The following is a 115343-nucleotide window of genomic DNA, read 5'->3' as shown; positions in this document are numbered from 1 at the left end:
TCGGCGACCTGGGCGAGCACCGTGACGTGCTCGTCCAGCGGGAGGTCGGCCAGCGCGGTCAGCTTGCCACGCTCCTCGTACCGCCGCGGGTAGTGGTGCAGCAGATCACCGACCGTGTGCAGGTCGAGATGTTCGGCCATCACCTTCGCGGTGGCTCCGCCGAGCAGCTTCTTGAGAGGTTCATCGAACGAGGACACGCGATCCATTGCACACCACGGCACTGACAGCTGTCCGCCGGGCGCGACCGTGCCGCGGAATCTCGGCTACTCGACGCCGATCAGCAGGGGTGCGCGCTGATGCCCGCCCCGGTAGATCACGGTGTCCACGGCGAGGTAGCCCTCGCGCACGTGACCCTCCAGCGCTTCGGCCAGCGAGTCGGGGACGTCCTCGCCGAGGACGAGGGTGACCAGTTCGCCGCCGGCCGCCAGCATCCGGTCGAGAACCGTGCGGGCCGTGGCCGGGACGTCGGCGCCGATCACGGCGACATCGCCGTCGATCAGGCCGAGGATGTCCCCGGCCTGGCAGATCCCGGCCATCGTCCACGACTGGCGCTCCGCGACGGCCAGTTCGGCGTAGCGGGTGGCGCCGGCGGCGGCGGTCATGGCGACCACGTCCTCGTCGAAGCCCCGGTCCGGCTCGTGGACGGCGAGGGCGGCGATGCCCTGGACGGCGGCCCGGGTGGGGACGAGGGCGACCCGGACCCCCTCGGTCCTGGCCTGTTCGGCGGCCGCGGCGGCGGTGTGGCGCAGGGCGGCGTCATTGGGCAGCAGCACCACCTCCCGGGCGTGGGCGCGGCGGATGGCGTCGACCAGTTCGCCGCTGGCGGGCGGTTCGCCGGGGCGGGCGATCACGGTGGTGGCGCCGGCCTCGGCGCAGAGCCCGGCCAGTCCGTCTCCGGGGACCACGACGACGACGGCGCGCCGCGCGGGTTCGGCCTGGACGCGGAGGTCGTGGCCGCTCTCGGTGGCGAAGTGGGTGATCCTGATGCGGTACGGGCGCCCGGCCTCGACGCCCGCCTCCACGGCGGCCCCGGCGTCGTCGACGTGCACATGAACGTGCCAGAGCCCGTCGCCGCCCACCACGACCAGGGAGTCACCGAGCGCGTCGAGCCGGGTGCGCAGCCGGGCCACCTGCTCGTCACGGGCCTCCAGAAGGTAGATCACCTCGAACGCGGGCCCGGCGCCCCCGCCCTCGGGGCAGTCGAGCGGCCCTTCCGCGGCGCGAACACCGGCCGGCGGAACGCCCCCCGCCGGGAAGCCTCCCGCGGGAACGCTCTCCACCGGGGTGCCGCCCACCGGCAGGCCCAGCGGCGAACCGCCGTCCACTGGTGCGGGCGTCCTCCCCGGGCCGGTGCGAGGTCCCCGTGGCGGAGCCTGCCCGGTCACCGTCTCCACCAGCGCGCCCAGGACCGCGACCAGTCCTCGGCCCCCGGCGTCGACCACGCCCGCCCGGCCGAGAACGGCGAGCTGCTCGGGCGTCTTCGCGAGGGCCGCGACCGCGCCGGCGTACGCGGCGTGCACGACGGTGCGCAGGTCCGGGTCCTCGCCTGCGGCGGCCTCGGCGGCCGCGGCGGCGACGGTGAGCACGGTGCCCTCGACGGGGTGGGCGACGGCCTGCCGGGCGGCGTCGGCGGCCCGGCTGAGGGCGAGGCGCAGGTGAGCGGCGTCGCCGCCGTGGGCCAGCACCCCGGCCATGCCGCGCAGCAGCTGGGCCAGGATCGTGCCGGAGTTCCCTCGGGCGCCGATCAGGGCACCGTGCGCCATGGCGCGTACGGCGTCGGCGGTGGCGGGCGCGGTGTCTCCGGTCTCGTGCGCGGCGAACACCGCTTCGACGGCGGCGGCGGCGGACTCGACGGTCAGATAGAGGTTGGTGCCGGTGTCCCCGTCGGCGATGGGATAGACGTTGATCGCGTCGATCTCCGCGCGCTCCCGGCCCAGGACCTCCAGGGCCAGTGAGCACCACGTGCGCACCGCGACGGCGTCCAGATCGTCGGGGAGCTGCGGCACCGATGGTCCTCCTCGATCGGCCGTGGCGGCGGACTGCACCGCAGGTTAGCCCGCCTGCCGGGGTTCCGGTCCGGACAGGGGGCGGGCGGGGCAGGGGGCCGACCCGTGGTAGTTTCGTATCTCCGAAGCAGGCGTTGTATGCTGCTCCGGTTGCCCGATGAGAGTCGGGCCATTCCTCCGGTACCGCCACTTCAGTCAAATGATTCCGGCGCGCCGGATTTCACTGTAAGTGCATCTGAAGTCTTTGGAGTGACCCGTGGCTGCCAACTGCGACGTTTGCGGCAAGGGGCCGAGCTTCGGCAACAGCATTTCGCACTCGCACCGCCGTACGTCCCGTCGCTGGAATCCCAACATCCAGCGCGTGCGTGCCGTGGTCGGTCGGACGCCGAAGCGGCTCAACGTCTGCACCTCGTGCATCAAGGCCGGCAAGGTTGCGCGCTGACGTCCCCGTCGTAGCGCAGCCTTCCGGTTGCCCAAGAAGCCGGTCCACCTCGGTGGACCGGCTTTTTGCTGTGCTCAGGCGCTGATCGGGCGACCGGGTCCGGCCGGGCGGGCTGATCGGCCGGGCGGGCGGGTCCCCGGGCTGGTCAGCCGGGCGGGCGGGTCTGCCAGCCGTGGTCGACGGGGCCGATGCCGCCGCCGAGCGGAAAGCCGGCCTCGATCGCGCCGGTGACATACGACTTCGCGTCCCGTACCGCCGTGGGCACATCCCTCCCGAGCGCGAGCCCGGAGGCGATGGCGGAGGCCAGGGTGCAGCCGGTGCCGTGGGTGTGGCGGTTGTCGTGCCGGGGGGCGCGCAGCCAGTGTTCCGCGCTCCCGTCGGTGAGCAGGTCCACCGCCTCACCGGGCAGGTGACCGCCCTTGATCACGACCCAGCGTGGCCCGAAGGCGAGGATCTCCTCGGCGGCCCGGCGCATCCCGCTCTCGTCGGTGACCGTGACCCCGGTGAGCTGGGCCACTTCGTCGAGGTTGGGGGTGGCGACGGTGGCGACGGGCAGCAGCTTCGTCCGTACGGAATCGAGGGCTTCGGCTGCGAGCAGCGCGTCGCCGTGCTTGGAGACGCCGACCGGGTCGACGACGACGGGGGCGTCGGTTGTGGCGAGGAGTTCGGCGAGGAGTTCGGCGACGGTCTCCACGAGGTCGGCGGAGGCGAGCATTCCGGTCTTCACGGCCTGAACACCGATGTCGTCGACGACGCTGCGGAACTGGGCGCGTACGGCGTCCACCGGAAGCTCCCACGCGCCGTGGACGCCGAGGGAGTTCTGTGCGGTGACGGCGGTGAGCACGCTCATGCCGTGCACGCCGAGCGCGAGCATCGTCTTCAGATCGGCCTGGATCCCCGCGCCGCCGCCGGAGTCGGATCCGGCGACGGTGAGCACTCGGGGCGGGCCAGCGGTACGTATGGGCATACGCGGCAATCTAGTGCCCGCCCGCGGATCCCCCGCTCACGCGCGTGGCTGGGTGTCCTCGATGGAGCCGAAATGGTCCCAGCCGCCCTTGCTGGTCCAGGGCGCGCCGTCGACGGTGACCTGGGGCAGGGCGGACGGGTTGAGGACCTCGCCGATCACCTTCCAGCGGGCGGGCAGCTTCACGTCCGGCGGGAAGGTCGCCACGATCGCGTGGTCCTCTCCCCCGGTCAGCACCCACTGGAGCGGGTCGACACCGACGGCCTGGCCGATGTCGGACATCTGCGAGGGGATGTCGATGAGGCCGGAGCGCAGGTCGATGCGGACCTGGCTGGACTCGGCGATGTGCCCGAGGTCCGCGACGAGGCCGTCGCTGACGTCGGTCATCGCGGTGGCGCCGAGCCCGGCGGCCGCGGGGCCCGCGTGGTAGGGCGGTTCGGGGCGACGGTGGGCCTCGACGAAGGCGCGGGGCGAGCGGAAACCGCGGGAGAGCACGGCGTATCCGGCGGCGGACCAGCCGAGCCAGCCGGTGACCGCGACGACGTCGCCGGGGCGGGCCCCGCCCCGGGTGACGGGTTCATGGTCGCGCAGGTCGCCGAGGGCGGTGATCGCCACGGTGATCGTGTCCCCGCCGACCACATCGCCGCCGACCACGGCGGCGCCCGCCACCTGGCACTCGTCGCGCAGCCCGTCCATCAGTTCGGCGGCCCAGGTGACGGGGAGGTCGGCGGGGACGACGAGGCCGAGGAGCAGCGCGGTGGGCACGGCGCCCATGGCCGCGATGTCTGCGAGGTTCTGGGCGGCGGCCTTGCGGCCGACGTCGTACGCCGTCGACCAGTCACGCCGGAAATGCCGGCCTTCCAGCAGGATGTCCGTACTGGCCACGACCCTGCGGTCGGGGGCGGCCACGACCGCGGCGTCGTCGCCGGGTCCCAGCCGTACCGCCGGAGTGGTGGTGAGCCGGGACGTGAGCTCTCTGATGAGCCCGAACTCCCCCAACTCGCCCACGGTTCCCTTCACCGAGTCTCACCTCTCCTTTATCGCCCCGGACACCCGTCCGGGCCCCCGGTCGCGAGCCGTCTGTGCTGTCGGTACCGTCAAGAGATACGTCAACTTCTGCGCTCTGTACGCCACGCTGTGGACACCATCCGGCCCGTAGGTCTCCCCGTGGCCCGCGGCGACGCGATACCGTGGCGTCCCTTTCCCCCACATGATCCTCGTGGCCGCCCTGGAGGTTCCGTGGTACAGGCGTACATCCTCATCCAGACCGAAGTGGGCAAGGCGTCGATCGTCGCCGAGACCATTTCCAAGATCCCGGGAGTCATCCAGGCAGAGGACGTCACCGGTCCGTACGACGTGATCGTGCGGGCCCAAGCGGACACGGTCGATGAACTCGGCCGCATGGTGGTCGCCAAAGTGCAGCAGGTGGACGGCATCACACGAACCCTGACCTGCCCGGTCGTCCACCTCTGACCCCCGTCTAGGCTGGGCCGGTGACGTCATCCGCCCGCCGTTCCCCCCGCTCGATATTCCTCGGTCCGTCCGTTGCCGTGCTCGTGCTGGCCGCGGCGGGCTGCTCTCTCAGCGACGCGCAGCCCTCGATCACGGTTCCCACGCCGTCCTCGGAGGCCGCCGCGTACTGCGAGGCCCTGCACGAGGCACTGCCGAAGGCCGTCCTCGAACTGGAACGCAGCGACCCCTCCCCGGATTCGGAGCTGACCGCCGGCTGGGGGGACGGGGCGATCGTACTGCGCTGCGGGGTCCCCCGGCCCGCGAAGATGGACGACCCCCAGTCACAGGGCGTCGAGGCGGACGGTGTGCAGTGGATGCTGGAGGAGCCCGAGGACTCCGGTCCGCGGTTCACCACCACGTACCGCAAGGCGTACGTCGAGGTCACGCTGGACTCGACGTACGCCCACGACATCACGCCGCTGGCCTCGTTCGCCGGCCCGGTCTCCAAGACGGTACCGAGCAAGTTCTGAAGGCGGGCCGTCGGTTTCGTCAGCGCAGTCCGGTGGAGCGGTTCAACGCGGCCTGGATCAGCCGGTCGACCAGTTCCGGGTAGTCGACGCCGCTCTCCTGCCACATGCGCGGGTACATGGAGATCGGGGTGAAGCCCGGCAGGGTGTTGATCTCGTTGATGACGAAGCCGCCGTCCTCGGTGAGGAAGAAGTCGGCGCGCACCAGGCCCTCGCAGGAGACGGCGTCGAAGGCGGCGACGGCGAGCCGCCGCACCTCGGCGGTCTGCTCCTCGGTGAGCGGTGCGGGCACGAGCCCGGCGGCCGAGTCGATGTACTTGGCCTCGAAGTCGTAGAAGTCGTGCGCGGTGACCGGCGGGATCTCGGCGGGCACGCTGGCGCGCGGGCCGTCCTCGAACTCCAGCACCCCGCACTCGATCTCACGGCCGCGCAGCAGCGACTCGACGAGGAACTTCGGGTCGTGGCGGCGGGCCTCCTCGATCGCCTCGTCGAGACCTTCGATGCCGTCGACCTTGGTGATGCCCATCGAGGAGCCGCCGCGGGCGGGCTTGATGAACAGCGGCCAGCCGTGCTCGCCGGCGAAGTCCACGATCCGCTCGCGGGCGGCCGCGGGGTCGTTGTCCCACTCGCGGGGGCGGACGACCTCGTACGGTCCGACCGGCAGCCCGAAGGAGAGGAAGACGCGCTTCATGTACTCCTTGTCCTGGCCGACGGCGGAGGCGAGAACACCCGCACCGACGTAGGGCACACCGGAGAGTTCGAGAAGTCCCTGGAGGGTGCCGTCCTCCCCGTACGGGCCGTGCAGCACGGGGAAAACGACGTCGACCTCGCCCAGCGCCTTGGGCACCGAACCGGACTCGGTGTAGACCACCTCGCGGCTGCCGGGGTCCACGGAGAGCACGACGCTGCCCTCGGCGGACCCGGCGAGCCGGTCCACGTCGGGGACCCTGCGGTCGGTGATGGCCATGCGTTCGGGATCGTCGGCGGTGAGCGCCCAGCGGCCGTCCGTCGTGATGCCGATCGGCAGAACGTCGTACTTGGTCCGGTCGATGGCCTTCATGACGGCGCCGGCCGTGACGACCGAGATGCCGTGTTCGGAGCTGCGGCCGCCGAACACGACAGCCACACGGGGCTTGCGGCGCTGCGGCACAGGGCTCTCGGCGCGTTCAGGGCTCTGGGGGAGGTTCTCGCTGCTCATATCGCGATGAGCGTACCTGCTGGTAGGGGAGACGTCAGCGTCGCTCGGCCTTGGCGCTCCGCGACATCAGCTCCTTGACGGCGACGACCGGGGACTTGCCCTCGTGGACGATGGAGACGACGGTCTCGGTGATGGGCATGTCGACTCCGTGCCTGCGGGCCAGGTCCAGGACCGATTCGCAGGACTTGACGCCTTCGGCGGTCTGTTTGGTGACGGCGATCGTCTCCTGGAGCGTCATGCCGCGGCCGAGGTTGGTGCCGAACGTGTGGTTGCGCGAGAGCGGTGAGGAGCAGGTCGCCACCAGGTCGCCCAGGCCCGCGAGTCCGGAGAACGTCAACGGGTCGGCGCCCATGGCCAGACCCAGTCGGGTGGTCTCGGCTAGGCCCCGGGTGATGAGGGAGCCCTTGGTGTTGTCGCCGAGGCCCATGCCGTCCGCGATGCCGACGGCGAGGCCGATGACGTTCTTCACGGCGCCGCCGAGCTCGCAGCCGACCACGTCCGTGTTGGTGTACGGCCGGAAGTACGAGGTGTGGCAGGCGGCCTGGAGGCGCTGGGCGACGGACTCGTCGGCGCAGGCGACGACGGCCGCGGCGGGGCGTCGCTCGGCGATCTCCTTCGCCAGGTTGGGTCCCGACACGACGGCGATGCGGTCGGCGGAGACCTTGGTGACGTCCGCGATCACCTCGCTCATCAGCTCGGCGGTGCCCAGCTCGACGCCCTTCATCAGGGAGACCAGGACGGTGTCCGGCTCCAGGTGCGGAGCCCAGTCGGCGAGGTTGGCGCGCAGCGTCTGGGAGGGCACGACGAGGAAGGCGAACTCCGCCCCGCGCAGGGCGTCGGCGGCGTCGGTGGTGGCACGGATGGAGTCGGGGAGCGCGATGCCCGGGAGGTAGTCCGGGTTGGTGCGGGTGGTGTTGATGGTCTCGGCGACCTCGGCTCGGCGGCCCCAGAGAGTGACCTCGCAGCCCGCGTCGGCGAGGATCACGGCGAAGGCCGTACCCCATGAGCCGGTTCCGAAGACGGCCGCTTTTACGGGGTGCGTCACGTGGGTCCCTTTCCCTGGGCCCTGCGCCGTTGTTCAGCACGGGCTTTGCGGTGATCGTAGAGCTCGGCGGGCGCCTTCTCGCCGCGCAGGTCCTCCAGCTCGTGGGTGACCGCCGCCATGATGGCCTCGGTCGCCTCGCGGAGCACCTCCGGGGTCGGCTCCAGACCGTGGAAACGGCTGAGGTCGACGGGCGGTCCGGCCTGCACCTGGAGCGTCTTGCGGGGGAACAGCCGGAACTTGTTCTCCCTGGCGTAGGGCGGCATCGCGAGGTTGGCACCCCACTGGGCGACGGGGATGACGGGCGCCTTGGTCATCAGGGCGACCCGGGCGGCCCCGGTCTTACCGGCCATCGGCCACATGTCGGGGTCCCGGGTGAGGGTGCCTTCGGGGTAGAAGGCGACGCACTCGCCGCGCTCGATGGCCTCCACGGCTGCCCGGAAGGCGTCCAGGGCGTTGGTGGTCTCGCGGTAGACGGGGATCTGGCCGGTGCCGCGCAGCATCATCCCGACGAACGGGGTGCGGAAGAGGCCGGCCTTCGCCAGGAGCCGCGGCACCCGCCCGGTGTTGTACTGGAAGTGGCCGTAGGAGAGCGGGTCCAGATAGGAGTTGTGATTGACGGCGGTGATGAATCCGCCGTCGGCCGGAATATGTTCCATCCCCCGCCAGTCGCGCTTGAACAGAACCACCAATGGCGGCTTGGCGATGACCGCCGCCAGGCGGTACCAGAAGCCGATTCTGCGGCGGGACACTCGGACACCTTCCTTAGGGATTTCGACCTACAGCCTGGCTACTGACGGTCAAGTCTCGCCCCAGGCCCCTGCTCTGTCGAGAACACCGTACGCCTCACGTTCGGTAGCGGACCTCCAGGTTGTCGTACCGGCAGGCGAGAATAGGTGCTGACGCGTACGGAGGGGGAGATCTCCACGAACACCTATCCGGCCGGGGCCTGGTCCCTGATCGTTCCGCTGAAGCCGCTCGCACGGGCCAAGAGCCGCCTGGGGCGGGCGACGGGAGAGGATGTGCGGCCACGGCTGGCCCTGGCGTTCGCCCAGGACACGGTGGCCGCGACGGTGGCCTGTTCCCTGGTGCGGGATGTGGTGGTCGTCACGGACGACGCCGTGGCCGCGGCGGCTCTGTCCGCGCTCGGGGCGCGAATCGTGCCGGACACCCCGGGGGCCGGACTCAACGCGGCGCTCGCGCACGGCGCACGCTCCGTGCGGGCGCTGCGGCCCGCCGCCGCGGTGGCCGCGCTCAACGCGGATCTGCCGGCACTGCGCACCGACGAATTGGCGCGGGTGCTCGATTTCGCCTCCGCTTTTCCATGCGCTTTTCTCCGGGACGCGGCGGGAATCGGAACGACATTCCTGGCCGCCGCGAGCGGTGCGGAATTCTGTCCGGCTTTCGGCGGTCCCTCCGGGGCCCGGCACCTGGCGTCGGGTGCGGTGGAAATAGCCCTGTCCGGCGTCGACTCGGTGCGCCGGGACGTGGATACGGGTGAGGATCTGCGGGTCGCTCTGGCCTTGGGGGTGGGCTCGCACACGGCGCGGATCGCGTCCGCGTCCGCCCCGTCCCGTGACCGATAGGCTGCCGCCCATGCAGGCGACCTCGTACACATACGACCCCGAGACCCGCCGCGGCAGCGTGCTGCTGGACGACGGCACCCCGGTGGACTTCGACGCCCCGGCCTTCGACGCGGGCGGTCTGCTGCTGTTGCGTCCGGGGCAGCGGGTGCGGATCGAGGGCGAGGGCGAGGGAGCGGCCCTGCGGATCACGTTGGTGACGCTGCAGACGTTCTGACCCGCTCCCGATCGGAGCGACGCCGCTGGGCCGAACGGGGCCCGGACAGCCCGCGGGCCGGGCTCCCCCCGGAGGGGAGCCCGGCCCGGCGCGTTGTGAGGAGCGAGCGGGTGCCCGGTCTCACTTCTTGCGTGCGGTGACCTTCTTGGCCGTGGTCTTGCGCGCCGTGGTCTTCTTGGCGGGCGCTTTCTTCGCCGTGGTCTTCTTGGCGGGCGCGGTCTTGCTGGGAGACGCCTTCTTGGCGGTCGTCGCGGCCTTCTTCGCCGGGGTCGCCTTCTTGGCTGCCGCGGAGGCCTTCTTGGCCGTCGCGGTGGTCTTCTTCGCGGTGACCTTCTTGGCTGCGGCGGTGGTCTTCTTCGCCGGAGTCGCCTTCTTGGCGGTGGTCTTCTTCGCGGTGGCCTTCTTGGCGGCCGACTTCTTGGCGGCGGCGGCCTTCACCGTCGTACGGGCGGCGGAAGATCCGCCCGAGAGGCTGCCCTTGGGGGCCTTCTTGACGGCCACATCGTTCTTGGGGAGCTTCTTCGAGCCGCTCACCAGGTCCTTGAAACCCTGGCCCGCGCGGAAGCGGGGCACCGAGGTCTTCTTGACCCGGACGCGCTCACCCGTCTGCGGGTTGCGGGCATACCGGGCGGGGCGGTCGACCTTCTCGAACGAGCCGAAGCCGGTGACCGAGACACGGTCCCCCGCGACAACGGCACGGACGATCGCGTCGAGTACCGCGTCGACAGCGTCTGCGGCCTGCTGACGGCCGCCGACCTTGTCGGCAATCGCTTCTACGAGCTGCGCCTTGTTCACGTCTTCCCCTTCGGAGACATTGCCAGAACGAAAGTGTTCAGGCTTTTTCGCACGTTAGGCAGATATATACCGCAAATCAAACACGAAACGGGCTAATCACCCTAGTGCCGCAACGAAGTCGACCGATGCGCAGTTTCACGTGTCAGTCACCTTCGGGGAATCGGCCCTCATCGAGGTCCTTCATCAACCGGTCCAGACGCCTTGCCGCGTCCGGGAGATCGTGCTTCGCCGCGGCCGTGACGACCAGCAGCTTCCGGGTCAGCGCCATCCGTACGCTCTCCGGGACTTGCAGTGCACGCACCTTCGCGTGCGCTTCCTTCAATCGGTCGGCGACTTGGCCATAGAGCTTGAGTTGGCTGTCGCGTTCCATGCACCGATTGTGCCATCTGGGGCGAGTTGTCGCCCGACGGGGTCTCAACAAGCGGCTGCGCCCCCTGCCGGGAGGCAGGGGGCGCAGTCCTGGAAAAGCGCTGCTCAGGCGGCAATGGTACGCGGCTTGAAGGCGGGCCTGGCCGCCTCGTACGCGGCGATGTCCGCTTCGTTCTGAAGGGTGAGGCTGATGTCGTCCAGGCCGTTGAGCAGTCGCCAGCGGGCGTTCTCGTCGAGCTCGAAGTCGGCGGTGATGCCCTCGGCGCGGACCTGGCGCGTCTCCAGGTCGACGGTGATCTCGGCGGTCGGGTCGGCCTCCGCCAGCTCCCAGAGCGCGTCGACGATCTTCTGCTCCAGGACCACCGTGAGCAGCCCGTTCTTCAGCGAGTTACCGCGGAAGATGTCGGCGAAACGGGAGGAGACGACAGCCTTGAAGCCGTAGTTCTGCAGGGCCCAGACCGCGTGTTCCCGGGAGGAACCCGTACCGAAGTCGGGGCCGGCGACCAGGACCGAGGCGCCTCGGCGCTCGGGGCGGTTGAGGACGAAGTTCTCGTCCTTGCGCCAGGCCTCGAAGAGCCCGTCCTCGAACCCGTCGCGGGTGACCTTCTTCAGCCAGTGCGCGGGGATGATCTGGTCGGTGTCGACGTTGCTGCGGCGCAGCGGAACGGCCCGGCCGGTGTGCTTGGTGAATGCTTCCATGGCTATCGGACTCCGGCGGGGGTACGGGCGTCGGACAGGTCGGCGGGCGAGGCCAGATGGCCCAGCACCGCGGTGGCGGCGGCGACCTGGGGCGAGACCAGGTGGGTGCGGCCGCCCTTGCCCTGGCGGCCCTCGAAGTTACGGTTCGAGGTGGAGGCGGAGCGCTCACCGGGGGCCAGCTGGTCGGGGTTCATACCGAGGCACATCGAGCAACCCGCGTGCCGCCATTCGGCGCCGGCCTCGGTGAAGACCTTGTCCAGACCCTCGGAGACGGCCTGGAGCGCGACCCGGACCGAGCCGGGGACGACCAGCATCCGTACGCCACTGGCGACTTTACGGCCGTCCAGGATCGAGGCCGCGTTGCGCAGGTCCTCGATGCGGCCGTTGGTGCACGAACCTACGAAGACGGTGTCGACGTTGATCTCGCGCAGCGGCTGCCCGGCGGTCAAGCCCATGTACTCCAGGGCCTTTTCGGCGGCGAAGCGCTCCGAGGCGTCCTCGTACGAAGCCGGGTCGGGGACGCTGGCCGACAGGGGCGCGCCCTGGCCGGGGTTGGTGCCCCAGGTGACGAACGGGGCCAGTTCGGTGGCGTCGATGACGACCTCGGCGTCGAACACCGCGTCGTCGTCGGAGCGCAGGGTCTCCCAGTACGCGACGGCGGCGTCCCAGTCCTCACCCTCGGGGGCGTGGTCGCGGCCCTTGAGGTAGTCGAAGGTGGTGGCGTCCGGGGCGATCATGCCCGCGCGGGCGCCGGCCTCGATCGACATGTTGCAGATGGTCATCCGGGCCTCCATCGAGAACTTCTCGATGGCGGCGCCGCGGTATTCGAGGATGTAGCCCTGGCCGCCGCCGGTGCCGATCCGGGCGATGATCGCCAGGATCAGGTCCTTCGCGGTGACCTCCTCGGGCAGTTCGCCCTCGACCGTGATGGCCATGGTCTTCGGGCGGGCCAGCGGCAGCGTCTGGGTGGCGAGGACGTGCTCCACCTGACTGGTGCCGATGCCGAACGCCAGCGCGCCGAAGGCGCCGTGCGTGGAGGTGTGCGAGTCGCCGCAGACCACGGTGGTGCCGGGCTGGGTCAGCCCCAGCTGCGGGCCGACCACGTGCACGACGCCCTGCTCGACGTCGCCCAGCGGGTGCAGCCGGACGCCGAAGTCCGCGCAGTTCTTGCGCAGGGTCTCCAGCTGGGCGCGCGAGACCGGGTCGGCGATCGGCTTGTCGATGTCGAGGGTCGGGGTGTTGTGGTCCTCGGTGGCGATGGTGAGGTCGAGGCGCCGCACCGGACGTCCGGCCTGGCGCAGCCCGTCGAAGGCCTGCGGGCTGGTCACCTCGTGCAGCAGGTGCAGATCGATGAAGAGAAGGTCGGGCTCGCCCTCCGCGCGCCAGTGGGGGCTCCCCTGGTCGAGCGAGGTCGAGAGCTTGGGGATGACATGGTCGTCCCAGACCTTCTCCGCGAGTGTCCTACCCATCGCTTTCCCTCCGGCCGGCGCCTTCGCCGGCCCAACTAGAGATTCGGTGCGCCGCCGCCCGGACCCCCGTGCGGGGCGGTGGCTACGAGCCGTTGTGCGGCCGCCCCCACAGGTTCGCAACTTCCGCCGAAAATTGAACTTGCGTTTCACAGAGTGAGACGGGAGTATCGTCGTATGGACAACTCTAGCGGCGTCGGCGTTCTCGACAAGGCAGCTCTGGTATTGAGCGCCCTGGAGTCCGGTCCGGCCACCCTCGCCGGGCTGGTCGCGGCGACCGGGCTCGCACGGCCCACGGCCCATCGGCTGGCCGTGGCACTGGAACACCACCGGATGGTGGCGAGGGATATGCAGGGCAGGTTCATTCTCGGCCCCCGGCTGTCGGAACTGGCAGCCGCGGCGGGCGAGGACCGCCTGCTGGCCACGGCCGGACCGGTGCTCACCCACCTGCGCGACATCACCGGCGAGAGCGCGCAGCTCTACCGCCGCCAGGGCGACATGCGCATCTGCGTGGCGGCGGCGGAACGACTGTCCGGACTCCGGGACACGGTGCCGGTCGGCTCGACCCTCACGATGAAGGCGGGCTCCTCCGCCCAGATCCTGATGGCCTGGGAGGAGCCGGAGCGCCTGCACCGGGGTCTCCAGGGCGCCAGGTTCACGGCGACGGCGCTCTCCGGCGTACGGCGGCGGGGCTGGGCCCAGTCGATCGGCGAGCGGGAGCCGGGCGTCGCCTCGGTCTCCGCTCCGGTCCGCGGCCCCTCGAACCGGGTGGTCGCGGCGGTCTCGGTCTCCGGGCCGATCGAGCGGCTGACCCGCCACCCGGGCCGGATGCACGCCCAGGCGGTCATCGACTCGGCGGCACGGCTGAGCGAGGCCCTGCGCCGCACGGGCTGACGCCCACGCGCTTCTGCCGCCGAACTTCCGGAAGGCCGCCCCAGCGTCGTGGCGGCCCTTTCTCCTTGTCCGGACTCCTCCCCCGCCGGGCGCAACCACGGTGCCGGGCGGACGACTTGGCGTAGGGCACTCCGCTCCCGACAAGCGGGAAGGCCCCCCACCGAGGTGAAGGGCCTTCCCGTACCGCTCTGTTGTACCCCCGACCGGATTTGAACCGGCGCTACTGCCGTGAGAGGGCAGCGTGCTAGGCCGCTACACAACGGGGGCGTGATTACTGCTGACTTGCGCTGGGCTACCAGGACTCGAACCTAGAATGACGGTACCAGAAACCGTAGTGTTGCCAATTACACCATAGCCCATAGTGTGACAAGTACCCCCGACCGGATTCGAACCGGCGCTACTGCCGTGAGAGGGCAGCGTGCTAGGCCGCTACACAACGGGGGCCCTAGCGATCCTGCATCGAGAGCGTGGGTGCGACCCAGACGTTCTCGCGGGAAGGATCTGTACCCCCGACCGGATTCGAACCGGCGCTACTGCCGTGAGAGGGCAGCGTGCTAGGCCGCTACACAACGGGGGCGTGTCCTGCTGATCTTGCTCGTACTGCTTGGTCTTACGCTGGGCTACCAGGACTCGAACCTAGAATGACGGTACCAGAAACCGTAGTGTTGCCAATTACACCATAGCCCACTGAAACACAACCCCTGGCGGGGGTTTCATCTCTGTCTGCGCTTCCCGGCCGAATCTTTCGGCCCGCTCGGGCGGCGCAGAAAGAACATTACCCGAAGGTGTCCGGCGCTCCAAAACGGGTATGGCCCGCCAGCAGACCGGGCAGCTGGTCGAGCCCGGTGATCGTCACGAGATCCGGCCTCCCGCCTCTTCCCAGCCGGTCGAGCCAGATGCCCGTCAGACCGGCGGCGACGGCCCCGCTCGCGTCGATATCGGGCTCGTTGCCCACGTACGCCACTTCGCGCGGGTCCAGATCGAGCGCCTCGCACGCCGCGAGGAAGGCGCCAGCCTCCGGCTTGGAGATCCCCAGCTCGACCGCACAGACCATCACCTCGAAGCGGTCCCGCACGCCGAGCGCGGTCAGCTTGTGGTGCTGGTGGTCGGTGTTGGCGTTGGACAGGATCCCGTGGCGGTAGTCGCGGGACAGCAGGTCGAGCACGGGCAGCACGTCCGGAAAGAGCGCCCAGGCGGCCTCGTAGTGAGCGGCGTGACGATCGAACCACGCGTCGGCCTCTGCGTCCCGGAGGTCCCGCGAGAGGAACTCCCGCACCCGGTCCCGGCGCTGTCCGGGGAAGTCCGTCTCACCGGCGGCCATGCGCGCCCAGTGCCGGACGCTCAGCTCCTGCCAGGTGTCGAGGGCCCCTTCCATCGAGACGTGGGTCCCGGGGAAGCCCTCGCGCTCCAGGTGCTGCCGCATCCCGGTGCGGGCGGCGCCCGCGTAGTCGAAGATCGTGTCGTCGATGTCCCAGAGCACGGCGCGGATCGGCATGGATCTCACGGTAACCGCCGACGGGCGGCCGCGGGAGGAAAAGCCGGGGAGGGCCGCGGCCGGCCGGCCGCGGCCCTCCCCGGGGGTGTCGCTTGTTACGCGGTCAGCTTCGCCAGCGCCGCGTCCACGCGGGCCAGGCTCTTGTCGCGACCCAGGATCTCCAGGGACTCGAAGAGCGGCAGGCCGACGGTGCGGCCGGTGACGGCGACGCGGACCGGGGCCTGCGCCTTGCCGAGCTTGAGACCGTGGGCCTCACCGGCGGTGAGGACGGCGTTCTTCAGGGACTCCGGGTCGCTCCAGTCGGCCGCTTCCAGGTTGGCGCGGGCCGTGGTCAGAAGGGCGACCGGATCGCCCTTCATCGCCTTGGTCCAGGACGCCTCGTCCTGGACCGGCGCGTCGAGGAAGAGGAAGTCGACGTTGTCGGTGATGTCGGAGAGCACCGTGACCCGGGTCTGGGCGTAGGGGGCGATCCGCGTCCACTTCTCCGCGTCGAAGGATTCCGGGGCCCAGGGGGCGAAGGGCGCCCGCAGCCAGGGGCCGCAGGCCTCGGTGAAGGCCTTCACATCCAGCATGCGGATGTGCTCGGCGTTGATGTGCTCGCACTTCTTGAGGTCGAAGCGGGCCGGGTTGGCGTTGACGTCCTTGATGTCGAACGCGGCGATCAGCTCGTCCACCGAGAAGACGTCGCGGTCCTCGGCGATCGACCAGCCGAGCAGCGAGAGGTAGTTCAGCAGCCCCTCGGGGAGGAACCCGCGCTCGCGGTAGAGGTTGAGGGAGGCCTGCGGGTCGCGCTTGGAGAGCTTCTTGTTGCCCTCGCCCATGACGTACGGGAGGTGGCCGAAGGCCGGGGTGTCCTTGGCGATGCCCAGCTCGATGAGCGCCCGGTACAGGGCGATCTGGCGCGGGGTGGAGGAGAGCAGGTCCTCGCCGCGCAGGACGTGGGTGATCTCCATCAGCGCGTCGTCGACCGGGTTGACCAGCGTGTAGAGCGGGGCCCCGTTGGCGCGGACGATGCCGTAGTCCGGGACGTTCTCCGGCTGGACGGTGATGTCACCGCGGACCAGGTCGGTGAAGGTGATGGCCTCGTCGGGCATCCGGAAGCGGACGATCGAGCTGCGGCCCTCGGCCTCGTACGCGGCCTTCCGCTCGGCGGAGAGGTCGCGGCAGTGGCCGTCGTAACCGGACGGCTTCCCGGCGGCGCGGGCGGCGTCGCGGCGGGTGTCCAGCTCCTCGGTGGTGCAGTAGCAGGGGTAGGCGTACCCGGCGTCGAGCAGCTTCTCGGCGACGTCCCTGTACAGGTCCATCCGCTGCGACTGGCGGTAGGGGGCGTGCGGGCCGCCGACCTCGGGGCCCTCGTCCCAGTCCAGGCCCAGCCAGCGCATCGAGTCGAGCAGCTGCTGGTAGGACTCCTCCGAGTCGCGCGCCGCGTCGGTGTCCTCGATCCGGAGGACCAGGGTGCCTTGGTGGTGCCGGGCGAAGGCCCAGTTGAAGAGCGCCGTCCGGACCAGGCCCACGTGGGGGTTGCCGGTCGGGGAGGGACAGAAACGTACGCGATGGGGCCTCCCCTGGTCGAGCGGAGCCGAGAGCTTGGGGAAGGGTGCGTTAGCCACGCTTGATCACCTTGTTGGTGAGAGTGCCGATGCCTTCGATGGTGACGGCGACCTCGTCGCCGATGTTCAGGGGTCCGACCCCCGCGGGGGTGCCCGTGAGGATCACATCGCCCGGGAGCAGTGTCATGGCGTCCGTGATGTGGACGATCAGGTCCTCGATGGAGCGGACCATGTCGCTGGTGCGGCCGAGCTGTCGCTGCTCGCCGTTGACCGTCGCCTGGATGGTGAGGTCGTGGGGGTCCACGTCGGTCTCCACCCAGGGGCCCAGCGGGCAGGAGGTGTCGAAACCCTTGGCGCGGGTCCACTGCTTCTCGCGCCGCTGCACATCGCGGGCGGTGACGTCGTTGGCGCAGGTGTAGCCGAGGATGACGTCCTTGACGCGCTCGCGGGGGACCTCACGGCACATGCGGCCGATGACCACGGCCAGCTCGGCCTCGTAGTGCACTTCGCTGGAGAAGGAGGGGTACTCGATCGCGTCGCCGGAGCCGATCACCGAGGTGGTGGGCTTGAGGAAGGTGATCGGCGCGTCGGGGACCTCGTGGCCGAGTTCGGCGGCGTGCTCCGCGTAGTTGCGGCCGATGCCCACGACCTTGTTGGGGAGCACGGGGGGCAGCAGCCGGACCTTGTTCAGCGGGACCTTGGTGCCCGAGAGCTCGAAGTCGGCGTACGGAATGCCTTTGATGATGTCGAGGACGAGGTCACCGGATTCCACGGTGCCCTGTCCCTCGACGGCGCCGAAGGCGACATTGCCGTCGATGGAGAACCTGGCGATGCGCACGGGATGCTGTCGCCCCTCACTTGCTGGCTGGCTGAAGACTGACGCTCCAGGCTAACGCGGTGAGGGGGGACGGCCTCGCGCATCGCGGGTACTAGCGGGCGACCGCGACCGGGGCTTCCATCAGGATGGTGCGGCGCGGGTTGGCCGTCACGGTCGGCAGGTCGGCGGTGTGCTCCGGCTGGGGGGGCGTCCGCAGCGCTTCGGCGTCCTTGAGGTGCGCCAGCGTGGTGCGCCGGGGGTTGGCAATGTTGCGGAACATCGTCGTCGTCTTCATCTGCCGTCAGGACCCTGTCGGTGAGGGCGCCGCTGGTAGCGGCGCCGGCTTGTCGGATTCGCCATCCCTGTAAAGCGTCAGGCTAAACATCCGATTCCCCACCGGAGCCGGGATGAGTCAACGATCATCATGTGAGTTTGCTCACGAACTAATCGACAATTGACCCATTGTGGACAGTTGGTCACGGCCCGGAAAACGGACATTACCTTACTGAATCCACCATTCCGCTCCTGATCATCGCGTCTGGGGCACCCTTCGCACCCAGGCGAATTCTCCGCAATAGTCTGCTTTACTCACCATCACCCCCCACTGTTTGTTACGCGCCCATCACAACGTGTCACGCAGGTCACAGCCCGGTACACGGCCCTTGTTGGAGATCCTGCACTGTGCTGCAATTCCACGCACCGCCGCGGGTTTGCAGGTCCGGCGCGCAGGGGCGCAACGCAGCGCCGTGAGGCGGCGGGAGGGGGAAGCACGCCGGTCATTCATACGACCACCCATGGGGCGCGTCCAGTGCCCCACGACGCCGACACCGTTCTTGTCCGCACACGCGGGCGGGACGCCTGGTCCAGAGGTTGCGACGCTAGTGCAGGGACGTTTCAAGAGGGATGGCAGCGCTCCGGCGGAACAGGAGCCGCGCGGCGGGACCGACCGCGGTTCCTCGCCCCAGCACGCCCAGAACCCCGGGCCGGCCGCCGCCGGCGACAACAGCGACCGTGCGCAGCGCTCGGGCTCCACGACGAGCGGCGGCACAGAGCCGAACACGCCCGCACAGCCGCGCGGCCCGGTCGACACGGGTTCGCGGATGGCACTCCGTAACTGGCGCATCAGCACGCGACTGGTCTCGCTCCTCGCTCTCCCCGTGGTCGCCGCGACCAGCCTGGGCGGTCTGAGGATCAACGAGTCCATGACCGACATGCAGCAGCTGGAACACATGCAGCTGCTGACGAAGATGACCAAGCAGGCGACCTCGCTCGCCCAGGCGCTGCAGGTGGAGCGCGACCAGTCGGCCGGTCCGCTGTCCAACAAGTCCAAGCCCACCGACTACAAGGTCACCGGGCCCCGGGACAAGACCGACCGGGCCAAGGACGCCTTCCTCGACGAGACCGACTCCATCGGTGACTCCGAGGGCGACGAGGCGCTCGACAGCATCCACGCGAGCATCTCGCAGATCGCCTCCCAGCTCGGCACCATCCGTACGATCCGCAAGACGGCGTACGAAGAGGGCGCACCGAGCCTCAACACCATCGACCAGTACAACCAGCTGATCACCTCGCTGCTGAGCCTCTCGCAGGACATGGCGCAGGCGACCAGCAACCCGGACATGATCAAGCGGACCCGGGCCCTGGCCGCGTTCTCCTCCGCCAAGGAGTACGCCTCGGTCCAGCGCGCCGTCATCGCCGCGGCGCTGCCGGGCGGTTCGGTGAAGGAGCCGCACCTCAACCCGAACGACCGGCAGTTCGGCTCCAACGCGCTCGCCAAGGAGTCCCGGGCCCTCACCTCGTTCAAGACGATCTACGGGACGACCGGGGAGAGCGCCGAGGAGCTCATGGAGCCCCTGGACAACGGCAACCCGGAGATCAACGCCGGGAACATGTACGCCAAGCGGATCCTGGACACCACGAACGGGATCGAGGGCAAGCAGGTCCGGTCGTACCTGGACTGGTACGACCAGAGCACCATCAAGATCAAGGCCATGGAGACGATCGAGGCCACCCTCCTCAGCGACATGGAGGCCAAGGCCCGCGAGCTGCGCCAGGCCTCCCAGCGCGAGGCGATCGTCAACGGTGCGGTCATCCTCATCGTGCTCGGCGTCTCGCTCGTCGGCGCCTTCGTGGTGGCCCGCTCCATGATCCGTTCGCTGCGACGCCTCCAGGACACCGCCACCCGGGTCGCCCAGGACCGGCTGCCCGAGCTCGTCAAGCAGCTCTCCGAGACCGACCCGCAGGACGTCGACACCTCCGTCGAGTCGGTCGGCGTGCACTCCCGGGACGAGATCGGCCAGGTGGCCGCGGCCTTCGACGACGTGCACCGCGAGGCCGTCCGCCTCGCCGCCGAGCAGGCCCTCCTCCGGGGCAACGTCAACGCGATGTTCACCAACCTCTCGCGCCGCTCCCAGGGCCTCATCCAGCGCCAGCTCTCACTCATCTCCGAGCTGGAGTCCCGCGAGGCCGACCCGGACCAGCTGTCCTCGCTCTTCAAGCTCGACCACCTCGCGACCCGTATGCGCCGTAACGGCGAGAACCTCCTCGTCCTCGCCGGCGAGGAACCGGGACGCCGGTGGACCCGGCCCGTCCCGCTGGTCGACGTGCTCCGCGCCGCCGCCTCCGAGGTGGAGCAGTACGAGCGCATCGAGCTGACCGCGGTGCCCGCCACCGAGGTCGCCGGCCGGGTCGTGAACGACCTCGTGCACCTGCTCGCCGAGCTGTTGGAGAACGCGACGTCGTTCTCCTCGCCGCAGACGAAGGTCAAGGTCACCGGTCACGCGCTGCCCGACGGGCGGGTGCTCGTCGAGATCCACGACACCGGCATCGGCCTCTCCCCCGAGGACCTCGCCGCGATCAACGAGCGGCTCGCGCAGCCGCCCACCGTGGACGTCTCCGTCTCCCGCCGCATGGGTCTGTTCGTGGTCGGCCGGCTGTCGCTGCGTCACGGCATCCGCATCCAGCTGCGCCCCTCCGACTCCGGCGGTACGACCGCGCTGGTCATGCTGCCCGTCGATGTCGCACACGGCGGCAAGCAGCCCCCGTCCAAGCAGGGCCCCGGACCGCAGTCCGGCGCCCCGGGCGGTCTGCTCGCGGGCAACGGGAACGGCGCGGGCAACGGCCAGCGCGCGGGCCTGGGCGGCGGACCGGGCGGTCCGGGCACCAAGAGTCTCGGCGGTGCGCCGGGTGCTCAGCGCGGCCAGGTCGGCGCGGGTGCGGGTCCCCGGGCGGCGCTGCCGGCCCGGGACAGCGGAGCCGGCCGTCCGCAGGGCCCTCAGGGCGGCGGCCAGCCGAACAACGGCGGACCGGGCCAGGACTTCCCGGGTCAGGGCCCGGCACCCCAGCGCCAGGGCGGCGGCCTCTCCGGCGCCTTCGGCAACAGTGCCCGGCTCGGCGCCCGCGGCGGCCAGGGCGGCCCGCAGGGCGAGGCCCCGGGCCGCGGTGAGGCGACCAACCTGTTCGGGCACAGTGCTCCGCCCTCCCCCGGGCAGATCGGACGCCCGGGTCAGTTCGCACCGCAGATCCAGCCGAACCAGCCGAACCCGTCCGGCTGGCAGAACCAGTCGAACCAGCAGAACCAGCAGGGCCCCGGAGGGCAGCAGCCGCAGGGTCCTCAGGAGCAGAGCGGCCCCGCCCAGGGCGGTTTCCAGCAGCCCGGCGGCCCCGGCCGTCAGCTGCCGCCGCCCGGTGGACCGCGTGCCGAACTGCCCGGGGGCAACCCGCAGCCGCAGCGGCCGGCGACCACCAGCTGGGGCGCCGACACGCCGCGCGGTCACGAGGAGCACGACGCGACCGGGCAGTTCGCCCGTCCGGCAGGCCTCGGCCAGGACCCGTCGTTCAACGCCGCGCTGAGCCAGCGGCCGTCGGACGACCGCCAGGACCCCGGCGCGACCTCGGAGTTCGCCCGGCCCGGCTTCTCGGCGCCGGGGGCTCCCCAGGACCGGTCGTTCCCGCAGGGCTCTCCGCTGGGCCAGGACCCCGCGAGCACCGCGCAGTTCGCGCGGCCCGACTTCGGTGTCCCGCGCCAGCCGGACCAGAATCAGCAGGGGCAGGGGCAGGGGCAGTACGACCAGGGTCAGCAGCTGCCCGCGCCGCGTCAGCGCGGTCCGGAGGGCAACGACTTCGGTGCGCCGCGTCCGGCGCTGCCGCAGCAGCCCCAGCAGCCGGAGGCCCTGCCGCCGGCCGGTCCGGGGGACGGCCGTACGCCGCTGTACGACACCCTGGAGACGAACTGGTTCCACGGTCCGGGCCAGGGCGGCCAGCAGCCGCCCGCCGAACCGCAGGCGCCGGCCGCTCCGGAGTCCTCCGGTGTGCCCCTCCCGCCCATGCCTCAGCGTGGTGCGGCGGACCCCCCGGCCACCAGCTCGTGGCGGGCCTCGCCCAACGACGAACTCGTACGCCAGGCCGAGCGGGTCAAGAAGCCCGCCGCCGGCGGGGTCACCACTTCCGGGCTGCCCCGCCGTGTTCCCCGCGCCAATTTGGTTCCGGGGACCGCACAGCAGCAGAATCACCAGTCCGGACCACAGGTTTCGCGCGCGCCCGATGACGTGCGCGGTCGTCTGACCAATCTCCGCCGGGGCATCCAGCAGGGTCGGCAGGCCAACAACGGCCCGCAGACCGGCAGTATCCATCTCGGCCCCACTCACCAGCAGGAGCGTTAGTTGAGCCCCATGAGTCAGGCCGCGCAGAATCTGAACTGGCTGATCACCAACTTCGTGGACAACACCCCAGGGGTGTCCCACACGGTGGTGGTCTCCGCGGATGGCCTGCTGCTGGCGATGTCCGAAGGTTTCCCGCGCGACCGCGCCGACCAGCTCGCAGCGGTCGCGTCCGGTCTCACCTCGCTGACCGCGGGTGCGTCCCGGATCTTCGAGGGCGGCGCGGTCAGTCAGACGGTTGTGGAGATGGAGCGGGGATTTCTCTTCCTCATGTCCATCTCCGACGGATCCTCACTCGCCGTTCTGGCCCACCCGGACGCCGACATCGGTCTGGTCGGGTACGAGATGGCCCTCCTGGTCGACCGTGCGGGCACCGTCCTCACGCCCGACCTCCGCGCCGAACTCCAAGGAAGTCTGCTCCACTAGGCGGCCATCCAGCGGATTCACGACACGATCCCCCCAGGTAATGCCCACAACCCTCACCCGTCAGGCCGCTTCAGTCCCCTCACCGGCCCCTTGCAGACGGCAAGCCGAGAACCTGCTGTCACGCCCGGAGGATTCATGACCCCGCCACCCGCCTCACCCGATCCGTACGGCGCACTGCACCACGCGTCGTACGACGGGGAAGGCGACCAGCCGCTGGTTCGTCCTTATGCCATGACCGGCGGCCGGACCCGGCCGCGCTACCAGCTCGCGATAGAGGCACTGGTCAGCACGACGGCAGACCCCGCGCATCTGGGGACCCTGCTCCCCGAGCACCAGCGGATCTGCCACCTCTGCCGTGAGGTCAAGTCGGTGGCGGAGGTGTCGGCGCTGCTGTCGATGCCGCTCGGCGTCGCCCGGATCCTGGTGGCGGACCTGGCGGAAGCCGGCATGGTGGCCATCCACCAGCCGGGCAACGGAGAGGCCGGCGGCGCGCCGGATGTGACACTGCTCGAAAGGGTGCTCAGTGGACTTCGCAAGCTCTAGCGGCAGTACGGGCCGCGCCACCACTTCTGCGAAGATCGTGGTGGCGGGCGGCTTCGGCGTGGGCAAGACCACGTTCGTCGGGGCCGTGTCGGAGATCAACCCGCTGCGCACCGAGGCCGTCATGACGTCCGCCTCGGCGGGCATCGACGATCTGACCCACACCGGGGACAAGACGACGACCACCGTCGCGATGGACTTCGGACGCATCACGCTCGACCAGGACCTGATCCTGTACCTCTTCGGTACACCCGGTCAGGACCGCTTCTGGTTCATGTGGGACGACCTGGTCCGCGGCGCCATCGGCGCCGTCGTCCTCGTCGACACCCGCCGCCTCGCCGACTGCTTCCCCGCCGTCGACTACTTCGAGAACAGCGGGCTCCCCTTCGTCATCGCCCTCAACGGCTTCGACGGACACCAGCCCTACACCCCCGACGAGGTACGCGAGGCGCTCCAGATCGGACCCGACGCACCCATCATCACCACGGACGCCCGTCACCGGGCGGACGCCAAGAGCGGCCTGATCACGCTGGTCGAGCACGCGCTGATGGCACGCCTGAAGTAGTTCTTCCACCAGGGTTAAGTCGATATCGGCATACGGAAGTTGCCGTAGTCACGCGGGGGCGGCCTGTGTCGTTTGACACGATCCGCCCCCGTGTTCATAACGTTTCGACAGAGAATTGACTCCTCTCCGCCACCCGACGCATCCATTCGGTGCCACTGCGCTCACATGAGCCCCGCCATTTGACGGGGCTCGCTCTTTATGCCCGTTTTATCTGAGGTCCGGGCCACGTGGAATCGCCGGTTCCGAGTGTTTGGAACGGGGCCGGTCCCCGTGCTGCAATTCGACGAACTCCCCAGTAGTACGGCCCTGAACGAATAATCCGGCACAGCGTAGGTGCCGACGCCGAGAGGTTGTTGGTCGAGTGAGGCGAAGCAACGAGGGCTCCGCGGCGCAGCCCGAGCGGGGCAACTTCACCCCGCCGTCGCGCGCTGTGGCGTCTCCTGCGGGTGCGCCGGGCACGGAACCGACCGGTGGTGGCAGCACCAGCCGGATGTCCCCGCGCAACTGGCGGGTGGCCACCCGGCTGAACGCGATCCTCCTGATCCCGGTGCTGGTCGGCCTCGTCATGGGCGGCTTCCAGGTGAAGGGCTCCATCGACACCTGGAGCGAGGCGCAGGATGCCGAGAGGACCGCGGTCGTCGTGCGTGCCGCGTCCGACTACGGGCAGGCGCTCCTGAACGAGCGGGACCTCACCGCCGAGCCGCTGCTCTCGGGCGACCGTGACGCCGATGTGGTCGAGCAGACCCGGGCCACCACGGACGAGGCGGCGCGGAAGTTCGACGCCGCGGTGAAGGGCATGCCCGCGAAGCCGGGCCTGGAGCGCCGTCTGAAGCTCTTCAAGGGCGAGGAACCGGGGCTTCCCGAGCTGCGCAAGGTCGCCTACTCCCAGGCGCTGGACCCGGTGAAGACCGAAGAGGGCTACGTCCAGGTCCAGCACTCGCTGATGGAGTTCTCCAACGAGCTCGGCCTCGGCACCGGCAACATCACCAGTTACGGCCGTACCGTCTACGCGATCGAGCTGTCCAAGGCTGCAGAATCGCTTCAGCGCTCGATCGGCATGCACCTTCTGGTGCGCCCGAGCAAGAAGCCGGGTACGTACAACGACCAGGTCAAGGCCTTCGGCTCGTACAACTACCTGGAGCAGATCGCGCTGGGCGAGTTCAATTCCGGCGGCACCCAGGCCGACGTCGACCGTCTCAAGCAGGTCATGGCCGGCCAGGCCGCCGAGGGCGCCAAGCAGCTCAAGGCGGCCAAGGACCAGGCCGAGGCCGCGGGCGAGACCTTCGTGGCCCCGCCGAGCATCGACGGCTCGGTCTTCGACGGTATGGCCCGGGAGATCGGCCAGGGGCAGGACCCCGAGGACCTGGCAGCCAAGGGCATCACGCCCGCGACCTGGATGGCCGCGGCGACCGCGAAGTTCGAGGGGTACGCCACCGTCGAGGACGAGCTGGTCACCAAGGCGGTGGACGAGGCCGCGAGCATCTCCTCCGACGCCAAGACCGACGCCATCGTCAACGGCCTGATCGTCGTCATCGCGCTGCTGGCCGCCTTCCTCCTGGCCGGGCTCATGGCCCGCCAGATGAGCCGCTCCATGCGCCAGTTGCGTACCGCCGCCTTCGGCATCGCCGAGCAGCGGCTGCCCACCCTCGTCGACCAGTTGTCGCGCACCGACCCGGGCCGGGTCGACACCCGGGTGCAGCCCATCCCGATCACCACACGGGACGAGATCGGCGAGGTCGCCCGCGCCTTCGACCAGGTGCACCGCGAGGCCGTCCGGCTCGCAGCCGAGCAGGCCATGCTGAGGGGCAACGTCAACGCGATCTTCACGAACCTCTCGCGCCGCAACCAGTCGCTCATCGAGGGCCAGCTGACCCTCATCACCGACCTGGAGAACAACGAGGCCGACCCGGACCAGTTGGAGAGCCTCTTCAAGCTGGACCACCTGGCCACCCGGATGCGCCGCAACGGCGAGAACCTCCTCGTCCTCGCGGGCGAGGAGCCCGGCCGCCGCTGGAACCAGCCGGTACCGCTGGTGGACGTCCTGCGGGCCGCCTCCTCCGAGGTGGAGTCCTACGAGCGCATCCAGCTGACCGGCGTGCCGGAGAGCGAGATCCACGGCCAGGCCGTCACCGACCTCGTGCACCTGCTGGCCGAGCTCCTGGAGAACGCCACCACGTTCTCCTCTCCGCAGACGAAGGTCAGGGTCAACGCGACCCGGCTGCCCGACGGCCGCGTCATGGTCGAGATCCACGACAAGGGCATCGGCCTCACCGCCGAGGACTTCGCCGACATCAACCACAAGCTGGCCAACCCGCCGACCGTGGACGCCGCGGTGTCGCAGCGCATGGGCCTGTTCGTGGTCGGCCGACTGGCCGACCGGCACGGGATCCGGGTCCAGCTGCGCCCCTCGGGCGAGCAGGCCGGAACCACCTCGCTGGTCATGCTGCCGGACGCCATCACCCACGGTGGCGGTGGCGAACCGGGCACCGGCCAGGACGACTTCAGCGTCTCCTCGATCATCCCCGAGCAGCAGCAGGCCTTCGAGCCGGCGCCGCAGCAGGCCTCGATGCGCACGGCGGCGGAGCTCGGCTTCGACGACTCGCGCTACGAGCCCCCGGCGGAACCCGGTCAGCTGGACCCGCTCAACCGCTCGCTGATACGCGAGGAGCGCAGGGCGGCCCTGGAGGCCCAGGCGGGCCCGGGCGGCCCGTTCGGGGACAGCTCCCGGGAACAGCGGGGCTACGCGCCGGAGTCGTACGCGGGCGACCCGTACGGCGGGCAGCAGCAACAGGGTCACGCCGACGATCGCTACGGCCAGGACCAGTACGGGCAGCAGCCGCAGCAGCCGTACGGTGCCGGGGACGGATACGCGCAGCAGCACCCGGGGGGTGGTTATCCGGAATCGGCATATGCCGATCAGCATGCCCAGCAGGGCCAGTACGCCGACCCGTACGCGGCTTCGCCGGACCAGTCCCACCAAGATGATTGGCCTGTTCAGAGCGGTTTTCAACACGCTTATGAGCCGATTGCTCCCGTCGAATCGGAATCTGTTCCGAGCACGCCCGCAGAGCCTTCGGAGCGCGTAGGCTTCGACCGTCCGGGACCCACCCCGAACGTCGGCCACGAGCTGACCGAAGCCGGTCTGCCGCGCCGCGGCGGTCAGCAGCACTGGCAGCCCGGCCCCGGCGGCCGCGGCAACGACCAGCCCGATCCGACTCCGGGGGCCCAGCCGCAGCAGGAACAGCGGCAGGACCCGCAGACGGACGGGGACGGCACCGACGACTGGCGTTCGACGAATGACGAGCGCTGGCAGCGGGCCGAGAAGCTCCGTGAGCCGAAGGCGGGCGGAATCACCCCCTCCGGCCTCCCCCGGCGCGTTCCCAAGGCCAACTTGGTCGAGGGCACGGCGGAGCAGACCCAGCAGGGCGGCCCACAGGTCTCCCGCGCGCCCGAGGACGTCCGCGGCAGGTTGAGCAACCTGCGGCGGGGGATCCAGCGGGGACGCAGCGAGGGTTCGGACACCAGTACCACCTACAACCAGGAGCGTTAGTGTGAGCCCGATGAGCCAGGCGGCGCAGAATCTCAACTGGTTGATCACCAATTTCGTGGACAACACCCCCGGGGTGTCGCACACGGTGGTGGTCTCCGCCGACGGACTCCTGCTGGCGATGTCCGAGGGTTTCCCGCGCGACCGCGCCGACCAGCTGGCGGCCGTCGCCTCCGGTCTGACGTCGCTGACCGCGGGCGCCTCACGGATCTTCGAGGGCGGCGCCGTGAATCAGACCGTTGTGGAGATGGAGCGGGGATTTCTCTTCCTCATGTCCATCTCCGACGGATCCTCACTCGCCGTTCTGGCCCACCCGGACGCCGATATCGGTCTGGTTGGGTATGAAATGGCCCTTCTGGTAGACCGCGCGGGCGGAGTCCTGACTCCGGACCTCCGCGCCGAACTTCAGGGAAGTCTTCTTAGCTAGTAGACAGACAGTGCGTTTCTCGCCACCGCGCCATAAAGTGCGGTGGCGCGGCCGCACTGGGATCGGTGACCGGCAGTCGGAGGAGGAGACGTGGCAGCACCCACAGGCGGACACCCGTACAACGGTGACCACAGGGTTCCGGGTGAGCACGGTGACAACCGTTTCGGCTTCCCTGCCGCACCTGGCGGGCAGGGCCCCGGCCAGTACCAGCCGTACCAGCCGTACCAGCCGTACCAGGAGCCGCAGCACCAACAGCAGGGTGCTCACGGCGCGCAGGGGTCCGAGTGGCCCCCGCCGCAGCCGGGGGCGGGGTGGCCGGGGCAACCGCAGCAGCCCCAGCGGTACGACGCACCCCAGCAGCCGCGCATGCAGCCGGTGCAGCAGCGGCGGGCTCCCGAGCCCGCCCAGCCCGCCGCGCACAACCCGCTGGTCCGTCCGTACGCCATGACCGGCGGCCGGACCCGACCGCGTTACCAGCTCGCCATCGAGGCGCTGGTCAGCACCACGGCCGATCTGTCCCGGCTGCAAGGGCAGTTGCCCGAGCACCAGCGGATCTGCCGGCTCTGCATCGAGATCAAGTCGGTCGCCGAGATCTCGGCCCTTCTCTCGATCCCCCTCGGCGTTGCCCGGATCCTCGTCGCCGACCTGGCCGAGGCCGGACTCGTCGCTATCCATCAGCCCGGCGGCGACGAGGCCGCCGGTGGCCAGCCAGATGTGACACTGCTCGAAAGGGTGCTCAGTGGACTTCGCAAGCTCTAGCGGCGGAGCGGCCCGCTCCACTACCTCGGCGAAGATCGTGGTGGCAGGGGGCTTCGGCGTGGGTAAGACCACGTTTGTCGGTGCCGTTTCGGAGATCAATCCGCTGCGCACCGAAGCCGTGATGACGTCCGCCTCGGCGGGCATCGACGATCTGACCCACACCGGGGACAAGACGACGACCACCGTCGCGATGGACTTCGGACGCATCACCCTGGACCAGGACCTGATCCTGTACCTCTTCGGTACACCGGGACAGGACCGCTTCTGGTTCATGTGGGACGACCTGGTCCGCGGCGCCATCGGCGCCGTCGTCCTCGTCGACACCCGCCGCCTCGCCGACTGCTTCCCCGCCGTCGACTACTTCGAGAACAGCGGGCTCCCCTTCGTCATCGCCCTCAACGGCTTCGACGGATACCAGCCCTACACCCCCGACGAGGTACGCGAGGCGCTCCAGATCGGGCCCGACACCCCGATCCTGACGACGGACGCCCGGCACCGCGCGGACGCCAAGAGCGCGCTCATCACGCTGGTCGAGCACGCCCTGATGGCGCGACTGCGCTAGGACACCGGCCGTCTACGGAGAAGGGCCCCGCACTCCCGAGGAGTGCGGGGCCCTTCTCCGTACGGCCTGCGAGGGGGGTCAGCCCTGCCAGCTGTGCGGTGCGCGGAAGCCCGGGGTGCGCTCCAGGCGGCGCCAGCCGGCGGTGTCACGGCCGCGGTGGGCGGGGACGGGCGGCCGGGCGGCGGCGCGGGCCATCAGGACGGCGGTGATGGCCGCCAGCTCCTCGGGGTCGGCGTGACCCTTCTCGACGCGCAGGACGGACTCGGCGGACATCAGGCTCATGGTGGGGTGTCTCCGTCTTCTCGGCAGGATGTCGTGGACCGTGCGGCGGATCGCGCCGCCGCGGCGGATGACTACTGCGGGGGGTTGCCGTGCTTGCGGGACGGCAGGTCTGCGTGCTTGTTGCGGAGCATGGCGAGCGAGGCGATGAGCACCTCGCGGGTCTCGGCGGGGTCGATGACGTCGTCGACGAGGCCGCGCTCGGCCGCGTAGTAGGGGTGCATCAGCTCGGCCTTGTACTCCTTGACCATGCGGGTGCGCATGGCTTCGGGGTCCTCGGCGTCGGCGATCTGGCGGCGGAAGATGACGTTGGCCGCGCCCTCGGCGCCCATCACCGCGATCTCGTTGGTGGGCCAGGCGTAGGTGAGGTCGGCCCCGATGGACTGGGAGTCCATGACGATGTACGCACCTCCGTAGGCCTTCCTCAGGATCAGCGAGATCCGCGGCACGGTGGCGTTGCAGTAGGCGTAGAGCAGCTTCGCTCCGTGGCGGATGATCCCACCGTGCTCCTGGTCCACGCCCGGCAGGAAGCCGGGGACGTCCAGAAGGGTGATGATCGGGATGTTGAAAGCGTCGCACATCTGGACGAAACGTGCGGCCTTCTCGGAGGCCTCGATGTCCAGCACGCCCGCCAGCGCCTGCGGCTGGTTGGCGACGATGCCGACGACCTGGCCGTCCAGGCGGGCCATCGCGCAGATGATGTTGCGGGCCCAGCGCTCGTGGATCTCCAGGTAGTCGCCGTCGTCGACGAGCTCCTCGATCACCTGGTGCATGTCGTACGGGCGGTTGCCGTCGGCCGGTACGAGGTCCAGCAGGACGTCGCCGCGCCGGTCGGCGGGGTCGTCGCTCCGTACCGTCGGCGGGTTCTCGCGGTTGTTGGAGGGCAGCATCCCGATGAGGTAGCGGACCTCCGCGATGCACGTCTCCTCGTCGTCGTACGCGAAGTGCGCGACGCCCGACGTCTCGGCGTGCACGTCCGCGCCGCCCAGACCGTTCTGGGTGATCTCCTCACCGGTGACCGCCTTCACGACGTCCGGACCGGTGATGAACATCTGCGAGGTCTCACGGACCATGAACACGAAGTCGGTCAGCGCCGGGCTGTAGGCCGCGCCGCCCGCGCACGGACCGAGCATCACGCTGATCTGCGGGATCACACCGGACGCCCGGGTGTTGCGCTGGAAGATGCCGCCGTAGCCCGCGAGCGCCGAGACACCCTCCTGGATACGGGCGCCGGCGCCGTCGTTCAGCGACACCAGCGGGGCCCCCGCCGAGATGGCCATGTCCATGATCTTGTGGATCTTCGTGGCGTGCGCCTCGCCCAGCGCCCCACCGAAGATCCGGAAGTCGTGCGCGTACACGAAGACCGTGCGGCCCTCGACCGTGCCCCAGCCCGTGATGACACCGTCGGTGTACGGCTTCTTCGCCTCCAGGCCGAAACCGGTCGCACGGTGCCGGCGCAGCTGCTCGACCTCCTTGAACGAACCCGGGTCCAGCAGCAGCTCGATCCGCTCCCGCGCGGTCAGCTTCCCCTTGGCGTGCTGTGCCTCGGTCGCCCGCTCGCTCGGTCCGCGCCGCGCCTGCTCGCGCAGGGCCAGCAGTTCGGCCACCCGGCCACGGGCGTCGCTCGACTCACCCTGAGTTTCGTCCACAACGGTCATGTACTGACCCTACGAAGACCGACCCAGAAATCGCGCCGTCGACTCCGTACAGTCTCCTGCCCGGTTTCGTGGTGGGAGTGAACAGAACCACGCCACCGCGCACGCGATCCACCAGCGAAACGCCGCATTCGGTTGTGAAGACCCCACAAGAGGAGGTTGCGCAGCGGACCACACGCCCCTGAGGGGGCCCGAAGGCCCCCTCAGTATGGCGCGGCGCGTTTGCCCCGCTGTCACCGCGCTCGGGAAACTCGGCGGCCGACGGTCAGGCTCCGCAGTGGAAGCGGGCATCGCCCCAATCGGCGTGGTCGTTGCCGTTGCCGTCGCCGCCGTCCTGGACGACCAGCTCGACGTACTTCGCGCCGGTGACGTCGGCGGTGAGCTTCCAGGCGGGGTCGGCCGCCCCCAGCACCGGTGACGCCACCTTCTCCGTGCCGTCGGCGGTGACCGAGAACCGCACACTGCCCCGGGTGGCCTGGGCGTCGTCCACGCCGACCTCGGCGGTGAAGGAGGTGCACTTCCCGCCCAGGTAGTAGCGGATCCTCGCCGGGGCGTGCGTGCCCAGGCCCTTGGCGTAGGTGACGCCGCCGATCTTCAGGGGGCCACCGTCGCCGGCCCCGGCCTCCCCGTTGGACCGGTCTCGCTCGACCGGGCCCCAGCCGTTCTGCGAGGCGGTCCAGTCGAGGTCGCCGGCCCAGCTGTCCGCGGTGGGCGGCGGCGGGAGCGTACGGACGGAGGTTCCCGCGCCGAGGGCACGGCCGGCTCCCCCGACGGTGTACGTGGCCTCCGCTTCCAGCGCGTACGTGCCGTAGGGGGCGTCGACCGGCGGGGTGACCCGCCAGCTGCCCGTGGCCTTCGCGCCCGGGGCGACCGAGTCGAAGACGACCGCGCCCACGGGCTCGGCCTTCCAGCCCTCGGGCACGGCCAGCGCGAGCCGCACGCCGGTGGCGGCACTCGCCTCGTCGTTGCCGAAGGCCGCCTTCACCGTGTTCGGGGCTCCCGGCTCCAGGGTCTCGGCGTCGGCGGACACGTCGAGGGTGCCGCAGACGGCCTCCTGCCCGGCGGGGGCCGGTCCGAGGTCGGTCACGGTGAAGCCGTCGAGCACGAAGTCCGCGCCCTCGGGTGCTCCGGGCAGCTTGCGCAGCCCGGTCCAGGTGTCACCGCAGCCCGCGGTGAGCGTCCGGCTGAACTGCCCGGTGGTGCGCTGCTGCCCGATCGGGGTGGCCCGGGTCTCGGTCGAGGAGGCCTTGCCGCCGGCGACCCGGTCGTACCCCTCCACCCAGCTGTAGGCCCCGGCGTGGCTGGACTGGTAGTCGAACGCGACCCGGTAGCGGTAGCCGTCCTTCATCGGGACGGTCCAGGGCGCGGTGCGGTAGACGAGGCCGGTGTTCTCCTCGTGGGACTTCAGGGACTCCTTCCCACCCAGCACGTCGTCGACTCGCTTCCCGTTCCAGCCGGACTGGGTGTACGGGGCGTGGAGCTGCGAAATGCTGGTGCGGGGGTCGGTGGAGCCGCCCGCGTTGCCCTTGAGGAAGGGGCCCCAACCCTGGTCGACGGCCTCGAAGTCCTCGTACGCCACGGTGCCCGTGCGGGTCGCGGGGGCGTTCTCGACGATCCGTACGTCATCGGCGCGGACCTTCGCCGTGCTGCCGTCCGCCGCCTCGATCCGGAGAGTGGTGCGGCCACCCGAGGGGGCGGTGAAGTTGACCTTGGCACGCTGGAAGGACGTGCCGTGCCAGTCGGACGCGGCGACGAAGTCCTCGGCGGTGGAGCGTTCGACGGCCACCGACGCACCCCCGGCGCTCAGCACCGTACGGCGGCTCTCGCCGGGCTCGACCTCAATGAGAGCGGAGGCGGTGTAGCGCTTGCCCGGCCTGAGCCCGGTGACGCTCTGGGAGAGCGCGGCCGGGCCGGAGCCGGAGAGTTCGGCGCTGTTGCGGCCCTGCTCGTCGGTGTCGCGGACGGCGGTGCCGGTCTTCGTCCAGCCCTTCAGGTCACGGTCGTTGAAGCCGGGGTCCTTCAGCCCTGTCCCCTTCCCCCAGTCGGCCGACCGGGCCTTCGGCGCCCGGTCGGGGTAGAGGACGTAGGCCTGTCCGGCGGCAGCCGTCAGCGTGATCCTCCCGCCGGCGGGGCGGACGGTGGTGACCTTCTCCCGGCCGTTGTCCGTCAGCTTGTAGAGGGTGTACGCGCCCTTGCCCGGCACCTCCCAGGTGCTGGAGCCACCGGTCTCGCTGTAGTGGTAGAGCTTCTTGCCGCCGTCCCACGGCAGCAGGTAGTCGGTACCGCTGAGCACCTTGCGGCCCTGGTCGTAGAAGGTCCGCTTCCCGTTCTCGACCGTGCCGCGCACCCCGCCGGTGAAGGTGATGTCGTTGCCGTCCCAGCGGGTGATCCTCTGCTGCTGGAGGTACTTCGCGGGCAGGTTCTTCTGCCAGATGTTGGCGGTGAAGGCGTTCCAGTCGGTCTCGCCGGTCCAGCCCTCGAAGTCCTCCAGGGCGCTCTGGCCGAGGACCGGGTGGTTGTTCCAGATGTCCTTCTCGCCGTTGCGGATGAACCGGATGATCTGCGAGTTCAGGCCCTTGTTGGTGGCCCCGCCGTAGTTGAGGTCGTTGGCCCAGTGCGACCAGAGCGAGGCGCGCTCGAACTTGTCGGCCCACTCGGTGCCGACGGTCCAGCCCTGCTTCTGCACGGCCTGGATCGTCTTGTCGGCGATCCAGCCGTGGCTGTAGTAGACGTCGATGTAGAGGAAGTCGAGGTTCTTGTCGGTCTCGTCGCGCAGTTGCTGGAAGCGTTCGGCCAGGTCGCCGCTGTTGATGTCGCGGCGCTGGTCGATGTAGTAGCTCTGGTTGAGCCAGTTCCAGCCGGGCTTGGTCTTGTCGACGAGCTGCTCGGAGAAGGCGTTGGCCTCCGGGTAGGACTCGGTGGCGTTCACATGGACGCCGAAGTCCGCGCCCCACTTCTCGCCGTCCTTGAGCAGGGTGTTGAGGTCCTTGAGCCCGCCGGCCCGCTTGTTGTAGTTGCCGCCGTAGTCCGGGTGGGCGGAGTCGTGCCCCTCGGAGCCGTAGCCCTTGAGGACGGCGAGCTGGCCGAGGCCGTCGGTGGCCTTCGAGATCCGCTTGACGTCGTCCAGGGTGCGCAGGAACGGGTGGGTGGCCTGGCTGGCGAAGTTGAACGGGATATGGGTGACGACCCGCTTCGCGGTGTCCTCGCCGCCCGGCGCGGTGACGCCGATCGAGCGGAAGGCGACGGCCCCGTCCTGCCAGTCGACGGCCCGGTCGCCGTTGGCGTCGGGGGTGACGACGACCTTGGCCCACGGCAGGTCATCGCCGCTCTCGGGTTTCGGCGCGCCCTCGCCCCGGTAGGTCCACTGGCCGGACCAGACGCCGACCCGGACGCCGCCGCCCTCCTCGGTGCGCGCCTGGTGCCAGAAGCGCGCGTCGTCGCCGCCGGTGGCCCCGGCGGGCTTGTCGTACGAGGAGTTGGACTCGACCGCCGCGGCGAGCGAACCGTTGTTGAGGATCGCGTAACTTGCCCCGACGGGTGCGGTGTCGGGCTTCGTCTCCTCGGTGACCTCCGCGAAGACGTCGGCGGTGCGGGTGGAGTCCGGGTCGAGCTTCGTGAACGCGGTGGCGGCCCCGGCCTCGGCGGACCCGACCGAGATCAGGTCATGTCCGGGGATGTCGATGGTCCCGACCCGGAACTCCGCGGTGTCGCGGACGGCGGTCACCTTGAACGTGGCGGCCCGCCCGGAGACGGTGAGCGAGGCGTCGATCTCGACACCCGGCAGGGAGTCGAAGGCGAGGGTGTAGCGGGCGGCGGAGCGGGTGATCCTCGGCTTGCCCTTGAGCTTCACGGGACGGGCGGTCCCGTTGAGGGTGACATCGGTGACCGGCCGGGTGCTGCCGAGCAGCTGCGCGCCGCTCGCCCGGTCGGTGTACGACAGGACGCGCGGGAAGTCGTCGGCGACGGCGACGGCGAGCCGGTCGGATCCGATGACGGCGGATCCACCGGACTCCGCCGCCCGGGCCGGGGCGGGGGACGGATCGGCGGCTGCGGCGGGGAGGGCGGCCCCGTTGAGCGCCAGGACGGCTGCGGAGGCCGCGGCGACCAGGCCGGGGCGAGGGAATCTTGGCGACATGGCCCCTGAGTAGTCGCCGCGTCCGGGCATCGTCAACGGACTTCGGTCCCTGGAGCCGGCTCCGTCCAACAACCCCGGTGCGTTAGTCCAAGTCGGGGCGGTGCGGGGCAGGCCGGGACCTCGTTCATCTCTTGGCCGTCGGCGCTCCCGGGCGGTCACGGTTCACACCCGCCCGGTTCCGGCACGTACCGCTTCGGGGCGTCGAGTTGTGAAGACCCAGCATTTTTGAGAGCGCTCTCAGCCACAAGTCTTGACGCTTGTTCCGGGCCTCGCGAGAGTGGTGCGCACCGCAGGCACCCCCACGGTCCCGCACCTCCCCGTGCCACCCGCCATCACCCGTCTGCGACCCCCCACCACCTCGGGAGTCACCTCGTGATCTCACGCCGCATGTTCCTGACCGGCGCCGCCGCCTCGGCCGCGGCGCTCACGCACCCCGCCTGGGGCACCGCCCTGAGCCCCCGCGCCTCCGCGGCCCCCGCGACCTGCGAACTCGCCCTGGAGAACAAGTCGTTGCCGGGCACGGTGCACGCGTATGTGACCGGCCACGAGCCGGGAACCGACCGCTGGACGCTGCTCGAGCCGGACGGCGGCGTCTACCGCCCCGATTCCCCCGGCACCCCGGGGACCCCCCTGCCCGTCGACTGCGCGATCCCGCTCAAGGCCGCGGGCGCGGGTCCGGTCGTGCTGACCCTGCCGCAGATGTACGGGGCGCGGGTCTACTTCGTCCGCGACGACAAGCTGGACTTCTACCTCAACCCGGGGCCGTCGCTGGTGGAGCCCGCCTTCGCGACGCCCACGGACCCCAACTACGGGCGCACCTGGTCGTTCTGCGAGTTCACCTTCAACACGGAGCAGCTGTACTCCAACATCAGCTACGTCGACCTGATCACCGCCCTTCCGATCGGGATCACGTTGGAGGGCGACGGGACCCACGTCGTCGCGCCGCACCCGGAGGGCGCGGCGCGACGGATCGCGGACGACCTCACCGCCCAGGCCGCCGTCGACGGGCAGCCGTGGGACAAGCTGATCACCCGGAGCGGGGACGGCGGCGTCCTGCGGGTCGTCTCACCGCAGAACATCATGGCCCCGTACTTCGACCGGCCCGCCGAGATGCCGTTCCGGGACCTGTTCACCGCCCAGATCGACGAGGTCTGGGAGAAGTACCGCTCCGAGGACCTGCGCATCGACCTCCAGGGCGGCCGGGGCACACTGGCCGGCCGGGTCAGCGGGGACACGCTGACCTTCGAGGGGGGCCACACCTTCGTCAAGCCGCAGACGAAGGACATCTTCACCTGCAACCACGGCCCGTTCACCAACAACCCGGGCGACTCCGACGACAAGAAGGCGATCCTGGCCAGGCTGGCGGCGGGCTTCAACCGCTCGATCATGCTGAGCCACCCGAGCCAGCCGAACGGCACGTCGACGGCGGACTACTACAAGGGGCCGGTCACCAACCACTGGTCCCGGGTAGTCCACGCGAACAGCCCGATCGGTTACGCGTTCCCGTACGACGACGTCCGCCCGGACGGTGAGCCGGACGTCTCGGGCGCGGCGCACGACGGGAACCCGCGTCGCTTCACGGTGAGCGTGGGCTCCTGACGCACGCCCGGTAGCCCGACAGGCGCGGGTGCCCCCGGGCCGGACCGACCCGGGGGCACCCGCGTGCCCGGCGCGGGGGGCGCACCCGCGTGTCCGGCGCGGGCCGCCGCACGTACCCGGCGGGCCACGCACACGCCCGGGTGCCGTCGCGCACAGCCGCACAGCCGCACGGCCGCAGCCGTCCGATACATCACCAATTGACACGTTATGCAGTGTTCTTGACTTCGGCACACCTCTCCGGGACGGTGCCGTATGCGAATGAAGCGACTCCCCCACCGGCTGCTCACGGCAGTCGCCGCCGGATTCCTGCTCACCGCCGCGCCCCCGGCCCAGGCGGACCCCGCCCCGCCGGGCTCCCCGGCACCACAGGCCGCCGGCGCGCACGGCCTGCGCGCCTTCCAGCAGAGCTACGGCCTGCCGCCGACCGGCCGGGTGGACACCGCCACCGCGCGGCTGCTGAAGACGGCCCCGGACAGCGAGCTGCGGGTGTTCTTCGCCGCCGCGGCCGACCTCGGCCCGGAACAGCTCGCCCATGCCCGGACGGTCATCGGCGTCGGGAAGGGGGCGGAGCTCTCCGAGGAGGCCCAGGTGATCGCCCTGATGACGGCCATGCAGGAGTCGAAGTTCGTCAACTACACGTCGGCGGTCGACCACGACTCGCTGGGCGTCTTCCAGCAGCGCCCCAGCATGGGCTGGGGCACGCCGGCGCAGATCACCCATGTGCCGACCGCGTCCAAGTCCTTCTACGGGCTGCCCTCACCCAGCGCCAATCCGGGGCTGCTCCAGATCGACGGGTGGGAGTCGATGGAGCCGGGCGAGGTGTGCCAGGCGGTGCAGCGGTCCGCGTACCCGGACCGGTACGCGCAGTGGGAGGACTTCGCCCGGGACCTGCTGGAGCAGGAGGGGCCGGACGCGGACCCGATCCCGTAGGACAGATGGCCCGGGTGCCGCCCGGCGAGGCACGCCCCCCGGGCCATCACTCGTGTCAGCAGCCGCAGTTGTCGTACGTCACGTCCCAGTGGTTGCCCTCGTCCGCGTAGATGTTGCCGGAGCCGGACCGGTACTGGCGCGCGCCGTCACCCCGTGTGCCGATGCAGGTGAAGGTGCCGGTGACGTAGTTGTTCAGGCCGACCTCCCCGCCCCGGACCGCGGATCCGATCGGGGGAACCCGGACGTCAGATGTTGAACTTTGAACTAGATGCGGTTACAGTCGAACTCGTTGAAGGTTGAACAACATCTTCCGCACCGCTCGATCCGTCCCCCGAAGCGCATCCCCGAGGAGGAGCCATGGCTCTGTTCACCCGCAAGTCCACCACCGCCGCCACCACCGTCACCGAGGCCCGCGCGGTGGACCCGGCGCTGGCCGCCCTGACCGGCACCTACACCCTTGACCCGGCCCACAGCAGCATCGGCTTCACCGTGCGCCACGCGATGGTCACGAATGTGCGCGGCTCCTTCGGCGAGCACGAGGGCACCCTGGCGGTGGACGGCACGGACCCGGCGAACTCCTCCGCCTCCATCGACGTGAAGATCGCCAGCGTCGACACCGGCATCGCCGACCGCGACGGCCACCTGGTCAGCGGCGACTTCTTCGACGCCGAGAAGTTCCCCCTCATGACGTTCCGCTCGACGAAGGCCGAGCAGCTGGGCGGCGAGGCGTACCGGATCACCGGCGACCTGACGATCAAGGACGTCACCCGCCCGCTCGCCATCGACCTGGAGTTCAACGGCTCCGCCACCGACGTCTACGGCAACGAGCGCGTCGGCTTCGAGGGCAGCGCCGACATCCTGCGCTCCGACTGGGGCCTGACCTGGAACGCGGCACTGGAGACCGGCGGCGTGATGGTCAGCGACAAGGTGAAGCTGACCTTCGACATCTCCGCGATCAAGGCCGCGACCCCGGAAGCCTGACCCGCGCAGCCTTCCCGCACAAGACAGCGCCCCGCACCCTGATCCGGCGAATCCGGCGAATCCCAGGGGTACGGGGCGCTGTGCGTACGGCGGCTACTTCGCGACCTTCTCCGCGAAGACCGGGACGACCTTCTCCAGCGCGTAGGACACGGACAGGACCGAGTCCGTGGCGAAGGCCTGGGAGATGTCCTTGTCGTCGAAGACGAGGTGGTTGCCCGCCTTCACCGACGGAACGGCCTTGTACAGCGGGTCGTTGCTGATGTCCGCGGCCGGGATGCCGATCGGGGCCATCACCGTGAGATCGGCGTCGAGCAGGTCCAGGTTCTCCTTGGAGACCTGGATGGAGAAGCCCTCGCCGGCCTCGGCCTCGGCCTTCGGGTTGTTCTCGAAGCCGAGCCGCTCGACGAAGTCGACCCGCCCGGTGCCGCCGACGTAGGCGCCGAAGCCCTCCGAGGTACGCGAGCCGAGGGTGATCGTCCTGTCCTTGAACTCGGGGTGGGCCTTCGCGGCGGCCTCGAACTTCTCCTCGGTCTCCGCGATCAGCTTCTCGCCCTTGTCGGGCACGCCCATCGCGGCGGCGATCATCGTGGTCTGCTGCTCCCACGAGAGCTTGTACTGCTCGCCGCCCTCGGGCACGCCCAAGGTCGGGGCGATCTTCTTCAGGGTGTCGTAGCGGGTCTGGTCGCCGCTGGACTTGGTGTCCAGAATCAGGTCCGGCCGGAGGGAGGCGATCTTCTCGAACTCCGGCTCCATCGTGCCGATCAGCTGCGGCTTCTTGTCGTACATGCCCTTGGCCCACGGACCGACACCCTCGCCGCCGAACGGCAGCCAGTCGCTGGCCCCGACCGGCTGGCCGCCGAGCGCGAGCACGGTCTCGGCGTCGCCCCAGCCGAGCGCGACGATGCGCTGCGGCTTCTTGTCGACGGTGACCTCGCCGAACTTCGTCGCCACCTTGGCCGGGAAGGCCCCGGCGGAGTCTCCCGAGGAACCCGAGGAGGCGGCGGAGCTGTCGGAGTCATCCGACGAGCCGCAGGCCGAGAGGGTGACGAGGAGGGCGGCGACAGTGCCGGCCGCGAGGACGGGGATACGGTGGGGGCGCCGTGCGTGGGGAGCGGAAGCGTTCATACCCTTTAGGTTAGCCTCACCTAATGATAACGGTGCCACCGGGTGGCAGGTGGTCTCCGTACGCGACTCGGGCGGCCGGGCCCCTCACATGGTGGCGGCCCAGCGGCACGACCATCGGGGTGGCCGACGCCGGGTCCTCGATCACCGAGCAGCGCATGCCGAAGACCTCGCCGACCAGCTCCTGCGTCACGATGTCGACCGGCCGGCCCTCCGCGACGATCCGCCCCGCCTTCATGGCGATCATGTGGTCCGCGTACCGGCAGGCCAGGTTGAGGTCGTGCAGCACGGCCACCATGGTGACGCCCTGCTCGTGGTTGAGGTCGGTGAGCAGGTCCAGGACGTCCAGCTGGTGGCTGGCGTCCAGGAAGGTCGTCGGCTCGTCGAGCAGCAGGATGTCCGTGCGCTGGGCCAGCGCCATCGCGATCCACACCCGCTGGCGCTGGCCGCCCGACAGCTCGTCCACGGAACGGTCGGCGAGTTCGAGGACGTCCGTCGACAACAGGGCAGCCGCGACCGCCTCGTCGTCCTCGGCGCTCCAGCGGCGGAACCAGCCCTGATGCGGGTAGCGGCCGCGCCCGACCAGGTCGGAGACGGTGATGCCCTCCGGGGCGGTGGGGCTCTGCGGCAGGATCCCGAGGACGGCGGCGACCTCCTTGGTCGGCATCTCCTGGATGGACCGGCCGTCCAGGAGCATCGCCCCGGCGGTCGGGGCCAGCAGCCGGGCCATCGCCCGCAACAGCGTCGACTTCCCGCAGGCGTTGGGGCCGACGATGACGGTGATCCGGCCGGGCGGTACCGCCACGCTCAGCCCGGGGACGATCTCGCGTTCGCCGTAGCCGAGCCGGACGTCCCGGGCTTCCAGAGTGTGATCGGTCACGAGGGGGCCACGCCTTTCGTCGTTCTTCCGATACGCCGCCATGTCCTTCTGATACGTCGCCATCTCAGCCCCCGCCGCCCACCCGGTTGGCGCGGGCCAGGAGCAGGAGCAGATACGGGGCGCCGATGATGCTGGTGACCACGCCCACCGGCAGCTGCACGGAGGGCAGTGCGTGCTGCGCCGCGAAGTCGGCGACCAGGACCAGCAGCGCCCCGGTCAGGGCCGCCTGCGGCAGGGCCGCGCCGCGGCCCGGGACCAGGCGGCGGGCGATCGGGGCCGCGACGAACGCCACGAACCCGACGGGTCCGGCGGCGGCGGTCGCGACCCCGGCGAGCGCGGTCGCGCAGCCCAGCAGGGCGAGCCGGCCGCCCTCGACCTTCGCGCCGAGCCCGGCGGCGGCGTCGTCCCCGAGCTGGAGGGGGCGCAGCGCGTGGGCGGCGAGGACGGTGAGCGGGACGAGGACGCAAAGGGCGATGAGCAGCGGCCACACCTGGCCCCAGGAACGGCCGTTGAGGCTGCCCGCGAGCCAGCGGAACGCCTCCTGCGCGTCGGTGACCTCGGAGCGGGCCATCACGTACCAGACGATGCTGGAAAGGCCCATGCCGACGCCGATCCCGATGAGGACCAGGCGCTGGCCGGCGATGCCCTGCCGCCAGGCGAGCAGGTAGATGGCCGCGCCGGCGACCAGGGATCCGGTCAGGGCGGTGGCGGAGAGGGCGAGTCCGCTGACCTGGAAGAGCAGAGCGGCGGTGACGGCGACCGCGCCGGCCCCGGCGCTGATGCCGATGAGGTCGGGGCTGGCGAGCGGATTGCGCAGCACGCTCTGGAAGACGGCTCCGGAGAGGCCGAAGGCCGCGCCGACGAGGATCGCGAGGAGGGCGCGGGGCAGGCGCAGCTCCAGCACGACGAACCGCGATCCGCCGTCGCCGCTGCCGAACAGGGTGGCGATGACCTTCCCGATCGGCATGACCATGTCGCCGAAGCTGAGCGAGACGCCGAACACGACGATCACGGCGGCCAGCAGGGCGGCGCCGACGAGAACGGAACGCCGCAGGCTCCGGCCGCGTACGGCGGACACCTGGCGTACGGCGTCGGCGAGCCGCTCCTTGTCCGCGCGGGCGGCGTCCTCGGCGACGACGGGTGCCGGGCTCACAGTTCCACCAGCTTCCTGCGCCGGACCAGCCAGATGAAGGGGACGCAGCCGATGGCGGCCGTGATCACGCCGACCTGGACCTCGCCGGGGCGGGCGACGACGCGGCCGACGAGGTCGGCGACGAGGAGCATGACCGGGGCGAGCACCATGCTGTACGGGAGCACCCAGCGGTAGTCGGGGCCCGTGATGAGCCGGGCGGCGTGCGGCACGGCGAGCCCGACGAAGCCGATGGGCCCGGCGACGACGGTGGCCGCGCCGCAGAGGATCACCACGGCGAGGGCGGACACCAGCCGGATGGTCCCGACCCGCTGGCCGAGGCCGCGGGCCAGGTCGTCGCCGAGGGAGAGGGCGTTGAGCTGCGGCCCGAGGCCCAGCGCGAGGACGACGCCGGCCGCGATGAACGGCGAGACCTGCCACAGCACCTCGGAGGACCGGGCGGTCAGCGCGCCGAGCTGCCAGAACCGGAACTGGTCGTAGCTGCCTCGGTCCTGGAGGAGGATCGCGCTGGTCACCGAGGTGAGTACGGCGCTGGTCGCGGCCCCCGCAAGCGCCAGTTTCACCGGGGTGGCGCCTTCCCGCCCGAGCGAGCCGACCCCGTACACGAGGAGGGCGGCGAGCAGCGCGCCGAGGAAGCCGAACCAGATGAACTGGGTGGCGGCCGTGAACCCGAGCAGGGTGATCGAGCACACCACGGCCACGGACGCGCCCGCGTTGATGCCGAGGAGCTGGGGGTCGGCGAGGGGGTTGCGGGCGACGCCCTGCATCACCGCGCCCGCGAGGCCGAGCGCGACGCCGGCCAGCAGCCCGGCGACGGTGCGCGGGATGCGGACCTCCTGGACGATGAGCTGGCCCTTGACCGAGGTGTCCGGGTCGAGCACCCCGTCGACGACGTCGCGGAAGGGCACGTCGCCGGAGCCGATGGCGAGGCTGGCGACGGCGGTGAGGAAGAGCACGGCGAGGGCGGCGAGCAGCCCGAGGGCGAGGACGGGCCGGCTGCGCTTGCGCCGCGTCTCCTTGCCGCCGTCCACCGGCTTCTCCTTCTCCAGGAGGGCCGGGCCGCTCACGACCCGGCCACCGGGGCAGCCGGAATGCGGTGGTGCACTGTTGTTCCTCACGCTTGTTCGTCGGCGCTGGGGTCGCCCCTCGGGCACGGGTGACGCCCTCGTTGGCCGGCACACCCCGGACGGGGAACACAGCGGGGCCCAAAGTAAGGTCACCCTAACAGTGCCTGTTCGACCGCGCTGCCACACCCCACGAGCTCCGGAGCACTTCCTTGTCGTACGCCGCCGCCCCCGCCGCCCCCGCCACCGGTCCGCTGGCCGGGGCCGTCCCCCTGGGCTCGGCGGACGAGCTGCGCGAGCTCCTGGGAACCCCGCACCCGATCGTCATCGACAAGGTCCACGACCGGCTCACCGACGACGATCTGGACCTGCTGGCCCGATCGCCGCTGTGCACCATGGCCACGTCGGACGCGGACGGCAACTGCGACGCGACCCCGCGCGGCGACGGCCCCGGCTTCACCCACGTCCTGGACCCGGGCACCATCGCGCTGCCCGACCGCCCGGGAAACCGTCGGGCGGACAGCTTCCACAACATCCTGACGAACCCGCGCGTGGGCCTGCTCTACCTGATACCCGGCGCGATGGACGTCCTGCGCGTCAACGGCCGGGCCCGCATCGTCACGGACGCCCCGTTCTTCGACGCGATGACGGTGAAGGGCCAGCGCCCGAAGCTCGCCCTGATCGTCGAGATCGACGAGATCTTCCGCCACTGCCCGGCTTCGCTGAAGCGGTCGGGGGTGTGGGCGCCTCAGACGTGGGCGGGGGCGGGGCGCCCTGATCAAGAAGGCTGACCCTGTGCGTACCGAAAATGGCCGCAGTCGCCAATCATGCGTGGATGCACGGTGGGCCTACGGGGGTCCATCCTCGACACGTTTGACCGAGAGACCTCAAAAGATTTCGGCAAGCTGTATGGGTTCGTCAGTCAACCGATCTCCTGAGCCACGCCTCAAAAAGATCAGTTGCCAGCCAGTGGCCCGAAACGAAAGCCATATGCCGAGCAGAAACTCCCTTGCCTCCATGTGAGGGGCGTTCAGGATCCGCACCCCTAGCAAGCAGAAGGGCGGTGGCGTCCACGTGCAAAGGCTCGCCGGTCTGAATATGCCCGTCCATCTCTCCGTCCACGGCGGAGTGGAGAAGCGTGAACCCGTTGCACTCTTGATGCACGTCACCTCCACTGTCGAGAATTTCCCGCAACTCCTCAAGGTCGCCTTGCTCCAACGCAAGGCGAGCAGGGCTCATGTCATCCACGATAATGGGCCTCTCGAACTCACTACACTTGAAAGCTAAGTGGTAGCGCACTCCCCCACCATGACCGAGTACGCCACCACCCTCCACACACAATGGCGCAATACTATCCATCTGTAACGATGACGCGCACATCCGGATAATCACTCTGGAATGAATCCATTACTCCACCGCACGAGTCACACATGGGCTTCTGAGTGTGAAGCCGAATTGTTCCGCTGACGCCCTCGCCAGGAGGCCCCATCCTATCGGCTAAGGGCTGTCCCGTTATCGGCGCACTGGTCGACGTAGGGTCTGTGGGTCGGCGCGGCCGGCCCTGTTGTCTCGGCGACGTGAGAGGGCATCGTTGAACCCCAACCCCACCTGCTGCTTCTGCCATCAGGTCATCGATCTCGACCAGGACGGGGCAGCGACCGAGTTCAGGCTCGGTGCGGTTGACCCGGTACGAGGCGGTGCCGTGCGGCAGCAGGCCTACTCACACTCAAGCTGTCTGCGCGGACGGGTCCACCCGAGCATCGACCTGTGGTTCGAGCTCTGAGGCCAGGCCAATCTCCGAGGGTCCCGACCGCAGGTGCGATGATCACGAGATGCCTCGCATGATCACGGCGCCCGTCGGCCGGACGACCACCATCTCCGACGGCGGCTACCCGGGCACCGGCCTGGTCATCCCGCACCGCAAACCCCGCGGTGGAGAACTGTCCGAGTGGCAGGCCGAGCACAACCGCGAGCACAAGCAGGTCCGCGCCCGCGTCGAGCACGTCTTCGCCCGCATGAAGACCTGGAAGATCCTCCACGACTGCCACCTCAAGGGCGACGGCGTCCACCACGCCATCCTCGGCATCGCCCGACTCCACAACCTGCTCCAGGCCGCGTAGGCCAGGACGCCAGCAGCTGGCGAGCCGCCTCTCGACCACCCGGAGATCAATTACGGGACAGCCCTTAGGTAGTTGAAAACCTTAGCCTCAGAATCTGTGGTTCTACCGACCGGAATATATCTTTGCGGATATCCCGCGCGTGTATCACCTGGACTCGGCACCATCCCGGCTCGTCTTTCATTTCCACTCATCGCCGCCAATATCATGGGATCCATCCCGTCGATATCGACAGTGGCGGCTGCCAGGTTCGCAGAACCTCTGAATCGCCCAGTAGCCCTGAGTCCGTCGACCACGTCCCGGGGATCAGTTTCACGGATATGCCGAGCCGCACTCCAAGCATCCTGAAGTTTCTTAAACTTATTCCCAAGCTTTCCGAAGTCTCCGAGCGGAAGCAGCCCGGCAACCCCTAGGCCGACACCTAGACCGTCGCCTTCGTCAGCAGACCTAGATATGTCATAGGCATCGCACCCGAGGCCTGCTACCGGAACCCATCCACATAGAGCAAGGGACAATTCCGTAAGGAACTGGCCGGATTCCCGAAAGACCCCTCCATACGGGCCCGGCACGGGTGCAATCCCAGGACTGGGGGCAGGGACAGGGGACGGAAGCCCGCTTCCGGAACTGTTGGGCCCCGAAGAACGCCTTGTCGTCCGGCCAGGCGGTCGGCTTGGGCCCGCCCTGGTCCCGGCGCGTGACGTCCCAGGTGTCCCCGTAGGGGTTGCGCGCGGGTACCGTCCTGCCACCGCTCTGGTCGAGGGCGTTCCGCAACCCCGCTCGTTCTGTGGGTCGCTAGCATCCACGGCATGATCAGCGATCCCCTGGCCGAGCTGCGTCTTCCGGATCCGCCTACGACCGAGCACATCGACTTCGAGACCCTCGACGGATACCGATTCGCGGACGGCGAGGGGTTCCCGGATTCCTATCGGGCGTTCGTTCGCCACGCGGGGTGGGGGCGCACCTTCGGGTTGTGGCTGGTCTATCCACCGGTGCTGCCGGGGTACGCCGACGGCCTGCACGGCCGGGGTGACCGGCTCACGGCGCGTTTTCGCGCGAGCTACCGGGAGGGCGAGACCGAGGAGTTCGACTGGATGGTGGAGCCGGACGGCCACTGGTCCCTGGCGGCCACCCTGGAGGTCTTCGCGTGGAGCGAGAACGGCGACGTCCTGTTGTGGAACACCGCGTCACGCGACACGAACGGGGAGTTCGCCGTCTGGGAGTCGCGTGGTGGCGACTCGCTGCACCACCTGGGCGCGGACCTCCGTCAGGCACTGCCGTTGGTGCGCGCCCGCTCCGACCACGCCTTCGGACCGCGCCCGTTCGCCGTGGAGCCCCTCCCCGCCGCCCGCCTCTGAACGGGCCGCCGCCCCCGGTGCGCTCGCGTACCCCGTGGCGTCCGTACTGCCGGGTGAAGATCGTGGCGGTGTGGCGGACCAGGTCGGACTCGCACGAGGCCCCGCCGGGGAAGAACCAGCCCGGCGATACCCTCCCCGCATGGACCGGCGACTGGCCGCGTACGCGGTGTGCATCGAGGACGGGCGGGTGCTGCTCGCGCTTGCCGTGGGTCCGGGCGGCGAGCGGACGTGGACCCTCCCGGGCGGCGGGGTCGAGCACGCGGAGGATCCGCACGACGCGGTGATCCGGGAAGTCGCCGAGGAAACCGGTCTGGAGGCCGTGGTCGAGCGTCTGCTCGGCGTGGACTCGCGGGTGGTTCCGGCGGCCGAGCGCCGCCGGCCGGGTGCGCCCGAGCTGCAGAACGTCGGCGTCTTCTACCGTGCCCGCGTCACCGGCGGCCGGCTGCGGCCCGAGCCGAACGGCGACACCGCCGAGTCGGTGTGGACCCCGCTGCCCGAGGTCGCCCGCCTGCACCGGTCGTCGCTGGTGGACGTCGGGCTCGCCCTGGCGCGGACCCTTCCGCCCTCCGGGCACGTCGCTCCCGTCCCGGTCGGCGGCCTGATCCGGCACTGAGCGATCCCGGGTGAAGGGAGCCGCAGCATGGTGGCGGGCCGCTGCGCCTTCGCCTTGAGCGCCCCGGCCCACGGTCCGGGACAAACGGCAAGGCTCTCGCCCCGTCGGACCGACGGGGCGAGAGCCTTGCCGTACGGCCGGGCCCGCCTCAGGCCTTGTGCCGCGTCGACGAGCGCGCGGGGTTGCCCTGGCCGCCCGCCTTCGGGTCCTACCCGCCCGCCTTCGCGCGGACGCCCTGCTCGACACGCTTGCCGAGGGGGGCGTCCACGTTCGTCCAGTACTGGAAAGCCCGCTTCAGCACCGGTTCGCTCACGCCGTCCAGCAGGTGGCCGACGATGTTGTCGACCAGCCGGTCCCGCGCCGCGTCGTCCAGGACCTCGCGGACCATCGTGCCCGCCTGGCCCCAGTCGTCGTCCTCGGCGTGGTCGACGTAGGCCGCCCGGGTGATGTCGCCGTCGGCGTACCAGCTCGGCGGGGTGCCGTAGCGCTCCGTGTCGGCCGCCGGGCCGCCCTTGGAGTTCGGGGCGTAGACCGGGTCACTGGTCTTCCGGTAGGCCATCGCCCCGTCCTTGGAGTACGTGTGCACCGGGACGACGGGGGCGTTGACGGGAAGTTGTTGGTAGTTGCCGCCGATGCGGTAGCGGTGCGAGTCCGCGTAGCTGAACAGCCGGGCCAGCAGCATGCGGTCCGGGCTCGGGCCGATGCCGGGGACGAAGTTGTTGGGCTGGAAGGCCGCCTGCTCGATCTCGGCGTGGTTGTCCGTGGGGTTGCGGTCCAGCGTCATCCGGCCGACCTCGATCAGCGGGTAGTCGCCGTGCGGCCACACCTTGGTCAGGTCGAACGGGTTGAACCGGTAGTCCTTCGCGTCCTCGTACGGCATGACCTGGACCTTCAGCGTCCAGCTCGGGAACTGCCCGTCGCGGATGTGCTCGAAGAGATCACGCATGTGGTGATCCGTGTCCACGGCGGCCATCTGGTCGGCCTCGTCCTGCGTGAACGTCTCGACGCCCTGGTCGGTCTTGAAGTGGTACTTCACCCAGAACCGCTGCCCCTCGGCATTGATCCACATGTACGTGTTCGAGGTGTAGCCGTTCATGTGGCGCCAGGTCCGCGGGATACCCCGGTCGCCCATCAGCCAGGTGACCTGGTGGGCCGACTCCGGCGAGAGGGTCCAGAAGTCCCACTGCATGTCGTGGTCACGGAGGTTGTTGTCCGCCCGGCGTTTCTGGGACCGGATGAAGTGCTGGAACTTCATCGGGTCCTTCACGAAGAACACGGGGGTGTTGTTGCCCACCATGTCGTAGTTGCCTTCGCTGGTGTAGAACTTCACCGCGAAGCCGCGCGGGTCCCGCCAGGTGTCCGGGCTGCCCCGCTCCCCGGCGACGGTGGAGAACCTAGTGACCAGGTCGGTCGTGGTGCCGGGCTGGAAGAGAGCGGCCTTCGTGTACGCCGATACGTCCGCGGTCACCTCGAACTTCCCGAAGGCGCCACTTCCCTTGGCGTGCGGCTGGCGTTCGGGGATGCGTTCGCGGTTGAACTGGGCCATCTGCTCGATCAGGTACGAGTCCTGGAGCAGGATCGGCCCGCCCGGCCCGACGGTGAGCGAGTGCTCGTCGCTCTCCACCGGGGCGCCGGAGTCGGAGGTGGTCGGCTTGCGCGAGGTGTCGGTCATGTCGTCGTTTCCTCTTGTTTGACTTCCGCGGACGCGTCGGTGGCAGCTCCTCCTACGGCGCCCTGCTGACCCTCTGCCAATGTAGGCAAAGGCGGAGGAACGCACTCGTCGAGCGATCCCTCACGACGGGCCTGCGACCGGACCGGTCAGCGGGACCGCTGCCCCGTGACCAGGCGGTAGAGGAGCAGCACGATCACCGAACCGACGACGGCGGCAATCCACGTCGACAGGCTGAAGAAGCCGTTGATCGAGTCGACGCCGAAGATCACCTTGCCCAGCCAGCCGCCGAGCAGCCCGCCCACGATGCCGATCACCATCGTGAGGAGGCAGCCCCCCGGGTCCTTGCCCGGAGTCAGCGCCTTGGCGATGAGTCCCGCGAACAGGCCGATGAGGATCCAGGCGATGATGCCCACGAATGTCTCCCTTGCCGTTGCCGTCGCCCCGGCACCCTCGTGGCGCCCGGCGCCCTCCGCGTATCCCCGATGGGGAACCTCACACATCCGCCGGATCTCGCCGTCACCCCAGGGGGCCCGATTTCGCCTGCCTGCGTTACGCCGGACGGGAACGGTCGAGGACATGCCGCTTCCACCGGTCACGGGGGTGGGCGGGACGAGCCGTCAGGAGGACCCGGGGGGCAGCTGCTCCTGGGGCACCGTCGTGATCCTCGGGATCCTGGTGCTGATGGCGGTGCTGGTGCATAGGTTCTTCGGGTGGGCGCGTGACCTCCTCGGCGCTCTGTTCTCGTAACAGTGCCCGCCCTCGTCACCGCGTCGCGTCAGCCCCGCCGCCGCGCCTGCACCGCCTTACGGGTGTCCTCGGCGATCAGGTCGCCGTTGATCGCCCCTGCCGCCATGAGGCCGGCCGCGGCGGCCCCGATGACCTGTTCGGTGAGGCGGGTGACATTGCCCGCCGCCCAGACTCCGGCGGCCTCGGTCGCGCCGGTCGGGTCGGTCGGGATGTACGTGCCGATCACCTCACCGCCCATCTCCTGCGCCACCGGGACCAGGCCCAGCGACTCCAGTACGGCCGAACGCGCGGTGAAGCGTGCCTGGACCACCAGCGCCTCGCGCGGGATCACCCGGCCGCCGGCCAGCCGTACGCCGGTGAACCGGTCGTCCGCGACCTCCAGGCCCGTCACCTCACCGTCCACCACCGCCACCCCCCGGGCCGCCAGCTGCTCGTACTCCTCGTCCGAGGGCTCCGGGCCCGTGTGGCGGAAGAGGGTGACGTCCTCGCTCCACTGCCGCCACATCAGCGCCTGGTGCACGGCGAGGGAGCCGGTGGCGAGCACCCCGATCGGGCGGTCCGCCACCTCGCGGCCGTGGCAGTACGGGCAGTGCAGCACCTCGCGCCCCCACCGCTCCGCCAGACCGGGCACGGGCGGCAGCTCGTCGACGAGCCCCGTCGTCACCAGCAGCCTGCGCGCCTCGACGCTCCGGCCGTCCTCCGTCACCACCCGGAAGCCCCGCTCCCCCGGCAGCCGCCCGGCCGAGGCCACCCGGCCCTCGACGATCTCCGCCCCGTACCCGGCGGCCTCGCCCCGGCCGATCGCCAGCAGCTCGCCGGGCGGGGTCGACTCGCGGCCCAGGTAGTTGTGGATGTGGGACGCGGGCGCGTTACGGGGCTCGCCCGCGTCGATCACCAGGACCGAGCGCCGGGCCCGCGCCAGGGTCAGCGCCCCGCTCAGGCCGGCGGCCCCGCCGCCCACGATCACCACGTCGTACCGCTGCTGCTTCATGCCGTCACTCCTGCTCTCCATGCGGACCACCTCCGGTTGATGGAGATGGTGCGCGCGACAAGGCCGAAACGACAAACATCCTTGCCGGAATGGCAAGTCAGGAGAGATCGAACTCGCACCACACGATCTTGCCGGGGTTCCGCTCCCCCACCCCCCATTTGTCCGCCAGCGCCGCCACCAGCAGCAGCCCGCGCCCACCCTCGTCGTCCGCCCCGGGCAGATCGTCCGCCGGGCGCACCTCGCCGTCGCCGCCGTCGTGCAGCTCGACGCGGAGCGCGTTCTCGATCCGCTCCAGGTAGATGTGGACCTTGAACCCGCGCCCCGGCGGGACGCCGTGCCGGAGCGCGTTGGTCGCCAGCTCGGTTACGCAGAGCAGCACATCGTCCATGCGCTTCTCGCACTCCCAATCGACCAGAGCCTTACGGGCGAACTTGCGTACGACCGGGATCGACCTGCGCTCACGGCAGTAGAAGGCGGCTCGGTAGTACGGGAGTTGAGTTGTCTCGTTCATGCTTACACGCTCACACGCTGTAACTAGGCTTCAGCAGAGCCCAGAGACGTACAAAAGCTTTTGTACGGGTTCTGACGGGTTGACAACGGGACCAGAACGGGGAGAGCCAGGTCATGCAACCGGGAAAGCAGAGCGGCATCAGGCGAGTTACTTCGTGGCAACTGGTAGGGGCGCAGTTGCGCCACTTCCGCAAACTCGCCGGGCTGACACAGGCCGCCCTCGCCGAACAGGCCGGTGTGGGCGAGGACACGATCGCCTCGATCGAGCAGGGGCGACGCGCGCTTCAGACAGACCTGGCCATTCAGCTCGATGAACTACTGCACACCAAGGGCGCCTTGCGGGTCGCGGTGGAGAAGATCCCGCGAAAGGAGCGCTATCAGGCGCTGGTGAAAGACTTTGTGCAGTACGAGCAGAACGCAGTGAGCCTGCTCTGGTACGAGTCCCAGCTCGTTCCCGGACTGCTCCAGACCGAGTCGTACGCACGCTTCATCTTCGGCTGCACCTATCCACCACTCGAAGTGGAGGAGATCGAGAAACGGGTGGCGGACCGCCTCGACCGCCAGAAGATCCTGGAGCGCAAGCCCCGGCCTCTCCTCCACTTCATCCTGGAGGAGAGCATCCTGCACACCCAGCTGGGTGACCCCGAAGTGATGCGCGAGCAGCTTCTCCACCTGCGGCGCTGCATGGACCTGCCGTTCGTGACCATTCAGATCATGCCCCGCAACACCCCTCGGCACGCCGGGCTCTCGGGGCCGCTCATCCTGCTGGAGACACCGGACCACGACGGGCTCGCCTACATCGACGGGCAGTTGCGTGGAGAGCTGTACGACGAGCCGGCCGACGTCAGCGCGCTTATGCAGAGGTATGGGATGCTGCGGTCCCAGGCGCTCACCGTCGCGGAGAGCACCCGGCTACTGGATGCACTGCTTGACGCACTGCTTGGAGAGACATGTCCCGCGCAGCACACCCCGCCCCCGGTTCCACAGCCCTCCACTGGTTCAAGTCCAGCTACAGCAACGGTGACGGCGGAGCCTGCGTCGAAGTCGCCACCCACCCCGCCGCCGTCCACATCCGCGACTCCAAAGTGACCGACGGCCCCATCCTCACCGTCGAGCCCGCCGCCTGGAGCGCCTTCGTCCACGGCAGCGCGGCCTCCTGAGCCGCACCCGTAGACGAAAAGGCCCCGCCCCGCTCCCGGCCACCAACTCGGCCGAAGGCGGGGCGGTTCCCGTCTGTGCGCGGCGGGATCAGTAGCGCACCCACAGCTCGTACACGCCCGGCTTGCCCGCGAACGGGTTGCAGATGAAGACGCGGCTCCAGAGAGCGTTGTCAGCTCCGGCGTTCCCGACCGACTGGCACTCCGCCAGGCTGGCGTGGTGACTGCGGAGATAGAAGCCGGGGCCCGTCGCGGAAGCGGTCGAGGCGGTGCCGAGCAGCATCGCACCGGCGGTCGCCACGGTCACCGCGAGAGCGGCAATACGTCTGTGCATGTCGGTAACTCCTTTTTCATTCAACACACATGACTGTGCGTCAGTGAAGGGACAGAGCCGAACCGATCAGCGCGCGCCGCCAGGAGAAAACTAGCGAGCGAAGCACGCCCGCACAATAGGTCTGGACCATTAAGGCATCGCATATGCCCCATGGCCGTAAACCTCTGTCGTGCCGCATACTTCGTTCCAGCGGCTCACGAACCGGCCGAGCGCTCCACCGGGATCCACAGCTCCGCCTCCGCCCGCTTCCCCTCCTCCGTCAGCCGCACCCGCAGGATCTCCGGGCCGGGCCGGGAGACGTACGGGTTCGACGGGAACCACTGCGTGAACACGTCCCGCCAGAGGTACTGGAGGGCCCCCGGGAACTCGCCTTCGCTCTCGAAGACCGCCCACATCCCCGCCGGTACAGCAAGGGTGTCCAGGCCCTCCGTTGGCTCCGCACCACTCACCACCCCGTGGTAGTAATCGAGTTCGGTGCCCTCCGCGCGGCTCGGGTCGAGCTGGTCGCTCACCCCGACGAGCCCGGCCGGCTCCTGATCCGAGAGGGCCGCGATGCGGTGCAGCTCCTCCCGGCCGATCCCTCGGATGAACTCCGCGATGGCTGGATTCGGCCCCTCGTGGATGAGCGGGACGCGGGCTTTCCTGCCCACCACCCGGAACGCGTTCTTCTCCACCAGCTTGTACTGCATGGCCGTACTCCCTTCGACAACGAGTCGGAAGGTCAGGCGTTGCTGGGACCGCAGAACCGCGCCGCTCCGCCGGGCCTCGCCGGGGCCGATGCCGTGCACGGCCCGGAAGGCACGGGCGAAGCCCTCCCCCGTGTCGTAGCCGTACCGCACCGCCACGTCCAGCAGCGTCCGCGCGGGGTCGCCGAGCACTTCGGCCCCCGCGACCGTCATGCGACGGCGGCGGATGTACTCCGACAGCGGTAGTCCCGCGAGCGCGGAGAACATCCGGCGGAAGTGGTACTCCGACGTCATCGCGATCCGGGCCAGCTCCGCCGCCTCGATGCGCTCACCGAGGTGTGCCTCGATGTGCTCCATCGCGTCGTTCAGCCGTTCCAGCAACTCCCTACTCCTTCCCTTGCTCGTTCACCGTAGGAAAGGTCCAGGGTGCCGGACCCGACCGTCCGTGCCCGGATCGGTCGGGCCGGCGAACGGCTACTTCGCGGGCTGCGCCATCAGCTCCACCAGGGACGAGGAGCTGTCCGTGCCGTGTCCCGCCTCCACGCCCCGCCGGAACAGGTCGGCGACGGCGGACGGGAGTGCCGTATCGACGCCCGCCTCGGCATGGGTGTCCACGACGTGCTCGACGCTTGCCAGCCCCATGGCCAGGCGGTCGACGTCACCCAGGTGCACTCCGGCGTCGATGCGCTCGGCGTAGAAGGCGAAGGTCTCCGAGAGGGAGTCCGCCGTTCCGGCGGCGCTCGGCAGGATGTCGGCCGCCGTCAGGCCGTTGGCGCGGGCGAGGGCGATCGCCTGCCAGAAGCCGGACAACGAGGTCCAGAACATGACCATGCCGATCTGGTAGTGAAGCGCGGCGAGCCCCGGGTCCTCGCCCTGGTGGTCGACCCGGCCCGTCAGCGCTTCGAGCACCGGCCGGTGCAGGTCGAACGCCTCGCGCGGCCCGCTGTAGAAGGCGTACGACTCGGGCTGCCCGATCCCCGTGGGCGACGAGTTGACGCCACCGGTGAGCTGTACGGCACCATGCCCGGCCGCCCAGCGGGCTCCGGCGCGGGCCTCCTCGGGCGTGGCGGAGGTGAGATTGAGCAGGGCCCGGCCGGGCAGGGCCGGTGCGGCGGGCTCCAGTACGGCGCGGACCGCCGCGTAGTCCGTGAGGCTGAGGATGACCACCTCGTTCGCCGCGACGGCGTCGGCGGGGCTCGCCGCGAGGACCGCCCCTCGTGCCACCAGGTCGTCCGCGCGGGAAGGGGTGCGATTCCAGAGGGTGACCGCGTATCCGCGGTCGAGTAGAGCCGCGGCCATGGCCCGGCCCATCGGGCCCAGTCCCATGACGGTGACCGAGTGCTGCGCGCTGCTCATGGTTCTGCCTCCAACAGGTCGGCCGGGACGGGGAGTCAGACCTCGCCCCGACTAAAACGATCGCTCTATCCAGAGCATGCCGAGAAGCTAGCACAGCTCTAGAACGAACGCTCTACTCAGTGGCCGCTACAGTGACGGCATGCAGACCAGCACCCGGGACCGGATCGTCGTGGCGACCGCGCGCCTTCTCCAGCGGCAGGGTTACGTCGGCACGGGGATCAAGCAGATCGCCATGGAGTCGCAAGCGACGCTCGGCTCGATCTACCACTTCTTCCCGGGTGGCAAGGAGGCCGTCGCGGTCGCCGCGATCCGCCACGGCGAGCAGGAGTTCGCGGCACTCCTGAAGGGAGCGCTGGACAGCGAGCCGGACCCGGCGAGCGCGGTGGTTTCCTGCACCCGTCAGCTGGCGGCCGGGCTCAGGGAGTCGGGCTGGGTCGACGGCTGCCCGGTGACGGCGGCGGCCCTGGAGACGCTCGGTACCGACTCCGACATCCAGCGGGCGTGCGCCGACGCGCTGAACGGCTGGCAGCGGCTCGTCCGCGACAAGTTGCTGGGCTGCGGATTCCCAGCACAGGACGCCCGGGAGCTGGCGACCACCGTCATCAGCGCCATGGAAGGCGCCGAGGTCACCGCCCAGGTCAACCGGAGCGAGGAACCCCTCCTGGCGGCGGGCCGCCAACTGGCCCGCCTCATCAGGTCGTACGGGATCGATGCGCCTCGCCCCTGATACGCGACCGGAGGCCGGGGTCCCCCGACCGCCCGGCAACGCACCGAAGCCCTGGTGCCCGCGCATGTGCCGACGTCACGGCGGGGCAGCAGACTTTCTGGCCTGACCGGTCCGGGGGCCCGGGAACGGGGACAGGGGCGGCCGAGAGGCCGCCCCTGTCCGTTTACCTGCCGGTTCAGCTGAGCTTGGCGCCTTCCACGGTGCTGGTGACCGTGCCGGCGGTGGAGGTGGTGGCCCCCGCCGCGCCGTCGACCAGCTTGCCGAGCTCGCCGACGTTGTCCAGCGCTCCCAGCGAGACGGGCGGTTCGGCGGCGTGGGCGGTGTCCCCGCCGCCCGGAGGCGGGGAGATGGCGGCGATGATCGCTCCGGTGGCAAGGGTGAGGGCGGCGAGAACGCTTCGCTTCTTCATGCCGGGTTCAACGGCCCGGACCCCGCAAAGGGCACGCACCTATCGACGATCACCGCCACCGGTAGCACCCCGGTCCCCTCGGACGTGTAAGGGCACCGTTCAGACGTGGAAGGGCACCGTCGCGATGACGATCTTGGGGAGCGGGCGCAGGGCGCGACGCAGGCGGGACGCTGTGCGGCTGTGGAGGAGTTGGTGGCGGCGGTGCCGGGTGACGATCTCCGGCAACAGCACCGTGAGCGTGAGGTCGGGACGGCGTCGGTGCAGGGTCTCGATGTAGTGCGCGAGCGGGGCCACGGTCGCCCGGTAGGGGGAGACGACGATCTCCAGGGGCAGGTGGTCGCCCCACAACCGCCAGTAGGAGCGCACACGTTCGGCCTCCTGGTCGGTGAGACTGATGTGCAGGGCGAGCACGGGCGTGCGGAGCGAGGCGGCGTAGGCGAGGGCGCGCATCCCGGCGAGGTCGAGGGTGGCGAGGGCGACCACGGTCAGGTGGCGGATCTCCACCGGCAGTTCCTCGTCCTCCCCGCTCCTCTCGGCCGGTCTCGTGGGCCCGCGCGGCACGTGGGGCGTGTCCGGGCCCAGGGTGGTGTGCGCGGGCAGTTCCAGCGCGTGCGGGCTCAGCCGCAGGGCTGCGCGGACCTCGGCGTAGTGGTGGTGGATGCGCAGGGTGAGCAGGAGGAACAGTCCGACGGCGACGATCGCGACCCAGGCGCCGGAGGTGAACTTGCTGATCCCCGCGGTGATGAACACCACGGCCGACAGGATCCCGCCCAGTGCGTTGAAGAGCAGGCTCTTGCGCCAGTGCGGTCCGCGCAGTCGCCGCCAGTGCGCCACCATGCCGGCCTGGGAGAGGGTGAAGGCGAGGAAGACCCCGACCGCGTACAGCGGGATCAGGGCCGCGGTCTCGCCGCTGAACGCGACGTAGACCAGGGCGGCGGCCACGGACAGCAGGATGATCCCGTTGCTGTAGGCCAGCCGGTCGCCCAGCCGCAGGAAGGTCTTGGGCGCGTAGTCGTCACGGGCCAGGAGGGACAGGACGCGGGGGAAGTCGTTGTACGCGGTGTTCGCGGCGAGCAGGAGAACGGCGGCGGTGGCCGCCTGGACGAAGACGTAGAGCCACCCGGAGCCGAAGCTGAGGTGGGCGAGTTGGGAGAGCACCGTCTCCTGACCGCCGGGCACCACTCCGGTCAGGTGCGTCAGGACCACGATGCCGACGAACATGGCGATCAGCAGGCCCACCATCCAGGTGAGCGTGGTGCGGGCCTGGCGCCACTCGACCCGGCGGAAGACCGGTACCGCGTTGGAGATCGCCTCGATGCCCGTCATCGCCGTCGCCCCGGAGGAGAACGCCCGCATGATCAGGTACAGCCCGGCGCCCTCGGTCACGGTGATCACCGGCGTGGGGCGCGGCTCGAAGCCCCTCTGCGCGGACTGGACGACGCCCCAGATGATGAGGGCGAACATGGCTGCGATGAAGGCGTAGGTGGGTGCGGCGAACAGGGCCCCGGCCTGGCGGACGCCGCGCAGGTTCACGGCGAGCAACAGGACGATCACCCCGACGCCGATCGGCACGGTCGCCGGGGTCAGCGCGGGGATGGCCGAGGCGATGGCCGCCACCCCGGAGGCGATCGACACCGCGACGGTCAGGACGTAGTCGGTCATCAGCCCCGCCGCCGCCACGAGACCGGGCACCCGGCCGAGGTTGTCGCCGGCCACGATGTACGAACCGCCGCCGTGCGGATAGGCGCGGATGGTCTGGCGGTAGGACAGCCCGACCGCCAGCACGAGGAACACGATGGCGGCGGAGATCGGGAAGGCGTAGTCCAGCCCCGCCGTCCCCGCGAGGACCAGGACGGCGAGCATCGCCTCGGGCCCGTAGGCGACCGAGGAGAGGGCGTCGGCGGAGAGCACCGGCAGGGCCACGATCTTGCGCATCCGCTCGGACACCAGGGCCGAGCTTCGCAGCGGCGCTCCCAGCAGGCTCTTGCGCGCCCATGTAGCGGCGCGGGCGGAGAGGCGGTCCTCCTGGTCGGTCCGCTCCCGCGCCGGGGGCGCCCCCGGCGCGGAGGCCCCCGGTGGCGATTCCCTCAGCGGGGAGAGGGGCACGAAGCGGCCGGCACGCGCGGGCCTGAGGTGTTCCGCCGGGGGGAACACTCCGAGGTCGGGATCGACCGGCAGGGCGCGGCGCCAGGCTTCGCCGGGTGCCGAGACACGTCCCCAGGCGCGGCCCAGCCGGCGCAGCACGCGCAACTGTTCGGCGTCCAGCCCCGCCAGTCGCGCGGCCGGTCCCGGCGGGCCCGCCGACTCCGCCGAATCCGCCGACTCCGCACTCCGGTCCTGCTTCGTATCTCCCACGCGGCGCAGTGTGTCCGATCGGGGCGGCGGGACGGGGGTGCCATGCCGGTGCGGCCTTCCCCGAACGCGCCGGTGCCGCACGGAGCGCGGGCCGAGGCGCCGGGCCCGCCGCCCCGGCTCAGCTCCGCGGCGCCGGTCCCGTACCGGCGGCCCGCCCCGGTCCGGGGTCGGCTCGGGGCCGCGCAGGGGCTCCGCCCGGCCTCAGAACCCGCCGCCGTCGAAGCCGCCGCCCCCGAGACCGCCGCCGTCGCCGAAGCCGTCTCCGCCGAAGCCCGAGGTGTCGAAGTCGGAGCCGGAGAAGTCGCCGCCGCCCGAGTCGCCGCCCGCGCCGCCGCCGAAGTCACCGCCGCCGTACTCGGAGGCGTACGCCGGGGTCGCGAGCATCGAGCCGAGCATGGTGCCGACCAGGAGGCCGGGGAGCAGGCCGCCGCCGAAGTAGCCGCCGGCCCAGGGGCCGTACGCCGGGCCCGCTTCCCAGTACGGGCGGCGGTTGCCGTCGCCGACGTCGACCGTACGGCTCATGGGGTCCTCGCCCCGGCCGAGCCGGACCTCGTCCGCGCCGCAGACCGGGACCTCCCGGGCCGCGCCGCCGGACGGGGTCCAGAGCACGTCGGCGACCGCGGGGCCGTGGCGCGGGTCGAAGAAGCACGGCGGACGGCGGGCCGGGATCTCCGCGCCGGTACGGCGGGCCTCAAGGACCGCGAGGGAGTAGCGGCCGTCCTCCAGGGACGCGGTGACTTCGCGGACGTCCGAGGGATGTCCGGCCTTGTCCATCTTCGTCTTGGCGCTCTCGTAGGAGTCCAGGGCCCGTTCGTAGTCGGCGCGCATGGTGTCGTCCGCGCCCGGTTCGGCCGGGTGGAAGTCCAGGCGTTCCAGGGTTTCGCCGTACGCGGTGATGTCCTCGTCGACGACGACCCGGAGCTTGTCGAGCGCGGCGCGCTCCTCTTCCTCCTTACGGCGCTTGTTGCGGCGGGAGATCGTGTACGCGCCCGCGCCGCCCGCCGCGATCAGCGCGCCGAGCGTGATCAGGCCGCCGACCGGTGCTCCGGCCCCGTCCGCCGCACCTGTGCCGGACCAGGAGGCGGGGGCGGAGCCCCGGGCCTGTTCGACGGCGCGGTCGACGAAGGCGTTGAGCTGGGCGTTCGTGTCCCGGGCGACGGCGGGGTTCTCGACGGACGCGGTGAGGTTGTCGACGGCACGGGTGGGCATGACCTGCGGGTCCGCGCCCGCGTCGAAGCCGTCGCCGAGACGTATGGCGTAGACGCCGGTGATGCCGGTGTCGCTGCGCAGGGTCTGGAGGAGGCCCTTCTCGGGGAAGGCCGGGGTGTCGGGGAGTACGGCCACGAACACCGGTCTACCGGCGTTCGTGATCTTGTTCTCCAGGGCCTTCTCGTCAGCGACGGAGAGCTGATCGCGAGCGCCCGGGTCCACATGGACCGGGTCCTCGCGCAGGGCCTGGGCGACGTCCTGGATGGTCGCGGCGGGCGCGGCCGACGCGGGGGAGGTCAGGGCGAGAGCCGCCGCTGCGAAGATGAGCAGCAGGCCCGCCAGAAGCGCGGGAAGAAGCCGTTTCCTCATACTTCACGCTACTCCGGACGGGCGACGAACGCCGTCGCCCGTCCGGAGCAGCGCATTTCCTACGCCGTGCGGTCGGGCTACTCCGTGGGCTCGACGCCCGCGCGCAGCAGTCCGTAGGTGTACGCGTCCTCCAGTGCCTGCCAGGAGGCGGCGATGACGTTCTCGGCGACCCCCACGGTGGCCCAGTCGCCGGTGCCGTCGCCCGTGGTGATGAGCACGCGGGTGGTGGACTCGGTGCCCGTGCGGCCCTCCAGGATGCGGACCTTGTAGTCGACCAGCTCCAACTTGGCGAGCTGCGGGTAGATCCGCTCCAGGGCGACGCGCAGAGCCCGGTCCAGCGCGTTGACCGGGCCGTTGCCCTCGGCGGTGGCGACGATCCGCTCGCCCTTGGCCCAGAGCTTCACGGTCGCCTCGTTGGCGTGGGTGCCGTCGGGGCGGTCCTCGACGATCGCCCGCCAGGACTCGGTGCGGAAGTAGCGCCGGGCGCGGCCCTCGACCTCGCCGCGCAGCAGCAGTTCGAAGGAGGCGTCGGCGGCCTCGTAGGTGTAGCCCCGGAGTTCGCGCTCCTTGACCCGCTCCACGACCCGGCCGACCAGGGCGCGGTCGTCGCCGAGGTCGACGCCGAGTTCCTTGCCCTTCAGCTCGATGGAGGCGCGGCCCGCCATGTCGGAGACCAGCATCCGCATGGTGTTGCCGACCAGCTCGGGGTCGATGTGCTGGTAGAGGTCGGGGTCGATCTTGATCGCGGAGGCGTGCAGCCCGGCCTTGTGGGCGAAGGCCGAGACGCCCACGTACGGCTGGTGGGTGGAGGGGGTGAGGTTGACGACCTCGGCGATGGCGTGCGAGATGCGGGTCATCTCGGCGAGCGCCCCCTCGGGCAGCACCTTCATGCCGTACTTGAGTTCCAGGGCGGCGACGACCGGGAAGAGGTTGGCGTTGCCGACCCGCTCGCCGTAGCCGTTGGCCGTGCACTGGACGTGGGTGGCTCCGGCGTCCACGGCGGCCAGGGTGTTGGCGACGGCGCAGCCGGTGTCGTCCTGGGCGTGGATGCCGAGCCGAGCGCCGGTGTCGGCGACGACCGTGGAGACGACGGCCTGGACCTGGGCGGGGAGCATGCCTCCGTTGGTGTCGCAGAGGATGACGACCTCGGCGCCCGCCTCGTGCGCGGTGCGGACGACGGACTTGGCGTACTCGGCGTTGTCGCGGTAGCCGTCGAAGAAGTGCTCGCAGTCCACGAAGACCCGGCGGCCCTGCTCGCGGAGGTGGGAGACGGTGTCGCGGACCATCTCCAGGTTCTCCTCCAGGGTGGTGCGCAGGGCCAGCTCCACATGGCGGTCGTGTGCTTTGGCCACCAGCGTGATGACCGGGGCACCGGATGTCAGGAGCGCCTTCACCTGAGGGTCCTCGGCGGCGCTGCCGCCGGCCCTGCGGGTCGCGCCGAACGCCACGAGCTGGGCGTTCTCGAACGTGATCTCCTGCTGGGCGCGGGCGAAGAACTCCGTGTCGCGCGGGTTGGCCCCCGGCCAGCCGCCCTCGATGTACCCCACTCCGAAGGTGTCCAGATGACGGGCGATGGTCAGCTTGTCGGCGACCGTCAGGTTGATGCCCTCACGCTGAGCACCGTCGCGCAGTGTGGTGTCGAAGACATGGAAACTGTCGTCGGTGGCGTTGGCCTTGGTGGTCATGCTGATCTGACTCCTGTCGGATGAGTGGATCCGGATGATCGGCTTCCACTTGCCCCCATCATCCCGCGCGCTTCGCCCCGGCCCGGGTGCGGGCCGGAAAACGAAAAAACCCCTCGCGGGTGCGAGAGGTCTGCGCGCGGGTCTGGGGCACGATGGCCGCGCCGTACATGGTGGTACGGGGCGGTCACTGCGGACCGGCGCGCCTGCTGCCAATAATCATGACGAACGAGGACACGGCAGAAGTCTCGCACAGTGACGTCTCCGTGACGCCTGCGTCTCAGGATGCGGTCGTGACGCTGGTCGCATCGTTCGGTGAGCGCCGCGTGTCAGCGCCTCGTCCAGGAACTCCGCCGCCCGTACGAGCACCTGTTCGCGGCCCACCCCCCGGGATCCCGACCGTCACATGGATGCATGGGGTCCGGGCACAAGGAGGATTCTCCCGGCCGGTTGGATCGGTGCTCCATTCGCCGGGCACGGAAAGGGCCGCACCGGCCGAGGTGGCCCGGTGCGGCCCGATCCATGAAACGGGTCCCCTGGCCGCCCCTAGCCGAGCGGGTGCATCCAGCCGTGGGTGTCCTCGACGACACCGCGCTGGATGTCCAGGAGTCGCTCCCGGAGCTTCATGGTGACCTCGCCGGGCTCGCCGTCGCTCTGGGTCCACTCGCCGCCCTCGGACTTCACCAGGCCGACGGGGGTGATGACGGCGGCCGTGCCGCAGGCGAAGACCTCGACGAGGGTGCCCTTCGCGGTGTCCTCGCGCCACTGGTCGATGGAGATCCGGCCCTCCTCGGAGCCGTAACCGAGGTCGCGGGCGACCTTGAGGAGGGAGTCGCGGGTGACGCCGGCGAGCAGCGAGCCCGTGAGGGACGGGGTGACGATCTTCCTCGAGCCGTCCTCCTGGGCGTAGACGAAGTAGAGGTTCATGCCGCCGAGCTCCTCGACCCACTTGTGCTCGACCGCGTCGAGGTAGGCGACCTGGGCGCAGCCGTGTGCGGCGGCCTCGGCCTGGGCGAGGAGGGAGGCGGCGTAGTTGCCGCCGGTCTTGGCGTCGCCCACGCCGCCGGGGACGGCGCGGACGCGGTTCTCCGAGAGCCAGATGGAGACCGGCTTCACACCGCCGGGGAAGTAGGCGCCGGCGGGCGAGGCGATGACCAGGAAGAGGTACTCGTTGGCCGGCTTCACGCCGAGGCCGACCTCGGTGGCGATCATGAAGGGGCGCAGGTAGAGGGACTCCTCGCCGCCGTGGGCCGGGACCCACGCGCTGTCCTGCCGCACCAGCGCGTCGCACGCCTCGATGAACGTCTCGACGGGCAGCTCGGGCATGGCCAGGCGCGCGGCCGAGCGCTGGAAGCGGCGGGCGTTGGCGTCGGGACGGAAGGAGGCGACCGTGCCGTCGGGCCGACGGTAGGCCTTGAGCCCCTCGAAGATCTCCTGCGCGTAGTGCAGGGTCATGTTGGCCGGGTCCAGCGACAGCGGGCCGTAGGGGACCAGCTGGGCGTCGTGCCAGCCCCGGCCCTCGGCCCAGCGGATGGTCACCATGTGGTCGGTGAAGTGCCGGCCGAATCCGGGGTTGACCAGGATCGCCTCGCGCTCCGCGTCGGACAGCGGGTTCGAGGAGGGCTTGAGCTCGATCGTGGGCGTCGTCATGAGTGCGTGTCCTTCACCGGTCTTGTGTGTGATGGACCGCGCTCACGCCCGTTTCTGCCCGACGCTTTTCGGTCAGGTCCTAGGACGTCCGAGCTTTACCGCGAGCCACGGCCCCGCGTCCGATTATCACTCGCGGGGGGCCGTGCACGAAATGGCGTGAATGCGGTCCAGGGGTCGATGGTGGCACCCGGGGGCCGCACAGGTGAAGCCGCCGGGTGCTTTCGCTGACCCGGCGGCTTCGATGGGAGTCGTCGGGTCAGCTCGCTACGCGTACCGCGAGGGCGTCGCCGATCTCGTCGGTCGTACGCGTGGCTGATCCGTCGCGCTCCGCGAGGTCGGCGGAGACGGCGTCCTCGATGCGCGCGGCCTCGGTCTCGTGGCCGAGGTGGCGCAGCAGGAGGGCGACGGAGAGAACGGTGGCGGTCGGGTCGGCCTTGCCCTGCCCCGCGATGTCGGGGGCCGAGCCGTGGACCGGCTCGAACATCGACGGGAACGCGCCTGTCGGGTTGATGTTGCCGGAGGCGGCCAGGCCGATGCCGCCGGAGACGGCGGCGGCGAGGTCGGTGAGGATGTCGCCGAAGAGGTTGTCGGTGACGATGACGTCGAAGCGTTCCGGCTGGGTGACGAAGAAGATCGTCGCGGCGTCGACGTGCAGATAGTCGGTGCTGACCTGCGGATACTCGGCGGCGACTCGGTCGAAAGTGTTCTTCCACAGATGACCGGCGTAGACGAGGACGTTGTTCTTGTGGACCAGCGTCAGCTTCTTGCGCGGGCGGGCCGCCGCACGCTCGAAGGCGTCCCGGACCACGCGCTCGACGCCGTACGCCGTGTTGAGGCTGACCTCGGTGGCGACCTCGGCGGGGGTGCCGGTGCGCAGCGAGCCGCCGTTGCCGGTGTACGGGCCCTCGGTGCCCTCGCGCACGACGACGAAGTCGATGTCGGGGCGGCCGGCGAGCGGGGTCGCGGTGTTGGGGAAGAGCTTGGAGGGCCGCAGGTTGATGAAGTGGTCGAAGGCGAAACGCAGCTTCAGCAGCAGCCCGCGCTCCAGGACGCCGGACGGCACGGACGGGTCGCCGATCGCGCCGAGGAGGATGGCGTCGTGATTCCTGAGGGCTTCCAGCTCCGCGTCCGGGAGGGTGTCGCCGGTACGGTGCCAGCGCTGGGCGCCGAGGTCGTACTCCTTGGTCTCCAGCTTCACATCCTGCGGAAGGACAGCGTTGAGGACCTTGAGGCCCTGGGCCACGACTTCCTGGCCGATTCCGTCACCGGGGATCACTGCGAGATCGATGCTGCGAGACATACCGGAAGCCTAACGGTGCGTCCCATCCCATGACATCCGGCGTCCACGATGCGGACGGCGCACACGGGCGTCCGGGGGCGGGGTGGAGTTGCGTACTACGCGGGCGGCTCAGTGGCCGGTCGAGCCGCCGTTGTCCCGGCGGTCGAGGGCGCGCTGGAGAGCGGCGGCGGCGTTCTTGCGGTCCGACTCGGACGGACGAGGAGCGTGACGGACACGACGGGCGGTGGTGGTGGCCATGGTGGATCGACTCCTTGAGATCGCATGGATGCCGGGGGCGGGCCGCACACCGTGGTGCGGCGCCGAGGCCGGGCCGGGATCGGATTCCGAGGCGCCGGAAGGAGCGGGGAGCGTACGCCGCAGGGGTTTCCTGCTTCGGGGCGTGCGCCCGCGACCGCCACAGTCGCTCGATCGAGCGATTCGTTCGGCTCCTACCAAGTTAGGACAGTCGGGCCGTCCTGTCTCCACAGTTACTCGGACTTCCTACTATCTGAGACGGGTCATCGGATCGGACCAGGTCACAGCGGTGGAAGGAGTCCGTCCCCGAAGGGCCCGCCGGTTCACAGCAGGTCGCCCTCGCGCCAGTCGAACCGGAGCGGGTGGTCGGTCGCGGGCAGAGTGCCTCCGGCCGCGGGGCGGACGTAGGTGGTGCCCTCCTCCTCGGGCAGCGGGACGGGGCCGGCCGGGCCGAGGGCGGCGAGCCGACCGGGCCACACCTGCCAGCCGCGTGCCGTGTAGAGCGCCGCGCCGGCGTCGGAGGCGGACAGGGCCCCGAAGTCGTAGGCCGTGTCGAGGACGCGCTCCAGCGCGGCCATCACCCGGTGGCCGTGGCCTTCGCGGCGGTGGCCGGCCCGGACGGCGACGGCCTCGACGTATCCGGCGCGGTAGGAACGGTCCGCGTGCAGGACCCGGCGCTGGACGATGCTGCCGTGGGCGATCAGGAGGCCGTCCGCGCCGTGTACCAGGGCGTGGACACCGCCGAGAGAGTGCTCCCAGTCCTCGTCGGCGAAGTCGCCGTCGAAGGCGGTGTCGAGCAGACAGCGGATACGGCCCCGCTCGGCGGTGGTGAGCTCTGAGGTGTGGGCGACGCGCAGTGTGGGAGACCGGTCCATGGCCTCAGCCTGCCAGCCGCCCCGCCCCGCCCGACACCGATATATCGACGCCGCGCACAGGCCCGCCCGGACCGGGGGTGCGCGGGGTCCGGGCGGGCGGGATCGAGCAGTGCCGGTGCGATGGCCGGTGCGATGGCCGTGGCCGGTGCGATGGCCGTGGCGGTGGCCGTGGCGGTGGCGGTGGCGGCTCAGTACACCGTCACGCCGTACGCGGAGAGCGCCTCGGTGACCGGCTGATGGATGGCCGAGCCCGCGGTGCCCGAGCAGCCGGAGCTGCCGGAGTGGATGCCGAGCGCGACGGATCCGGCGAAGTGCGCGCCGCCGCTGTCGCCGCCGGCCGAGCAGGCGGTGGTGCGGACCATGTTGTAGACGGGCCCGTCGCCGTAGTTGACGGTGACGTTGACGGCGGTGACCGTGCCGGAGGTCACCTTCGTGGTGGATCCGCTCTTCTTGATCGCCTGGCCGACGACGGCGTTGGCGGCGGAGCCGATCTCCTGGGTGGAGCCGTTGTAGAGGTCCACGGTCCCGGCGGGCGACGAGCCGTCCGTGTAGCGGACGATGCCGTAGTCGTTGGTCGGGAAGCTGGTGCCCTCCCGGACACCGACGACCGGACCGCCGGAGACGGCCGACCAGTTGGCGGAGATGTTGGTGCAGTGCCCGGCGGTCACGAAGTAGCGGGCCCCGCCCTTGGTGACGTTGAAGGCCGCCGAACAGCGGCTGCCACCGCCGTAGATCGCTCCGCCGCCCAGCACCTCGCGGTGGAAGACGCCCGGTACGCGCTTGATGTCGACCGCGCCGCCGAGCCGTTCGGCGACGGCTTCGAGACGGGCCATGTCCCGTGCGGAGACGGAGGAGTCGGCCTCGACGGCGACCTGGTTGGTGCGCGGGTCGACGCCCCAGGAGGTGCCGGTGATCTTGACCTCGGCCTCCAGCACCTCCATCGCGGCGTCGAGCCGGGCGGCGCTGCGGGCCACCCGGCGGACGGTGGCCCCGGCGGCGCGAACCTGCTCCTCGGCCCGGTCCGTGGTGACGGTGACGACCAGGTTCCCGGTCTTCGCGTCGAGGTAGGTTCCGGCGGTGGCGGCGCCGAGCCGCCGTTCGACGGTGGCGTCGAGCGCGTACGTGGACGGGGCGGGGATCGCCGAGGGGGCGGCGGCCGGGGCGTCGGCGGCGGTGGAGGGGGCGGCCCCGAGGCCGAGGACGCCGGCGACGAGCAGCAGGGAAACACCGAGGCGCGCGCGGGAGTTGCGTCTCATGGGGGAGCTCCTTCTGGGGGTGACGTGTGGGGACGTACCGAGAAGAAATTTGACATGCTCATTACCCAATCCACAAGACCGCGTGCCCGGGGCCCCGGAGGGCGGACAGACGGTCCCGGTCAGCGGACACTGACCGGGACCGCATCCCCCGCCTGTCCGAAGCCCCGCTTCCCCCGGGCCTCCCCCACCGCGCACACTGCGGCCATGTCCGACACCACGCCCACGCACCGGCAGTGGTCGCCCACCCATGGCGACCCGTACCGTCCCGCGCCCTACCGCCCCGACCGGATCGCCGCCGAGGCGTCCCTGGCACACGCCGCCCGGCTGCGGCTACGGATGGACGAACGCAGGACCGTCCGCTCCTTCTCCCCCGATCCGGTCCCCGAGCAGGTCCTGCGCGACGCCGTCGCCTGCGCGGCCACCGCCCCCTCCGGCGCCCATCAACAGCCGTGGACCTTCGTCCTGGTCAAGGACCCCGGGATCCGCCGCCGGATCCGGGAGGCAGCCGAGCACGAGGAGAAGGTGAGCTACGACGGGCGGCTCGGCGAGGAGTGGCTCGCCGCGCTGCGCCCGCTGGGCACCGACGCGGTGAAGGCCCACATGACGGACGCGCCCGCCCTGATCGTGGTGTTCCAGCAGCGCTACTGGCTGGGCGAGGACGGCACGAAGCGCAAGCACTACTACGTGGACGAGTCGGTCGGGATCGCGGTGGGCATGCTCCTCACCGCCCTGCACCTGTCCGGTCTCGCCGCGCTGATCCACACGCCGAGCCCGATGCGCTTCCTCGGCGAGGTCCTGAACCGGCCCGAGAACGAGAAGGCCTTCGCCGTGATCCCCGTCGGCTATCCCGCCGACGACTGCGAGGTCCCCGACCTGGTGCGCAAGTCGCTGGACCAGGTGTTCGTGGAGGTCTGAGACGCCGCCGCACGGAAGGGGTCACCCCCAGGCAGCGCCGCACGAAAGGGGTCGCCCCCGGGCGCCACCGCACGAAAGAGGTCACCCCCGGGCAGCGCCCGTACCCATGGAAACCGCCCCCCGGCCGGCAGGGGGGCCGGTCGGGGGGCGGTGCTCAGGGGGGCCTCCGTCACGGAGGCCCCGGGTCCGGGGCGTCGTGCTGCGACGCCCCGGGAGGGCGTCAGCCCTGGTGGGGGTAGGTGTAGTCGGTCGGCGGGACCAGCGTCTCCTTGATGGCCCGGGTCAGGGTCCAGCGCTGGAGGTTCTGCGGGGCGCCCGCCTTGTCGCAGGTGCCGGAGGCGCGGCCGCCGCCGAAGGGCTGCTGGCCGACGACGGCGCCGGTCGACTTGTCGTTGATGTAGAAGTTGCCCGCGGCGTAGCGGAGCTTGTCCATCGTGTACGCGGCGGCCGCGCGGTCGCCCGAGATGACCGAGCCGGTCAGCGCGTAGTCGGAGACCGACTCCATCTGCTCCAGCATGGCGTCGTAGTTCTCGTCCTCGTACACGTGGATCGCGAGGATCGGGCCGAAGTACTCGGTCGTGAAGACCTCGCTCCCGGCGTCGGAGCACTCGATGACGGTCGGGCGGACGAAGTAGCCCACCGAGTCGTCGTAGGTGCCGCCCGCGATGATCGTGCACGCCGGGTCGGACTTCGCACGGTCGATCGCGGCCTTGTTCTTGGCGAACGAACGCTCGTCGATGACGGCCCCGATGAAGTTGCTCAGATCGGTGACGTCACCCATCGTGATCGAGTCGACCTCGGCCGCGAACTCCTCCTTGAAACCGGAGTTCCAGATGGAGGCCGGGACGTACGCCCGCGAGGACGCCGAGCACTTCTGGCCCTGGAACTCGAAGGAGCCACGGGTCAGCGCGGTCTTCAGGATGGCGCGGTCGGCGCTGGGGTGCGCGACGACGAAGTCCTTGCCGCCGGTCTCGCCGACGAGCCGCGGGTAGGTGCGGTAGTTGGCGATGTTGTTGCCGACCGTCTTCCACAGGTGCTGGAAGGTGGGGGTCGAGCCGGTGAAGTGGATGCCGGCCAGGTCGCGGTGGTTCAGGGCCACCTCGGAGACGGCGATGCCGTCGCCGGTGACCAGGTTGATGACGCCCTTGGGCAGACCGGCCTCCTCCAGGAGCTGCATCAGCAGCACGGCGGCGTGGGTCTGGGTCGGGGACGGCTTCCACACCACGACGTTGCCCATGAGGGCGGGGGCGGTGGGGAGGTTGCCCGCGATGGCCGTGAAGTTGAACGGCGTGATCGCGTAGACGAAGCCCTCCAGCGGGCGGTGGTCCATGCGGTTCCACACGCCCGGGGAGTTCGCCGGGGGCTGCTCGGCGAGGATCTGGCGCGCGTAGTGCACATTGAAGCGCCAGAAGTCGATGAGCTCGCAGGGGGTGTCGATCTCGGCCTGCTGGGCGGTCTTGGACTGGCCGAGCATGGTGGAGGCGGCCAGCGTCTCGCGCCAGGGTCCGGCCAGCAGCTCAGCGGCGCGCAGGATGATCGCCGCGCGGTCGTCGAAGGCCATCGCGCGCCAGGCCGGGGCGGCGGCGAGAGCCGCGTCGACGGCGTCCCTCGCGTCCTGCTCGGTGGCACCGGCGAAGGTGCCGATGACGGCCCGGTGGTTGTGCGGCTGTACGACGTTCACGCGCTCGCCGCCGCCCATCCGCTTCTCGCCGCCGATGGTCATCGGCAGGTCGATCGGGTTGTCGCTGAGCTCCTTGAGCTTCACCTCCAGGAGGGCGCGCTCCGGGGAGCCCGGGGCGTAGGAGTGAACCGGCTCGTTGACCGGCGCGGGGACCTGGGTGACGGCGTCCATGAGTGCCTTGTCTCCTTGGTGTCGGCGGGGTGTGGGTCAGCCCGGGGGCTGCTCAGCCCTTGGTGAGGATCGAGCGGCCGAAGAACAGCAGGTTGGCCGGCTTCTCCGCGAGGCGGCGCATGAAGTATCCGTACCAGTCGGTGCCGTACGCCGTGTAGACGCGCATCCGGTGGCCCTCGGCCGCGAGCCGGATGTGCTCGTCGCTGCGGATGCCGTACAGCATCTGGAACTCGTACTCGTCCAGTTTGCGCCCGGCCTGGCGGCCCAGCTCCTGGGCGATGGCGATAAGACGGGGATCGTGGGACCCGATCATCGGGTAGCCCTCGCCCTCCATCAGGATCCGGGTGATGCGGACGTACGCCTTGTCGATCTCGGCCTTGTCCTGGTACGCGACGGAGGCGGGCTCCTTGTAGGCGCCCTTCACGATGCGTACGCGGCTGCCCGCGGCGGCGAGCCTGCGGGCGTCGTCCTCGGTGCGGAACAGGTAGGACTGGATGACGCAGCCGGTCTCCGGGAAGTCCTTCCGCAGCTCCTCGTGGATGGCGAACATCGAGTCGAGGGTGGTGTGGTCCTCGGCGTCCAGGGTGACCGTGGTGCCGATGGCTGCCGCCGCCTCGACGACCGGGCGCACGTTGGCGAGGGCCAGCTCGTGGCCGCCCTCCAGCGCCTGGCCGAACATGGACAGCTTCACGGACATCTCGGCGCGGGTGCCCAGGCCGAGGTCCTTCAGGCGTTCGACGAGCTCCAGGTAGGCGTCGCGGGCGGCCTCGGCCTGCGCGGGGGTGGTGATGTCCTCGCCGACGACGTCGAGCGTGACCTCCAGCCCCTTGTCCGCGGCGTCCTCCACGATCGGCACGACCTCATCGACGGTCTCCCCGGCGATGAAGCGGTCGACGACCTGCTTGGTGCCGGGCGCGGCCGAGACGAACCGGCGCATCTTGTCGCTGCGCGATGCGGCGAGAATCACGGGACCCAGCACGGGGCACCTCCACGACTATACGGACGAAGGGCTGTAACGGTACGAACATGAACGGACCGGTACGGCACGGATAACCAACCTGAAATCTAGGGACCGCTCCGATCGTGTGCCATCGACACCTGTCACGCATCCGTGGCCGCCACCTCAGACATCTGTCTGAAGAAAGACGCGAAGAGGTGCAGAATGGCGGGGTGACAGGCGATTACCAGGAACTGGTCGACGAGATCTCGGCCCTCCTCGATGCCCCGGCCACCTTGGAGAACCGGGATTTCGGCCTGGTCGCCTTCGGAGCCCACGACAGCGACGACGACTCGGCGATGGACCCGGTCCGTACCCGCTCGATCCTGACCCGGCGCTCCACACCCGCCGTGCGTGCCTGGTTCGAGGGGTTCGGCATCACCCGGGCGACCGGGCCCGTCCGGATCCCCGCCGCCCCCGAGGCCGGAGTGTTCCGGGACCGCATCTGCCTTCCTGTACGCCATCGGGGCGTCGTCCTCGGTTACGTCTGGCTGCTCGACGCCGACCCCGGCCCGACCGACGATCAGCTGGCCGCCGCGATGGAGGTCGCCGCCCGGGTCGGGGCGCTGCTCTCCGACGAGGCGCGGGCGGGCGCCGACCTGTCGCGGGAGTTCGGCGCGGTGCTCACGGCGGGCCCCGGCCGGCAGCGCGACACGGCCCTCGCCGCGCTGGGCGAGGCTCTGGGGCAGGACGCGGAGGGGCTGCACACGGTGCTGTGCGTGACACCGTGGGCCGATGACACACCCTCCGTACGGGGGGTGGCCTCGGCGGCCGCCCTGGCGACGGTCGCCGCACCGGGGGCCGCCGGGCCCCAGTCGCTGGCCGCACTCGTCCGGCTGCGCGCGCCGGACCGCCTCGACCCGGCCCTGAGCGCCGCGGACCGGCTGCGCGGCGGCGCCGGCCCCGCCGCCACCGGGGGGATCGCCACGCCGCGCCGGGGCCTGGACGAGCTGACCGTCTCCTGGCGCGAGGCCACCGCGGCGGCCCGCGCGGCACGGGCCGAGACCCGCCTCGGCCCGGTCGCCCAGTGGTCGGCGATCGGCCCGTACCGCCTGCTGACCGCCCTCCCCGGCGCCGGCGATGCCCCCGGGGACCCGGCGGTCGCCCCGCTGCTGGCCCCGCCGCACCGGGAGCTGGCGCACACCGCCGAGGTGTTCCTGGACCACGCGGGCCAGGCGGGCCGGACGGCAGCCGCGCTGGACATCCACCGCCAGACGCTGTACTACCGGCTCTCCCGGATCCAGCAGATCACCGGCCTCGACCTGAACGACGGCGAGGACCGGCTGCTGCTGCACATGGCGGTGAAGCGGGCCCGGCTGTAGGGGCGCCCGGCGGGCCGGCCGGACGAGCGCCCGGCGGGCCCGGCACTTACTCACTTGCCGAAGCGGCGTTCCCGGTTCGCGTACGAGCGCAGCGCGCGCAGGAAGTCCACGTGCCGGAAGGCCGGCCAGTAGCAGTCCACCCAGTGCATCTCGGCGTAGGCGGACTGCCAGAGGAGGAAGCCGGACAGCCGCTGCTCCCCGGAGGTGCGGATGATGAAGTCGGTGTGGTCGGAGACGGGCGAGTAGAGATGCCGGGAGATGTCGTCGATCCCGAAGCGGGCGACCAGTTCGGCCGGGTCACCGCCGGCCGCGATGTGCTCCTCGAAGGCGCTCTTCACGGCGTCGACGATCTCGCGCCGGCCGCCGTAGCCGACCGCCACGTCCACCTTGAGGCCGCCGCGCCCGGTCGTGGCGGCGGTGGCCTCCTTGAACACCCGGGCGCTGGCGCCGGGCAGCATGTCGAGCGAGCCGATCGTCCGGACCTCCCAGTCGCGGCCCTCGGCGGTGATGTCCCGGACGGTCTCCTCGATGACCTCGATCAGCGGGCCGAGTTCCTCGGCGGGGCGGCCCAGATTGTCGTCGGAGAGCATGAAGAGGGTGACGTGCTCGATCCCGGCGGCCGTGCACCAGCCCAGGAACGTGGTCACCTTGGCACCGCCCGCCCGGTAGCCCTCCCGGACGTCCGTGTGCCCGGCCTTCCGGGCCCAGCGCCGGTTGCCGTCGACCATGATCCCGACGTGCCGGGGGCGCGGCAGGCCCACCAGGGTGGTGGCGAGGCGGCGCTCGTACACCGCTTCGATCGGCCGTCGGAGGAACAGGGGGAGCAGCTTCATGGGCCCACTCCATCACAGGGCCGCGGATGCCGGAGGACCCGGCCCGCGGTCCCGGACGCCTCCGGCGTGTTCCGGCCGGTCCTCACAACGGGCTTTCCCCGCCCTCCGGTTCGGTGACCGGACGGTCGCTGACCACGGCGGCCAGCACCAGCGGCGCGTCGCCGTCGCTGTGGCCCACGGTCAGGGCGATCCACCGGCCACCGGGGGCGACCGGGCCCCAGACCACCAGGTCTCCGTACAGATCCTCGGCGAACAGCGCCTCGAACAGCGGCTCCACGGGCTCTCCGCCCTGCCACCGCATCAACGGTCCGTGCAGCGGGACCGCCCGGTGCGGGCCCCAGCACTCGTCCAACACCCGCTTCAGCGAAGCCAGATGGCCCCCGGCGGCCTCCTCGGCGTCGTTCCGCTCGGGGGCGTAGACGCCGGTGAGCGGGTCGCCCTCCCACAGCGGCACGATACGGAAGCCCTCCCCCGTGGTGACCGTCCATTCGCCGGTGGCGGGGTCACCCTCGGCGGCGGTGGGGCCGGTGACCGGCACGGGGGCGGCGAGGAGCTCGGCCACCTCGGCCGCCGCACGCTCGGCGTCGAAGTCCTCGCCCGCCCGGCAGGTCACAGAACCGCCCGGTCCATCGGGCGGGGCAGCGGAGCCAACGCCCCCGCCGCACGCAGCCGGCGGTACGCCCGCACCACCCCAGCGCTGTCGCCCGGCGCCGCGATACTCAGCAACTCCCCACCCCCGGGCAGGGGTTCGCGGACCGTCTCCAGATCGTCGGGGACGAGGGCGGCGCGGGCCGGGGAGAGATAGCCGGTCCGGCCGACGACCGGGTCGCCGACGGAGTACCCGGCGTCGTCCTCCAGCGCGTCCAGCACGTCGTCGTCGCTCACGTCGCCGAAGTCCGGCTCCCACACCCGGGCGACGAGGGACAGGAGCGCCCCCTCGGGGACCACGGCCTCGTCCGGGGCGTGCAGGATGATCGTGAGCGACTGGAGCAGGAACTCCGGTGCTCCCCCGGCCAGTCCGCTGACCTCGGCCTCCCAGCCGGGCGCCCCGGTGCCGATGAGCCGCAGCCCGGTGCCGGTGAGGTCCGACCAGTCGGCCGCGCTCCGGGCGGTGCGCAGCACATCGGGCAGGGCTTCGGCGGTGAGGGCGGTGGCGGGTCCGTCCCCGTGGACCTGGCTCCAGGCTTCGGCCGCCTGCGGGACCAGCTCGGCGAGCCCGTCGAGGGTCCGCCGCCAGCGGTCGGCCAACGCCTCGACCGGCTCCGGCCGGGGACCCCAGAAGCCCCGCACTACACGTCGCATGCTCGTCTCTCCTCCGTCGGCCTGCCTGCTGCTCCCCCGGCCGGACGGCGGCCGGGGTCACCCCGCGTTGCAGGCTACTCGGCCGGGGCCGCGCGCCCGGGCAAGGCCTGGCACGCTCTACTCGTCGAAGGCTCCCGGTTTCCTGGTGCTGTCGTTGGGTTTCGTCGGGCTGTGAACCACCTTGACCGGCAGCCCTTCGTCCCGGAAGGCCTTGCGGGCGGCCTTGGCCACCTCCGGATCGGAGAAGTGCCACTCCACACTCCGGCCGCCGGACGCCTCCACCTGGGCGCGGGCCTCGGTGACGAACCTGTCCTTGCCCGACGGGGTGAGGGTGCCGCTGTCGGACTTGGACAGATAGCTTCCGTAGCCGTTCTTGGCCTCCAGGAACGTCTGACGGGAGGAGTCCCAGCCGTCGTACTCCACCGCCGGCTTGCCCTCCCGGGGATGCGGCACGACGTACTCCTGGCCCCGGTTGGTACCGGTCACCTGCTCCTGGTAGCGCAGCCAGGACTCGTTCTTCCAGTTGGGCGCGGGGTTACGGTCCCGGCTCGCCCAGTAGCCGTCGCCCGCGTCGGCGTCGCCGAGGTCACGGTCCTTGAGGTCATCGGCCCAGGACGGCGGGTTGTAGTTGCGCGGGTCGGAGGTGTCGTCGCGCCGCGCCTCGGGGTACTTCTTCTTGTCCGCCTCCGCCTTGCGCGCCCGCTCCGGCTCCTCCAGCCGCTTCTGCTCCAGGTGCGCCGCCCGCTCCGCCGCCCGCGCCTGGGCGGCGGCGGCCTTGGCCGCCTCGTCGCACCCGTCGTTCGCGAGGACGATCCGGTCCGGGGAGCCCCCCGCCAGCACTCCGGTGCCCGAGCCCGGAACACCGGTGGCCCCGCCCCCGCCGTACCACGCGCGCGGCGGGCCCGAGGCTATGACGCAGCCGGTCCGGCGCGCCGCGTCCTCGGCGGTGTCCGCCGCGTCGTCGGCCTCCTTCGCCGCCTTCCGTACGCCGTCGAGGTCGCCGGCCTCGGCCGCCTTGCGGGCGCGGCGTGCCGCCGCCCCCGCGTCGTCGGCGGCACGGGCCACGGCTCCGGCGGCCTTGCCCAGCACCCCGAGCTTGCCCACCTTGCCGACGACCTTCCCGACGTTGTAGCCGGGGATGAAGATCGAGCCGATGTTCCAGATCACATCGGTGACCGCGCGGGTCTTCTCGCCGTTGTTCCAGCGCTCGCGGACCTCGTCCCCGACGAAGACGTCGTCGCCGACCGTGACCACGGTGCCGACGGAGGCCTTGCCCCAGTCCCACACCGCGCCCAGGTAGTCGCCGTCCGCCCACTTGTCGCCCGCGCCCTCGGAGTCCTGGGCCCACTGGTCGCCGAGCTGCTTGCCGTAGTCGGCCAGGCCCGACCAGGTCTCCGGCTTGAACAGGTCGACGATCCCGGTGATGTCGCCCCAGATCCCGTCGACGACAAGGCCCTTGACGACCTGTGTCGTACGGTCCCAGGCGCAGCCGAAGAAGCCCCAGCCGCCGCAGTCCTCCCGCGCCTCGGCCTGCTCGCCGCCGCCCCCGTCCCCGCCCTCACCGTCGTCGGACGCCTGTACGTCGTGGGCGGCCTCGGGCTCCTCGCTGTCCTCGGGGAAGGTGTCCTCGCCGGTGCCGGGCCGCCCGTCGTCGTCGGGGCCTCCCGTGCCGCCGCCGGTGGTGGTCGAACCTTCGAATCCACCTGAGCCCTCGGGGCCGCCCGAGCCCTCCGTACCTCCGGTGGAGCCCGAGCCTTCGGAGCCCGAGCCTTCGGTGGAGCCGGTGCTTCCCGTACCGCCGGTGCCGCCCGTACCGCCGGTGGCGTCGCCGCCGATGGCCCCGTCCGTGGACCCTCCGGTGACGCCTCCCGTGGTCGTCGAGCCGCCGTCCGCGCTCCCCGGCGTACCGCCGTCGGCCCCTCCGTCCGTACCCCCGTCCGCTCCCCCGTCCGTCCCGCCGTCCGGGCCCTCGCCCGCCTCGACGGAGCCGCCCGGCGAGACCGGGCAGGAGCTGCCGGTCAGCGAGCAGATCGCGGACTGGAGGCCCTCGGTGATCCGGCCGCCGAGGCCGCCCACGGTCAGGGCCCCGATCAGCGCGACGACGATCAGGACCAGGCCCAGGTACTCCAGGGCGGTCTGCCCCCGGTCCCGCTTCCAGGTGATCATGTGGGGGAGCGAGAACTTCGGCGGCTGCCCGCGTTCGGCTACCGGCAGCCGGAACCACGCCCGGCTGCCTTCACGGTTGATCAGGGCGAGGATCAGGATCGGCAGGACCAGCTGGGTGGCCCCGTCCGGCGACCCGTCCCCGAGGTTGGCGAGGCCGCCGAGGACCAGCCACCCCTGGACGGCGACGATGCCCCACCGCACACGCGTGGAACCGGTCCTGACCTGCCGGGCCAGCAGCGCAGCGAGCACCCCTGGCGCGGAGGCGTACAGCAGGATGCCGAGCACCTCGGCGCCCATCGCGTCCGCGGCGAGGGCCGAGCCGGACAGTCCGATCGCCCCCAGCACCGTCGCCCCGAACAGCACGAGGAGCAACACGCGGACCAAGACGAGCGGGCGCGGGAGTTCACGCCGCGGGGCGACGGCCGGAGCCGGGCCTCCCGCTACGGGTATGCCACCGACAGCAGACATACGTGATCCGACCCCCGGCACCCATGAGTGACATGACAACCGGTCACCCTAGGGTCGGGGGCCCGCTCGCGTCGTGGGCCCCAGGACCCAACCCCGGGCCCACCCTGGCGGATTGACCAGCCCCGGCGTCCGGGGCCGCGACAACGTACCCGGGGCGATCGGAAACGCAACGTACCCGGCGGCGGGACCACTCGTACGGGACGAGCGGCCCTGCTACCGGGTACGGAGCGGGGTCGTAGCGCTGTGTGCCCGCGTCGGTCGGTGAAGTTCACCAACCTGTCCGCGTCAGCCGGTGAGGTTCACCAACTGTCCGCGTCAGTCGGTGAGGTCCACCGAGCGGGCCGAGGACGCGCCGATCTCCTCGGAGATCTCGGTCAGCACCGGCTGCGGAACGGTGTCATCGACGGTGAGCACGACGAGCGCCTCGCCGCCCACGGCGGCCCGGGACACCTGCATGCCCGCGATGTTCAGCCCGGCCTCGCCGAGGATCTTGCCGACCGCGCCCACCACACCGGGACGGTCCTGGTAGCGCAGGACGACCATGTGGTCGGCGAGCGCCAGATCGACGTCGTGCTCACCGATGGCGACGATCTTCTGGAGGTTCTTCGGGCCGGCCAGCGTGCCGGAGACCGCGATCTCCTGGCCGTCGGAGAGCGTGCCGCGCACGGTGACCACGTTGCGGTGGTCGGGCGACTCGGAGCTGGTGGTGAGGCGGACCTCGACGCCGCGCTCCTGCGCGAACAGCGGGGCGTTGACGTAGCTGACGGTCTCGTCGACGACGTCCTCGAAGACACCCTTGAGCGCGGAGAGCTCCAGCACCTTGACGTCGTGCTGGGTGATCTCGCCGTACACCTCGACGTCGAGCCGGGCCGCGACCTCGCCCGCGAGCGCGGTGAAGATCCGGCCGAGCTTCTCGGCGAGCGGCAGGCCGGGGCGCACGTCCTCGGCGATGACGCCGCCCTGGACGTTGACCGCGTCCGGGACCAGCTCGCCGGCGAGCGCGAGGCGGACGGACTTGGCGACCGCGATGCCCGCCTTCTCCTGCGCCTCGTCGGTGGAGGCGCCGAGGTGCGGGGTGCAGACGACCTGGTCGAACTGGAACAGCGGGGAGTCGGTGCAGGGCTCCTTCGCGTACACATCGAGGCCGGCGCCCGCGACGCGGCCCTCCTTGAGCGCGGAGGCCAGGGCCTCCTCGTCGACGATCCCGCCGCGCGCGGCGTTGACGATGCGCACCGAGGGCTTTACCTTGTGCAGCGCCTCGTCACCGATGAGACCGAGGGTCTCGGGGGTCTTGGGCAGGTGCACCGTGATGAAGTCGGCGACCTCCAGCAGCTCGTCCAGGCTGAGGAGCTTGACGCCCATCTGCGCGGCGCGGGCCGGCTGGACGTAGGGGTCGTAGGCGACGATCCTCATACCGAACGCCGACATGCGCTGGGCCACCAGGACGCCGATGCGGCCGAGGCCGACGACGCCGAGGACCTTCTCGCTGAGCTCGACCCCGGTGTACTTGGAGCGCTTCCACTCACCGTTCTTGAGCGCGGTGTTGGCCTGCGGGATGTTGCGCGCGGTGGCCACCAGCAGACCGCAGGCCAGCTCGGCCGCGGTGACGATGTTGGAGGTCGGGGCGTTGACGACCATCACGCCGGCCTTGGTGGCCGAGGAGACGTCGACGTTGTCCAGACCGACGCCGGCGCGGGCCACGACCCGGAGCTTCTTGGCGACGGCGATGGCCTCGGCGTCGACCTTGGTGGCGGAGCGCACCAGGATGGCGTCGACGCCGGCGATCGCGGGGAGAAGCTCGGCGCGGTCCGCGCCGTTGCAGTGCCGGATCTCGAAATCCGGACCCAGGGCGTCGACCGTGGCGGGCGACAGCTCTTCAGCGATGAGTACGACAGGTTTCGAGCTCACGTGAGTCCTCACAAGTCCAGTGCGGACGGCCGTCCCGACGGCCGCAGGCGGTGGAGGGGCTAGCCGCGTGGTAGACGCACGACGCTGTGGGCCCTGACGCGTGTATGTGTGGAGAAGTGTAGTCATGCGACGGGCCTCGTACCGCGCCCCGGTGGAAGGATCACCCGCACGAGGGTGGACGTCGTGCACACCCGTACGGAACCGCCCCTCCGGTACCCCCGTACGGAGTGGCCTGTCCGGCTGCCGCCGAGCGGGGCGGGCCCGTGAAGGACCCGCCCCGCTCCCCCGAGGCCTAGGCCTCTTCGTCGTTCACCCAGCTCATGAGCTTGCGCAGCTCACGGCCGGTGGTCTCCAGCAGGTGGTCGCTGTCGGCCTTCTTGTACTCGTTGTACTTGGGCAGACCGTTGTGGTACTCCGCCATCCAGGCCTTGGCGAAGGTGCCGTCCTGGATCTCGGTGAGGACCTTCTTCATCTCGGCCTTGGTGTCGGCCGTGATGATGCGCGGGCCGGTGACGTAGTCGCCCCACTCGGCGGTCTCCGAGATGGACCAGCGCATCTTCTCCAGGCCGCCCTCGTACATGAGGTCGACGATGAGCTTCAGCTCGTGCAGGCACTCGAAGTACGCGATCTCGGGCTGGTAACCGGCTTCGGTCAGCGTCTCGAAACCGGCCTTGACCAGGGCGGCGGTGCCACCGCAGAGGACGGCCTGCTCACCGAACAGGTCGGTCTCGGTCTCCTCGGTGAAGGTCGTCTTGATGACGCCGGCACGGGTGCCGCCGATGCCCTTGGCGTACGAGAGGGCGAGCTCCAGGCCCTTGCCCGTGGCGTCCTGCTCGACGGCCACGATGCAGGGAACGCCGCGGCCCTCCTCGTACTGGCGGCGGACCAGGTGGCCGGGGCCCTTGGGGGCGACCATACAGACGTCGACGCCGGCCGGCGGCTTGATGAAGCCGAAACGGATGTTCAGGCCGTGGCCGAAGAACAGCGCGTCGCCGTCCTTGAGGTTGTCCTTGACGGACTCCTCGTAGACCTGGGCCTGGATCGGGTCCGGAACGAGGATCATGATGACGTCGGCCTCGGCGGCGGCCTCGGCCGGGGTCACCACGCGCAGGCCCTGCTCCTCGGCCTTGGCCTTGGACTTCGAGCCCTCGTGCAGACCGACGCGGACGTCGACGCCGGAGTCACGGAGCGACAGCGCGTGGGCATGGCCCTGGCTGCCGTAACCGAGAACCGCGACCTTGCGGCCCTGGATGATGGACAGGTCGGCATCGTCGTCGTAGAACAGCTCGGCCACTGGGTTTTCTCCTTGGTGTGCAGGTGTTGCGTCCCACCGTACGGTGGGGTGCGTCGTGTGCGTTGTCGGGTCTCGCCATGCGAGCGGAGCGCGAGGTTCCGCCCAGGGTCCGTCCGCTCAGGCCGAGCGGTCGAGGGCGCGCAGGGACCGGTCGGTGATCGAGCGCGCGCCACGCCCTATGGCGATGGTGCCGGACTGGACGAGCTCCTTGATGCCGTACTGCTCCAGCATCTTGAGCATCGCCTCCAGCTTGTCGGCCCCTCCGGTCGCCTCGATCGTGACGGCCTCCGGGGAGACGTCGACGGTCTTGGCGCGGAACAGCTGGACGATCTCGACGATCTGGGAGCGGGTCTCGCTGTCGGCGCGGACCTTCACCAGGACGAGCTCCCGCTGGATCGCGGCGGCGGGCTCGAGTTCGACGATCTTCAGGACGTTGACCAGCTTGTTGAGCTGCTTGGTCACCTGCTCCAGGGGCAGGCCCTCGACATTCACGACGATGGTGATGCGGGAGATGTCGGGGTGTTCGGTGGTACCGACCGCGAGCGAGTCGATGTTGAAGCCGCGTCGGGAGAACAGGGCGGTGATCCGGGCGAGGACACCGGGCTTGTTCTCGACCAGGACGGAGAGCGTGTGCTTTTCGGACATGGAGTCGGTCTCTCTGTCTCTCAGTCGTCTTCGTTGTCGCCGAAGTCGGGGCGGACGCCGCGGGCGGCCTGGACCTCGTCGTTGGAGGTACCGGCGGCGACCATCGGCCAGACCATGGCGTCCTCGTGGACGATGAAGTCGATCACGACGGGGCGGTCGTTGATGGAGTTGGCCTCTTCGATGACCTTGTCCAGGTCGGCCGGGTCCTCGCAGCGGATGGCGTAACAGCCCATGGCCTCGGACAGCTTGACGAAGTCCGGGACGCGGGTGCCCTTGGCCGGGACGCCGTCGGTGTCCGCGCCGGAGTGCAGCACGGTGTTGGAGTAGCGCTGGTTGTAGAAGAGGGTCTGCCACTGGCGGACCATCCCGAGCGCGCCGTTGTTGATGACGGCGACCTTGATCGGGATGTTGTTGAGCGCGCAGGTGGTCAGTTCCTGGTTGGTCATCTGGAAGCAGCCGTCGCCGTCGATCGCCCAGACCGTGCGGTCGGGCATGCCGGCCTTCGCGCCCATCGCGGCCGGGACCGCGTAGCCCATCGTCCCGGCGCCGCCGCTGTTGAGCCAGGTGGCGGGCTGCTCGTAGTCGATGAAGTGGGAGGCCCACATCTGGTGCTGGCCGACGCCCGCCGCGAAGATCGTGCCCTCGGGGGCGAGCTTGCCGATGCGTTGGATGACCTGCTGCGGGGAGAGGCTGCCGTCCTCGGGCAGGTCGTAGCCGAGCGGGTAGGTGTCGCGCCAGCGGTTGAGGTCCTTCCACCATGCGGTGTAGTCGCCGGTGTTGCCTTCGGTGTGCTCGGCCTGGACGGCCTGGACCAGGTCGGCCAGGACCTCGCGGGCGTCGCCGACGATAGGGACGTCGGCGGTGCGGTTCTTGCCGATCTCGGCCGGGTCGATGTCGGCGTGGACGATCTTGGCGTACGGGGCGAAGCTGTCCAGCTTGCCGGTGACGCGGTCGTCGAAGCGGGCTCCGAGGGCGACGATCAGGTCGGCCTTCTGCAGCGCGGTGACGGCGGTGACCGCACCGTGCATGCCCGGCATTCCCACGTGCAGCGGGTGGCTGTCGGGGAAGGAGCCGAGCGCCATCAGGGTGGTGGTGACGGGCGCTCCGGTCAGCTCCGCGAGGACCTTCAGCTCCGCGGTGGCACCGGCCTTCAGGACTCCGCCACCGACGTACAGCACGGGGCGCTTGGCCTGGGTGATCAGCTTCGCGGCCTCACGGATCTGCTTGGCGTGCGGCTTGGTCACCGGGCGGTAGCCGGGCAGGTCCTGGACGGGCGGCCAGCTGAAGGTGGTCCTCGCCTGGAGGGCGTCCTTGGCGATGTCGACGAGGACCGGTCCGGGGCGGCCGGTGGAGGCGATGTGGAAGGCCTCGGCGATGGTGTGCGGGATGTCCTCGGCCTTGGTGACCAGGAAGTTGTGCTTGGTGATCGGCATGGTGATGCCGCAGATGTCGGCTTCCTGGAAGGCGTCGGTGCCGATGGCCTTGGAGGCGACCTGGCCGGTGATCGCGACGAGCGGCACGGAGTCCATGTGCGCGTCGGCGATCGGGGTGACCAGGTTGGTGGCGCCGGGGCCCGAGGTGGCCATGCAGACGCCGACCTTGCCGGTGGCCTGCGCGTACCCGGTGGCGGCGTGGCCGGCGCCCTGCTCGTGGCGGACCAGGACGTGGCGGACCCGGGTGGAGTCCATCATCGGGTCGTAGGCGGGGAGGATCGCGCCGCCGGGAATGCCGAATACCGTGTCGGCGCCGACTTCCTCGAGAGAACGGATGAGGGACTGCGCGCCCGTGACGTGCTCAACGGCGACGGACGGCTGTCCGCCGTTACGGGCGCGCGGCTGCGGGTGGTGGGCCCCGGTGGCCTGCTCGGTCATCGGCATTCTCTTCTCGAAGCTGAGGGTTTTCGCGGGTGTTTTGCAGCGTTTTGAGAGGCTTCAGTGCAACAAAAAACCCCTCGTGCCGTGAGGCAAGCGAGGGGAGCGCGCCGGGTGCGGTCCGCAGAGTGTCGTGGAGTGACCCTGCTTCAGCCGACGCGCTTTCCAAGTACGAGAATTCGGGTGCGCATGGCATTGACCCTCTCTCCGGCACGCATGACGTGTCAAGTGGGTGGGACGGGCGTCTCAACATGTGATCCGGTGAGCAGCGGGATCGAGCCGCCCGCCATCACCGGCCGGGGGGTCGGGATGCCCGGTACGGGGAACTCCCCCCGAACCAGGGCGCGTCGCAGCCGGTACTCGTCGAGCGGGCCGGAGAAGGCCATCCCCTGGCCATGGGTACACCCCATGGCGCGCAGGGCGAGGACCTGCTCGGGTACGTCGACCCCGTCGGCGACGGACTGGAGGCCAAGGTCGCAGGCGATCCGCAGGAGACCACTGGTGATCTTGTGCAGCCTGGCCGATTCGACCACCCCCTCGACGAGGTTCCGGTCGAGCTTCAGTACGTCGATGGGAAGCCGGCGCAGTGCGTTGATCGCCGCGAAGCCGCTGCCGAAGCCGTCGAGAGCGATCCGTACGCCGAGCCGGCGCAGGGCCACGAGGCGCTGCTCCAGGGCGTCGAAGGAGACGCGCGGGTCACTGTCGGCGACCTCGATCATCAGGGCGCCCGAGGGCAGGCCGTGACGGGTCAGCAGCCCCTCGATGGAGCCGGGGGGCGAGACCGCGTCCAGCAGCCGCGCGGCGGAGAGCCGGACGGAGACGGCGACGGGGTGCCCGGCCCTGGCCCGGTCGGCGGCCTGGGCCACCGCCTCCTCCAGGAGCCAGCGGCCGAGCTCGGCGGTACGGTCGTCGTCGCCGGAGACCCGGAGGAACTCGGCGGGGGTGAACAGGATGCCCTGGGCGGAACGCCAGCGGGCCTGGGCGGCGACGGCCGCGATGGATCCGCTGGCGAGGTGGACGACAGGCTGGTGGAGCAGGGCGAACTCACCCTCGCGCAGGGCGGTGCGCAGCCGGGTGGCCAGCTCGGAGCGGCGTACGACGTCGGCCTGCATCTGCGGGGCGTACAGCTCGACCCGGTCCTTGCCGCCGGCCTTGGCACGGTACATCGCGAGGTCCGCGTTGCGCATGAGGTCGGTGGGGCTGATGGCGGGCTCGGCGAAGGCCACGCCGATGGAGGCGGCCACCCGGACCTCGCTGGGGCCGATCCGGTAGGGCTGGGAGAGGGTGAGGCGCAGCCGGTCGGCGATCTCGTGGACCTGGTACTCCCGGGCGCCCTGGTCGCGGGTGCCGTCGCCCATGATGAGCGCGGCGAACTCGTCGCCGCCGAGCCGGGCGGCGGTGTCGCCGGCCCGTACGGAGTCCTGGAGGCGGCGGCCGGCCTGGACGAGCAGTTCGTCGCCCGCCTGGTGGCCGATGGTGTCGTTGACCGCCTTGAAGCCGTCGAGGTCGATGAAGAGGACGGCGGTGCCGGGGTCGCCCGAACGGCGGCCGCCGAGCGCCTGGCGGACCCGGGCGGTGAACAGCGCCCGGTTGGGCAGGTCGGTGAGCGGGTCGTGCTCGGCGTTGTGCTGCAACTGGGCCTGGAGCCTGACCCGTTCGGTGACGTCGCGGCTGTTGAGGAGAAGGCCGCCCAGGTGGCGGTTGACGGTGGACTCGACGTTGAGCCAGTCGCCCGTGCCCGAGCGGAAGCGGCATTCGATACGGGTGGTGGGCTCCTCGTGCGGCGGAGCGGCCAGGAAGCGCCGCACCTCGTGGACGAACCGGCCGAGATCGTCGGGGTGGATGATCGAGGACAGCTCGGAGCCGACGAGTCCCTCCGCCTCACGCCCGTACACCCCGGCGGCGGCGGGGCTGACGTAGCGCAGGGTGCCGTTGGGCGCGGCGATCATGATGACGTCGCTGGAGCCCTGCACCAGGGAGCGGAAGTGGCTCTCCTTCTGGGCCAGCTCCTGGGTGAGGGAGATGTTGTCGAGGAGCATGATGCCCTGCCGGACGACCAGCGCCAGGACCACGGTGCAGCCGGTGAAGATGACGACCCGGTCCACCCGGCGGCCGTCGACGACGTTGTACAGGATGCCCAGAGTGCAGACGGCGGCGGCGAGATACGGGGTCAGGGCGGCCAGCGAGCCGGCGATCGGGCGGCTGGCGATGTTTCGGGGGGGCCCGGGACGGGCGGCCGGCCGGGCCGCGCAGCGGGCGCCCCAGGGGGCGTAGGCGAGGAGCAGCGACCCGGCGAACCAACCGGCGTCGAGGAGCTGGCCCGAGTGGTAGGTGGAGCGCAGCAGGGGCGAGGTGAACACCGCGTCGCTCAGCACGGTGAGCGCGAGGGCGGCGATCGCGGTGTTCACCGCGGAGCGGTTCACCCCGGCCCGGCGGAAGTGCAGGGCGAGCACCATCGAGACGAGCACGATGTCGAGCAGCGGATAGGCCAGCGAGAGGGCCGCGGGCGCGACGCTGGTGTCCTCGCTACCCGCCAGGTGCGTGGCGTGCGCGAGGGCGAGGCTCCAGGCGAGCGTCAACAGGGAGCCGCCGATCAGCCACGCGTCCAGGGCCAGGCAGACCCAGCCGGCGCGGGTGACGGGCCGTTTGGCGAGCACGAGCAGTCCGACGATGGCGGGTGGCGCGAAGCAGAGGAAGAAGACGTCGGCGAGGGACGGGGTGGGGACGGGGACGCCGAGGATCACCTCGTACCAGCCCCAGACGGCGTTTCCGCAGGCCGCCATGAGGGAGGAGAGCGAGAACAGCAGCCAGGCGGGGCGCAGTCGGCCCCCGACCGCCCGTGCGTAGAGGAAGCAGGAGACGGCGGCGATCAGGGCTGCCGTGGCGAGACCGAAGTCCCCCATGAAGACGGCGACCCGCGGCGAGCCCCAGCCGACGGCGGCGCCCACCGAATATCCCGCGCAGACGACGCCGAGCAGGATCCGGGAGCGCGTCCCCGTGGAGCCGGTGGCGGACCGCGGGGCGAGCAGGGCCCCCAGCGCGCTCACCGGAGGGCTCCCCGTCCCGGGCCCGCCGGGCACGTGCTCCTCGGTGCCTGGCTCCTCGCGGGGACCCTCCGGCACCGCTCGCTCCGGACCGGCCGTGGCCGCTTCGGAGATGCCGGTCCGGGGCAGGAATCCGGCCACCGGCGGGTGCGGTGCTCCCTCTGCGCGGGCGGCCTCAACCGTCCGCTCGTGCGCGTCGGATCGTCTCTCCATGGCCAGCACATCGCCCGTCGCCCCCTCGCGTTCCGATGCTCCCCCCGCGCCGCCCCTTCCACGGCGCAGCCCCCCGGATCGGACGATACACCAGATCCGTTACACAGGGCCATAGATTCTCTACGCTCCGTAACGAAACGCGAGGTGGGCGGCGCTGCTCGTATCCGGACCGCCCCGTAGCGTGGCCGCTGCGGCGGGGTCAGCCGGTGGTGGTCACGACGTTGCGCAGCGGCTCTCCGGCGGCGAACCGGGTGAGCTGTGCGGCCAGCAGCCGCTTGGCGCGCGGTTCGAACCCCGAGGTGCTGCCGCCCACATGAGGTGTGATCAAGACATTCGGAGCATGCCAGAGAGGATGGCCCGCGGGCAGGGGTTCCGGGTCGGTCACATCGAGTGCGGCCCGCAGCCGTCCGGATTCGAGTTGGGACAACAGGGCCTTGGTGTCGACGACTCCGCCGCGGGAGACGTTGACGAGGAGGGCTCCGTCGGACATCGCGGCGAGGAAGTCGGCGCCCACCATCCCCTGCGTGGACGGGTTCAGCGGAGTGGAGAGGATCACTACGTCGGCCTCGGGCAGCAGAGCGGGCAGGTCGTCGAGCGTCTGCACGGGACCGCGTGCGGTGGTCCGCGCGGAGCGCGCGACGCGCGCCACCCGCGCGCACTCGAAGGGGGCGAGTCGGTCCTCTATGGCCGAGCCGATGGATCCGTAGCCCACGATGAGGACGGACTTGTCGGCGAGCGCCGGGTAGAAGCCGGCACGCCACTCCTCCTTGTCCTGGCCGTGGACGAACCCGGGGAGCCCGCGCAGGGACGCGAGGATCAGGGCGAGCGTCAGCTCGGCGGTGGACGCCTCGTGCACCCCCTTGGCGTTGCAGAGGCGTACGCCGGCGGGAAGCAGGCCGAGGCCCGGCTCCACGTGGTCGATGCCCGCGGAGAGCGTCTGCACCACCTGGACGGCGCTCATCGAGGCGAGCGGACGCACCGCGACCTCGGGACCCTTCAGGTAGGGAACCACGTAGTAGGCGCAGTCGGCCGGGTCTCCAGGGTAGTCCGGTTCGCCGTCCCAGCAGCGGTAGTTGAGGCCCTCGGGCAGGCCGTCGATCTCTTCGGCGGGGAAGGGCAGCCACACGTCGTCAGTCGTCGCAGTCATGGTCGGGAGGCTATGCGACAGATGTGCGAGCGCCCCGGGGATGCCGGGGCCTTCGCGCGAGCGGCCGTCCTCGCGTGCGTGCGTGCCGGGCATCGGCGTATCGTCACATCGCCCAAACGCTTCCGTCCATCACTCACCGAACTCCCCCGGCAGGGGCCTGCGTCGTGGATCAGGCGGGCGTGACCGTCCGGGTCCGGGACCGCGCTGTCGCGCCGTTCCTGGAAGAGCCGCCCGCGGACCGCGGCGGGCGGGAAGGCGCAATGGCTCGTCCAGGAAAGGGTGCGGGGAGTTGGAGAGCAGGACTATCGGGGCGGCGGGGCTTGCCGTGGGTGCGGTCGGTCTTGGCTGCATGCCGATGAGCTGGGGTTACAGCGCGTCGCAGCGGCTCGGCGACCGTTCGGTACGGACGGTGCACGCGGCGCTGGACGCGGGCGTCCGACTGCTCGACACCGCGGACATGTACGGCCCGTTCACCAACGAGCTGCTGGTGGGGCGGGCGCTGAAGGGCCGCCGCCGGGAGGCGTTCGTCTCCACCAAGTGCGGCCTGCTGGTGGGCGATCAGCACATCGTCGCCAACGGCCGTCCCGGGTATGTCCGGCGGGCCTGTGACGCCTCCCTGCGGCGGCTCCAGTCCGATGTGATCGACCTGTACCAGCTGCACCGGGCCGACCCCGAGGTGCCGGTGGAGGAGACCTGGGGCGCGATGGCGGAGTTGGTGACCGCGGGCAAGGTGCGCTCGCTCGGGCTGTGCGCCGTGGGGGCGCGCGCCCCGCGCCGGTCGGCTGCGGGACCGCATGAGGGAACGATTCGGCAGTTGGAGCGGATCCAGCAGGTCTTCCCGGTCAGCGCCGTCGAGGCGGAGTTGTCGGTGTGGTCGCGCGAGGCGCTGGCGGAGCTGCTGCCGTGGTGTGTGGCGCGCGGGGTCGGGCTGCTGGCCGCGATGCCGCTGGGCAGCGGCTATCTGACCGGGACGCTGAAGCCGGGCCAGGGTTTCGAGCCGGAGGACCTGCGGGCCAGGCATCCGCGGTTCACAGCGGAGGTGATGGCGGCGAACCAGCCAGTGGTGGCCGGTCTGCGGCGGATTGCGGAGCGCCACGGGGCGACCGTGGCCCAGGTGGCGCTGGCGTGGGTGCTGCGCCAGGGTCCGCATGTGGTGCCGGTGCCGGGGGCGAAACAGGAGCAGTGGGCGGTGGAGAACGCCGGGGCGGCGCGGGTGGTCCTGGAGGACCGGGACCTGGCGGAGATCGACCGTCTGCCCGCCGCCCACGAGTCGTGGGACTGAGCGTCGCGGGACCGGGCGCTGCGGGACCGGGCGCTGCGGGACCGGGCTCCGCGGGACCGGGCTCCGCAGGGCTGAACATCATCGGGGCTGAGCTTCAACGGGACCGGGCATCATCGGGACCGGGCGCCGTCGGGACCGGGCTTCATCGGGACCGGGCGCCGTCGGCCGTGCGGCGGGAGAATGGTCGCATCGCCGAACTCCTGGGCCGGCCGCGGTGTAGGAACAGGTAGTCAGGCAACCGTCGAAAGGATCGGTTCCGTGCGTGGTGCTCTGTTCGGACCTGTGCAGTCCCCGGCGATGCGCAGGGGGGTGGTGGCCGTGCTGGCGTCGGCCGTCCTGCTGCTGACCGCCGCGTGTTCCGGCGACGGGGACGGGGGTTCGTCCGGGCGGCCCACCGGTTCCCCGAGCGCCTCGGGGGACTCCGCTCCCCCGGCCTCCCCGAGCCGGTCGGCCGATCTGCCGCCGCCCACGAAGGGCTCGGCGAAGGTGGTCTCGACGCTGACCGAGGGCCTGAAGTCGCCCTGGGGCCTGGCCGCACTGCCGGGCGGCGACCTGCTGGTGTCCTCGCGCGAGGAGGGCACGGTCCACCGGATCGACGGCGAGAGCGGGAAGCAGACGCTGCTGGGCTCGGTGCCCGGAGTGTCCCCGGGCGGCGAGGGCGGGCTGCTCGGGCTCGCCGTCTCCTCCACGTTCGGCGCGGACCAGCTGGTGTACGCCTACTTCACCACCACGTCCGACAACCGGATCGTCCGCATGAGTTACGACGAGAAGCGCCCGGCGGGACAGCGGTTGGGGGCACCGGACATCGTCCTGCGCGGCATCCCCAAGGGCAGTATCCACAACGGCGGCCGGATCGCGTTCGGCCCGGACAGGATGCTGTACGCGGGCACGGGCGAGACCGGGGACACCGGGCTGGCCCAGGACAAGGAGTCGCTGGCGGGCAAGATCCTGCGGATGACCCCCGACGGCGAGCCGGTGCACGGCAATCCGGAGGCGGACTCGGTGGTGTATTCGTACGGGCACCGCAATGTGCAGGGGCTCGCCTGGGACGCGCGGAAGCGGCTGTGGGCCGCCGAGTTCGGCCAGAACACCTGGGACGAGCTGAATCTGATCGAGCCCGGCGGGAACTACGGCTGGCCCGAGGTGGAGGGCCGGGAGGGCGAGGACGGGTTCATCGACCCGGTGGCGCAGTGGAAGACCTCCGAGGCCTCCCCCAGCGGGATCGCGTACGCGGAGGGCTCGATCTGGATGGCCGGGCTGCGCGGCGAGCGGCTCTGGCGCATTCCGCTGTCCGGCGAGAAGGCCGAGGAACCTTATGCGGACCCGCAGTCGTTCCTGGACGAGAAGCACGGCCGCCTGCGCACTGTGGTGAGTGCGGGGAGCGACCGCCTGTGGCTGGTCACCAGCAACACGGACGGACGGGGTACGCCGAAGCCCGGGGACGACAGGATTCTCCAGGTGGAGGTGGGGTAGCCGCCCGTTCGCGCGGCATGTCGGAAGGGGCACGGCCGGTGTTCAATTTCTTCGAGGAACTCTTCGCCCCGGGGCGCAAGCACGTCTCCGACGAGCAGAGGCGGCTGGAGCTGAGCCGGGTGGATCTCGGCATCGGCGATCCGAACCGGGGGCCGATAGACCTGGCCTCGGGGAAGGTGACCGTCCGTGGCCCGGCCCCGGCCCCGGACGGCTCGCCGGGCGATGCCCCCGAGCGGGACCGGGACGAGTCCCCCGGGAGGTAGCGGGGCTTACCCGGCCGGGTAGAGCCGGAGGCGGTGGGCGAGAGCAGCCGCCTCACCCCGGCTGGAGACGCCGAGCTTGGCCAGGATGTTGGAGACGTGCACGCTCGCGGTCTTCGGCGAGATGAACAGCTCCTCGGCGATCCTGCGGTTGGTGTGCCCGGCCGCGACCAGCCGGTGCACGTCCTGCTCGCGCGGGGTCAGCCCGAAGGACGCCACGGCGGCGATGGCGGGGTCCTGTTCGTCGGCCGACGGATGCCCGGAACTCCCTGCGGCGGGTACGGCGGCCAGGACGGCCGGGTGGATCCCGGCGTCGGGGCCGGGTGCCGCGCCGGAGCCGTCCAGGGTGATACGGGCGCGGGCCGCCAGCTGTCCGACCGCCCCGGCGAGCGGGCGGGCGCCGAGCCGGTGCGCGGCCTCCTGGGCGCGGTGCAGCAGCGCCGTGGCGGTGGACCGGTCGCCGGGGGCGATGAGCAGGGACTCCGCCCAGCGGCGGTGGATCTGGGCCAGTTCGTACGGGCGGTTCGACGGACCGAAGGCGTCGGCGGCGCGCGCCCAGTGCTCGGGGGTGTCCGTGCCGTCCGCGCGGGCCAGCTCCGCGTCGATGAAGAGACCGTGGGCCGCCCACACGGGGACGAGCATCGGGAGGTTCTTCACGCATCGGCGGATCAGCGCGAGCAGCTCCGGCCGCCCCGGTTCGGCGGCGGGCAAGCCGCGGGCGTCCGCCTCGATCATGGCGGCGGTCTGGAGCAGCGGCAGGGCGTAGCGCTGGGTGCCGGGCGGGAAGCCGTGCCGGGCCAGTTCCTCGAACGCGGCCCGCGCCTCGGCGAGCCTGCCCTGTGAGGCGGCCAGCAGCATGGTGTGCCGGACGGGGGTGATCAGGTGCTGGGGCTGCGGATCGCGCTGGCCGAAGTGCTTGCGGGTCAGCGCGAGCAGCTCCTCCGCCTCGGCGAGGTCCCCTCGGGCCACGGCCAGTTCGGTACGGCGGAGGGCGGCGAGGCCTCTCGCCCTGGGGCTCAGCGCCAGGCGGGCGGCGGATGCGGCGGCGGTCTCGCTCTGGGCCCAGTGCCCGAGGGAGAAGAGGGACTGGGCCTGGTTGGCGTACACCCAGGCCCCGGAGTCGGCCAGGCCGTGGCTGTGGCAGATCTCGATGCCGTGGTCGGCGGCCGCGACGGCTTCCAGCGAGCGGCCCATCGCCTCCAGCGAGGAGGGCAGGTTGACGCTGACCCGGCCCAGCAGGTTCATCAGGTGCAGCTTCTCGGCGCGGTCCCGGACCGCGTACATCTCGGCGAGGCCGTCCTCGACGCCGCCCGCGTCCGCGGTGAGCCAGCCCCGGGTGAGGCGGGCGTGCAGCTCGATGTACTCGTCGCCGACGAGCCGGGCGTACTCCACCGCGCGGTCGCTGTCCTCGAGCGCCTGCGGGCCCGGCTGGTGCAACGCCCGCCAACTGGCCACATTGGTCAGGACGTCGGCCTGCACGGGGGAGGGCGGCAGCCCGCGCACCAGTTCCTGCGCGGTGGCCAGCTCCTCCCAGCCGTCGCCCTTGTCGAGCCCCTGCACCAGCCGGCTGCGCTGCACCCAGAACCAGGCCTCGCGCAGCGGGTCGGCCTCGGAGGCCAGGACCCGCATCGCCTTCTTGGAGATGGCCAGGGCGCGTTTGCGGTCGCCGCCGAAGTGGGCGGCGACGGTGGCCTCGGCCATCACGTCCAGGTAGCGCAGCGGTGTGTTCTCCGGGTCGCGTCCGCAGGCCGGGTAGACCTCCGCGTAGTCGAACGGGCGCAGCGTGGCGAGCACTGCTTCCGGGACGTCGTCCCAGAGCTCCATCGCCCTTTCCAGCAGCCTCAGTTGCTCGGAGTAGGCGTAGCGGCGGCGGGCCTCCACGGCGGCCCGGAGCACGGCGGGCAGGGCCTTGGCGGCGTCGTGGGCGGCGTACCAGTAGCTGGCGAGACGGGTGGCGCGTTCGTCGTCCCGGGCGAGGGAGGGATCGGCTTCCAGGGCTTCGGCGTAGCGGCGGTTGACGCGGGTGCGTTCACCGGGCAGCAGATCGTCGCTGACGGCCTCGCGGACCAGGGAGTGCCGGAAGCGGTAGCCGTCGTTGTCGGGGGCGGGTTGCAGCAGGTTGGCGCCGACGGCCGCGCGCAGGGCCTCGTCGAGGTCGTCCTCGGCGAGTCCGGCGACGGTGGCCAGCAGTTCGTGTTCGACGAAGGAGCCGCCCTCGGCGACCAGCCTGGCGATCCGCTGGGCGTGCTCGGGAAGCGCCTCCACCCGGACGAGCAGGAGGTCGCGGAGCGATTCGGTCAGTCCGGAGCTGTCGCCGCAGCACTCCAGGGAGCGGGCCAGCTCCTCGACGAAGAAGGCGTTGCCGTCGGAGCGGTCGAAGATCTCGTCGACGAGTGCGGCCTCGGGGGTCTCGGCGAGGATGCCGGTGAGCTGGCGGCCGACCTCGTCGTGGTTGAACCGGTCGAGTTCGACGCGGGTGACGGTGCGCAGCCGGTCCAGCTCGGCGAGGAGCGGGCGCAGGGGGTGGCGGCGGTGGATGTCGTCGGCGCGGTAGGTGCCGACGACCATGAGGCGGCCGCTGCCCAGGGTGCGGAAGAGATAGGCGAGCAGGTGCCGGGTGGAGGCGTCCGCCCAGTGCAGGTCCTCCAGGACGAGGACGACCACGCGTTCGGCGGAGATCCGCTCCAGCAGGCGCCCGGTGAGTTCGAAGAGGCGGGCGATGCTGTGCTCGTCCGTCGCGTCCCGGTGGACCTCTCCCAGTTCGGGCAGGAGCCGGGCCAGCTCGCCCTCCTGGCCGGCGCAGGCGGCTGCCATCTCCTCGGGCAGGGCCCGGCGCAGGGCGCGCAGGGCGGTGGGGAAGGGGGCGAACGGCAGTCCGTCGGCCCCGATCTCGACGCAGGACCCGACGGCGACGACGGCGTCGCGCCGTTCGGCCGCCGTGACGAACCGCTCGACCAGGCGGGTCTTGCCGACGCCGGCCTCGCCGCCGATCAGCAGTGCCTGCGGGTCGCCGGACGCGGCCCGCGCGAGCGCCTCGGTGAGCGCGGCGAACTCCTCGGCGCGCCCGATGAACACGGGGCTGACTGACCTGGTCTCCACGCCGCCGAGCATCGCATACGCGTACGAGGCGGCGGGACCCTTTTCGCGGACGGTGATCATGCTCCCGGCGCCGTCCGGTCCCGCCCCGCCCGGTCCGAAGAGGGCGTCGGCGGGACTGGTGAGGGCGTCGGCGGGACCGGTGACCGGTGCGGTGGTGCTCCCGGGCCGGGGCATCGTCAGGCGGCGGGAGCGAAGCGCGTGCGGTCGCCCTCGACCGCCTTCCCTTCGGGATCACCGCGTCCAGGGCGGCGGGCGGCCCGGCGGGCGAGGCGGGCCCGGCCGATCTCGCGCTCGGCGTCGGCCCGGCGGATCAGCTCGGCGGAGGTGGAGCGGTAGAGCTCGTACTCGTACATGGTGTGCCCCTGGCTCCTCGTCGTGGCAGCGGACCGGAGGGGTGCCCGGCCGGTCGGCCGGGGCCCTGTGTTCGCTGTGTGTCCACTGTCGTCGGCCAGGAGGGGGCGCCGCATCGGGCGAGTTCCGCATCTTCGCGGTGGTGGGGGCCTTAGGGCCGGCCCCCGGGTGCCCGAGGGTGGGCGGAGGCCTCAGGTCGTGTTCGGCGGATCCTTACCGGATCCGCCGGACACGACCCGGACGCGTGCCGTACGAGGCCTCGGGCCGGGGTCAGCCGCCGGCCGGGGCGCCCGCGGTGGGCAGGGAGAAGAAGAGGTCGAGGTACATGCCCGCGGAAATCAGCACACCGATGACGCCGAGGGCGACACCGGCCAGGGCGACCGCGCGGACCCAGGTGGGCTGCGGGCGCTCGGAGGCGGCGCCGAAGGCGGGGCGGACCAGGACGAAGACGCCGACGAGCAGGGCCAGGACGGCGAAGACGCCGTTGACCAGGGCGGTGGTGTGCCAGGCGTCCCCGTAGATCTCGGAGATCTGCTGGGCCGCGCTGCCGCCGCCGGAGGTCTGGATCTGGCCGATGAGCGTCTCGCGCTCGGCGGCGACCCGGCCGGTCCACGCACCGGTCAGGGCGACGATGCCCAGGGCGGCGGAAACGACGGCGGCCGCGCCCGCGCCGACGCCGTGCCGGGCCTCGTCGAAGGGGTCGGGCTCCAGGGCCTCGTCCTCGTCCTCTTCGTCGGACTGCCCGGCGAGGTCGTCGGAGTCGGAGGCGGTCACGGAGTCGGCGGTCTCCGACGGCGTACCGGTGGCGTCCCGCGTCGCGGGGTCCTTCACCAGGGTGTCCTTCGCGGTCGCCTCCTCCGCGACGGCGTCGGCGGTGACCTCGGCGGGATCGGTCGTCCCGGCGGGCGGGGTGGTCGTGGACGGAGTCGTCGTCTTGGAGGGGGTGGTGTTCATGCGCCGCACGCTAGGGGGCCCGGATGAGAAGCCCCTTAACGCCGGAGCCGCGCCGGGCCCGCGACGTGGCGGTGCCGGGGCTCAGCGCCCGGTGCGGGCCCGCCATTCCGGGGCGAGAACGGACCAGATCTCGGAGTCGTGGCGTACCCCCCGATGGAGGTAGTTCTGCCGGATCACACCATCGCGGGTCATTCCGAGCCGCTTCGCCACCGCGATCGACTTCGTGTTCGCGGCGGAGGCGTCCCACTCCACGCGGTGCATCCGGCGCTCGTACACCGCCCAGTCGATCAGGAGCTCGGCGGCGCGGGTGATCAGACCGCGGCCCTCGGCGGCCGGCTCCAGCCAGACGCCCAGCTCGCAGTTGCCGGACTCCGCGTCGAAGATCCGGAAGAGAACGCCGCCGACGAGGGTGCCCTCCAGCCAGACGCCGTACAGCCGGCCGGTGTCCGCCGCCTGCTTCTCCGCGTACCGCTGGAGCAGGGTGCGCGCCGATTCCAGGTCGGTGGCGTGCGAGGCGAACGGGATCCAGAGGTCGGTCAGCTCGCGGGCCCGGTCCAGGTGGGCGAGGAACTCCTCGGCCTGCCAGACCTCCAGCGGGCGGAGTTCCGCCTTGTCGTCACCCAGCGATACGACGAACATCGTGCTCCTTCTCGGATTCCCGGACCGGGTGGGCAACGTCCCCGGACGTTTCGGTGCCGTCCGCCGCGCGTGCCTCGGGAATCTTCGCACGGAGCGGTACGCGGTCCGGCGGCTCGATGCTGATCCGGGGCAGCCACTTCTCCAGCCGGCCCGGCAGCCACCAGTTCGCCCCGCCGAGCATATGCATCAGGGCGGGCACCAACAGGGTCCGCAGGACGAAGGCGTCCAGGGCTACGGCGGTGGCCAGCGCGATGCCGAACATGGCGATGACCCGGTCACCGCTGAGCACGAAGGCGAGGAAGACGGAGATCATGATCACAGCGGCGGAGTTGATGACCCGGCCGGTCTCGGCGAGGCCGACCCGTACCGCCCGCCGGTTGTCGCCGGTCGCCAGCCACTCCTCGTACATCCGGCCGACCAGGAAGACCTGGTAGTCCATGGAGAGGCCGAAGAGGACCGAGACCATGATCACGGGGAGGAAGGGTTCGATGGGCCCGGCGCTGCCGAGGCCGAGCAGCTCGCTCCCCCAGCCCCACTGGAAGACGGCCACCACGACGCCGAAGGACGAGGCGACGGCGGCCACGTTCATCACGGCGGCCTTGAGCGGGATGCCGATGGAGCGGAAGGCCAGGAGGAGAAGCAGGCAGCCGAGTCCGATGACGACCCCGACGAAGAGCGGCAGCTTCCCGACGATGATCTCGGCGAAGTCGTCGTAGCTCGCCGTCACCCCGCCGACGTGGGCCTCCAGCGAGGTGGTGGCCTGGACCGGCGGCAGTACCTCGCCCCGGATCCGGTCGACCAGCTCGCTGGTGTCCTGCGACTGGGGGGACGAGTCGGGGACGACCGTGAGGAAGGCGGTGTCGCCGGCGCTGTTGTAGGTGACCGGGTTGACGGACGCGACGCCCTCGGTGGCGCGCAGCTTCTCGGGGAGCGAGTCCAGGGCGAGCCGGTCGTCGGCGCCGTCGAGCTGGGCGGCGATGGTGAGGGGGCCGTTGACGCCGGGTCCGAAGCCGTCGGCGATCAGGTCGTAGGCCTGCCGGGTGGTGGCGGTGGCCGGGTTGTTGCCCTGGTCGGAGGTGCCCAGGTGGAGGCCGAGCGCGGGCAGGGCGAGGACCAGCATGACGACGGCCGCGATGGAGCCGAGCAGCTTGGGGTGCCGCTCCACGAAGGCGGACCAGCGGGCGGCGAACCCGGTGAGCCGTTCGAGCCGCGGTCCGTGTTCGGCGAGCTGCCGTCTCTCGCGGCGGCTGAGCGCCCGCGTCCCGATGAGGGAGAGCAGCGCGGGCAGCAGGGTGACCGAGGCCAGCACGGTGAGGACGACGGTGAGCGAGGCGGCGATGGCTACGCCGTTGAGGAAGTCGAGCCGCAGGATCAGCATGCCGAGCAGGGCGATGCAGACAGTGGCCCCGGCGAACACGACGGCGCGCCCGGTGGTCGTGACGGCGTTCTGCGCCGCTTCGTCGACGGACATGCCACGCCGAAGCCCTCTGCGGTGCCGGGTGACGATGAACAGCGCGTAGTCGATGCCCACGCCGAGCCCGATGAGCATGCCGAGCATCGGGGCGAAGTCGGCCACGGTCATCAGATGGCCGAGCAGCACGATGCCCGCGTAGGCGGTGCCCACGGAGACCAGGGCGGTGGCGATCGGCAGCAGGCTGGCGGCGAGCGAGCCGAAGGCGAGGAAGAGCACGACGGCCGCGACGACGACGCCGATGCCCTCGGCGAGGTGGACGGAGGGCGCTTCGGTGAGGGCGACGGCGGTGCCGCCCAGCTCGACCTGGAGCCCGTCGGCCTCGGCGGCCTTCGCGGTGTCGACGAGGGCCTGGGCCTGGGAGGCGGGGATCTCGTCGGCGGGGTGGTCGAAGGTGACCGTGGCGTACGCGGTGTGGCCGTCCTCGCTGATCTGGCCGGGTCCGGTGGCTCCGTAGGGGCCGGTGACCGCGCCGACTCCCGGCAGGTCCTCGATCGCGTGGAGCGTCCGGGTCATGGTCTGCTCGACGTCGGCGGCCCGGACCGTGGAGCCGGTGGTGTGCCAGACGACGGTGTCGGTGTCGCCGCCGAGGTCGGTGAAGCCGCGGGAGAGGAGTTCGGCGGCCCGGCCGGATTCGGTACCGGGGACCTCGTAGTCGTTGGAGTACGCCGAACCCGCGAAGCCGGCCGCGGCGGCCGTCCCGCCGAGGGCGGCGAGCCAGATGAGGACGGCGACGAGACGGTGCCTGATGCACCAGCGGGCGATGGCAGCCAACGGATGAGCTCCCTGCGGGTTCGTGGACCTTTACCCGCAGATAACATGATCTGCCCGCAAACGTCTCATGACCTGAGACCGCCACTCTGTCAGCAGAACGTGATCCTTTGTCCGTTTCGTGGCCATGGTCACAGGGCTTGATCTGTTCCCTACACGGGCGGATCAAGCCCTGCGGCGCTCGGGCCGGGTCAGCCGGAGACGCTGGCGCGGCCGTTCTCGATGTGTCCCATGAGCCGCCGCCGGAAGCCGTCCTCCCCGTCGACGGTGACGGCGAGGTCGTACCAGCCCTGCGCGTCGGCCGCCGAGTGGACGAGGGCCCTGCTTCGGCCCGGCTTGACCGTGACGCGACGGGTCCAGTCCCCTGCGTCGTCCTCGTCGACGTAGCCGAGCGGGCGCACCAGGAAGGTCAGGGACCGGCGGCCGTTGTTGCGCAGGGTGAGGTGCAGGTCGCGGTCGCGGTGGTCGATGCGGGTGGCGACCTCCGCTCCTCCGTCGGCAGGACCCGCGAACTCGCGCCGGAAGCCGTTCGGCCCGGTGACCGTGAAGCGGTACGCCTCCCCCGTCAGCGGGACGGTCCAGTGCGCGGTGTCCCGGACGTCCTTGTGCCGCGGGGCCGGGAACTCGCCCGCGTACGGGTACAGCGCGAAGTGCGCCGAGGACCTGCCGGTGTTGACGAGCTCCACCCGCAGGGTGTCGCCCGACCGCCGCACCCGGGCGTCCGGCTGGTACGGCAGCGGGCGCGCCGGGCGTGCGCCGGGCTCCTGCGCGGGGAGCCGCTGGACGGCGGGCGGCTTCGGCTGCCAGCGTCCGCTCAGCGGCGGGATCGCCCCCGGCTGCTCGACGGCGGGCAGCCGCCGGGCCCGGGTGAAGTCGAAGGCGGAGGTGAGATCGCCGGTGACGCGCCGCCGCCAGTCGCCGATGTTGGGTTCCTTCACGCCGGTCCAGCGCTCCAGGAAGCGGACGATGGAGGTGTGGTCGAAGACCTCGGAGCAGACGTACCCGCCGACGGTCCAGGGCGAGACGACCAGCAGCGGCACCCGGATCCCGAGGCCGGTGGGCCGGCCCTCCCACTGTTCGTCGGTGACTTCGGGCGGTGCGACGGGCGGCGGGACGTGGTCGAAGAATCCGTCGTTCTCGTCGTAGTTGATCAGCACGGCGGTGTGCCGCCACACGTCGGGGTGTTGGCCGAGCGCGTCGAGGATCTTGTAGACGACGGTGGCGCTGTGCACCGGCGAGGAGACGCTCGGGTGCTCGGAGTCGATCGCCGAGGGGACCAGGTAGGAGACCGCGGGGAGGGTCCCGGCAGCCACGTCCTTGGCGAACTCGTCCGCCAGCGTCCCGGTCGGAACCCGGCGCAGCCCCCGCTCGAACAGGCTGCGCTCGCGCCGGGTGAGGGTGGCGACGCCCTCCTCCAGCAGCCCGAGGAGCCGTATCCGCTCGGCCTCGGACGCGCCCCGGACCTTCGCGTAGAAGGCTTCCATGTAGGTGTGCCCGCCGGTCCTGGCCAGCGCCTTCAAGGCGATCGCCTTGAAGGTGGCGTAGAACTCGATCTGGTTGTCGGTGAAGTTCTCCCACTCGGTGTACGTCCGCCAGCTGCGCCCGGCCTTCTCCAGCCGCTCCGCGTAGGTGGACCAGTCGTAGCCGGGGTGGGTGCCCTCGTTGTACGCGTCGTTGCCGACGGCCCGCTTCCCGTTCGGCTCGAAGCCGGTCTTCCCGCTCCACAGGTGGTTGCGGTTGGGGCTGGTGGAGGTGTGGATCGAGGAGTGGTAGGCGTCGCAGACGGTGAAGGTGTCGGCCAGTTCGTAGTGGAGCGGGATGTCGCGGCGGTCGTAGTACGCCATCGTCGCCGCGGTCTTCGCGCTGATCCAGCCGTTCATCCAGCCGCCGCCCCAGGCCTTCGCGCCGCCGTTCCAGGAGTGGTCGAGGGCACCGATGTACTGAAGGTCCTTCTTCTGCTCCTCGGCCGCTCCGCGCACCGGGAAGGGCAGCACGGTGGAGCCGGCCGCGGCGGGCTGCTCGAACACCGTCCCGCCGGTGGGCAGCTCGATGGCGTTGCGGTCGCCGAAGCCACGTACACCGCGCAGGGTGCCGAAGTAGTGGTCGAAGGAGCGGTTCTCCTGCATCAGGATCACCACATGCCTGATGGAGTCGAGGCCTGCCCCGCCGGACCTCGCGTGGGCGGGCTGCGCGGCGATGGCGGCCTGGAGCGAGGGCGGCAGGAACGATCCGGCCGCAGCGGCGCCGAGTGCGCCGCCGCCCAGCGCGAAGAGCCGCCGCCGTGACATGTCCGTGGTCAAAAGAGCCTCCTGGTTCCGGTGGTTACAGCCGGGAAGCTAGCCAGCCCAGGTGGCGTCGGGAAGGACTGCGTACGGACCGGTGGTGAACGTCCAAGAGGTCCGACGAGAAGTCCAACCGGCCGTCTGCGGAACAGCCCTCAGACACCGATGAGGTGCAGCGATGCCCAGAGCGCGAGCGTGGAGGCCAGGATCGTCGCCGGTACGGTCGCGAGTCCCAGCCGGGTGAACCGGCCGAGCTCCGGGGCATCCCCGTGGGCGTGCAGGATGCGCCGCCACAGGAGCGTGGCCAGCGACCCGACGTAGGTGAGGTTCGGCCCGAGGTTCACCCCGATCAGGGCGGCGAGCAACGGTCCGGGCCCGGCCGCGGCGACGATCGGCAGCAGGGCGAGGATCGCCGGCAGGTTGTTGATCAGGTTGGCGAGCAGCGCCGCGACCACGGCGATGCCGAGCAGCGCGGGCAGGGTGTCGCCGTCGGGCAGCAGGGCGGCGATCCCGTCGCCGAGTCCGTTGTCGACGACGGCCTTGACGACGACCCCGAGTGCGAGGACGAAGAGGCAGAACAGCGGGTTGGCCGAGCGGACCACGGCGAGGGGGGTGGTCTCCCGCTTGGCGAGCGCCCGTACCGCGAGCACCAGGGCCCCCGCCAGCGCCGCCCACAGTGGCTCGGCGCCCGCGAACGAGGTGACGACGAACCCGGCCAGGGTCAGCGCCAGCACGACGAGCGCGAAGACGGGGACGGGCGTGCGCTCCGCGCCGGGATCCGGAGCGTGCGCCCCGGCGGCCAGGTCGGCCTTGAACGCGCGGCGGAAGACGGCGTACTCGACGGCGATGGCGGCGAGCCACGGCAGCGCCATCAGCGCGGCGAACCGGGTGAAGGAGAGGCCGCTCGCGGTGAACGCCAGCAGGTTGGTGAGGTTGGAGACGGGGAGCAGGAGCGACGCGGAGTTGGCCAGGTGCGCGCAGGCGTAGACGTACGGGCGTGGCCGTGCGCCGACCCGGGCGGCGGTGGCGAGGACGACCGGGGTGAGCAGGACGACGGTGGCGTCCAGGCTGAGGACGGCGGTGACGATCGAGGCGACGGCGAAGACACCGCCGAGGAGCGGGCCGGTCCGCCCCCGGCAGGCGCGGGCGACCATCTCACCAGCGGCCCGGAACAGCCCCTCGTCCGCGCAGAGCCGGGCCAGGGCCAGGATCGCGGCGAGGAACCCGACGACGGGGAGCAGCTCCCCGATCTGCTCGCGGGCCTCGGGCCAGGACACCGCCCCCACCGCCACCACGAGGGCGGCGGCGGGCACGGCGACGGTCGCCTCCGGCAGGCCCCGGGGGCGCAGGACGGCGAAGGCGAGGACGCCCAGGAGGAGGGCGAGAGAGACGATCTCGGCGAGGACGGTGTTCAGGGGGCCCTCTCAGGCAAGAGGCTTCGGGCAGGGGCCTCGCAGGTCATGGGGTTCGGGCAGCAGCCTCGCAGGTCATGGGGTTCGGGCAGGGGCCTCGCAGGCGAGGGGCTTCGGGCAAAGCGCTCTCGCACAAGGTGCCCCGAGCCGGGGACGGTCCACGGCCGGAGGGGCGGTGCGCCCGCACTGCGCGGGCGCACCGCCCCTCCGGGACGTGATCGGTGGATCGAACCGCGGGTGATCAGCCCTCGACGCCGAGCTTCTCCAGGATCAGCTCGCGCACGCGCGCCGCGTCCGCCTGGCCTCGGGTGGCCTTCATGACCGCGCCGACGAGCGCGCCCGCCGCCGCGACCTTGCCGCCGCGGATCTTGTCCGCGATGGCCGCGTTGCCCGCGATGGCCTCGTCCACGGCCGTGGACAGCGCGCCCTCGTCGGAGACGACCTTCAGGCCGCGCTTCTCGACGACGGTGTCCGGGTCGCCCTCGCCCGCGAGGACGCCCTCGATGACCTGGCGGGCCAGCTTGTCGTTGAGGTCGCCCGCGGCGACGAGCGCGGCCACCCGGGCGACCTGCGCCGGGGTGATCGGCAGCTCGTCCAGACCGCGGCCGGTCTCGTTGGCGTTACGGGCCAGCTCGCCCATCCACCACTTGCGGGCCTGGTCCGAGGGTGCGCCCGCCTCGCTCGTGGCGACGATCAGGTCGACCGCGCCCGCGTTGAGGATGGACTGCATGTCGTGCTCGGAGACACCCCACTCCTCCTTGAGCCGCGCCCGGCGCAGCCGGGGAAGCTCGGGGAGGCCCTTGCGGAGCTCCTCGACCCACGCGCGGGCCGGTGCCACGGGCACCAGGTCCGGCTCGGGGAAGTAGCGGTAGTCCTCGGCGTTGTCCTTGATGCGGCCGGCCGTGGTGGAGCCGTCCTCCTCGTGGAAGTGCCGGGTCTCCTGCACGATGGTGCCGCCCGAGGACAGCACGGCGGCGTGCCGCTGGATCTCGAAGCGCGCGGCCCGCTCGACGGAACGCAGCGAGTTCACGTTCTTCGTCTCGGAGCGGGTGCCGAACGCCTCACGGCCGTGCGGGCGCAGCGACAGGTTGACGTCGCAGCGCATCTGGCCCATCTCCATGCGGGCGTCGGACACCCCGAGAGCCTTGATCAGCTCGCGGAGCTCGGCGACGTACGCCTTGGCGACCTCGGGGGCGCGGGCGCCTGCTCCCTCGATCGGCTTGGTGACGATCTCGATGAGCGGGATACCGGCCCGGTTGTAGTCGAGCAGGGAGTGGGACGCGCCGTGGATACGGCCGGTGGCGCCGCCGACGTGCGTCGACTTGCCGGTGTCCTCCTCCATGTGGGCGCGCTCGATCTGCACCCGGAAGATCTCGCCGTCCTCCAGCTGGACGTCCAGATAGCCCTCGAAGGCGATCGGCTCGTCGTACTGGGAGGTCTGGAAGTTCTTCGGCATGTCCGGATAGAAGTAGTTCTTCCGGGCGAAGCGGCACCACTCGGCGATCTCGCAGTTGAGCGCGAGACCGATCTTGATGGCCGACTCCACGCCGATCTCGTTGACGACCGGCAGCGCGCCGGGCAGTCCGAGACAGACCGGGCAGGTCTGGGAGTTGGCGTCCTGCTTCAGCTCCGTGGAGCAGCCGCAGAACATCTTCGTCTTTGTGCCGAGCTCGACATGGACTTCGAGGCCCATGACGGGGTCGTAGGACGCGAGCGCGTCCTCGTACGACACCAGGTCAGTGACAGTCACGGTGAAACTTATCCCTCTCAGCCCAGCAGAACGTCGTCGTCGCCGAGACGCTTCAGTTCGCGATAGAGGATCGCGAGTCCGGTGACGATGGCGGCCGCGGAGACCGCCGCGTCGACGAGCCGCAGCACGTCGTTGTCCTGGCGGGCGAGCTTCGCCTGCTTGGCGATGCTGATCGCGCCGAACGCGGTACTGCCGAGCGAGACGTACAGCCCGGTCTTGGACTTCTTGAAGTTACTGGCCTTCTTTGCCATGGCACTCACAGCGACGGAGCCTCCTCAAGCAGCGGGTGCCCCCACTTTTCCACGAAGGCGGCCTCGACGGCCGCTCCGACCTTGTAGAGCCGGTCGTCCTTCATGGCGGGGGCGATGATCTGCAGTCCGACCGGCAGACCGTCCTCCGGGGCCAGGCCGCAGGGCAGCGACATGGCGGAGTTGCCGGCCAGGTTGGTGGGGATGGTGCACAGGTCCGCGAGGTACATGGCCATCGGGTCGTCGGCGCGTTCACCGATCGGGAAGGCGGTGGTCGGCGTCGTCGGGGAGACGATCACGTCGACCTGCTCGAAGGCCTTCTCGAAGTCCTGGGTGATGAGGGTGCGGACCTTCTGGGCCGAACCGTAGTACGCGTCGTAGTAGCCGGAGCTGAGCGCGTACGTCCCCAGGATGACGCGGCGCTTGACCTCGTCGCCGAAGCCCGCCTCACGGGTGAGCGCGGTGACCTCCTCGGCCGACTTCGTACCGTCGTCGCCGACCCGCAGGCCGTAACGCATGGCGTCGAAGCGGGCCAGGTTGGAGGAGCACTCGGACGGCGCGATCAGGTAGTACGCGGAGAGCGCCAGGTCGAAGGACGGGCAGTCCAGCTCGACGACGTCCGCGCCCAGCGACTTCAGCAGCTCGACCGACTCGTCGAACCGCTGGAGGACACCGGCCTGGTAGCCCTCGCCGCGGAACTGCTTGACGACGCCGACGCGCATGCCCTGTACGGAGCCGTTGCGGGCGGCCTCGACGACCGGCGGGACCGGGGCGTCGATGGACGTGGAGTCCAGCGGGTCGTGCCCAGCGATGACCTCGTGGAGCAGCGCCGCGTCCAGGACCGTACGGGCGCAGGGCCCGCCCTGGTCGAGGGAGGACGAGAAGGCGACCATGCCGTAGCGGGAGACCCCGCCGTAGGTGGGCTTGACGCCGACCGTGCCGGTGACGGCGGCGGGCTGGCGGATCGAGCCGCCGGTGTCCGTGCCGATGGCGAGCGCGGCCTCGTAGGAGGCGAGGGCGGCGGAGGAGCCGCCGCCGGAGCCGCCGGGGACGCGGGTGAGGTCCCAGGGGTTGCCGGTGGGGCCGTAGGCGCTGTTCTCGGTGGAGGACCCCATGGCGAACTCGTCCATGTTGGTCTTGCCGAGGATGACGACGTCGGCGGCGCGCAGCTTCCGCGTGAGCGTCGCGTCGTACGGCGGGACCCAGCCCTCAAGGATCTTGGAACCGACGGTGGTCGGCATGTCCTTGGTGGTGAAGATGTCCTTCAGCGCGAGCGGGACGCCGGCCAGCGGGCCGAGCTTCTCGCCCGCCTCCCGCTTCGCGTCCACGGCACGGGCCTGGGCGAGGGCGCCCTCACGGTCGATGTGCAGGAAGGCGTGGACCTTCTCGTCGACCGCGTCGATCCGGGCCAGGTGGGCCTCGGTGACCTCGACGGCGGTCAGCTCGCCGGAGGCGATCTTCCCGGCGATCTCGGCCGCGGTGAGCTTGATGATGATGCTGATGTCCGTCATGGCGGTTAGTCCTCCCCCAGGATCTGCGGCACCTTGAAACGCTGCTGCTCCTGGGCCGGGGCGCCGGAGAGCGCCTGCGCGGGGGTGAGCGACGGACGGACCTCGTCCGCGCGCATGACGTTGGTCAGCGGCAGCGGGTGGGAGGTCGGCGGTACGTCTTGGTCGGCGACCTCGGAGACGCGGGCGACCGCGCCGATGATGTCGTCGAGCTGACCGGCGAAGTGATCTAGCTCTTCGCCCTTCAGCTCCAGACGCGCCAGCCGGGCGAGGTGGGCGACCTCCTCGCGCGTGATGCCAGGCATGCAGCGATCCTCAGGGGTTGGTGTGTGGTTGTGGCTGGGGTCGGCGACACATTCCACCGTCCGTCCCAAGGGCGGGCCGCGCGGCGTACGGTGCGTGCGATCGCAAGGCGCCGGAGCGCCCTCGTGGCGGAGCCACGTGGGCGTTTCGGCAACGCGGCGAGCGTGCGTGCCAGGCGTCGCGCGGCAGGTGGAAATGTGCCACCGCCCCCAATCCTATGGGGTCTCCCGGGGACGGGTGCCCCGCCCCGATCGGGCTACCCCTTTCCGGGCGGCGGGGTCCGGGAAGGGGTGAGCCCCGGGCCGGGGGCCCGGGGCTCACCGAAGGGCGTTGCCCAGGGCGCCCTTCAGGGGCTTTCGGTCTCCGCCGTCCCGTTCACCGCGCCGTTCAGCGACGCGTTCATCGAGCCGGTGGCCGACCCGGTCGCCGCGGCGGCGGCCGCCTGGGCCTTCAGCTCGGCGGGCCTGCGCCAGCCGTGCTCGCCGCGCGCGCGCAGCCAGGCCGTCGTCTCCTGCGGCGGCATCGCGGCCGCCACCAGCCAGCCCTGCACCGCGTCGCACCGCAGATCCCGCAACCGCTCCCACGTCTCGTCGTCCTCGACGCCCTCGGCGACGACGACCAGGCCGAGCGAGTGGGCGAGGTCGATGGTGCAGCGGACGATCTCCGCGTCCTCGTGGTCGACCGCCAGCCGGGCCACGAAGGACCGGTCGATCTTCAGCTCGCAGACCGGCAGTCTGCGCAGGTGGACCAGGGAGGAGTAGCCGGTGCCGAAGTCGTCCAGCGACATCTTCACGCCGTGCGCGGTGAGCCCGGCCAGGGTGTCGGCGGCGCGCTGCGGGTCCTCCAGCAGCACATGCTCGGTGATCTCCAGTTGGAGCGCTCCCGCGGGCACGCCGTGACGGGCGAGACGGGCCGCGACGCTCCCCGCGAATCCGGGTGTGTGGACGTCGCGCGGGGAGACGTTGACCGCGACGGGCACGAACAGGCCCTGCGCCCGCCAGCGGGCCACCTGGGCGAGCGCCGTCTCCAGGACGTACTCCGTGAGGTGCGGCATCAGCCCGGAGGACTCGGCGATCGCGATGAACTCGTCCGGGGGGACCCGGCCGCGCTCCGGGTGCACCCAGCGCACCAGGGCCTCCAGGCCGGCGACCTGCCCGTCGAAGCGGACCTTGGGCTGGTAGTGCAGCTCGACCTCGCTCGCGTCCAGCGCCCGGCGCAGGTCGCCGAGGAGCCCGAGCCGGTCGGGGGTGTTGCTGTCCCGCTTGGACTCGTAGACCTCCACGCCCGTGCGGTCCCGTTTGGCCTGGTACATCGCGACGTCCGCCCGCCGCAGCAGGCCCTCGGCGTCCAGGGCGTGGTCGGGGTAGACCGCGACTCCGGCGCTGGCCTCCAGGACGAGGGTCAGTCCGTCGAGGTCCAGCGGCGAGGACAGCTCGGCGACCAGATGGCGGGCGACCTGCTGGGCGCTGGTGGTGGAGTCGGTGTGCGGCAGCAGGACGGCGAACTCGTCGCCGCCGAGCCTGGCTGCCTCCGCACCGCGCGGAAGGGCGAGCCGCAGGCGCTCCGCTATCTGCAGCAGCAGCCGGTCGCCGGCCAGGTGGCCCAGGGTGTCGTTGACCGCGCGGAAGCGGTCCAGGTCGATGAGGACCAGGGCGGAGCGAGTGCCGATGGACTCCGCGTCCTCCAGCGCCGACCAGGTCCGCTCCAGCAGCCACTGGCGGTTGGGCAGCCCGGTCAGCGGGTCGCGCAACTGCTCCTCGGCGCGGGCGCGGGCGATCCAGAGAGTGGAGTCGAGGGCGATCAGCGGTACCGCGAAGAGCGGCAGCAGGACGGGCATGGACATCGCGACGGCGCAGATCAGCGGGGCGAGCCCGAGGAGCGCGACGGCCACGAGGCCCTGCCGCAGCATCGCGGTACGGGCGATGGTGGGCAGCCCGCCGTTGTGCGGGGCCTGGGCGTACCACAGCAGGACCCGGGTGACGAGCAGATACGTCGATGCGGTCAGGAGCAGTTCCGGGACGGCCGCGATGCCCCAGTCGAGTGGCTGCCAGGGTTCCTCGACGGTGGGCACCTCGCCGAAGGCTGCCAGTACGAGGGCCGCCGCGCCGATGCCCAGCATGTCCACCCCGCCGTGCAGGAGCCCCTGCCACCAGCGGTGTCTGCGGGCGGTCCCGACGAGTACCACGACGGCGAGGCTGACCAGCACGGCCGGGAGCCAGCCGAACAGCAGCAGCACGGCGAGGGTGAGGGCGGCTCCGGAGCCGGTGCCGCCCCACCACCGGTCGCGGCCTAGCGCCACCAGATGGCCGACGATGATCCCGGTGAGCACGGCGAGGGACCAGCCCACCGCACCGTCCGGGAAGAGCGCGTGTCCCTGTTGAACGGTCCGGTAGGACCCGACCGCCAGCAGCACCGCGGCGATCCCCACGACGGCGGCGCCCACGGGGGGCGTGAGGCCGACGAAACCTTGCAGCCGCGACACCGGGGCGGTGCTCTCGGTCGGTTTCATTCCGTCCCTCTCACAGCCGGCGGTGCCGATGTCCCTCGGTGGCGCCCGCTCCCGTGGCACCACGGCCCGGTCGAGCAGCCGTGCACGGCGGGCGCACCTCTCAACAGTAGGCGGCGAAAGGCTTCCAGGGGCAGCGCTCCACAGCTCTTGCCCGAATGCGAACCGACCGCCCGTCACCATCTGCTATTGCCCTGAACGGGTGGCGCGGCAGGGCCATTCGGGGAACGGCGGCCCCTTCTTCACCCTCTGCCCCGTTTCCTTCCCCGTACGGACCGCGCCACGCCGGGGCAGGCGTCTCGAAGGCGTCTCGATCCGGAGAACAGTGGGCGAACGATGGTCCGGCGGGTGGTTACTCCCCGCTGTTTTCCGGGTCGGATCCGGGCCCGGCTTCCGGGGCGGGCAGGGCCGCCTCCTTGGCACGTTCGGGTCCCTGTTCGAGCAGGATCGCGAATCCGTCCTCGTCCAGCACGGGCACCTTCAACTGCATCGCCTTGTCGTACTTGGAGCCGGGGTTGTCGCCGACGACCACGAAGGCGGTCTTCTTCGACACCGATCCGGCGACCTTCGCGCCCAGCGTCTGGAGCGCCTCTTTCGCACCGTCGCGGGTGTGGCCGGCGAGGGTGCCGGTGACGACGACGGTGAGTCCTTCGAGGGGGCGGGGGCCCTCGTCCTCGTCGGATCCCTCGTCCGCCATCCGCACCCCGGCCTCGCGCCACTTGCGCACGATCTCGCGGTGCCAGTCCTCGGCGAACCACTGCTTGACCGAGGCCGCGATCGTCGGCCCCACGCCGTCGGCGTCGGCCAGCTCCTCCTCGCTCGCCTCGTCGATCCGCTCGATGGAGCGGAACTGACGGGCCAGCTCCTGGGCGGCGACCGGTCCGACGTGCCGGATGGAGAGCCCGGTGAGGATGCGGGCGAGCGGGGCCTCCTTCGCGGCGGCGATGCCTTCCAGCATGGCCACCGCGTTCTTCTTCGGCTCGCCCTGCTGGTTGGCGAAGACCGTCGCGATCTTCTCCTCGCCGGTCTTCGGGTCGCGCTTGGGCAGCCCGCTGTCCTGGTCCAGGACGTACGCCCGGATCGGCAGCAGCTGGTCGATGGTGAGGGAGAACAGGTCGCTCTCGTCCTTGAGGACGGGCTCGGCAGGCTCCAGGGGCCGGGTCAGGGCGGCGGCGGCCACATAGCCGAAGTGGTCGATTTCCAGGCTCTTGCGCCCGGCGAGGTAGAAGACGCGTTCGCGCAACTGGGCCGGGCAGGTGCGGGCGTTGGGGCAGCGGAGGTCGATGTCGGCCTCCTTCATCGGGCGCAGTTCCGTCCCGCACTCGGGGCAGTGGGTCGGCATCTCGAAGGCCTTCTCGGTGCCGTCGCGCAGGTCGACGACGGGGCCGAGGATCTCGGGGATGACCTCGCCCGCCTTGCGGATGACCACGGTGTCGCCGATGAGGACGCCCTTGGCCCTGACCACGTTCTGGTTGTGCAGGGTGGCGAACTCGACCTCGGAACCCGCCACTTCGACCGGCTCCACCTGGGCGTACGGGGTGACGCGGCCGGTGCGGCCGACGCCGACGCGGATGTTGACCAGCTTGGTGTTGACCTCTTCGGGGGCGTACTTCCAGGCGATGGCCCAGCGGGGGGCGCGCGAGGTGGAGCCCAGGCGTCCCTGGAGCGGGATCTCGTCGAGCTTGACGACGACGCCGTCGATCTCGTGCTCCACGGAGTGCCGGTTCTCGCCGTAGTACGCGATGAACTCCCGTACGCCGGCGAGGGAGTCGACGACCTTGTTGTGCTGGGCGGTGGGCAGGCCCCAGGTGTGGAGCAGCTCGTAGGCCGCGGAGAGGCGGTCGATGCTCAGGCCCTCGTGGGCGCCGATGCCGTGCACCACCATGTGCAGCGGGCGGGTGGCGGTGACTTTGGGGTCCTTCTGGCGCAGCGATCCGGCCGCCGCGTTGCGCGGGTTGGCGAAGGGCTTGTCGTCGGCGGCGACCAGCCGGGCGTTCAGCTCCTCGAAGTCCTCCATGGGGAAGAAGACCTCGCCGCGGATCTCGACGAGGGCGGGGATGTTCTCGCCCTTCAGCCGGTGCGGGATCTCGGCGATCGTCCGGACGTTGGGAGTGATGTCCTCGCCGGTGCGGCCGTCGCCTCGGGTCGCCGCCCGGGTCAGGCGACCCTGCTCGTAGGTGAGGTTCACGGCGAGGCCGTCGACCTTGAGCTCGCACAGGAAATGGTGGTCGGGCGTGCCGACGTCCTTGGCGACCCGGTCCGCCCAGGCGGCCAGCTCCTCGTCGTCGAAGGCGTTGTCCAGGGAGAGCATGCGTTCGCGGTGCTCGACGGAGGTGAACTCCGTGCGGTAGGGGCCCGCGACTTTCTGGGTCGGGGAGTCCGGGGTGCGCAGCGCCGGGTGCTCCTCCTCCAGGCATTCCAGGAGGCGCAGCTGCCGGTCGAACTCGCCGTCGCTGACGACCGGCTGGTCCTTCACGTAGTAGCGGAAGCGGTGCTCCTCGACCTGCTCGGCCAGCAGCGCGTGCTTCTCCCGCACGTCCGCCGGAACCGAGCTCTCCTGCTCCACCCGCTGTTCGCCGGCCATCGTCCCGTCCTCCCGTTTGCCCGTCGTCCCCGTCACTCAGGGTTGTCCGCGAGCGACCTCGCCGCTCTGGCGCTGTGGGCGAGCGCGGTGCGGGCGTACGCGGGCGACGCGCCCGCGAGACCGCACGACGGGGTGATCGCGACGGACTCGGCGAGAGTCCCCGGATTCAGCCCCAGCCTGCTCCACAGCGTCCTGACCCCCATGACGCTACCGCCCGGGTCTGACAATCCCTCCGAAGCCGCGTCCGTGGAGGGCACCACGCCGAGGAAGAGGTGGGTGCCGCCCTCGACGGCTTCCCCGATCGCCTCCTCCTCACGCTCGGTGAGCAAGGAGAAGTCGAACGAGATCCCGTCGGCCCCGGCCCGGCGCAGCAGTGCGAACGGCACTTCGGGGGCGCAGGAGTGGACGAGCGTCGTGCCGTCCTCGCCCACCGCGGCGAGGACATCACGCAGGGTCCCCTCGACGGCCTGGCGGTCGACGGCTCGGTAGGTGCGGTAGCCGCTGGCGGAGCGGACCCGGCCCAGTAGGACGGCTGTCAGGGAGGGTTCGTCCAGCTGGAGGACGACCTCGGCCCCGGGCATCCGGCGGCGGACCTCCGCGAGGTGGGCGCGGAGTCCTTCGGCCAGGGATCCGGCCAGGTCGCGGCAGGCGCCGGGGTCGGCCAGCATGGCTTCGCCGCCGCGCAGTTCCAGGCTTCCGGCGAGCGTCCAGGGGCCGACGGCCTGGACCTTGAGCAAGCCCTCGTACCCCTGGGTGAACTCCTCCAGGGCGTCCAGGTCCTCCCCCAGCCAGGAGCGGGCGCGCCGGGTGTCGCGGCCGGGCCGGTCGCTGATCCGCCAGCCGCTCGGCTCGACGTGCCCGTACATCTCGACGAGCATGCCGATGGTCCGGCCGATCATGTCGGCGCCCGGCCCGCGCGCGGGCAGTTCCGCCAGATACGGCATGCCCTGGCCGTCGGCGAAGGAGCCGGTGACGGTCTTCGCCGCCTCCCTCGCGTCTCCCCCGGGCATCGACCCGATACCGGTCGCCGGACACCCGCTGAACTTGCTCTTCTCGCTCACCCGGGAAGCCTACGGTCCGGGGCGGGGGACCTGCTCCTCGGGACCGTCAGCGTCCGGGGCGGACGGTGAGGTCGTTGACCTCGGCGTCTCGCGGCAGGTCGATCGCCATCAGGATCGTGGTGGCCACCGACTCGGGGTCGATCCAGCGGGCCGCGTCGTACTCCTTGCCTTCCTGCTGGTGCACCTTGGCCTGCATGGGGCCGGCGGTGCGGCCCGGGTAGACGGTGGTGACGCGCACCCCGTTGCCGTGCTCCTCATGGCGCAGGGAGTCGGCGAGCGCCTTGAGACCGTGCTTGCTCGCGGCGTACGCGCTCCACCCGGAGTGGGCGGCGAGACCCGCCCCGGAGTTCACGAACAGGACCTGGCCCTGGGAGACGCGGAGCTGCGGGAGCAGGAGGCGGGTGATCTCGGCGGGGGCGATCAGGTTGGCGTTGAGCTGGAAGTGCCAGGCCTTGGGGGTGAGCTCCCCGACTTCGCCGAGTTCGACGACGCCCGCGATGTGCAACAGGGTGTCGATCCGCTCGGGCATGGACTGCTGGCCGAACGCCCAGGAAAGCCGGTCGGGGTTGCCGAGGTCGCCGACGAGCGTGCGCGCGCCCGGGTAGCGGTCGGCGAACTCCTTGGCGCGGCCGGCGTCGCGGGCGAGCAGGACGAGGTCCTCGCCGCGCTCCAGGAGGCGGCGGGCGACAGCGGCCCCGATGCCGGAACCGGCACCGGTGATGAGGTGGGTAGCCATGGGGGCGATTCTAGGTGGAGCCGTGATCACCGGGTCCGGCGGACACCCCTCCTCACTGGTGCCCGGCGGACTCCTCCAGGTGGGCGAGCGCGCCGACGCCGTCCTTGGCGAAGAAGACCAGGTCGGTCAGGGGGACGGGCAGGAAACCCTCGTCCTCCATGCGCTGGAACTGCCTGCGCAGCCCGTCGTAGAAACCCGCCGTGTTGAGCAGGACGACCGGCTTGTTGTGCTTGCCGTGCTTCTTCAGCTCCAGGATCTCGGTGGCCTCGTCGAGCGTCCCGGTCCCGCCGACCATGATCACGACGGCGTCGGCCTTCGCCAGGAGGAGCGCCTTGCGCTCCGCGAGGTCACGGGCGATCACCATCTCGTCGGCATCCGTCCGGGCGCTCGCGGCGAGGAAGTCGACCGACACTCCCACGAGCCGTCCGCCCGCCGCTCGCACGCCGTCCGCGACGACCTTCATGAGGCCTCGCTCCGATCCGCCCCAGACGAGGGTGTGCCCGCCCCTGCCGAGCAGCTCGGCGAACTCCCGGGCAGGCACGGTGTAGCGGTCGTCGAGGTCGGCGGCGGAGAGGAAGACGCAGATGTTCATGCGCCAACCGTACGACCCGCCTCGGACACTCCCCCGTCGGCTCCCTCGTCCCGGGGGAGAATTCCGGCCACCGCCGAGGAGCGGGGAAGAAAGCGAGGAGCGGGGAAGAAAGCGGGGAAGAATACGGCCTCGTACACCGCTGCAACAGGCATGACCACCACACGAGGACACCGCATCACCGTCGAGCCGGGGACCGAGCACGTCCGGGTGGTGCACGACGGGCAGGTGCTGGCCGAGAGCCGCCGCCCGCTCGTGCTCCGCGAGACCGGCTGTCCGGTCCGCTACTACCTGCCGCCCGAGGACGTCCGCACCGAACTGCTCTCCCCGTCGGACACCTCCACCCACTGCCCGTTCAAGGGGGACGCCTCCTACTGGTCGCGGCCCGGGGCCGCCGATCTCGTCTGGGCCTACCCGGACCCGAAGCCCGAAGTCGCCGCGATCAAGGACCACTTCTGTTTCTACGCCACGGAGGCGGTGGCCCCCTGACCCGCGGTACGGGCTCCACGTCACGGGGCAGGGAAGGGGTCGCGAGAAGTTCTCTCCGCCGCGGCGATGAGTTTCCCGGACCACCCCGGTCTTCTCTCCCATGGACAGGATTCCCTCCGCCGACGGCACGCCGATCGCCTACCGACGCCGGGGCGACGGCCCGCCGCTGGTGCTGGTCGACGGGGCGCTGAGCGTCTCGGCGGCCGACGCGCCGCTGGCCGCCCTGCTCGCGCCGCGCTTCACGGTGCTCACCTACGACCGCCGGGGCCGGGGCGCCAGTGGTGAGGCCGGGCGCTGTTCCGTGGCGCGGGAGGTCGAGGATCTGGCCGCCGTCGTCGGGGTCGCGGGGGCGGGCACGTCGGTCTTCGGGATGTCGTCGGGCGGGGCGCTGGCCCTGGAGGCGGTCGCCGCCGGCTTGCCGGTGGAGCTGCTCGCCGTGTACGAGCCGCCCTATACGCCGGGCGCGTCGGGGCTGCTGTTCACGGCCCGGCTGCACCGGCTGCTGGCGGCCGGGGACCGGGGCGGGGCGGTGGAGCTGTTCCTGTCGATGACGGGCGTCGCGGAGGAGACGGCCGCCCTGATGCGGCGCGCCCCGGTGTGGGCGGAGCTGGAGGCGATGGCGCACACACTGGCGTACGACGACGCCCTGCTGGGCGACGGGGCGGTCCCGGTCGAGCGGTTCGCGGCCGTCGCCGCCCGGACGCTGGTGATCTGCGGCGGCTTCAGCAGCGCCCCGGCGCGCGCGGCGACCCGGACCCTGGCCGAGGCCCTGCCACGCGGCCGGCACCGCACCCTGACCGGCCAGATGCGCGAGGTGGCGCCCCAGGTGATCGCCCCGGTGCTGGCGGACTTCTTCGCCAAGGACGTGAAGGACGTGTACGCGTACCGCCGGGCGTCGTGAGCCGGCAGGGCGGTGACGCACCTCGCGCGTCGTGACCGCCCCTGGAATCCGCCGATCCGGACGGGGCCCCGGCCTCAGCCGCCCGCCGGCACCCGCTCGCGGCGGGACGTCGTGGCGGGCGGTGTCAGCGCGACCGAACTGTCCCACGCCAAAGGTGAGGCTCCTCCTCCGCGAACCACAGCTCCAGCTCATCCGCGCCCGGCAGCGCGAGCCGCACCTCTCGACGGAACTCGGCACCATGTCCGGCAGCCCGCAGGTGACACAGCTCATGGATAAGGACCAGATCGACCAGAGCGGGGGGCAACTGCATCAGCGCCCAGTGGACCGAGACGGACCCGTCCCTTTCCAGGGCGCCCCAGCGGCGGCCGAGATCACGGGCCACGACCGGTCGCGGTGTCACTCCTATACGCGACGCGAGGGAAGGCAGCCGCGCCGACAGCCAGCGATCGCCGCACGCCCTGTACCACTCGGTGATCCGGAGCGCTTCCTCTTCGGTCGTCGCCAGCCGTGGCGACTCCAGCCAGCCCCGGTAGAGCCGCACCCGCTGTGCCTCCCTCGAAGAGGTTGAGGAGTCCGAGGAAACGACTCTCAGCCGGTGGCGCCTTCCGAGGTAGCTGAAGCTGGTGCCGCCGATCAGGTCCTTGACCGGCTCGGCGGGGCGTTCCCGCCTACGCCGGACCTCCCGTGCCAGCCGTGGCAGCCTCGACCGTACGGCGTCGGCGACGGCAGCCGGATCGGCGTCCGCCGGCACGGTGAACAGCACACTGCCGTCGGGCGTCACCTCGATGCCCAGAGTGCGTCGCCGGGGCCGCACGACGACGTCCCACAGCCACTCCCCGGGGACGGGCAGTGCCGCGATCGCCTGCTGGACGGATGTGCTCACCGGACATTCCTACCACCCGGGTCTGTCACCGCCGCCGGGACCTACGAAGCGTCCGGGCGATACCCGAGGAAGTCCTCCCGCCGCTCGACCGCCAACTCCAGCAGAAGGTTGGCGAGCGGACCTGTGTGGTCCCAGTCCATGTCGAGACGCAGCTCCAGCTTGAAGCGGAGCACCTTGCGGACGCGGTCTTGCGTATCGGCCAGTGTCACGAACTGTGCCGGTCGCACCAGCGCTGCGATGTCCGCCGCCAGTCCCTGGGAGGCCTGGTAGAAGTCGGCCCCCGCCGGAATTCCGGTCACCCCTGACTCGTCGAACTGCTGGCGCAGGAGCCGGTAGACGGGCTGCTCGGTCCGGGGGGCCAGTCCGCCCGCCTCGTCGGGCTCCTCGGCCGGTGTGTTCACGTCCCGGATCAGATCGGTCAGGTCGGCGGCAGCCTGCTCGAAGTCCTGCGCCATGCGTCGGGTGATCTCGTCGAGCCGCTCGCTGAACTTGGTGTACCGCCCACGGTCGGAGGCGATGTGCGCGGTGATGTGCAGATCGAGCGAACTGGTCATGTACGCCGTCCTGGCGCGCGGGTCGCGGTTGGCATCGACCCGTTCCATGAAGTTGACGTCGGTGAGTTCCACCGGCGGGACTCGCTGCTCGATCCCGGTCACCCGGAGGTGCTGAGAGATCAGCTGACGTACCTTCGCGCCATAACGGCGGGGGCTGAACTGATCCCGTCCGTCCAGATAGCGGCGCCTGGCCAGTATCTGTGTCTCCCCGAGCTGCCGGACAGCGGCTTCGTATCTCAGGGCTTCGGGGCGTGGCAGTACGGCGTTGACGGCCGTGAGGAAGTCTCGTACGAGTTCGTCGAACTCGCCCCACAGCGTCGGGTCCGCGAGCCTCGCGAGCAGGTCCTCACGCTGGGCCTCGTCGGCGAGCAGGGCAGCATCCATACCGAGGAACGCGCGGATCCTCTTCTCCAGATCGGACAGCAGAACGTTGGCTGCGACGTCCGACTGGAGCAGCAGCCCCTCACGAGCGGGCCCAGCCCTGCGGAGGTCGTCGGATCCCACGCCGGACTCTCCGGTCGGAACATCGCCCGAGGTCCGGTCGAGGTGTTCCACCGAAACGTCGTCGTAGCCGAACACCTGACGCAGGTGTTCCTGGTCGTAGGCGGCGAGGGAACGTGCCAGTTCGGGACCGATGCCGATGAAGTCGACGACCTGCCCCCATTTCTTCGCCCGCCAGGGGCGGTTGGTGCGCGCCACGGCTTGGAGGAGGCCCGCTCCCTTCATGGCACGGTCGAGGTAGAGGACCTGCTCGACGGGGGCGTCGAAGCCGGTGAGGAGCATGGACTGGACGACGAGGAAGGCCATGGGCGCCTCCTCGCTCTCGGCGACACCCTCCGTCGGGGCTTCCTCGCGCCGGCC

100 protein-coding genes, 5 tRNA genes and 2 pseudogenes (2 of these 107 running past the window's edge) are annotated in these 115343 nt (G+C 71.0%); 32 read left to right on the top strand and 75 right to left on the bottom strand.

All coding sequences use genetic code 11. The features are described from left to right. On the bottom strand, positions 1–206 hold the 5' end (the start) of the coding sequence (gene recG, locus ACZ60Q_RS15040; RefSeq protein WP_469633496.1) for an ATP-dependent DNA helicase RecG. 2071 nt of this gene lie to the left of the window's left edge; the window shows 206 of its 2277 coding nt (coding positions 1–206); its start codon is at positions 204–206; its stop codon lies off the left edge, out of view. A 57-nt stretch (positions 207–263) separates the two neighbouring features. Further along, positions 264–2006: a DAK2 domain-containing protein gene (locus ACZ60Q_RS15035; protein ID WP_469633493.1), complete on the bottom strand. Its 1743-nt coding sequence runs from the start codon at positions 2004–2006 to the stop codon at positions 264–266. A 256-nt stretch (positions 2007–2262) separates the two neighbouring features. Between ACZ60Q_RS15035 and rpmB the strand changes: the two genes are divergently transcribed. Then, positions 2263–2448 carry a 50S ribosomal protein L28 gene (gene rpmB, locus ACZ60Q_RS15030; protein ID WP_003965989.1) on the top strand — a complete coding sequence of 62 codons (186 nt, stop codon included), beginning with the start codon at positions 2263–2265 and terminating at the stop codon, positions 2446–2448. 145 nt (positions 2449–2593) lie between these two features. Here rpmB and thiD read toward each other — a convergent pair whose 3' ends face one another. Further along, positions 2594–3415, bottom strand: a complete 822-nt coding sequence (gene thiD / locus ACZ60Q_RS15025; protein WP_469633491.1) for a bifunctional hydroxymethylpyrimidine kinase/phosphomethylpyrimidine kinase — start codon at positions 3413–3415, stop codon at positions 2594–2596. A gap of 36 nt (positions 3416–3451) precedes the next feature. Then, positions 3452–4432, bottom strand: a complete 981-nt coding sequence (locus ACZ60Q_RS15020) for a thiamine-phosphate kinase (protein ID WP_469633488.1) — start codon at positions 4430–4432, stop codon at positions 3452–3454. A gap of 219 nt (positions 4433–4651) precedes the next feature. Here ACZ60Q_RS15020 and ACZ60Q_RS15015 point away from each other — a divergent pair, with 219 nt between their 5' ends. Together ACZ60Q_RS15015 and ACZ60Q_RS15010 are read left to right on the top strand one after the other, a co-directional pair. Further along, complete coding sequence (locus tag ACZ60Q_RS15015; protein WP_006127869.1) at positions 4652–4885, top strand: Lrp/AsnC family transcriptional regulator; 234 nt, start codon at positions 4652–4654, stop codon at positions 4883–4885. 20 nt (positions 4886–4905) lie between these two features. Continuing rightward, the gene (locus ACZ60Q_RS15010) at positions 4906–5394 is read left to right on the top strand and encodes a DUF3515 domain-containing protein (protein ID WP_469633485.1); all 489 of its coding nucleotides are present in this window, start codon (positions 4906–4908) and stop codon (positions 5392–5394) included. 19 nt (positions 5395–5413) lie between these two features. Here ACZ60Q_RS15010 and ACZ60Q_RS15005 read toward each other — a convergent pair whose 3' ends face one another. From ACZ60Q_RS15005 to ACZ60Q_RS14995, 3 genes are read right to left on the bottom strand one after another with little or no spacing between them, the layout of a single operon-like run. Beyond that, positions 5414–6589 (bottom strand): D-alanine--D-alanine ligase family protein, encoded by a 1176-nt coding sequence (locus ACZ60Q_RS15005; protein ID WP_469633482.1) that lies wholly within the window; start codon positions 6587–6589, stop codon positions 5414–5416. 34 nt (positions 6590–6623) lie between these two features. Beyond that, entirely contained in the window at positions 6624–7634 is a 1011-nt protein-coding gene (locus tag ACZ60Q_RS15000) for an NAD(P)H-dependent glycerol-3-phosphate dehydrogenase (RefSeq protein ID WP_469633479.1), read from the bottom strand. Beyond that, a complete protein-coding gene (locus ACZ60Q_RS14995) occupies positions 7631–8383 on the bottom strand; it encodes a lysophospholipid acyltransferase family protein (RefSeq protein ID WP_469633476.1) in 753 nt (250 codons plus the stop codon). The genes ACZ60Q_RS15000 and ACZ60Q_RS14995 overlap by 4 nt, the downstream gene beginning before the upstream one ends. A 147-nt stretch (positions 8384–8530) precedes the next feature. Between ACZ60Q_RS14995 and cofC the strand changes: the two genes are divergently transcribed. Then, entirely contained in the window at positions 8531–9217 is a 687-nt protein-coding gene (gene cofC / locus ACZ60Q_RS14990) for a 2-phospho-L-lactate guanylyltransferase (protein ID WP_469633850.1), read from the top strand. Positions 9218–9227: 10 nt separating this feature from the next. Further along, positions 9228–9431 carry a hypothetical protein gene (locus ACZ60Q_RS14985; RefSeq protein WP_469633473.1) on the top strand — a complete coding sequence of 68 codons (204 nt, stop codon included), beginning with the start codon at positions 9228–9230 and terminating at the stop codon, positions 9429–9431. Between the two features lie 120 nt (positions 9432–9551). Here ACZ60Q_RS14985 and ACZ60Q_RS14980 read toward each other — a convergent pair whose 3' ends face one another. The 4 genes from ACZ60Q_RS14980 to leuC all read right to left on the bottom strand — a co-directional run bounded on the left by ACZ60Q_RS14980 (position 9552) and on the right by leuC (position 12763). After that, positions 9552–10226: an HU family DNA-binding protein gene (locus ACZ60Q_RS14980; protein ID WP_469633471.1), complete on the bottom strand. Its 675-nt coding sequence runs from the start codon at positions 10224–10226 to the stop codon at positions 9552–9554. 142 nt (positions 10227–10368) lie between these two features. Continuing rightward, positions 10369–10596: an SCO5555 family protein gene (locus ACZ60Q_RS14975; RefSeq protein ID WP_032790676.1), complete on the bottom strand. Its 228-nt coding sequence runs from the start codon at positions 10594–10596 to the stop codon at positions 10369–10371. A gap of 104 nt (positions 10597–10700) precedes the next feature. After that, positions 10701–11294: a 3-isopropylmalate dehydratase small subunit gene (gene leuD, locus ACZ60Q_RS14970; RefSeq protein ID WP_469633467.1), complete on the bottom strand. Its 594-nt coding sequence runs from the start codon at positions 11292–11294 to the stop codon at positions 10701–10703. 2 nt (positions 11295–11296) lie between these two features. Continuing rightward, entirely contained in the window at positions 11297–12763 is a 1467-nt protein-coding gene (gene leuC / locus ACZ60Q_RS14965) for a 3-isopropylmalate dehydratase large subunit (RefSeq protein WP_469633464.1), read from the bottom strand. Between the two features lie 174 nt (positions 12764–12937). Here leuC and ndgR point away from each other — a divergent pair, with 174 nt between their 5' ends. After that, positions 12938–13654, top strand: a complete 717-nt coding sequence (ndgR, locus tag ACZ60Q_RS14960) for an IclR family transcriptional regulator NdgR (protein ID WP_003966003.1) — start codon at positions 12938–12940, stop codon at positions 13652–13654. A 194-nt stretch (positions 13655–13848) separates the two neighbouring features. On the opposite strand, the gene ACZ60Q_RS14955 is transcribed toward ndgR, so the two are convergent. From ACZ60Q_RS14955 to ACZ60Q_RS14915, 9 genes are all read right to left on the bottom strand, one after another. Beyond that, a tRNA-Glu gene (locus ACZ60Q_RS14955) sits at positions 13849–13921 on the bottom strand. Between the two features lie 20 nt (positions 13922–13941). Further along, positions 13942–14013 (bottom strand) — tRNA-Gln (locus ACZ60Q_RS14950). A 12-nt stretch (positions 14014–14025) separates the two neighbouring features. Next, positions 14026–14098: transfer RNA gene (locus ACZ60Q_RS14945), tRNA-Glu, on the bottom strand. 60 nt (positions 14099–14158) lie between these two features. Continuing rightward, positions 14159–14231, bottom strand: a tRNA-Glu gene (locus ACZ60Q_RS14940). Positions 14232–14269: 38 nt separating this feature from the next. Further along, positions 14270–14341, bottom strand: a tRNA-Gln gene (locus tag ACZ60Q_RS14935). Positions 14342–14429: 88 nt separating this feature from the next. Further along, complete coding sequence (locus tag ACZ60Q_RS14930) at positions 14430–15149, bottom strand: HAD family hydrolase (protein ID WP_469633461.1); 720 nt, start codon at positions 15147–15149, stop codon at positions 14430–14432. A gap of 95 nt (positions 15150–15244) precedes the next feature. Then, on the bottom strand, positions 15245–16759 hold the full coding sequence (gene gltX, locus ACZ60Q_RS14925; RefSeq protein WP_469633458.1) for a glutamate--tRNA ligase: 1515 nt from the start codon (positions 16757–16759) through the stop codon (positions 15245–15247). Then, entirely contained in the window at positions 16752–17537 is a 786-nt protein-coding gene (locus ACZ60Q_RS14920; RefSeq protein ID WP_469633456.1) for a fumarylacetoacetate hydrolase family protein, read from the bottom strand. The genes gltX and ACZ60Q_RS14920 overlap by 8 nt, the downstream gene beginning before the upstream one ends. 91 nt (positions 17538–17628) lie before the next feature. Continuing rightward, entirely contained in the window at positions 17629–17811 is a 183-nt protein-coding gene (locus ACZ60Q_RS14915; protein ID WP_469633453.1) for a hypothetical protein, read from the bottom strand. Between the two features lie 586 nt (positions 17812–18397). Here ACZ60Q_RS14915 and ACZ60Q_RS14910 point away from each other — a divergent pair. The 8 genes from ACZ60Q_RS14910 to ACZ60Q_RS14875 all read left to right on the top strand — a co-directional run bounded on the left by ACZ60Q_RS14910 (position 18398) and on the right by ACZ60Q_RS14875 (position 29000). After that, positions 18398–22177: a sensor histidine kinase gene (locus ACZ60Q_RS14910; protein ID WP_469633450.1), complete on the top strand. Its 3780-nt coding sequence runs from the start codon at positions 18398–18400 to the stop codon at positions 22175–22177. A 9-nt stretch (positions 22178–22186) separates the two neighbouring features. Then, positions 22187–22600, top strand: coding sequence for a roadblock/LC7 domain-containing protein (locus ACZ60Q_RS14905; protein ID WP_006127850.1), 414 nt, complete (start codon positions 22187–22189; stop codon positions 22598–22600). A 135-nt stretch (positions 22601–22735) separates the two neighbouring features. Then, entirely contained in the window at positions 22736–23143 is a 408-nt protein-coding gene (locus ACZ60Q_RS14900; RefSeq protein ID WP_003966010.1) for a DUF742 domain-containing protein, read from the top strand. Beyond that, entirely contained in the window at positions 23124–23705 is a 582-nt protein-coding gene (locus ACZ60Q_RS14895) for a GTP-binding protein (RefSeq protein ID WP_469633447.1), read from the top strand. The genes ACZ60Q_RS14900 and ACZ60Q_RS14895 overlap by 20 nt, the downstream gene beginning before the upstream one ends. Positions 23706–24066: 361 nt before the next feature. Then, positions 24067–27255 (top strand): nitrate- and nitrite sensing domain-containing protein, encoded by a 3189-nt coding sequence (locus ACZ60Q_RS14890; RefSeq protein WP_469633444.1) that lies wholly within the window; start codon positions 24067–24069, stop codon positions 27253–27255. Between the two features lie 10 nt (positions 27256–27265). Next, complete coding sequence (locus ACZ60Q_RS14885) at positions 27266–27679, top strand: roadblock/LC7 domain-containing protein (protein WP_469633442.1); 414 nt, start codon at positions 27266–27268, stop codon at positions 27677–27679. Positions 27680–27769: 90 nt separating this feature from the next. After that, positions 27770–28438: a DUF742 domain-containing protein gene (locus tag ACZ60Q_RS14880; protein ID WP_469633439.1), complete on the top strand. Its 669-nt coding sequence runs from the start codon at positions 27770–27772 to the stop codon at positions 28436–28438. Then, positions 28419–29000, top strand: coding sequence for a GTP-binding protein (locus tag ACZ60Q_RS14875; RefSeq protein ID WP_469633436.1), 582 nt, complete (start codon positions 28419–28421; stop codon positions 28998–29000). The genes ACZ60Q_RS14880 and ACZ60Q_RS14875 overlap by 20 nt, the downstream gene beginning before the upstream one ends. A 78-nt stretch (positions 29001–29078) precedes the next feature. Here the strand turns inward: ACZ60Q_RS14875 and ACZ60Q_RS14870 are convergent, their stop codons facing one another. From ACZ60Q_RS14870 to ACZ60Q_RS14860, 3 genes are all read right to left on the bottom strand, one after another. Further along, a complete protein-coding gene (locus ACZ60Q_RS14870) occupies positions 29079–29282 on the bottom strand; it encodes an acyl-CoA carboxylase subunit epsilon (RefSeq protein ID WP_469633433.1) in 204 nt (67 codons plus the stop codon). A gap of 71 nt (positions 29283–29353) precedes the next feature. Beyond that, on the bottom strand, positions 29354–30937 hold the full coding sequence (locus tag ACZ60Q_RS14865; protein ID WP_469633431.1) for an acyl-CoA carboxylase subunit beta: 1584 nt from the start codon (positions 30935–30937) through the stop codon (positions 29354–29356). A 262-nt stretch (positions 30938–31199) separates the two neighbouring features. Next, on the bottom strand, positions 31200–35069 hold the full coding sequence (locus tag ACZ60Q_RS14860; RefSeq protein ID WP_469633428.1) for an endo-alpha-N-acetylgalactosaminidase family protein: 3870 nt from the start codon (positions 35067–35069) through the stop codon (positions 31200–31202). Between the two features lie 387 nt (positions 35070–35456). On the opposite strand from ACZ60Q_RS14860, the gene ACZ60Q_RS14855 reads away from it, so the two are divergent. From ACZ60Q_RS14855 to ACZ60Q_RS14845, 3 genes are all read left to right on the top strand, one after another. Further along, a complete protein-coding gene (locus ACZ60Q_RS14855; protein WP_469633848.1) occupies positions 35457–36668 on the top strand; it encodes a glycoside hydrolase family 64 protein in 1212 nt (403 codons plus the stop codon). 258 nt (positions 36669–36926) lie between these two features. Then, positions 36927–37598, top strand: coding sequence for a peptidoglycan-binding domain-containing protein (locus ACZ60Q_RS14850; RefSeq protein ID WP_469633425.1), 672 nt, complete (start codon positions 36927–36929; stop codon positions 37596–37598). A gap of 357 nt (positions 37599–37955) precedes the next feature. Further along, on the top strand, positions 37956–38579 hold the full coding sequence (locus ACZ60Q_RS14845) for a YceI family protein (RefSeq protein ID WP_469633422.1): 624 nt from the start codon (positions 37956–37958) through the stop codon (positions 38577–38579). A 93-nt stretch (positions 38580–38672) separates the two neighbouring features. On the opposite strand, the gene ACZ60Q_RS14840 is transcribed toward ACZ60Q_RS14845, so the two are convergent. Genes ACZ60Q_RS14840 through ACZ60Q_RS14825 form a run of 4 tightly spaced genes read right to left on the bottom strand, consistent with a single transcriptional unit; the run spans position 38673 to position 42798 of the window. Continuing rightward, positions 38673–39704: an iron-siderophore ABC transporter substrate-binding protein gene (locus ACZ60Q_RS14840; RefSeq protein WP_469633419.1), complete on the bottom strand. Its 1032-nt coding sequence runs from the start codon at positions 39702–39704 to the stop codon at positions 38673–38675. A 16-nt stretch (positions 39705–39720) separates the two neighbouring features. Beyond that, complete coding sequence (locus ACZ60Q_RS14835) at positions 39721–40623, bottom strand: ABC transporter ATP-binding protein (protein ID WP_469633845.1); 903 nt, start codon at positions 40621–40623, stop codon at positions 39721–39723. A gap of 22 nt (positions 40624–40645) precedes the next feature. Further along, on the bottom strand, positions 40646–41734 hold the full coding sequence (locus ACZ60Q_RS14830; RefSeq protein WP_469633416.1) for a FecCD family ABC transporter permease: 1089 nt from the start codon (positions 41732–41734) through the stop codon (positions 40646–40648). Then, the gene (locus ACZ60Q_RS14825; RefSeq protein WP_469633413.1) at positions 41731–42798 is read right to left on the bottom strand and encodes a FecCD family ABC transporter permease; all 1068 of its coding nucleotides are present in this window, start codon (positions 42796–42798) and stop codon (positions 41731–41733) included. Before ACZ60Q_RS14825 ends, ACZ60Q_RS14830 begins: the two co-directional genes overlap by 4 nt. 209 nt (positions 42799–43007) lie before the next feature. Here ACZ60Q_RS14825 and ACZ60Q_RS14820 point away from each other — a divergent pair, with 209 nt between their 5' ends. After that, positions 43008–43586, top strand: coding sequence for an MSMEG_1061 family FMN-dependent PPOX-type flavoprotein (locus ACZ60Q_RS14820; RefSeq protein ID WP_469633410.1), 579 nt, complete (start codon positions 43008–43010; stop codon positions 43584–43586). Between the two features lie 127 nt (positions 43587–43713). On the opposite strand, the gene ACZ60Q_RS14815 is transcribed toward ACZ60Q_RS14820, so the two are convergent. Together ACZ60Q_RS14815 and ACZ60Q_RS14810 are read right to left on the bottom strand one after the other, a co-directional pair. After that, the gene (locus ACZ60Q_RS14815) at positions 43714–44094 is read right to left on the bottom strand and encodes an ankyrin repeat domain-containing protein (RefSeq protein WP_469633408.1); all 381 of its coding nucleotides are present in this window, start codon (positions 44092–44094) and stop codon (positions 43714–43716) included. Positions 44095–44146: 52 nt separating this feature from the next. Continuing rightward, entirely contained in the window at positions 44147–44284 is a 138-nt protein-coding gene (locus tag ACZ60Q_RS14810; RefSeq protein ID WP_469633405.1) for a deaminase domain-containing protein, read from the bottom strand. Between the two features lie 361 nt (positions 44285–44645). Here ACZ60Q_RS14810 and ACZ60Q_RS14805 point away from each other — a divergent pair. From ACZ60Q_RS14805 to ACZ60Q_RS14795, 3 genes and pseudogenes are all read left to right on the top strand, one after another. Continuing rightward, positions 44646–44915 (top strand): annotated as a pseudogene (locus tag ACZ60Q_RS14805) (transposase family protein); the annotation flags it as partial. Positions 44916–45718: 803 nt separating this feature from the next. Then, complete coding sequence (locus ACZ60Q_RS14800; protein ID WP_469633403.1) at positions 45719–46267, top strand: hypothetical protein; 549 nt, start codon at positions 45719–45721, stop codon at positions 46265–46267. Positions 46268–46406: 139 nt separating this feature from the next. After that, entirely contained in the window at positions 46407–46880 is a 474-nt protein-coding gene (locus ACZ60Q_RS14795; protein WP_469633400.1) for an NUDIX hydrolase, read from the top strand. A 208-nt stretch (positions 46881–47088) separates the two neighbouring features. Here ACZ60Q_RS14795 and ACZ60Q_RS14790 read toward each other — a convergent pair whose 3' ends face one another. Together ACZ60Q_RS14790 and ACZ60Q_RS14785 are read right to left on the bottom strand one after the other, a co-directional pair. Further along, complete coding sequence (locus ACZ60Q_RS14790; protein ID WP_469633397.1) at positions 47089–48552, bottom strand: catalase; 1464 nt, start codon at positions 48550–48552, stop codon at positions 47089–47091. 146 nt (positions 48553–48698) lie between these two features. Next, a complete protein-coding gene (locus ACZ60Q_RS14785; protein WP_469633394.1) occupies positions 48699–48965 on the bottom strand; it encodes a GlsB/YeaQ/YmgE family stress response membrane protein in 267 nt (88 codons plus the stop codon). A gap of 163 nt (positions 48966–49128) precedes the next feature. Here ACZ60Q_RS14785 and ACZ60Q_RS14780 point away from each other — a divergent pair, with 163 nt between their 5' ends. Continuing rightward, entirely contained in the window at positions 49129–49299 is a 171-nt protein-coding gene (locus ACZ60Q_RS14780; RefSeq protein ID WP_469633392.1) for a hypothetical protein, read from the top strand. A 28-nt stretch (positions 49300–49327) separates the two neighbouring features. Here ACZ60Q_RS14780 and ACZ60Q_RS14775 read toward each other — a convergent pair whose 3' ends face one another. Further along, positions 49328–50311, bottom strand: a complete 984-nt coding sequence (locus ACZ60Q_RS14775; protein WP_469633389.1) for an NAD(P)/FAD-dependent oxidoreductase — start codon at positions 50309–50311, stop codon at positions 49328–49330. Between the two features lie 76 nt (positions 50312–50387). Next, positions 50388–50801, bottom strand: coding sequence for an ATP-binding protein (locus ACZ60Q_RS14770; RefSeq protein WP_469633386.1), 414 nt, complete (start codon positions 50799–50801; stop codon positions 50388–50390). Between the two features lie 113 nt (positions 50802–50914). Between ACZ60Q_RS14770 and ACZ60Q_RS14765 the strand changes: the two genes are divergently transcribed. Further along, entirely contained in the window at positions 50915–51889 is a 975-nt protein-coding gene (locus ACZ60Q_RS14765; protein ID WP_469633383.1) for a helix-turn-helix domain-containing protein, read from the top strand. Continuing rightward, a pseudogene (locus ACZ60Q_RS14760) lies at positions 51850–51960 on the top strand (DUF397 domain-containing protein); the annotation flags it as partial. The gene ACZ60Q_RS14765 and the pseudogene ACZ60Q_RS14760, both read left to right, overlap by 40 nt. Positions 51961–52048: 88 nt before the next feature. On the opposite strand, the gene ACZ60Q_RS14755 reads toward ACZ60Q_RS14760, so the two are convergent. The 3 genes from ACZ60Q_RS14755 to ACZ60Q_RS14745 all read right to left on the bottom strand — a co-directional run bounded on the left by ACZ60Q_RS14755 (position 52049) and on the right by ACZ60Q_RS14745 (position 54333). Beyond that, complete coding sequence (locus ACZ60Q_RS14755; RefSeq protein ID WP_469633380.1) at positions 52049–52291, bottom strand: hypothetical protein; 243 nt, start codon at positions 52289–52291, stop codon at positions 52049–52051. A 194-nt stretch (positions 52292–52485) separates the two neighbouring features. Next, positions 52486–53358, bottom strand: coding sequence for an AraC family transcriptional regulator (locus ACZ60Q_RS14750; protein ID WP_469633377.1), 873 nt, complete (start codon positions 53356–53358; stop codon positions 52486–52488). Positions 53359–53451: 93 nt separating this feature from the next. Further along, on the bottom strand, positions 53452–54333 hold the full coding sequence (locus ACZ60Q_RS14745; protein ID WP_469633375.1) for an NAD(P)-dependent oxidoreductase: 882 nt from the start codon (positions 54331–54333) through the stop codon (positions 53452–53454). Between the two features lie 139 nt (positions 54334–54472). On the opposite strand from ACZ60Q_RS14745, the gene ACZ60Q_RS14740 reads away from it, so the two are divergent. Then, complete coding sequence (locus ACZ60Q_RS14740; protein ID WP_469633372.1) at positions 54473–55060, top strand: TetR/AcrR family transcriptional regulator; 588 nt, start codon at positions 54473–54475, stop codon at positions 55058–55060. A gap of 175 nt (positions 55061–55235) precedes the next feature. On the opposite strand, the gene ACZ60Q_RS14735 is transcribed toward ACZ60Q_RS14740, so the two are convergent. From ACZ60Q_RS14735 to ACZ60Q_RS14695, 9 genes are all read right to left on the bottom strand, one after another. Further along, complete coding sequence (locus ACZ60Q_RS14735) at positions 55236–55469, bottom strand: hypothetical protein (RefSeq protein ID WP_469633369.1); 234 nt, start codon at positions 55467–55469, stop codon at positions 55236–55238. Between the two features lie 99 nt (positions 55470–55568). After that, entirely contained in the window at positions 55569–57404 is a 1836-nt protein-coding gene (locus tag ACZ60Q_RS14730; protein WP_469633842.1) for an APC family permease, read from the bottom strand. A gap of 621 nt (positions 57405–58025) precedes the next feature. Further along, positions 58026–59402 (bottom strand): hypothetical protein, encoded by a 1377-nt coding sequence (locus tag ACZ60Q_RS14725; protein ID WP_469633367.1) that lies wholly within the window; start codon positions 59400–59402, stop codon positions 58026–58028. 77 nt (positions 59403–59479) lie between these two features. Further along, positions 59480–61087: a citramalate synthase gene (gene cimA, locus ACZ60Q_RS14720; RefSeq protein WP_469633365.1), complete on the bottom strand. Its 1608-nt coding sequence runs from the start codon at positions 61085–61087 to the stop codon at positions 59480–59482. Between the two features lie 543 nt (positions 61088–61630). After that, entirely contained in the window at positions 61631–62734 is a 1104-nt protein-coding gene (locus ACZ60Q_RS14715) for a branched-chain amino acid aminotransferase (protein WP_469633362.1), read from the bottom strand. A 256-nt stretch (positions 62735–62990) separates the two neighbouring features. Continuing rightward, a complete protein-coding gene (locus tag ACZ60Q_RS14710) occupies positions 62991–64034 on the bottom strand; it encodes a 3-isopropylmalate dehydrogenase (protein WP_469633360.1) in 1044 nt (347 codons plus the stop codon). Positions 64035–64142: 108 nt separating this feature from the next. Beyond that, positions 64143–64271 (bottom strand): hypothetical protein, encoded by a 129-nt coding sequence (locus ACZ60Q_RS14705; RefSeq protein WP_018960091.1) that lies wholly within the window; start codon positions 64269–64271, stop codon positions 64143–64145. 320 nt (positions 64272–64591) lie between these two features. Beyond that, on the bottom strand, positions 64592–65143 hold the full coding sequence (locus ACZ60Q_RS14700) for a GNAT family N-acetyltransferase (RefSeq protein ID WP_469633357.1): 552 nt from the start codon (positions 65141–65143) through the stop codon (positions 64592–64594). 188 nt (positions 65144–65331) lie between these two features. Then, positions 65332–66399, bottom strand: a complete 1068-nt coding sequence (locus ACZ60Q_RS14695) for a S1 family peptidase (RefSeq protein WP_469633354.1) — start codon at positions 66397–66399, stop codon at positions 65332–65334. A 204-nt stretch (positions 66400–66603) separates the two neighbouring features. On the opposite strand from ACZ60Q_RS14695, the gene ACZ60Q_RS14690 reads away from it, so the two are divergent. Then, on the top strand, positions 66604–67314 hold the full coding sequence (locus ACZ60Q_RS14690) for a nitroreductase family protein (RefSeq protein ID WP_469633351.1): 711 nt from the start codon (positions 66604–66606) through the stop codon (positions 67312–67314). Positions 67315–67534: 220 nt separating this feature from the next. On the opposite strand, the gene pruA is transcribed toward ACZ60Q_RS14690, so the two are convergent. Then, a complete protein-coding gene (gene pruA, locus ACZ60Q_RS14685) occupies positions 67535–69166 on the bottom strand; it encodes an L-glutamate gamma-semialdehyde dehydrogenase (RefSeq protein WP_469633348.1) in 1632 nt (543 codons plus the stop codon). 52 nt (positions 69167–69218) lie between these two features. Further along, complete coding sequence (locus tag ACZ60Q_RS14680; protein WP_469633345.1) at positions 69219–70145, bottom strand: proline dehydrogenase family protein; 927 nt, start codon at positions 70143–70145, stop codon at positions 69219–69221. Between the two features lie 191 nt (positions 70146–70336). Here ACZ60Q_RS14680 and ACZ60Q_RS14675 point away from each other — a divergent pair, with 191 nt between their 5' ends. Further along, the gene (locus tag ACZ60Q_RS14675) at positions 70337–71485 is read left to right on the top strand and encodes a PucR family transcriptional regulator (RefSeq protein ID WP_469633343.1); all 1149 of its coding nucleotides are present in this window, start codon (positions 70337–70339) and stop codon (positions 71483–71485) included. 50 nt (positions 71486–71535) lie between these two features. Here the strand turns inward: ACZ60Q_RS14675 and ACZ60Q_RS14670 are convergent, their stop codons facing one another. From ACZ60Q_RS14670 to ACZ60Q_RS14625, 10 genes are all read right to left on the bottom strand, one after another. Then, positions 71536–72318 (bottom strand): isoprenyl transferase, encoded by a 783-nt coding sequence (locus ACZ60Q_RS14670; RefSeq protein WP_469633341.1) that lies wholly within the window; start codon positions 72316–72318, stop codon positions 71536–71538. An 82-nt stretch (positions 72319–72400) separates the two neighbouring features. Next, the gene (locus ACZ60Q_RS14665; RefSeq protein WP_469633338.1) at positions 72401–72931 is read right to left on the bottom strand and encodes a hypothetical protein; all 531 of its coding nucleotides are present in this window, start codon (positions 72929–72931) and stop codon (positions 72401–72403) included. Continuing rightward, positions 72928–73620 (bottom strand): hypothetical protein, encoded by a 693-nt coding sequence (locus ACZ60Q_RS14660; RefSeq protein ID WP_469633335.1) that lies wholly within the window; start codon positions 73618–73620, stop codon positions 72928–72930. Before ACZ60Q_RS14660 ends, ACZ60Q_RS14665 begins: the two co-directional genes overlap by 4 nt. Before the next feature lie 117 nt (positions 73621–73737). Beyond that, entirely contained in the window at positions 73738–76254 is a 2517-nt protein-coding gene (locus ACZ60Q_RS14655; RefSeq protein WP_469633332.1) for a Tox-REase-5 domain-containing protein, read from the bottom strand. Positions 76255–76569: 315 nt separating this feature from the next. Continuing rightward, on the bottom strand, positions 76570–78162 hold the full coding sequence (gene serA / locus ACZ60Q_RS14650) for a phosphoglycerate dehydrogenase (protein WP_469633330.1): 1593 nt from the start codon (positions 78160–78162) through the stop codon (positions 76570–76572). A gap of 292 nt (positions 78163–78454) precedes the next feature. Continuing rightward, positions 78455–79456 carry a ketol-acid reductoisomerase gene (gene ilvC / locus ACZ60Q_RS14645; protein WP_469633327.1) on the bottom strand — a complete coding sequence of 334 codons (1002 nt, stop codon included), beginning with the start codon at positions 79454–79456 and terminating at the stop codon, positions 78455–78457. 117 nt (positions 79457–79573) lie between these two features. Then, positions 79574–80101 carry an acetolactate synthase small subunit gene (gene ilvN / locus ACZ60Q_RS14640; RefSeq protein WP_003966072.1) on the bottom strand — a complete coding sequence of 176 codons (528 nt, stop codon included), beginning with the start codon at positions 80099–80101 and terminating at the stop codon, positions 79574–79576. A gap of 20 nt (positions 80102–80121) precedes the next feature. Continuing rightward, positions 80122–81978 carry an acetolactate synthase large subunit gene (locus tag ACZ60Q_RS14635; RefSeq protein WP_469633323.1) on the bottom strand — a complete coding sequence of 619 codons (1857 nt, stop codon included), beginning with the start codon at positions 81976–81978 and terminating at the stop codon, positions 80122–80124. Between the two features lie 218 nt (positions 81979–82196). After that, positions 82197–85019: a putative bifunctional diguanylate cyclase/phosphodiesterase gene (locus ACZ60Q_RS14630; protein WP_469633840.1), complete on the bottom strand. Its 2823-nt coding sequence runs from the start codon at positions 85017–85019 to the stop codon at positions 82197–82199. 409 nt (positions 85020–85428) lie between these two features. Next, positions 85429–86376 (bottom strand): 2-hydroxyacid dehydrogenase, encoded by a 948-nt coding sequence (locus tag ACZ60Q_RS14625; protein WP_469633320.1) that lies wholly within the window; start codon positions 86374–86376, stop codon positions 85429–85431. 325 nt (positions 86377–86701) lie between these two features. On the opposite strand from ACZ60Q_RS14625, the gene ACZ60Q_RS14620 reads away from it, so the two are divergent. From ACZ60Q_RS14620 to ACZ60Q_RS14610, 3 genes are all read left to right on the top strand, one after another. After that, complete coding sequence (locus ACZ60Q_RS14620) at positions 86702–87658, top strand: aldo/keto reductase (protein WP_469633837.1); 957 nt, start codon at positions 86702–86704, stop codon at positions 87656–87658. A 258-nt stretch (positions 87659–87916) separates the two neighbouring features. Then, positions 87917–89131, top strand: a complete 1215-nt coding sequence (locus tag ACZ60Q_RS14615; protein ID WP_469633319.1) for a PQQ-dependent sugar dehydrogenase — start codon at positions 87917–87919, stop codon at positions 89129–89131. A 38-nt stretch (positions 89132–89169) separates the two neighbouring features. Then, complete coding sequence (locus ACZ60Q_RS14610; RefSeq protein ID WP_469633316.1) at positions 89170–89394, top strand: DUF6191 domain-containing protein; 225 nt, start codon at positions 89170–89172, stop codon at positions 89392–89394. A gap of 6 nt (positions 89395–89400) precedes the next feature. Here the strand turns inward: ACZ60Q_RS14610 and ACZ60Q_RS14605 are convergent, their stop codons facing one another. The 16 genes from ACZ60Q_RS14605 to ACZ60Q_RS14530 form a co-directional block, all read right to left on the bottom strand. Further along, complete coding sequence (locus ACZ60Q_RS14605) at positions 89401–92664, bottom strand: helix-turn-helix transcriptional regulator (RefSeq protein ID WP_469633313.1); 3264 nt, start codon at positions 92662–92664, stop codon at positions 89401–89403. 2 nt (positions 92665–92666) lie between these two features. After that, positions 92667–92843: a hypothetical protein gene (locus ACZ60Q_RS14600; RefSeq protein WP_469633310.1), complete on the bottom strand. Its 177-nt coding sequence runs from the start codon at positions 92841–92843 to the stop codon at positions 92667–92669. Positions 92844–93111: 268 nt separating this feature from the next. Beyond that, on the bottom strand, positions 93112–93795 hold the full coding sequence (locus ACZ60Q_RS14595) for a hypothetical protein (RefSeq protein ID WP_469633307.1): 684 nt from the start codon (positions 93793–93795) through the stop codon (positions 93112–93114). A gap of 81 nt (positions 93796–93876) precedes the next feature. Next, positions 93877–94434 (bottom strand): GNAT family N-acetyltransferase, encoded by a 558-nt coding sequence (locus tag ACZ60Q_RS14590; RefSeq protein ID WP_469633305.1) that lies wholly within the window; start codon positions 94432–94434, stop codon positions 93877–93879. Beyond that, a complete protein-coding gene (locus tag ACZ60Q_RS14585) occupies positions 94412–96679 on the bottom strand; it encodes an MMPL family transporter (protein ID WP_469633302.1) in 2268 nt (755 codons plus the stop codon). Before ACZ60Q_RS14585 ends, ACZ60Q_RS14590 begins: the two co-directional genes overlap by 23 nt. A gap of 188 nt (positions 96680–96867) precedes the next feature. After that, positions 96868–98976 (bottom strand): phosphocholine-specific phospholipase C, encoded by a 2109-nt coding sequence (locus ACZ60Q_RS14580; protein WP_469633299.1) that lies wholly within the window; start codon positions 98974–98976, stop codon positions 96868–96870. Between the two features lie 137 nt (positions 98977–99113). Further along, positions 99114–100352 (bottom strand): SLC13 family permease, encoded by a 1239-nt coding sequence (locus ACZ60Q_RS14575; RefSeq protein ID WP_469633834.1) that lies wholly within the window; start codon positions 100350–100352, stop codon positions 99114–99116. Between the two features lie 259 nt (positions 100353–100611). Continuing rightward, on the bottom strand, positions 100612–102120 hold the full coding sequence (gatB, locus tag ACZ60Q_RS14570) for an Asp-tRNA(Asn)/Glu-tRNA(Gln) amidotransferase subunit GatB (RefSeq protein ID WP_469633297.1): 1509 nt from the start codon (positions 102118–102120) through the stop codon (positions 100612–100614). 17 nt (positions 102121–102137) lie between these two features. Next, complete coding sequence (locus ACZ60Q_RS14565) at positions 102138–102371, bottom strand: hypothetical protein (protein WP_018492329.1); 234 nt, start codon at positions 102369–102371, stop codon at positions 102138–102140. 5 nt (positions 102372–102376) lie between these two features. Beyond that, complete coding sequence (gene gatA / locus ACZ60Q_RS14560; protein ID WP_469633294.1) at positions 102377–103879, bottom strand: Asp-tRNA(Asn)/Glu-tRNA(Gln) amidotransferase subunit GatA; 1503 nt, start codon at positions 103877–103879, stop codon at positions 102377–102379. Positions 103880–103884: 5 nt separating this feature from the next. Beyond that, positions 103885–104181 carry an Asp-tRNA(Asn)/Glu-tRNA(Gln) amidotransferase subunit GatC gene (gatC, locus tag ACZ60Q_RS14555; RefSeq protein ID WP_003966094.1) on the bottom strand — a complete coding sequence of 99 codons (297 nt, stop codon included), beginning with the start codon at positions 104179–104181 and terminating at the stop codon, positions 103885–103887. A gap of 344 nt (positions 104182–104525) precedes the next feature. Further along, positions 104526–106688 (bottom strand): putative bifunctional diguanylate cyclase/phosphodiesterase, encoded by a 2163-nt coding sequence (locus ACZ60Q_RS14550; protein WP_469633291.1) that lies wholly within the window; start codon positions 106686–106688, stop codon positions 104526–104528. Between the two features lie 349 nt (positions 106689–107037). Continuing rightward, the gene (ligA, locus tag ACZ60Q_RS14545) at positions 107038–109269 is read right to left on the bottom strand and encodes an NAD-dependent DNA ligase LigA (RefSeq protein WP_469633289.1); all 2232 of its coding nucleotides are present in this window, start codon (positions 109267–109269) and stop codon (positions 107038–107040) included. A gap of 32 nt (positions 109270–109301) precedes the next feature. Continuing rightward, entirely contained in the window at positions 109302–110330 is a 1029-nt protein-coding gene (locus ACZ60Q_RS14540) for a methionine synthase (RefSeq protein WP_469633287.1), read from the bottom strand. 46 nt (positions 110331–110376) lie between these two features. Then, the gene (locus ACZ60Q_RS14535) at positions 110377–111066 is read right to left on the bottom strand and encodes an SDR family oxidoreductase (protein ID WP_469633285.1); all 690 of its coding nucleotides are present in this window, start codon (positions 111064–111066) and stop codon (positions 110377–110379) included. Between the two features lie 52 nt (positions 111067–111118). Then, positions 111119–111658: an LOG family protein gene (locus tag ACZ60Q_RS14530; RefSeq protein ID WP_469633282.1), complete on the bottom strand. Its 540-nt coding sequence runs from the start codon at positions 111656–111658 to the stop codon at positions 111119–111121. Positions 111659–111808: 150 nt separating this feature from the next. On the opposite strand from ACZ60Q_RS14530, the gene ACZ60Q_RS14525 reads away from it, so the two are divergent. Then, the gene (locus tag ACZ60Q_RS14525) at positions 111809–112144 is read left to right on the top strand and encodes a DUF427 domain-containing protein (protein WP_469633280.1); all 336 of its coding nucleotides are present in this window, start codon (positions 111809–111811) and stop codon (positions 112142–112144) included. Between the two features lie 100 nt (positions 112145–112244). Next, positions 112245–113045: an alpha/beta fold hydrolase gene (locus tag ACZ60Q_RS14520; protein WP_469633278.1), complete on the top strand. Its 801-nt coding sequence runs from the start codon at positions 112245–112247 to the stop codon at positions 113043–113045. 124 nt (positions 113046–113169) lie between these two features. Here ACZ60Q_RS14520 and ACZ60Q_RS14515 read toward each other — a convergent pair whose 3' ends face one another. Both ACZ60Q_RS14515 and ACZ60Q_RS14510 read right to left on the bottom strand, forming a co-directional pair. After that, a complete protein-coding gene (locus ACZ60Q_RS14515) occupies positions 113170–113928 on the bottom strand; it encodes a M48 family metallopeptidase (protein WP_469633275.1) in 759 nt (252 codons plus the stop codon). A gap of 41 nt (positions 113929–113969) precedes the next feature. Further along, positions 113970–115343, bottom strand: partial view of a type I restriction endonuclease subunit R gene (locus ACZ60Q_RS14510; RefSeq protein WP_469633272.1) — the 3' portion only. It continues 2319 nt past the right edge of the window; only the last 1374 of its 3693 coding nucleotides appear in the window; its start codon lies beyond the right edge, outside the window — the gene reads right to left on this strand; it ends in the stop codon at positions 113970–113972.

Source organism: Streptomyces sp. NPDC104313 (genome assembly GCF_055583985.1).
Note: the sequence above shows the minus strand (reverse complement) of the source record. Positions and strands in the feature narration are given on the sequence as shown.

Bases quoted from the DNA above. Each gene is read 5' to 3' on its own strand.
- thiD (WP_469633491.1), bottom strand. From the start codon at position 3,415: ATGCCCATACGTACCGCTGGCCCGCCCCGAGTGCTCACCGTCGCCGGA.
- ACZ60Q_RS15005 (WP_469633482.1), bottom strand. From the start codon at position 6,589: ATGAGCAGCGAGAACCTCCCCCAGAGCCCTGAACGCGCCGAGAGCCCT.
- ACZ60Q_RS14985 (WP_469633473.1), top strand. From the start codon at position 9,228: ATGCAGGCGACCTCGTACACATACGACCCCGAGACCCGCCGCGGCAGC.
- ACZ60Q_RS14975 (WP_032790676.1), bottom strand. From the start codon at position 10,596: ATGGAACGCGACAGCCAACTCAAGCTCTATGGCCAAGTCGCCGACCGA.
- leuD (WP_469633467.1), bottom strand. From the start codon at position 11,294: ATGGAAGCATTCACCAAGCACACCGGCCGGGCCGTTCCGCTGCGCCGC.
- leuC (WP_469633464.1), bottom strand. From the start codon at position 12,763: ATGGGTAGGACACTCGCGGAGAAGGTCTGGGACGACCATGTCATCCCC.
- ndgR (WP_003966003.1), top strand. From the start codon at position 12,938: ATGGACAACTCTAGCGGCGTCGGCGTTCTCGACAAGGCAGCTCTGGTA.
- ACZ60Q_RS14930 (WP_469633461.1), bottom strand. From the start codon at position 15,149: ATGCCGATCCGCGCCGTGCTCTGGGACATCGACGACACGATCTTCGAC.
- ACZ60Q_RS14915 (WP_469633453.1), bottom strand. From the start codon at position 17,811: ATGAAGACGACGACGATGTTCCGCAACATTGCCAACCCCCGGCGCACC.
- ACZ60Q_RS14905 (WP_006127850.1), top strand. From the start codon at position 22,187: ATGAGTCAGGCCGCGCAGAATCTGAACTGGCTGATCACCAACTTCGTG.
- ACZ60Q_RS14900 (WP_003966010.1), top strand. From the start codon at position 22,736: ATGACCCCGCCACCCGCCTCACCCGATCCGTACGGCGCACTGCACCAC.
- ACZ60Q_RS14885 (WP_469633442.1), top strand. From the start codon at position 27,266: ATGAGCCAGGCGGCGCAGAATCTCAACTGGTTGATCACCAATTTCGTG.
- ACZ60Q_RS14870 (WP_469633433.1), bottom strand. From the start codon at position 29,282: ATGAGCCTGATGTCCGCCGAGTCCGTCCTGCGCGTCGAGAAGGGTCAC.
- ACZ60Q_RS14865 (WP_469633431.1), bottom strand. From the start codon at position 30,937: ATGACCGTTGTGGACGAAACTCAGGGTGAGTCGAGCGACGCCCGTGGC.
- ACZ60Q_RS14860 (WP_469633428.1), bottom strand. From the start codon at position 35,069: ATGTCGCCAAGATTCCCTCGCCCCGGCCTGGTCGCCGCGGCCTCCGCA.
- ACZ60Q_RS14855 (WP_469633848.1), top strand. From the start codon at position 35,457: ATGTTCCTGACCGGCGCCGCCGCCTCGGCCGCGGCGCTCACGCACCCC.
- ACZ60Q_RS14850 (WP_469633425.1), top strand. From the start codon at position 36,927: ATGAAGCGACTCCCCCACCGGCTGCTCACGGCAGTCGCCGCCGGATTC.
- ACZ60Q_RS14845 (WP_469633422.1), top strand. From the start codon at position 37,956: ATGGCTCTGTTCACCCGCAAGTCCACCACCGCCGCCACCACCGTCACC.
- ACZ60Q_RS14840 (WP_469633419.1), bottom strand. From the start codon at position 39,704: ATGAACGCTTCCGCTCCCCACGCACGGCGCCCCCACCGTATCCCCGTC.
- ACZ60Q_RS14835 (WP_469633845.1), bottom strand. From the start codon at position 40,623: ATGGCGGCGTATCGGAAGAACGACGAAAGGCGTGGCCCCCTCGTGACC.
- ACZ60Q_RS14810 (WP_469633405.1), bottom strand. From the start codon at position 44,284: ATGGGGCCTCCTGGCGAGGGCGTCAGCGGAACAATTCGGCTTCACACT.
- ACZ60Q_RS14800 (WP_469633403.1), top strand. From the start codon at position 45,719: ATGATCAGCGATCCCCTGGCCGAGCTGCGTCTTCCGGATCCGCCTACG.
- ACZ60Q_RS14795 (WP_469633400.1), top strand. From the start codon at position 46,407: ATGGACCGGCGACTGGCCGCGTACGCGGTGTGCATCGAGGACGGGCGG.
- ACZ60Q_RS14790 (WP_469633397.1), bottom strand. From the start codon at position 48,552: ATGACCGACACCTCGCGCAAGCCGACCACCTCCGACTCCGGCGCCCCG.
- ACZ60Q_RS14780 (WP_469633392.1), top strand. From the start codon at position 49,129: ATGCCGCTTCCACCGGTCACGGGGGTGGGCGGGACGAGCCGTCAGGAG.
- ACZ60Q_RS14775 (WP_469633389.1), bottom strand. From the start codon at position 50,311: ATGGAGAGCAGGAGTGACGGCATGAAGCAGCAGCGGTACGACGTGGTG.
- ACZ60Q_RS14770 (WP_469633386.1), bottom strand. From the start codon at position 50,801: ATGAACGAGACAACTCAACTCCCGTACTACCGAGCCGCCTTCTACTGC.
- ACZ60Q_RS14765 (WP_469633383.1), top strand. From the start codon at position 50,915: ATGCAACCGGGAAAGCAGAGCGGCATCAGGCGAGTTACTTCGTGGCAA.
- ACZ60Q_RS14755 (WP_469633380.1), bottom strand. From the start codon at position 52,291: ATGCACAGACGTATTGCCGCTCTCGCGGTGACCGTGGCGACCGCCGGT.
- ACZ60Q_RS14745 (WP_469633375.1), bottom strand. From the start codon at position 54,333: ATGAGCAGCGCGCAGCACTCGGTCACCGTCATGGGACTGGGCCCGATG.
- ACZ60Q_RS14740 (WP_469633372.1), top strand. From the start codon at position 54,473: ATGCAGACCAGCACCCGGGACCGGATCGTCGTGGCGACCGCGCGCCTT.
- ACZ60Q_RS14735 (WP_469633369.1), bottom strand. From the start codon at position 55,469: ATGAAGAAGCGAAGCGTTCTCGCCGCCCTCACCCTTGCCACCGGAGCG.
- ACZ60Q_RS14730 (WP_469633842.1), bottom strand. From the start codon at position 57,404: ATGCGCAAGATCGTGGCCCTGCCGGTGCTCTCCGCCGACGCCCTCTCC.
- ACZ60Q_RS14725 (WP_469633367.1), bottom strand. From the start codon at position 59,402: ATGAGGAAACGGCTTCTTCCCGCGCTTCTGGCGGGCCTGCTGCTCATC.
- cimA (WP_469633365.1), bottom strand. From the start codon at position 61,087: ATGACCACCAAGGCCAACGCCACCGACGACAGTTTCCATGTCTTCGAC.
- ACZ60Q_RS14715 (WP_469633362.1), bottom strand. From the start codon at position 62,734: ATGACGACGCCCACGATCGAGCTCAAGCCCTCCTCGAACCCGCTGTCC.
- ACZ60Q_RS14710 (WP_469633360.1), bottom strand. From the start codon at position 64,034: ATGTCTCGCAGCATCGATCTCGCAGTGATCCCCGGTGACGGAATCGGC.
- ACZ60Q_RS14705 (WP_018960091.1), bottom strand. From the start codon at position 64,271: ATGGCCACCACCACCGCCCGTCGTGTCCGTCACGCTCCTCGTCCGTCC.
- ACZ60Q_RS14700 (WP_469633357.1), bottom strand. From the start codon at position 65,143: ATGGACCGGTCTCCCACACTGCGCGTCGCCCACACCTCAGAGCTCACC.
- ACZ60Q_RS14695 (WP_469633354.1), bottom strand. From the start codon at position 66,399: ATGAGACGCAACTCCCGCGCGCGCCTCGGTGTTTCCCTGCTGCTCGTC.
- ACZ60Q_RS14690 (WP_469633351.1), top strand. From the start codon at position 66,604: ATGTCCGACACCACGCCCACGCACCGGCAGTGGTCGCCCACCCATGGC.
- pruA (WP_469633348.1), bottom strand. From the start codon at position 69,166: ATGGACGCCGTCACCCAGGTCCCCGCGCCGGTCAACGAGCCGGTTCAC.
- ACZ60Q_RS14670 (WP_469633341.1), bottom strand. From the start codon at position 72,318: ATGAAGCTGCTCCCCCTGTTCCTCCGACGGCCGATCGAAGCGGTGTAC.
- ACZ60Q_RS14660 (WP_469633335.1), bottom strand. From the start codon at position 73,620: ATGCGACGTGTAGTGCGGGGCTTCTGGGGTCCCCGGCCGGAGCCGGTC.
- ACZ60Q_RS14655 (WP_469633332.1), bottom strand. From the start codon at position 76,254: ATGTCTGCTGTCGGTGGCATACCCGTAGCGGGAGGCCCGGCTCCGGCC.
- ilvN (WP_003966072.1), bottom strand. From the start codon at position 80,101: ATGTCCGAAAAGCACACGCTCTCCGTCCTGGTCGAGAACAAGCCCGGT.
- ACZ60Q_RS14635 (WP_469633323.1), bottom strand. From the start codon at position 81,978: ATGCCGATGACCGAGCAGGCCACCGGGGCCCACCACCCGCAGCCGCGC.
- ACZ60Q_RS14625 (WP_469633320.1), bottom strand. From the start codon at position 86,376: ATGACTGCGACGACTGACGACGTGTGGCTGCCCTTCCCCGCCGAAGAG.
- ACZ60Q_RS14605 (WP_469633313.1), bottom strand. From the start codon at position 92,664: ATGCCCCGGCCCGGGAGCACCACCGCACCGGTCACCGGTCCCGCCGAC.
- ACZ60Q_RS14600 (WP_469633310.1), bottom strand. From the start codon at position 92,843: ATGTACGAGTACGAGCTCTACCGCTCCACCTCCGCCGAGCTGATCCGC.
- ACZ60Q_RS14595 (WP_469633307.1), bottom strand. From the start codon at position 93,795: ATGAACACCACCCCCTCCAAGACGACGACTCCGTCCACGACCACCCCG.
- ACZ60Q_RS14590 (WP_469633305.1), bottom strand. From the start codon at position 94,434: ATGTTCGTCGTATCGCTGGGTGACGACAAGGCGGAACTCCGCCCGCTG.
- ACZ60Q_RS14565 (WP_018492329.1), bottom strand. From the start codon at position 102,371: ATGGCAAAGAAGGCCAGTAACTTCAAGAAGTCCAAGACCGGGCTGTAC.
- gatA (WP_469633294.1), bottom strand. From the start codon at position 103,879: ATGACGGACATCAGCATCATCATCAAGCTCACCGCGGCCGAGATCGCC.
- gatC (WP_003966094.1), bottom strand. From the start codon at position 104,181: ATGCCTGGCATCACGCGCGAGGAGGTCGCCCACCTCGCCCGGCTGGCG.
- ACZ60Q_RS14550 (WP_469633291.1), bottom strand. From the start codon at position 106,688: ATGAAACCGACCGAGAGCACCGCCCCGGTGTCGCGGCTGCAAGGTTTC.
- ligA (WP_469633289.1), bottom strand. From the start codon at position 109,269: ATGGCCGGCGAACAGCGGGTGGAGCAGGAGAGCTCGGTTCCGGCGGAC.
- ACZ60Q_RS14535 (WP_469633285.1), bottom strand. From the start codon at position 111,066: ATGGCTACCCACCTCATCACCGGTGCCGGTTCCGGCATCGGGGCCGCT.
- ACZ60Q_RS14530 (WP_469633282.1), bottom strand. From the start codon at position 111,658: ATGAACATCTGCGTCTTCCTCTCCGCCGCCGACCTCGACGACCGCTAC.
- ACZ60Q_RS14525 (WP_469633280.1), top strand. From the start codon at position 111,809: ATGACCACCACACGAGGACACCGCATCACCGTCGAGCCGGGGACCGAG.
- ACZ60Q_RS14520 (WP_469633278.1), top strand. From the start codon at position 112,245: ATGGACAGGATTCCCTCCGCCGACGGCACGCCGATCGCCTACCGACGC.